Origin of the sequence: Pseudomonas sp. CCOS 191 (assembly GCF_001007005.1) — a bacterium.
Taxonomy (GTDB): Bacteria; Pseudomonadota; Gammaproteobacteria; order Pseudomonadales; family Pseudomonadaceae; genus Aquipseudomonas; species Aquipseudomonas soli.
Genome location: NZ_LN847264.1, coordinates 1,950,001 through 2,057,531 on the forward strand (window position 1 = coordinate 1,950,001; position 107,531 = coordinate 2,057,531).

General features: G+C 63.3%; 111 protein-coding genes, 4 tRNA genes, 2 rRNA genes and 3 pseudogenes (2 of these 120 only partly in view). 53 read left to right on the forward strand and 67 right to left on the reverse strand.

The features are described from left to right. Positions 1 to 1,261, forward strand: a 23S ribosomal RNA gene (locus CCOS191_RS08775); it begins 1,633 nt to the left of the window's first position. Positions 1,262 to 1,395: 134 nt separating this feature from the next. Beyond that, positions 1,396 to 1,511 (forward strand): 5S ribosomal RNA (gene rrf, locus CCOS191_RS08780). 142 nt (positions 1,512 to 1,653) lie between these two features. On the opposite strand, the gene CCOS191_RS08785 is transcribed toward rrf, so the two are convergent. Then, positions 1,654 to 2,949: a leucine-rich repeat-containing protein kinase family protein gene (locus CCOS191_RS08785; protein ID WP_046854855.1), complete on the reverse strand. Its 1,296-nt coding sequence runs from the start codon at positions 2,947 to 2,949 to the stop codon at positions 1,654 to 1,656. Between the two features lie 153 nt (positions 2,950 to 3,102). Between CCOS191_RS08785 and CCOS191_RS08790 the strand changes: the two genes are divergently transcribed. Beyond that, complete coding sequence (locus CCOS191_RS08790) at positions 3,103 to 4,992, forward strand: propionyl-CoA synthetase (RefSeq protein ID WP_046854856.1); 1,890 nt, start codon at positions 3,103 to 3,105, stop codon at positions 4,990 to 4,992. A 95-nt stretch (positions 4,993 to 5,087) separates the two neighbouring features. Here CCOS191_RS08790 and CCOS191_RS08795 read toward each other — a convergent pair whose 3' ends face one another. Next, positions 5,088 to 7,028, reverse strand: coding sequence for a methyl-accepting chemotaxis protein (locus CCOS191_RS08795; protein ID WP_046854857.1), 1,941 nt, complete (start codon positions 7,026 to 7,028; stop codon positions 5,088 to 5,090). Positions 7,029 to 7,637: 609 nt separating this feature from the next. Here CCOS191_RS08795 and CCOS191_RS08800 point away from each other — a divergent pair. Further along, the gene (locus CCOS191_RS08800) at positions 7,638 to 7,925 is read left to right on the forward strand and encodes a hypothetical protein (protein ID WP_046854858.1); all 288 of its coding nucleotides are present in this window, start codon (positions 7,638 to 7,640) and stop codon (positions 7,923 to 7,925) included. A gap of 378 nt (positions 7,926 to 8,303) precedes the next feature. Here the strand turns inward: CCOS191_RS08800 and CCOS191_RS08805 are convergent, their stop codons facing one another. Beyond that, entirely contained in the window at positions 8,304 to 8,753 is a 450-nt protein-coding gene (locus tag CCOS191_RS08805) for a GNAT family N-acetyltransferase (protein WP_046854859.1), read from the reverse strand. Positions 8,754 to 8,956: 203 nt separating this feature from the next. On the opposite strand from CCOS191_RS08805, the gene CCOS191_RS27850 reads away from it, so the two are divergent. From CCOS191_RS27850 to CCOS191_RS08815, 3 genes are all read left to right on the forward strand, one after another. Further along, positions 8,957 to 9,115, forward strand: coding sequence for a hypothetical protein (locus CCOS191_RS27850; protein ID WP_156177521.1), 159 nt, complete (start codon positions 8,957 to 8,959; stop codon positions 9,113 to 9,115). Between the two features lie 6 nt (positions 9,116 to 9,121). Then, complete coding sequence (locus CCOS191_RS27125) at positions 9,122 to 9,541, forward strand: type II toxin-antitoxin system YafO family toxin (RefSeq protein WP_046854860.1); 420 nt, start codon at positions 9,122 to 9,124, stop codon at positions 9,539 to 9,541. 130 nt (positions 9,542 to 9,671) lie between these two features. After that, entirely contained in the window at positions 9,672 to 10,043 is a 372-nt protein-coding gene (locus tag CCOS191_RS08815) for a hypothetical protein (RefSeq protein ID WP_046854861.1), read from the forward strand. A gap of 6 nt (positions 10,044 to 10,049) precedes the next feature. Here CCOS191_RS08815 and CCOS191_RS08820 read toward each other — a convergent pair whose 3' ends face one another. Next, a complete protein-coding gene (locus tag CCOS191_RS08820) occupies positions 10,050 to 10,622 on the reverse strand; it encodes a biliverdin-producing heme oxygenase (protein ID WP_046854862.1) in 573 nt (190 codons plus the stop codon). A 150-nt stretch (positions 10,623 to 10,772) separates the two neighbouring features. Between CCOS191_RS08820 and CCOS191_RS08825 the strand changes: the two genes are divergently transcribed. Both CCOS191_RS08825 and CCOS191_RS08830 read left to right on the forward strand, forming a co-directional pair. Beyond that, positions 10,773 to 11,813 (forward strand): DUF1176 domain-containing protein, encoded by a 1,041-nt coding sequence (locus tag CCOS191_RS08825; protein ID WP_046854863.1) that lies wholly within the window; start codon positions 10,773 to 10,775, stop codon positions 11,811 to 11,813. Between the two features lie 30 nt (positions 11,814 to 11,843). Further along, positions 11,844 to 12,896, forward strand: coding sequence for a DUF1176 domain-containing protein (locus tag CCOS191_RS08830; RefSeq protein WP_046854864.1), 1,053 nt, complete (start codon positions 11,844 to 11,846; stop codon positions 12,894 to 12,896). A gap of 158 nt (positions 12,897 to 13,054) precedes the next feature. Here the strand turns inward: CCOS191_RS08830 and CCOS191_RS08835 are convergent, their stop codons facing one another. Continuing rightward, a complete protein-coding gene (locus CCOS191_RS08835) occupies positions 13,055 to 13,840 on the reverse strand; it encodes a sulfite exporter TauE/SafE family protein (RefSeq protein WP_046854865.1) in 786 nt (261 codons plus the stop codon). Between the two features lie 209 nt (positions 13,841 to 14,049). On the opposite strand from CCOS191_RS08835, the gene CCOS191_RS08840 reads away from it, so the two are divergent. Next, complete coding sequence (locus tag CCOS191_RS08840; protein ID WP_046854866.1) at positions 14,050 to 14,424, forward strand: RidA family protein; 375 nt, start codon at positions 14,050 to 14,052, stop codon at positions 14,422 to 14,424. A gap of 98 nt (positions 14,425 to 14,522) precedes the next feature. On the opposite strand, the gene CCOS191_RS28680 is transcribed toward CCOS191_RS08840, so the two are convergent. The 3 genes and pseudogenes from CCOS191_RS28680 to CCOS191_RS08850 all read right to left on the reverse strand — a co-directional run bounded on the left by CCOS191_RS28680 (position 14,523) and on the right by CCOS191_RS08850 (position 17,438). Beyond that, positions 14,523 to 15,263 (reverse strand): methyl-accepting chemotaxis protein, encoded by a 741-nt coding sequence (locus CCOS191_RS28680; protein ID WP_371918154.1) that lies wholly within the window; start codon positions 15,261 to 15,263, stop codon positions 14,523 to 14,525. A gap of 114 nt (positions 15,264 to 15,377) precedes the next feature. Next, positions 15,378 to 16,409 (reverse strand): annotated as a pseudogene (locus CCOS191_RS28685) (HAMP domain-containing protein); the annotation flags it as partial. 150 nt (positions 16,410 to 16,559) lie between these two features. Then, positions 16,560 to 17,438, reverse strand: a complete 879-nt coding sequence (locus CCOS191_RS08850; protein WP_046854868.1) for a LysR family transcriptional regulator — start codon at positions 17,436 to 17,438, stop codon at positions 16,560 to 16,562. A 100-nt stretch (positions 17,439 to 17,538) separates the two neighbouring features. Here CCOS191_RS08850 and CCOS191_RS08855 point away from each other — a divergent pair, with 100 nt between their 5' ends. Then, entirely contained in the window at positions 17,539 to 17,967 is a 429-nt protein-coding gene (locus CCOS191_RS08855) for a PACE efflux transporter (RefSeq protein WP_046854869.1), read from the forward strand. A 19-nt stretch (positions 17,968 to 17,986) separates the two neighbouring features. Here CCOS191_RS08855 and CCOS191_RS08860 read toward each other — a convergent pair whose 3' ends face one another. Together CCOS191_RS08860 and CCOS191_RS08865 are read right to left on the reverse strand one after the other, a co-directional pair. Beyond that, positions 17,987 to 18,991: a hypothetical protein gene (locus CCOS191_RS08860; RefSeq protein ID WP_046854870.1), complete on the reverse strand. Its 1,005-nt coding sequence runs from the start codon at positions 18,989 to 18,991 to the stop codon at positions 17,987 to 17,989. Between the two features lie 117 nt (positions 18,992 to 19,108). Beyond that, positions 19,109 to 19,552: a GNAT family N-acetyltransferase gene (locus CCOS191_RS08865; protein ID WP_046854871.1), complete on the reverse strand. Its 444-nt coding sequence runs from the start codon at positions 19,550 to 19,552 to the stop codon at positions 19,109 to 19,111. An 87-nt stretch (positions 19,553 to 19,639) separates the two neighbouring features. On the opposite strand from CCOS191_RS08865, the gene CCOS191_RS08870 reads away from it, so the two are divergent. Beyond that, positions 19,640 to 20,212 (forward strand): isochorismatase family protein, encoded by a 573-nt coding sequence (locus CCOS191_RS08870; RefSeq protein WP_046854872.1) that lies wholly within the window; start codon positions 19,640 to 19,642, stop codon positions 20,210 to 20,212. 183 nt (positions 20,213 to 20,395) lie between these two features. Here the strand turns inward: CCOS191_RS08870 and CCOS191_RS08875 are convergent, their stop codons facing one another. The 5 genes from CCOS191_RS08875 to CCOS191_RS08895 form a co-directional block, all read right to left on the reverse strand. After that, positions 20,396 to 21,346 (reverse strand): lectin MOA-related protein, encoded by a 951-nt coding sequence (locus tag CCOS191_RS08875; protein ID WP_156177522.1) that lies wholly within the window; start codon positions 21,344 to 21,346, stop codon positions 20,396 to 20,398. Positions 21,347 to 21,433: 87 nt separating this feature from the next. Beyond that, entirely contained in the window at positions 21,434 to 22,120 is a 687-nt protein-coding gene (locus CCOS191_RS08880; protein WP_046854874.1) for a GntR family transcriptional regulator, read from the reverse strand. 19 nt (positions 22,121 to 22,139) lie between these two features. Then, complete coding sequence (locus CCOS191_RS08885) at positions 22,140 to 22,841, reverse strand: FadR/GntR family transcriptional regulator (protein WP_046854875.1); 702 nt, start codon at positions 22,839 to 22,841, stop codon at positions 22,140 to 22,142. A 70-nt stretch (positions 22,842 to 22,911) separates the two neighbouring features. After that, on the reverse strand, positions 22,912 to 24,222 hold the full coding sequence (locus CCOS191_RS08890) for a C4-dicarboxylate transporter DctA (RefSeq protein ID WP_046854876.1): 1,311 nt from the start codon (positions 24,220 to 24,222) through the stop codon (positions 22,912 to 22,914). Between the two features lie 210 nt (positions 24,223 to 24,432). After that, positions 24,433 to 24,747 carry a helix-turn-helix domain-containing protein gene (locus tag CCOS191_RS08895; protein ID WP_046854877.1) on the reverse strand — a complete coding sequence of 105 codons (315 nt, stop codon included), beginning with the start codon at positions 24,745 to 24,747 and terminating at the stop codon, positions 24,433 to 24,435. Positions 24,748 to 25,023: 276 nt separating this feature from the next. Between CCOS191_RS08895 and CCOS191_RS28690 the strand changes: the two are divergent. The 3 genes and pseudogenes from CCOS191_RS28690 to CCOS191_RS08905 form a co-directional block, all read left to right on the forward strand. Further along, positions 25,024 to 25,305 (forward strand): annotated as a pseudogene (locus CCOS191_RS28690) (PAS domain-containing protein); the annotation flags it as partial. 174 nt (positions 25,306 to 25,479) lie between these two features. Next, positions 25,480 to 26,589: a methyl-accepting chemotaxis protein gene (locus tag CCOS191_RS08900; protein WP_442963669.1), complete on the forward strand. Its 1,110-nt coding sequence runs from the start codon at positions 25,480 to 25,482 to the stop codon at positions 26,587 to 26,589. Positions 26,590 to 26,601: 12 nt separating this feature from the next. Next, positions 26,602 to 28,293, forward strand: coding sequence for a putative bifunctional diguanylate cyclase/phosphodiesterase (locus CCOS191_RS08905; protein WP_046854879.1), 1,692 nt, complete (start codon positions 26,602 to 26,604; stop codon positions 28,291 to 28,293). A 7-nt stretch (positions 28,294 to 28,300) separates the two neighbouring features. Here the strand turns inward: CCOS191_RS08905 and CCOS191_RS08910 are convergent, their stop codons facing one another. From CCOS191_RS08910 to folD, 9 genes are all read right to left on the reverse strand, one after another. Further along, a complete protein-coding gene (locus CCOS191_RS08910) occupies positions 28,301 to 33,109 on the reverse strand; it encodes a dermonecrotic toxin domain-containing protein (RefSeq protein WP_046854880.1) in 4,809 nt (1,602 codons plus the stop codon). An 80-nt stretch (positions 33,110 to 33,189) separates the two neighbouring features. Next, positions 33,190 to 33,681: an Lrp/AsnC family transcriptional regulator gene (locus tag CCOS191_RS08915; RefSeq protein ID WP_046854881.1), complete on the reverse strand. Its 492-nt coding sequence runs from the start codon at positions 33,679 to 33,681 to the stop codon at positions 33,190 to 33,192. 13 nt (positions 33,682 to 33,694) lie between these two features. After that, positions 33,695 to 34,513, reverse strand: coding sequence for an ABC transporter ATP-binding protein (locus CCOS191_RS08920; protein ID WP_231867478.1), 819 nt, complete (start codon positions 34,511 to 34,513; stop codon positions 33,695 to 33,697). A 4-nt stretch (positions 34,514 to 34,517) separates the two neighbouring features. Next, positions 34,518 to 35,231 carry an ABC transporter permease gene (locus CCOS191_RS08925; protein WP_046854882.1) on the reverse strand — a complete coding sequence of 238 codons (714 nt, stop codon included), beginning with the start codon at positions 35,229 to 35,231 and terminating at the stop codon, positions 34,518 to 34,520. Continuing rightward, complete coding sequence (locus CCOS191_RS08930) at positions 35,228 to 35,935, reverse strand: ABC transporter permease (RefSeq protein ID WP_046854883.1); 708 nt, start codon at positions 35,933 to 35,935, stop codon at positions 35,228 to 35,230. The genes CCOS191_RS08925 and CCOS191_RS08930 overlap by 4 nt, the downstream gene beginning before the upstream one ends. A 94-nt stretch (positions 35,936 to 36,029) precedes the next feature. Continuing rightward, positions 36,030 to 36,812, reverse strand: a complete 783-nt coding sequence (locus CCOS191_RS08935; protein ID WP_046854884.1) for an ABC transporter substrate-binding protein — start codon at positions 36,810 to 36,812, stop codon at positions 36,030 to 36,032. 249 nt (positions 36,813 to 37,061) lie between these two features. Continuing rightward, complete coding sequence (locus tag CCOS191_RS08940; protein ID WP_046854885.1) at positions 37,062 to 38,108, reverse strand: ornithine cyclodeaminase; 1,047 nt, start codon at positions 38,106 to 38,108, stop codon at positions 37,062 to 37,064. 19 nt (positions 38,109 to 38,127) lie between these two features. Next, the gene (gene ctlX / locus CCOS191_RS08945) at positions 38,128 to 39,045 is read right to left on the reverse strand and encodes a citrulline utilization hydrolase CtlX (RefSeq protein ID WP_046854886.1); all 918 of its coding nucleotides are present in this window, start codon (positions 39,043 to 39,045) and stop codon (positions 38,128 to 38,130) included. A 205-nt stretch (positions 39,046 to 39,250) separates the two neighbouring features. Further along, positions 39,251 to 40,105, reverse strand: a complete 855-nt coding sequence (gene folD, locus CCOS191_RS08950) for a bifunctional methylenetetrahydrofolate dehydrogenase/methenyltetrahydrofolate cyclohydrolase FolD (protein WP_023629744.1) — start codon at positions 40,103 to 40,105, stop codon at positions 39,251 to 39,253. A 255-nt stretch (positions 40,106 to 40,360) separates the two neighbouring features. Here folD and CCOS191_RS08955 point away from each other — a divergent pair. From CCOS191_RS08955 to CCOS191_RS09005, 11 genes are all read left to right on the forward strand, one after another. Continuing rightward, a tRNA-Arg gene (locus tag CCOS191_RS08955) sits at positions 40,361 to 40,437 on the forward strand. A gap of 34 nt (positions 40,438 to 40,471) precedes the next feature. Further along, positions 40,472 to 40,547, forward strand: a tRNA-His gene (locus CCOS191_RS08960). Between the two features lie 57 nt (positions 40,548 to 40,604). Beyond that, positions 40,605 to 40,689 (forward strand) — tRNA-Leu (locus CCOS191_RS08965). 36 nt (positions 40,690 to 40,725) lie between these two features. After that, positions 40,726 to 40,801: transfer RNA gene (locus tag CCOS191_RS08970), tRNA-His, on the forward strand. Positions 40,802 to 40,952: 151 nt separating this feature from the next. Further along, positions 40,953 to 41,252: a DUF6388 family protein gene (locus CCOS191_RS08975; protein WP_046854887.1), complete on the forward strand. Its 300-nt coding sequence runs from the start codon at positions 40,953 to 40,955 to the stop codon at positions 41,250 to 41,252. Between the two features lie 248 nt (positions 41,253 to 41,500). Further along, positions 41,501 to 42,814, forward strand: a complete 1,314-nt coding sequence (gene tig, locus CCOS191_RS08980; RefSeq protein WP_046854888.1) for a trigger factor — start codon at positions 41,501 to 41,503, stop codon at positions 42,812 to 42,814. A gap of 91 nt (positions 42,815 to 42,905) precedes the next feature. Beyond that, the gene (gene clpP, locus CCOS191_RS08985; protein ID WP_023629742.1) at positions 42,906 to 43,547 is read left to right on the forward strand and encodes an ATP-dependent Clp endopeptidase proteolytic subunit ClpP; all 642 of its coding nucleotides are present in this window, start codon (positions 42,906 to 42,908) and stop codon (positions 43,545 to 43,547) included. Between the two features lie 108 nt (positions 43,548 to 43,655). After that, entirely contained in the window at positions 43,656 to 44,939 is a 1,284-nt protein-coding gene (gene clpX, locus CCOS191_RS08990; RefSeq protein ID WP_031314790.1) for an ATP-dependent Clp protease ATP-binding subunit ClpX, read from the forward strand. A 153-nt stretch (positions 44,940 to 45,092) separates the two neighbouring features. Then, positions 45,093 to 47,489, forward strand: coding sequence for an endopeptidase La (gene lon / locus CCOS191_RS08995; RefSeq protein ID WP_046854889.1), 2,397 nt, complete (start codon positions 45,093 to 45,095; stop codon positions 47,487 to 47,489). Between the two features lie 153 nt (positions 47,490 to 47,642). Next, entirely contained in the window at positions 47,643 to 47,915 is a 273-nt protein-coding gene (locus CCOS191_RS09000) for an HU family DNA-binding protein (RefSeq protein ID WP_023629739.1), read from the forward strand. Between the two features lie 180 nt (positions 47,916 to 48,095). Next, entirely contained in the window at positions 48,096 to 49,955 is a 1,860-nt protein-coding gene (locus tag CCOS191_RS09005) for a SurA N-terminal domain-containing protein (RefSeq protein WP_046854890.1), read from the forward strand. Between the two features lie 78 nt (positions 49,956 to 50,033). On the opposite strand, the gene CCOS191_RS09010 is transcribed toward CCOS191_RS09005, so the two are convergent. Next, the gene (locus tag CCOS191_RS09010; RefSeq protein ID WP_046854891.1) at positions 50,034 to 51,077 is read right to left on the reverse strand and encodes a patatin-like phospholipase family protein; all 1,044 of its coding nucleotides are present in this window, start codon (positions 51,075 to 51,077) and stop codon (positions 50,034 to 50,036) included. Between the two features lie 158 nt (positions 51,078 to 51,235). Between CCOS191_RS09010 and CCOS191_RS09015 the strand changes: the two genes are divergently transcribed. The 3 genes from CCOS191_RS09015 (at position 51,236) to CCOS191_RS09025 (ending at position 53,177) form a co-directional block, all read left to right on the forward strand. Further along, positions 51,236 to 51,514, forward strand: a complete 279-nt coding sequence (locus tag CCOS191_RS09015; protein WP_046854892.1) for a hypothetical protein — start codon at positions 51,236 to 51,238, stop codon at positions 51,512 to 51,514. 14 nt (positions 51,515 to 51,528) lie between these two features. After that, positions 51,529 to 52,296 carry a CHAD domain-containing protein gene (locus CCOS191_RS09020; protein WP_046854893.1) on the forward strand — a complete coding sequence of 256 codons (768 nt, stop codon included), beginning with the start codon at positions 51,529 to 51,531 and terminating at the stop codon, positions 52,294 to 52,296. Between the two features lie 83 nt (positions 52,297 to 52,379). Further along, entirely contained in the window at positions 52,380 to 53,177 is a 798-nt protein-coding gene (locus tag CCOS191_RS09025) for an acyl-CoA thioesterase (RefSeq protein WP_046854894.1), read from the forward strand. Positions 53,178 to 53,268: 91 nt separating this feature from the next. On the opposite strand, the gene CCOS191_RS09030 is transcribed toward CCOS191_RS09025, so the two are convergent. From CCOS191_RS09030 to CCOS191_RS09040, 3 genes are all read right to left on the reverse strand, one after another. After that, positions 53,269 to 53,637 (reverse strand): Mpo1-like protein, encoded by a 369-nt coding sequence (locus CCOS191_RS09030; protein WP_046854895.1) that lies wholly within the window; start codon positions 53,635 to 53,637, stop codon positions 53,269 to 53,271. 91 nt (positions 53,638 to 53,728) lie between these two features. After that, positions 53,729 to 55,207, reverse strand: coding sequence for a methyl-accepting chemotaxis protein (locus CCOS191_RS09035; RefSeq protein WP_046854896.1), 1,479 nt, complete (start codon positions 55,205 to 55,207; stop codon positions 53,729 to 53,731). Between the two features lie 86 nt (positions 55,208 to 55,293). Then, the gene (locus CCOS191_RS09040; RefSeq protein WP_046854897.1) at positions 55,294 to 56,100 is read right to left on the reverse strand and encodes a TatD family hydrolase; all 807 of its coding nucleotides are present in this window, start codon (positions 56,098 to 56,100) and stop codon (positions 55,294 to 55,296) included. A gap of 158 nt (positions 56,101 to 56,258) precedes the next feature. On the opposite strand from CCOS191_RS09040, the gene CCOS191_RS09045 reads away from it, so the two are divergent. The 4 genes from CCOS191_RS09045 (at position 56,259) to greB (ending at position 59,324) form a co-directional block, all read left to right on the forward strand. Further along, a complete protein-coding gene (locus tag CCOS191_RS09045) occupies positions 56,259 to 57,665 on the forward strand; it encodes a transglycosylase SLT domain-containing protein (protein ID WP_046857722.1) in 1,407 nt (468 codons plus the stop codon). 112 nt (positions 57,666 to 57,777) lie between these two features. Then, complete coding sequence (locus CCOS191_RS09050) at positions 57,778 to 58,212, forward strand: DoxX family protein (protein ID WP_023631681.1); 435 nt, start codon at positions 57,778 to 57,780, stop codon at positions 58,210 to 58,212. A gap of 228 nt (positions 58,213 to 58,440) precedes the next feature. Next, positions 58,441 to 58,749 (forward strand): hypothetical protein, encoded by a 309-nt coding sequence (locus CCOS191_RS09055; RefSeq protein ID WP_046854898.1) that lies wholly within the window; start codon positions 58,441 to 58,443, stop codon positions 58,747 to 58,749. 89 nt (positions 58,750 to 58,838) lie between these two features. Next, positions 58,839 to 59,324, forward strand: coding sequence for a transcription elongation factor GreB (gene greB, locus CCOS191_RS09060; RefSeq protein ID WP_046854899.1), 486 nt, complete (start codon positions 58,839 to 58,841; stop codon positions 59,322 to 59,324). On the opposite strand, the gene pdxR is transcribed toward greB, so the two are convergent. After that, positions 59,300 to 60,760, reverse strand: a complete 1,461-nt coding sequence (gene pdxR / locus CCOS191_RS09065; RefSeq protein WP_046854900.1) for a MocR-like pyridoxine biosynthesis transcription factor PdxR — start codon at positions 60,758 to 60,760, stop codon at positions 59,300 to 59,302. The genes greB and pdxR overlap by 25 nt on opposite strands. A gap of 233 nt (positions 60,761 to 60,993) precedes the next feature. On the opposite strand from pdxR, the gene CCOS191_RS09070 reads away from it, so the two are divergent. Further along, a complete protein-coding gene (locus CCOS191_RS09070; protein WP_046854901.1) occupies positions 60,994 to 62,196 on the forward strand; it encodes an MFS transporter in 1,203 nt (400 codons plus the stop codon). 9 nt (positions 62,197 to 62,205) lie between these two features. Here the strand turns inward: CCOS191_RS09070 and CCOS191_RS09075 are convergent, their stop codons facing one another. Next, positions 62,206 to 64,713 carry an ABC transporter permease gene (locus CCOS191_RS09075; protein ID WP_046854902.1) on the reverse strand — a complete coding sequence of 836 codons (2,508 nt, stop codon included), beginning with the start codon at positions 64,711 to 64,713 and terminating at the stop codon, positions 62,206 to 62,208. Beyond that, positions 64,713 to 65,396 carry an ABC transporter ATP-binding protein gene (locus CCOS191_RS09080; RefSeq protein ID WP_028692620.1) on the reverse strand — a complete coding sequence of 228 codons (684 nt, stop codon included), beginning with the start codon at positions 65,394 to 65,396 and terminating at the stop codon, positions 64,713 to 64,715. The genes CCOS191_RS09075 and CCOS191_RS09080 overlap by 1 nt, the downstream gene beginning before the upstream one ends. A 10-nt stretch (positions 65,397 to 65,406) precedes the next feature. Between CCOS191_RS09080 and CCOS191_RS09085 the strand changes: the two genes are divergently transcribed. The 3 genes from CCOS191_RS09085 to CCOS191_RS09095 all read left to right on the forward strand — a co-directional run bounded on the left by CCOS191_RS09085 (position 65,407) and on the right by CCOS191_RS09095 (position 67,422). Next, positions 65,407 to 66,012: an arylesterase gene (locus CCOS191_RS09085; RefSeq protein ID WP_046854903.1), complete on the forward strand. Its 606-nt coding sequence runs from the start codon at positions 65,407 to 65,409 to the stop codon at positions 66,010 to 66,012. 58 nt (positions 66,013 to 66,070) lie between these two features. Further along, positions 66,071 to 66,352 carry a hypothetical protein gene (locus tag CCOS191_RS09090; RefSeq protein ID WP_046854904.1) on the forward strand — a complete coding sequence of 94 codons (282 nt, stop codon included), beginning with the start codon at positions 66,071 to 66,073 and terminating at the stop codon, positions 66,350 to 66,352. Positions 66,353 to 66,447: 95 nt separating this feature from the next. Next, the gene (locus CCOS191_RS09095) at positions 66,448 to 67,422 is read left to right on the forward strand and encodes a L,D-transpeptidase family protein (RefSeq protein ID WP_046854905.1); all 975 of its coding nucleotides are present in this window, start codon (positions 66,448 to 66,450) and stop codon (positions 67,420 to 67,422) included. Positions 67,423 to 67,666: 244 nt separating this feature from the next. Here CCOS191_RS09095 and oprI read toward each other — a convergent pair whose 3' ends face one another. Continuing rightward, positions 67,667 to 67,918 (reverse strand): outer membrane lipoprotei OprI, encoded by a 252-nt coding sequence (gene oprI, locus CCOS191_RS09100; protein ID WP_003259780.1) that lies wholly within the window; start codon positions 67,916 to 67,918, stop codon positions 67,667 to 67,669. A 649-nt stretch (positions 67,919 to 68,567) separates the two neighbouring features. Between oprI and CCOS191_RS09105 the strand changes: the two genes are divergently transcribed. Next, a complete protein-coding gene (locus CCOS191_RS09105) occupies positions 68,568 to 68,849 on the forward strand; it encodes a GNAT family N-acetyltransferase (protein ID WP_031315036.1) in 282 nt (93 codons plus the stop codon). A 62-nt stretch (positions 68,850 to 68,911) separates the two neighbouring features. Here CCOS191_RS09105 and CCOS191_RS09110 read toward each other — a convergent pair whose 3' ends face one another. Next, a complete protein-coding gene (locus CCOS191_RS09110; protein WP_011533136.1) occupies positions 68,912 to 69,988 on the reverse strand; it encodes a 3-deoxy-7-phosphoheptulonate synthase in 1,077 nt (358 codons plus the stop codon). A gap of 260 nt (positions 69,989 to 70,248) precedes the next feature. On the opposite strand from CCOS191_RS09110, the gene CCOS191_RS09115 reads away from it, so the two are divergent. From CCOS191_RS09115 to cysB, 3 genes are all read left to right on the forward strand, one after another. Continuing rightward, positions 70,249 to 71,211 carry a putative 2-dehydropantoate 2-reductase gene (locus tag CCOS191_RS09115; protein WP_046854906.1) on the forward strand — a complete coding sequence of 321 codons (963 nt, stop codon included), beginning with the start codon at positions 70,249 to 70,251 and terminating at the stop codon, positions 71,209 to 71,211. Positions 71,212 to 71,306: 95 nt separating this feature from the next. Beyond that, positions 71,307 to 71,804: a universal stress protein gene (locus CCOS191_RS09120; RefSeq protein WP_046854907.1), complete on the forward strand. Its 498-nt coding sequence runs from the start codon at positions 71,307 to 71,309 to the stop codon at positions 71,802 to 71,804. 126 nt (positions 71,805 to 71,930) lie between these two features. Continuing rightward, positions 71,931 to 72,905 (forward strand): HTH-type transcriptional regulator CysB, encoded by a 975-nt coding sequence (gene cysB / locus CCOS191_RS09125; protein WP_011533140.1) that lies wholly within the window; start codon positions 71,931 to 71,933, stop codon positions 72,903 to 72,905. 37 nt (positions 72,906 to 72,942) lie between these two features. Here cysB and CCOS191_RS09130 read toward each other — a convergent pair whose 3' ends face one another. The 5 genes from CCOS191_RS09130 to rloA all read right to left on the reverse strand — a co-directional run bounded on the left by CCOS191_RS09130 (position 72,943) and on the right by rloA (position 78,425). Beyond that, the gene (locus tag CCOS191_RS09130; RefSeq protein ID WP_046854908.1) at positions 72,943 to 73,677 is read right to left on the reverse strand and encodes a phosphoadenylyl-sulfate reductase; all 735 of its coding nucleotides are present in this window, start codon (positions 73,675 to 73,677) and stop codon (positions 72,943 to 72,945) included. A gap of 113 nt (positions 73,678 to 73,790) precedes the next feature. Beyond that, entirely contained in the window at positions 73,791 to 75,134 is a 1,344-nt protein-coding gene (gene pabB / locus CCOS191_RS09135; protein ID WP_046854909.1) for an aminodeoxychorismate synthase component I, read from the reverse strand. Positions 75,135 to 75,367: 233 nt separating this feature from the next. Then, a complete protein-coding gene (locus CCOS191_RS09140) occupies positions 75,368 to 76,348 on the reverse strand; it encodes an alpha-L-glutamate ligase-like protein (protein WP_038706442.1) in 981 nt (326 codons plus the stop codon). Next, positions 76,348 to 77,883 (reverse strand): osmotic stress tolerance membrane protein RloB, encoded by a 1,536-nt coding sequence (rloB, locus tag CCOS191_RS09145; protein WP_046854910.1) that lies wholly within the window; start codon positions 77,881 to 77,883, stop codon positions 76,348 to 76,350. Before rloB ends, CCOS191_RS09140 begins: the two co-directional genes overlap by 1 nt. Positions 77,884 to 77,888: 5 nt before the next feature. Next, positions 77,889 to 78,425, reverse strand: coding sequence for a retropepsin-like aspartic peptidase RloA (gene rloA / locus CCOS191_RS09150; RefSeq protein ID WP_023629916.1), 537 nt, complete (start codon positions 78,423 to 78,425; stop codon positions 77,889 to 77,891). A gap of 285 nt (positions 78,426 to 78,710) precedes the next feature. On the opposite strand from rloA, the gene CCOS191_RS09155 reads away from it, so the two are divergent. The 6 genes from CCOS191_RS09155 to prpD all read left to right on the forward strand — a co-directional run bounded on the left by CCOS191_RS09155 (position 78,711) and on the right by prpD (position 87,345). Beyond that, on the forward strand, positions 78,711 to 79,427 hold the full coding sequence (locus tag CCOS191_RS09155) for a GntR family transcriptional regulator (RefSeq protein ID WP_023629917.1): 717 nt from the start codon (positions 78,711 to 78,713) through the stop codon (positions 79,425 to 79,427). Further along, entirely contained in the window at positions 79,424 to 80,314 is an 891-nt protein-coding gene (gene prpB, locus CCOS191_RS09160; protein WP_038706441.1) for a methylisocitrate lyase, read from the forward strand. Before CCOS191_RS09155 ends, prpB begins: the two co-directional genes overlap by 4 nt. 151 nt (positions 80,315 to 80,465) lie before the next feature. Further along, positions 80,466 to 81,593 (forward strand): bifunctional 2-methylcitrate synthase/citrate synthase, encoded by a 1,128-nt coding sequence (gene prpC, locus CCOS191_RS09165; protein ID WP_046854911.1) that lies wholly within the window; start codon positions 80,466 to 80,468, stop codon positions 81,591 to 81,593. Between the two features lie 156 nt (positions 81,594 to 81,749). Continuing rightward, positions 81,750 to 84,338, forward strand: a complete 2,589-nt coding sequence (gene acnD / locus CCOS191_RS09170) for a Fe/S-dependent 2-methylisocitrate dehydratase AcnD (RefSeq protein WP_046854912.1) — start codon at positions 81,750 to 81,752, stop codon at positions 84,336 to 84,338. A 164-nt stretch (positions 84,339 to 84,502) separates the two neighbouring features. Next, on the forward strand, positions 84,503 to 85,693 hold the full coding sequence (gene prpF / locus CCOS191_RS09175) for a 2-methylaconitate cis-trans isomerase PrpF (RefSeq protein ID WP_046854913.1): 1,191 nt from the start codon (positions 84,503 to 84,505) through the stop codon (positions 85,691 to 85,693). Positions 85,694 to 85,860: 167 nt separating this feature from the next. Next, positions 85,861 to 87,345 carry a 2-methylcitrate dehydratase gene (prpD, locus tag CCOS191_RS09180; RefSeq protein WP_046854914.1) on the forward strand — a complete coding sequence of 495 codons (1,485 nt, stop codon included), beginning with the start codon at positions 85,861 to 85,863 and terminating at the stop codon, positions 87,343 to 87,345. Between the two features lie 183 nt (positions 87,346 to 87,528). On the opposite strand, the gene acnB is transcribed toward prpD, so the two are convergent. After that, a complete protein-coding gene (gene acnB, locus CCOS191_RS09185; protein ID WP_046854915.1) occupies positions 87,529 to 90,138 on the reverse strand; it encodes a bifunctional aconitate hydratase 2/2-methylisocitrate dehydratase in 2,610 nt (869 codons plus the stop codon). 407 nt (positions 90,139 to 90,545) lie between these two features. Here acnB and CCOS191_RS09190 point away from each other — a divergent pair, with 407 nt between their 5' ends. Further along, positions 90,546 to 91,025 (forward strand): DUF1289 domain-containing protein, encoded by a 480-nt coding sequence (locus CCOS191_RS09190; RefSeq protein WP_046854916.1) that lies wholly within the window; start codon positions 90,546 to 90,548, stop codon positions 91,023 to 91,025. Positions 91,026 to 91,139: 114 nt separating this feature from the next. Here CCOS191_RS09190 and queD read toward each other — a convergent pair whose 3' ends face one another. The 7 genes from queD to CCOS191_RS09225 form a co-directional block, all read right to left on the reverse strand. Continuing rightward, positions 91,140 to 91,496: a 6-carboxytetrahydropterin synthase QueD gene (queD, locus tag CCOS191_RS09195; RefSeq protein WP_023630589.1), complete on the reverse strand. Its 357-nt coding sequence runs from the start codon at positions 91,494 to 91,496 to the stop codon at positions 91,140 to 91,142. 63 nt (positions 91,497 to 91,559) lie between these two features. Continuing rightward, positions 91,560 to 91,772, reverse strand: a complete 213-nt coding sequence (locus tag CCOS191_RS09200) for a helix-turn-helix transcriptional regulator (RefSeq protein WP_046854917.1) — start codon at positions 91,770 to 91,772, stop codon at positions 91,560 to 91,562. 23 nt (positions 91,773 to 91,795) lie between these two features. Beyond that, entirely contained in the window at positions 91,796 to 91,972 is a 177-nt protein-coding gene (locus tag CCOS191_RS28125; RefSeq protein ID WP_172670882.1) for a hypothetical protein, read from the reverse strand. 37 nt (positions 91,973 to 92,009) lie between these two features. Next, positions 92,010 to 92,237, reverse strand: coding sequence for a hypothetical protein (locus CCOS191_RS09205; protein WP_046854918.1), 228 nt, complete (start codon positions 92,235 to 92,237; stop codon positions 92,010 to 92,012). Positions 92,238 to 92,657: 420 nt separating this feature from the next. Then, positions 92,658 to 93,104, reverse strand: coding sequence for an ASCH domain-containing protein (locus CCOS191_RS09215; protein ID WP_082120375.1), 447 nt, complete (start codon positions 93,102 to 93,104; stop codon positions 92,658 to 92,660). Beyond that, a complete protein-coding gene (locus tag CCOS191_RS09220; protein ID WP_046854920.1) occupies positions 93,101 to 93,313 on the reverse strand; it encodes a hypothetical protein in 213 nt (70 codons plus the stop codon). The genes CCOS191_RS09215 and CCOS191_RS09220 overlap by 4 nt, the downstream gene beginning before the upstream one ends. Continuing rightward, positions 93,310 to 93,639, reverse strand: a complete 330-nt coding sequence (locus CCOS191_RS09225; RefSeq protein ID WP_046854921.1) for a hypothetical protein — start codon at positions 93,637 to 93,639, stop codon at positions 93,310 to 93,312. The genes CCOS191_RS09220 and CCOS191_RS09225 overlap by 4 nt, the downstream gene beginning before the upstream one ends. A gap of 450 nt (positions 93,640 to 94,089) precedes the next feature. On the opposite strand from CCOS191_RS09225, the pseudogene CCOS191_RS28365 reads away from it, so the two are divergent. Next, positions 94,090 to 94,389, forward strand: a pseudogene (locus tag CCOS191_RS28365) (hypothetical protein). A 50-nt stretch (positions 94,390 to 94,439) separates the two neighbouring features. Here CCOS191_RS28365 and CCOS191_RS09235 read toward each other — a convergent pair. The 20 genes from CCOS191_RS09235 to CCOS191_RS26785 form a co-directional block, all read right to left on the reverse strand. Continuing rightward, positions 94,440 to 95,027, reverse strand: coding sequence for a hypothetical protein (locus CCOS191_RS09235; protein WP_046857724.1), 588 nt, complete (start codon positions 95,025 to 95,027; stop codon positions 94,440 to 94,442). A gap of 44 nt (positions 95,028 to 95,071) precedes the next feature. Next, positions 95,072 to 95,458 carry a hypothetical protein gene (locus CCOS191_RS09240; RefSeq protein WP_046854923.1) on the reverse strand — a complete coding sequence of 129 codons (387 nt, stop codon included), beginning with the start codon at positions 95,456 to 95,458 and terminating at the stop codon, positions 95,072 to 95,074. Positions 95,459 to 95,461: 3 nt separating this feature from the next. Beyond that, positions 95,462 to 95,773 (reverse strand): hypothetical protein, encoded by a 312-nt coding sequence (locus CCOS191_RS09245; RefSeq protein ID WP_177330348.1) that lies wholly within the window; start codon positions 95,771 to 95,773, stop codon positions 95,462 to 95,464. An 83-nt stretch (positions 95,774 to 95,856) separates the two neighbouring features. Beyond that, positions 95,857 to 96,450 (reverse strand): hypothetical protein, encoded by a 594-nt coding sequence (locus tag CCOS191_RS09250; RefSeq protein ID WP_046854924.1) that lies wholly within the window; start codon positions 96,448 to 96,450, stop codon positions 95,857 to 95,859. A gap of 61 nt (positions 96,451 to 96,511) precedes the next feature. Continuing rightward, entirely contained in the window at positions 96,512 to 96,871 is a 360-nt protein-coding gene (locus CCOS191_RS09255) for a hypothetical protein (protein ID WP_046854925.1), read from the reverse strand. 41 nt (positions 96,872 to 96,912) lie between these two features. Next, positions 96,913 to 97,107, reverse strand: coding sequence for a hypothetical protein (locus CCOS191_RS09260; RefSeq protein ID WP_046854926.1), 195 nt, complete (start codon positions 97,105 to 97,107; stop codon positions 96,913 to 96,915). A 3-nt stretch (positions 97,108 to 97,110) separates the two neighbouring features. After that, on the reverse strand, positions 97,111 to 97,623 hold the full coding sequence (locus CCOS191_RS09265; RefSeq protein ID WP_046854927.1) for a hypothetical protein: 513 nt from the start codon (positions 97,621 to 97,623) through the stop codon (positions 97,111 to 97,113). Beyond that, complete coding sequence (locus tag CCOS191_RS09270; protein WP_046854928.1) at positions 97,620 to 98,249, reverse strand: lambda exonuclease family protein; 630 nt, start codon at positions 98,247 to 98,249, stop codon at positions 97,620 to 97,622. Before CCOS191_RS09270 ends, CCOS191_RS09265 begins: the two co-directional genes overlap by 4 nt. Continuing rightward, positions 98,236 to 99,180, reverse strand: a complete 945-nt coding sequence (locus CCOS191_RS09275) for a recombinase RecT (RefSeq protein ID WP_046854929.1) — start codon at positions 99,178 to 99,180, stop codon at positions 98,236 to 98,238. Before CCOS191_RS09275 ends, CCOS191_RS09270 begins: the two co-directional genes overlap by 14 nt. A gap of 7 nt (positions 99,181 to 99,187) precedes the next feature. Then, the gene (locus CCOS191_RS09280) at positions 99,188 to 100,312 is read right to left on the reverse strand and encodes a hypothetical protein (RefSeq protein ID WP_046854930.1); all 1,125 of its coding nucleotides are present in this window, start codon (positions 100,310 to 100,312) and stop codon (positions 99,188 to 99,190) included. 157 nt (positions 100,313 to 100,469) lie between these two features. Next, positions 100,470 to 100,925, reverse strand: a complete 456-nt coding sequence (locus CCOS191_RS09285; RefSeq protein WP_046854931.1) for a hypothetical protein — start codon at positions 100,923 to 100,925, stop codon at positions 100,470 to 100,472. Continuing rightward, complete coding sequence (locus tag CCOS191_RS09290) at positions 100,922 to 101,143, reverse strand: hypothetical protein (RefSeq protein ID WP_046854932.1); 222 nt, start codon at positions 101,141 to 101,143, stop codon at positions 100,922 to 100,924. The genes CCOS191_RS09285 and CCOS191_RS09290 overlap by 4 nt, the downstream gene beginning before the upstream one ends. Beyond that, positions 101,140 to 101,712: a hypothetical protein gene (locus CCOS191_RS09295; protein WP_046854933.1), complete on the reverse strand. Its 573-nt coding sequence runs from the start codon at positions 101,710 to 101,712 to the stop codon at positions 101,140 to 101,142. Before CCOS191_RS09295 ends, CCOS191_RS09290 begins: the two co-directional genes overlap by 4 nt. Beyond that, positions 101,709 to 101,903 carry a hypothetical protein gene (locus CCOS191_RS09300; RefSeq protein WP_014859727.1) on the reverse strand — a complete coding sequence of 65 codons (195 nt, stop codon included), beginning with the start codon at positions 101,901 to 101,903 and terminating at the stop codon, positions 101,709 to 101,711. Before CCOS191_RS09300 ends, CCOS191_RS09295 begins: the two co-directional genes overlap by 4 nt. Then, a complete protein-coding gene (locus CCOS191_RS09305; protein ID WP_046854934.1) occupies positions 101,900 to 102,316 on the reverse strand; it encodes a hypothetical protein in 417 nt (138 codons plus the stop codon). Before CCOS191_RS09305 ends, CCOS191_RS09300 begins: the two co-directional genes overlap by 4 nt. A gap of 369 nt (positions 102,317 to 102,685) precedes the next feature. After that, positions 102,686 to 103,447 (reverse strand): class I SAM-dependent methyltransferase, encoded by a 762-nt coding sequence (locus tag CCOS191_RS09310; RefSeq protein WP_046854935.1) that lies wholly within the window; start codon positions 103,445 to 103,447, stop codon positions 102,686 to 102,688. Positions 103,448 to 103,503: 56 nt separating this feature from the next. Continuing rightward, positions 103,504 to 103,704, reverse strand: coding sequence for a hypothetical protein (locus CCOS191_RS09315; protein WP_046854936.1), 201 nt, complete (start codon positions 103,702 to 103,704; stop codon positions 103,504 to 103,506). Between the two features lie 434 nt (positions 103,705 to 104,138). Continuing rightward, complete coding sequence (locus CCOS191_RS09320; RefSeq protein WP_046854937.1) at positions 104,139 to 105,077, reverse strand: hypothetical protein; 939 nt, start codon at positions 105,075 to 105,077, stop codon at positions 104,139 to 104,141. After that, positions 105,077 to 105,535, reverse strand: coding sequence for a DUF6932 family protein (locus tag CCOS191_RS09325; protein WP_046854938.1), 459 nt, complete (start codon positions 105,533 to 105,535; stop codon positions 105,077 to 105,079). The genes CCOS191_RS09320 and CCOS191_RS09325 overlap by 1 nt, the downstream gene beginning before the upstream one ends. Beyond that, positions 105,516 to 105,974, reverse strand: a complete 459-nt coding sequence (locus CCOS191_RS26785) for a helix-turn-helix domain-containing protein (protein WP_052752584.1) — start codon at positions 105,972 to 105,974, stop codon at positions 105,516 to 105,518. Before CCOS191_RS26785 ends, CCOS191_RS09325 begins: the two co-directional genes overlap by 20 nt. Between CCOS191_RS26785 and CCOS191_RS09335 the strand changes: the two genes are divergently transcribed. The 3 genes from CCOS191_RS09335 to CCOS191_RS09350 all read left to right on the forward strand — a co-directional run bounded on the left by CCOS191_RS09335 (position 105,973) and on the right by CCOS191_RS09350 (position 106,993). Further along, on the forward strand, positions 105,973 to 106,287 hold the full coding sequence (locus CCOS191_RS09335; RefSeq protein ID WP_331711969.1) for a Cro/CI family transcriptional regulator: 315 nt from the start codon (positions 105,973 to 105,975) through the stop codon (positions 106,285 to 106,287). The two genes, CCOS191_RS26785 and CCOS191_RS09335, sit on opposite strands and share 2 nt — an antisense overlap. A 31-nt stretch (positions 106,288 to 106,318) precedes the next feature. Then, positions 106,319 to 106,525: a hypothetical protein gene (locus tag CCOS191_RS09340; protein ID WP_046854939.1), complete on the forward strand. Its 207-nt coding sequence runs from the start codon at positions 106,319 to 106,321 to the stop codon at positions 106,523 to 106,525. A gap of 276 nt (positions 106,526 to 106,801) precedes the next feature. Further along, a complete protein-coding gene (locus CCOS191_RS09350; RefSeq protein WP_046854941.1) occupies positions 106,802 to 106,993 on the forward strand; it encodes a hypothetical protein in 192 nt (63 codons plus the stop codon). On the opposite strand, the gene CCOS191_RS26790 is transcribed toward CCOS191_RS09350, so the two are convergent. Further along, positions 106,971 to 107,183 carry a hypothetical protein gene (locus CCOS191_RS26790; protein WP_052752585.1) on the reverse strand — a complete coding sequence of 71 codons (213 nt, stop codon included), beginning with the start codon at positions 107,181 to 107,183 and terminating at the stop codon, positions 106,971 to 106,973. The two genes, CCOS191_RS09350 and CCOS191_RS26790, sit on opposite strands and share 23 nt — an antisense overlap. 151 nt (positions 107,184 to 107,334) lie before the next feature. Here CCOS191_RS26790 and CCOS191_RS09355 point away from each other — a divergent pair, with 151 nt between their 5' ends. Continuing rightward, positions 107,335 to 107,531: the start of a Rha family transcriptional regulator gene (locus CCOS191_RS09355; protein ID WP_046857728.1), read on the forward strand. The gene runs 604 nt beyond the window's last position; 197 of the gene's 801 nt are visible here — the first part of the coding sequence; it begins with the start codon at positions 107,335 to 107,337; its stop codon lies off the right edge, out of view.

The following is a 107,531-nucleotide window of genomic DNA, read 5'->3' on the forward strand; positions in this document are numbered from 1 at the left end:
AGGCGCTTGAGAGAACTCGGGTGAAGGAACTAGGCAAAATGGCACCGTAACTTCGGGAGAAGGTGCGCCGGTGAGGGTGAAGCACTTGCTGCGTAAGCCCACGCCGGTCGAAGATACCAGGCCGCTGCGACTGTTTATTAAAAACACAGCACTCTGCAAACACGAAAGTGGACGTATAGGGTGTGACGCCTGCCCGGTGCCGGAAGGTTAATTGATGGGGTTAGCGCAAGCGAAGCTCTTGATCGAAGCCCCGGTAAACGGCGGCCGTAACTATAACGGTCCTAAGGTAGCGAAATTCCTTGTCGGGTAAGTTCCGACCTGCACGAATGGCGTAACGATGGCGGCGCTGTCTCCACCCGAGACTCAGTGAAATTGAAATCGCTGTGAAGATGCAGTGTATCCGCGGCTAGACGGAAAGACCCCGTGAACCTTTACTATAGCTTTGCACTGGACTTTGAGCTTGCTTGTGTAGGATAGGTGGGAGGCTTTGAAGTGGGGACGCCAGTTCTCATGGAGCCATCCTTGAAATACCACCCTGGCAACCTTGAGGTTCTAACTCAGGTCCGTTATCCGGATCGAGGACAGTGTATGGTGGGTAGTTTGACTGGGGCGGTCTCCTCCCAAAGAGTAACGGAGGAGTACGAAGGTGCGCTCAGACCGGTCGGAAATCGGTCGTAGAGTATAAAGGCAAAAGCGCGCTTGACTGCGAGACACACACGTCGAGCAGGTACGAAAGTAGGTCTTAGTGATCCGGTGGTTCTGTATGGAAGGGCCATCGCTCAACGGATAAAAGGTACTCCGGGGATAACAGGCTGATACCGCCCAAGAGTTCATATCGACGGCGGTGTTTGGCACCTCGATGTCGGCTCATCACATCCTGGGGCTGAAGCCGGTCCCAAGGGTATGGCTGTTCGCCATTTAAAGTGGTACGCGAGCTGGGTTTAGAACGTCGTGAGACAGTTCGGTCCCTATCTGCCGTGGACGTTTGAGATTTGAGAGGGGCTGCTCCTAGTACGAGAGGACCGGAGTGGACGAACCTCTGGTGTTCCGGTTGTCACGCCAGTGGCATTGCCGGGTAGCTATGTTCGGAAGAGATAACCGCTGAAAGCATCTAAGCGGGAAACTTGCCTCAAGATGAGATCTCACTGGAGCCTTGAGCTCCCTGAAGGGCCGTCGAAGACTACGACGTTGATAGGTTGGGTGTGTAAGCGCTGTGAGGCGTTGAGCTAACCAATACTAATTGCCCGTGAGGCTTGACCATATAACACCCAAGCAATTTGCTAACGCAGATTGCGGTGGTGAAGACGAAACGAACCGAAAGTTCGCGACGAACCACAAAGATCACATATCCGAATTGGCTGGCATGTCTGCAAAGACGTACTGGCAACCGAATTTCTTGACGACCATAGAGCATTGGAACCACCTGATCCCATCCCGAACTCAGTAGTGAAACGATGCATCGCCGATGGTAGTGTGGGGTTTCCCCATGTGAGAGTAGGTCATCGTCAAGATTCATTTCGCAAAACCCCTATCTGCGCGAGCAGGTAGGGGTTTTGTCTTTTGCGCGTTTGGCAAGTCAACCTCCTCCGTTGTGGGAGCGGGCTTGTTGGAACGCCGCTCCCACGAATATTCAGGCCAGGCTTCATCGCCTTGTCAGTGACGATCTCCAAGCAGCGCCACCAACTCATTGAAGGCAGGACGGGCCAATACGTCGGCCTGCTGGCAGCGTTCAGCCAGTTGCTTCAGTGTTGTGTCCTGCTCGTCGCAGCACGCCAGCAATTCCTCCACAAGAATGCCAAATGCCCTCGCTTCCAGTCGCTCGAGGGCCGATGCCGCAAGACTTTGCTCCTGAGGGTGGAACGAGGCGGCGCCGAAGTCGCCCAGCAGGCACTGGCCATCTTCGTCGAACAGGATGTTGTGGGCGTACAGATCACCATGGCTCAAGCCACATCCATGCAGGTGAGCACAGACCGAGGCAATACCTCTGACAAGGCGATGCAGGGCCGACTTGGTCAACTGCCGGTCCGCCGGGTAGCGGTCGCGGGTGCAACTGTCGAGGCTAGGCGGGCCGGCCAGGTTCAACCAATGCGCGTCGATCAGTTGCATCACCAAGGCGGGCAACTGATCTGGATGATCGTCAATGCGCCCAGCCAGGCGTACCAGCTGTGGATGGTGGCCGGCGGCGATACAGGCGCTCATCTCCGCCAACGGCGAACCGTCGCTGGTGATTGCACCCTTGTACAGCTTGACCGCAACCGGCGCTTCCTGACCATGCCAGTGGGCGCGGTGAATCACCCCTGAGGCGCCACGGCCAAGCTCTTCTTCTAGCTGGATATCCTGCCAGTGAAGGGCAGGGCAATGGCCATCCGTGGCCGGTGCGACAAAGCCATGGGGCATTGGATTGTCCGCATAGGCCAGCCAGGCCAGACGTGGCATGAGCAGCAACCAGTCGGGTAGGGCGCCCAGGCGGTTGCTGGCGATGCGCAGCAGTTCCAGGCGGTGGCAGCGCGCCAGGCTGGCGGGCAGGTCGGTGAGGCGATTGCCGGCAAGCATGAGCTTTTGCAGGTGTGCGCAGTCCCCCAGTGCCTCGGGCAATTGCTCCAACACGTTGTCGGTGAGCACCAGTGAGCGTAGCGAGTGTGGCAAGGCCTGGGCATCGACCCGGCTGATGCGGTTACTTCTGAAACCTACGGTTTCCAGGGTCTTGCAGCTGCCGATGGCGTGGGGCAGGTGGGTGAACTGATTGTTGGAGCAGAACAGCACCTTGAGCCGGTTCAGGCGGTGCAGGTCCTCGGGCAGTTCGCTCAGCCTGTTGCCGCTCAGATCGAGCACTTCGAGGCTGTCGCCAAGTGCGAAGATCTCCTGGGGAAAATGGGTGAGGTTCTGGCAGAGATTCAGTCGCGTGATGCCGTGCAGGCGACCGGCGCGGAGGTCTTCGAGGGTATGCATGGGATTGTTCGCTAAACGTGACCGGCCATTGTAGGCGCTTGGGTGCGGCAAATGTGCATATGGGTTGCGACTTAAGTCCGATGGCGGCTGGCCGGCCCGGGTCCATACTCAAGATTCGCCCTTCTATAACAACAAGTACCGGGTTGCGAACCAATGACCTATCAGCACAGCTACGCCCATTCCATTTCCGAACCCGCCAGCTTCTGGCAGGCCCAGGCCGAACAGCTCGCCTGGCAGCGCAAGCCGACCGTCACCTTGCAGCAGAACGCCGATGGTACCCACCGTTGGTTCGCCGATGGCCGCCTCAACAGTTGCTACCTGGCCCTTGACCATCAGATCGAGCAGGGGCTCGGTGAACAACGGGCGCTGATCTACGACTCGCCAGTGACTGGCGTGCAACAGACGTTCACCTATCACCAGCTGCGTGATGAAGTAGCCCGCTTGGCGGGTCTGTTGCGTTCGTTGGGTGTGCGCAAGGGTGACGGCGTGATCATCTACATGCCGATGGTGCCCCAGGCCGCCATGGCCATGCTCGCCTGCGCCCGCATTGGTGCGGTGCATTCCGTAGTGTTCGGCGGCTTCGCCGCGAACGAGCTGGCCCTGCGCATCGACGATGCACGGCCGGCCCTGCTGCTGACGGCTTCCTGCGGCCTGGAGTTCGACCGTGTGATCGAGTACAAGCCGCTGGTCGATCGCGCCCTGCAGCTGGCTCGCCACCAACCGCGGCATGTGCTGGTGTTGCAGCGCCCGCAGGCGAGCGCCGAACTGCAGCCCGGGCGTGATCTGGACTGGCAGCAGGCCTTGCTCGGGGCCGCGCCGGTCGCCCCCGTTGAACTGGACGCCGGCGATCCGCTGTACATCATGTACACCTCCGGCACCACCGGCAAACCCAAGGGTATCGTCCGCGAAAACGGCGGCAACGCAGTGGCGTTGTGTTATGCCATGCGTCATGTATACGGCATGCGAGCAGGAGACGTGTGGTGGGGGATCTCTGACGTCGGCTGGGTGGTGGGCCATTCGCTGATCGTGTACGGGCCACTGATGAACGGGTGCACCACGGTGTTCTACGAGGGCAAGCCGATCCGCACGCCGGACGCCTCGGCCTACTGGCGGGTGGTGGAACAATACCAGGTCAATGGCTTGTTCTGCGCGCCCACCGCCATGCGCGCCATCCGCAAGGAAGACCCGGAAGGCGCGCTGATCCGCCGCCACAATCTCGATTCGTTGCGCCAGCTGTTCCTGGCCGGGGAGAAACTCGACTCCAGTACCCATGAATGGCTCGAGCGGGTCAGCGGCAAGCCGGTGCACGACCATTGGTGGCAGACCGAGACCGGCTGGCCGGTGACCGCGCCCTGTGTCGGGCTCGAAGGCAGCGCGGCGCGGCCGGGCTCGAGCAACCGGGCGGTGCCGGGGTACCACGTTCAGGTGCTGGATGACGAAGGCAAGCCGTTGGGGCCCAATCAGCAGGGCGCCATCGTGATCGCCCTGCCGTTGCCACCGGGTTGCAGCCAGACGCTCTGGGGCGATCACCAACGTTACCTGCAGGCCTACCTGCAGAGCTACCCCGGTTACTACCACACCGGCGACGGCGGCTACCTGGATGAAGACGGCTTCGTCTACATCATGGGGCGCACCGATGACGTGATCAATGTCTCGGGGCATCGCTTGTCGACCGGGGAAATGGAGGACCTGGTGGCGCGTCATCCGGCGGTGGCCGAGTGCGCGGTGATTGGTGTGCACGACGAGATCAAGGGCCAGGTGCCATTGGCGCTGGTGGTGCTCAAGGACGGGCAGGGCATTGGCGAGGCGCAACTGCAGGGCGAATTGGTGGCGGATGTGCGCGAACAGATCGGCGCACTGGCCTGCTTCAACCGCGTGCGCCTGGTCAAGCGCCTGCCCAAGACCCGCTCTGGCAAGATCCTGCGGGCGGTGCTGCGCAAGATCGCCGATGGCCAGGACTACACGGCGCCATCGACGCTGGATGATCCGGCGGTGCTAGGGGAGATCGAAGGCGTGTTGGCCGATCTGCCCAGGGCGGGTTGACGCCATCGCGGTGCAGCATCCCCTGTGGAGAACCGACTTGTCGTGGCGACGAACCGCGGCAAAAGGGCCGCCTGGCGGCCCCAGCTTTGGATGCCTTACGACTTGAAGCGCCCCACCAACCCGTTCAGCTCATCCGACAGCTGTGCCAGCCTGCCAGAGTCGGTTTGTGCAGAGCTGGCCAGCCCCTCTACCAGTCGTGCCTCGTCGTAGATCTGCTGGATATGCCGGTTGATTTCCTCGGCCACGCTGTGCTGCTCCTCGGCGGCCGCTGAAATCTGCAGGTTCTGGTCGCGGATCTCGTTCACCGAGAGCTGGATGCCTTCGAAGCTGTCGCGGGCATTCTCGATCGATGACACGCTGGCCCGCGACAAGTCCAGGCAGCTTTCCATCTTCTGCGAAACTTCATGGGTCTTGCCGCCGAGGGTATTGAGCAACTGGTCGATCTCGCCGGTGGAGTCGGCGGTGCGTTTGGCCAGCGCCCGTACCTCGTCGGCCACCACGGCAAAACCACGGCCCTGGTCGCCGGCCCGTGCAGCCTCGATGGCGGCGTTGAGCGCCAGCAGGTTGGTCTGCTCGGCGATGGCGCGGATGGTGCCGAGGATCTGGTTGATGCTGCGGCTGCCTTCTTCCAGTTCGACCATGGCCTGGGACGACTCGCTCAGGCGTCGACCCAGGCGATTGACGTTGTCGGTGGTCGCTTCGATCTGCTGCTTGCCCTCGGCCACGCGGCGGTGACCCTGTTCGGCGGCATCTGCGGCGCTGCTGCACGAACGCGCCACTTCGTTGGCAGTGGCGACCATCTCGTTGAATGCAGTGGACACCAGCTCCACCGCCTCGCGCTGGCGCCCGGCGGCCTCATTCATGTTACCGGCCATCTCGCTGTTGCTGCGCGAGGCTTCGTGCAGGTTGGTCGAGGCCGCGCCGATGCGCTGGATCAGCTGGCGGATGGCGGCGAGGAACTTGTTGAACCAGCCGGCCAGCTCGGCGGTTTCATCCTTGCCCTGGACCTGCAGGTCGCGGCGCAGGTCGCCTTCACCCTCGGCGATCGACTGCAGGCCGGTGCTCACCTGGCCGATGGGCTTGACGATCACCCGCGAGAACGCTGCCGTCACCCCGGCGAAGATCAGCGCCAGCAGCACCACGATCACCGCCGTGACATAGGTCATGCGTGTGGCCGCGGCCATGACCTCGTCGTACTCGATCAGCCCGACGAAGCGCCAGCCCAGGCCTGGGGAGGTCCACACATTGGCCATGTAGCGCACGCCATCGATCACCACCTCGGTGGCGCCTTGCTCGGTGGCGGCCAACGCCGCGTACGGCGCGCCGAGGTCCTTGAGCTGCTTGAAGCTGTGCCCGGCGTTGCGCGGGTCGACCAGCACGGTGCCGTCCTCGATCAGCATCACGTAGCCGCTGTCGCCCAGCTTGATGCTCTTGACCAGCTCGGTGAGGTTCTTCAGCGACACGCTGACCACGAACACGCCCTTGGCCTTGCCGGCCGCGTCGAGCAGCGCGCGGGCGGTGCCGACCAGGGCCACGTCGTCCTTGTCGTAGTAGTACGCGGCGGTGCGCACCGTCTTGTCCGGGCTGGCCATGGCGGCCTTGTACCAGGGGCGGGTGCGCGGGTCGTACTTGGCCAGTTGTGGGTCATCCGGCCATTTGGCGTAGCTGCCGTCTTCCAGGCCGATTGAAAGGATCGCCGCTGCCGGGTGAGTGGTGCCGTAGCGGGCGAAGGCATCGATGACCCGTAGCGCAGCCTCGGGCATCGGCTGGCTGGCGGCATCGGCGCCGGTGTAGTCCTTGAGCGAGGTGACCGAGGTGTATACAGGATCCTTGGCCATCTGATCGACGTTCTGCAGCGTGCCATCAAAGAACTGGCGCATGTTGCCGTCGATCTGGCGAATTTCCCGGGTGCTGCCGTCGAGGAACTGATCGACCGCCTCGCTGCGGATGTTCAGCACCGAAATCCCGCCAACCAGGGAGACCGGGATGAAGGCCACCAGTACGAAGGCCAGGATCAGTTTGTTTTTTATTTTCATCGTGACGCCCATCCGTGAGTGTGAAGAGTGTACATGGCCGCTTCGTTAGGGTGGTGGCCACTTGCTACCTTTTCTGTTTCGGCGGGCGGAATATAAATCTTTAGTAGATATTTCGTGTACAGGAAATTCAGAAATTGTCCTGACTTTCGGGGCAAAGAGCAGTTGGGGCGTGGGAGCGGGCTTGCCCCGCGATGAGGTGAGAACTGTTATTGCAAGCGGATTACTAAGACTTTCCCTATTTCATGTAGGACGTTTCCCAAGCATGCTTTTGCGCCCTTTCAGCTGTTGTTCTGGCCAGCCGCATTCCTTAGTCTCGCCCTGTCGTTGCCAATTCAGCGACAGGGTGTGCAAGCCCGTTCAGGTACAACGTGAAAGCGCTTTTGAGCCTTGCCGGCAGTCTGCGGTTCGGGTCCTTCAATGGCGGCTATGCGTGGGAGGTCCTCGGGCCTGCCGAGTTCCTGTACCCTCGGTCTTGCACACCTGCGTATGGCTGCCACCTATTCGAGTGCAAGCGAATTCAGGCAGTTTTCCCATGACGGTACAGGAGTGCTGAACCATGCTGAAAATCGTGCCCGATCCACCCCGCGCCTTGCCCCGGGAGGTTCGCCCATGACCCTCGATACCACCACTCGAACCTCCCGGCCGACCACGGCCCACGCCCATTTCGGCACTTGCCACGACGCTCATCCACCGATGTTCTCGGTGCATGCGGGGATTGATGGCGAGGATGCACTCGTATGCGCGGTAGCGGCGTTGCAGGCGGCCTACGAAACCAATGCCATGGCCCTGGAAAAAGCCAGCGAACCACTGCGCAGCCTGCTGGTGGCGACGGAGAACTCGCTGGAGAAGGGGCTTGCGCTGGCGTCGGCGGTGCTTGATGGGATAGAGCGGGGTTGATCGGCTCGCTCAGGAGTTTTCGGCGCCAAGATTGTTGACCGTATGAGGGGCGCCAGGTGCCCGCCGCAATCCTTGCAGCGCCTATCAGACCGAGCGCCGCCCGCGCGGCGCATCGCGGATGAATCCGCTCCTACATTGGTTGCAACGTGGCCATGCCTGATAGGCCATGGTTGTTAGCCTTGTTGCTCGACGCGATTTTTCGGTGGGCATTGCTGCCGCCCCACCTGTCTCAAGCCTTGCGCCAAGGCTGGCAACCATGGCCTCACAGGTTCGGTACGTTGCAGCAAATGTAGGAGCGGATTCATCCGCGATGCGCCGCGCGGGCGGCGCTCGGTCTCAAAGACTCTGCCAGTCTCCCTTCGAACACCCAGGCAAGCCTCAGCAATCAAGCACCTTGTGATAGGTCACGAATTCCTGCTCGGCCTCATACCCCAGCGATTCATACAGCGCCTGGGCGGCAAGGTTGCTCCTGGCGGTGTCCAGGCTCAACCGCTGCGCGCCCTCGGCCTGGAAGATCCCGATCAGTTGCTGCATCAGGTAACGGGCATGACCGCCCCTGCGGGCGTGGGGGACGACGAACAGGTCATACAGCCAGTAGAAGCGCTTCATCGCCAGCGAGCAGGTGGCCGGGTACAGCTGGGCAAAGGCGATGGCCTGACCCTCGTCGTCCAGCAGCAGGTAGATCCGCGAGTTGCCGGTTTCGAGGTTGGCCTTGAGGAATGCACGGGAAGCGGGGAGGTCATCCGCCTCCTGGTAGAACATCCGGTACTGGTTGAAGAGGTCCGCGGCGGTGTCCAGGTGGTGCAGATCACAGGCAATGACGTTCATGTCGGGGCTCGCAGAAGGGTGGTGTTCGACAGTATGGTGCAGGGCGTGATGAAAGGATCTGTTGCAAATCCCACGGCCAGTGGCTGGAGTGGCGAACTACGCTTTCGGTTGTGGCGAGTGCAGGGGCCTCCGATAGTCGCAAGACATTTGAGGCCGACGGCCGGAGCACGTAGCATCAATTCATCAGCGTACTGGAGGTAGTCATGGCTCGATACGCGCCAGCAAAGCAGGACAATACCTTTGTTCCCAAGCAAAAGCGAAGTGGCAAAAGTGACGAAGAGGTCCTTCGCCAAGGTGCCCGTTCAAGCGAGGCACTGCTTGATTATGTCGAAAAGCATGGAAAGCTGCCTGTAACCAAGTGAGGGGCCGTGCCGTCTGTCAAAGTCTCTGAGCTGTTCAAGCTGGGATTTGAAGATTGGTACGATCTCTATGTCGATTTCCATGCCTACAAAGTCGGTGGAATTCAGCCAAAGACGTTTGGTAGGGACGCACCACTCGAGGATAAATTCCAGCTTTACCATATCCATCTGGCCATGTCGCAACCGGTTATGTTGCGTTGGGCGTCAATCGACGAGCCATTTCGTCGAACACATCGCGTCGATGATCCCGAAAGCGACTATTGGCTTATTTATGCCTATGACGAGTATCTGGACGAGTACTTGATGCTGAGGCTGATGGGGCCCGGTGCACACAATCGGAAAGGATGGGGGTCATTGCTGCGCAACATTGTGAGTGAAATCGTAGAGCCCTGGTCATTGGGCCGGGTCACTTACGATGAGCCAGACTAGCGCTCTGGTAGAAGGGCCGCAGGTGCGGCCCGGTTCTCCCAGGCTTGTGCCAGAATGTCTGCCCCCTTAAATTCGTCTCCTTCATTTACGGCCATACACAACCCTTGGCCGACACCAGGATCAAGGACGAATGTTGCCGTTGCTTTCCCGCTTCCTGCTGCACGCACTGGTGTGTGTGGCTTTTCCCTTTATCTTGAGCCTGGGCTTCGATCTGTACCGGCAGCATGTCGGCCCGCCGATGGCGCGAGGTGTCAGCGTCGGCTTGGCGACGATGTTGGTGTTCTACGCCTTCGTGCTCTTCAACCTGCTGATGGTGGCCATTCCAAGGGCGGCAGTTCGCTACTGGCTGGCGCTGGTGCTGGTGCTGCTGGTACTGGCGTTCTTCAATACCTTGCACCCGTTGCGGGCGCTGGGCTTTGCGCTGTTGTGCGGTGGCTTGTGCGCGGTGGCCATCGCGATGACGCCACTGGTAACGTCGCTGTTGCACCAGTGCCGTCGGTGAAGGAGTTCAGCAGGCCAGTACCCGTCGTTCTTCGAGCCACTGTTCGAAGCAGATGAAGGTGTCTACAGCGGCTTCTACCGTCCGGGCCTGGGCGGTCGGCTCCGGGGTAGCGGCAGCCAGCCGCTCGAGGAAGCTGCGCCAGCGTGCGCCGGTCAGCGCGCCGTAGACGTCGAGGAATGCACCGCCGTTGTCGGCGTCGATACCCAGGCGTTCGGCCATGGCCCGCTTGAGCACCTGGCCACCGAGCGTGGAGCCTTCCAGTACATACATCACCCCAAGCGCACTGGCTTCGTCATCGATGCGAGGCAGGGCGTGGCAGCGGGGCAGCGCTTCGATGTCGATGGCCAGGGCGCCCAGGTCGCGTGACAGGGTGGGTGTCTTGTGGCGTTCGGCGCTCTGGTAGGCGCCCAGCAGTAAATCCAGTGGGGCATGAAAGCCGTGGTAGGCCCCGAGCAGGTCGGCATAGGCCGCGCGGTCGAAGCCCTCGCTGAAGAAAGGCAGCCGCGCTTCCAGCCTTTGGTGGCAGGCGCGGGTACCTTCGCGCAGGGCAAGCAGCAACGGGCTGACGGTAGCGGGCATGACGGCGGCTCTGGCGTTAGGGCATTCGATACTGCCAGATCAGGCGGCGCAATCACCACTGCCGATTTTGCGCACCTGGCCGTTGAACTGTGGAATCATTGCGCCGCCTCTGGAACGAGGCTTTCACAGCCAAGACAGGAATGCAGCACGATGCGCGCAACAACATGGAACTGGCTGGCCCTGGGGCTGGCGTTGCTGTCGGGCCTGGCCGCCGCGGCGGAACCAGAGCCGGTACCGGTATACCGGGAGATCAAGGACTGGATTGTAGGTTGCGACAACACGCGTTTCTGCACCGCGGTCCTGGCCGATCACCCGGAGCGGATGCGAGTGGGCATGCTGGTGCAACGTGAGGCGGGCGCCTGGGGCAACCTGCACCTGACCCTGGTGGGGAGCACCGACTGGTCGGGCGAGCCCATGCTCGACGGCCAGCTGCTGGTCGCCCCCTGGCGCATGACCCGCGGTGTCGAGACCACCCTGGAACTGGAGGGCGCCGATGCCTATGCCGTGTTGCGCCAATTGCGCAATGGCCAGCGCCTGGTGGACGACACCCGGCCAGGGGAGCGGGTGAGTTCGCTGCAGGGGCTGAGCGCCGCCTTGCTGCTGATGGATGCGGTGCAGGGCCGGGTCGGCCACTACAGTGCGCTGATACGTCCCGGCGACAGCGTTGCCGATGCGCAGTTGCCAACTCCGGCCAAGCCACAGGTGCCGGCCTTTGTGGCAGCTACGGCCCTTGGCGCGCAGGAGCAGGCGGGCATCACCCAGGTGGTGATGGCCAAGGCGGCCGCCGATAACCAGTTGATCAACGAATACGATGTCGCTCCCAAGCTCGAGCTGCATGCCCTGGACGACCAGCATGCGCTGGCATTGCTCAGCTACAACTGCAATGACTTCCACTGCCTCTACGCGCTGTACAAGGTGTCGCGTGAAGTGCCTTACACCCTTGGGCCGCTGGAGTTCGAGGCGCCATCGAGCCCGGTGGTGATCAGCCGGATGCGCGACGCCATCGACTTCTACCCTGGCAAAGGCGAGCTTCACAGCTATGCCAAGGACGACTATCCCGGCAGTTGCGGGGTGGAGGAAAGCTGGCGCTACGATGGCATGCGTATGCGCTTGCTCAGGCTGTCACGGATGGACCGCTGTGCCGAAGTGGGCACCGACAGTTGGCCGGTACTCTGGCGCAGTGAGGGCTGAACGCATGAAACGGACTTCAGGGATAACGCCATGCAATGGATGAAACACCCGCGTGCGGCATTGCTGCTGACGCTCATGACGCCATCGGTCGTGCAGGCCGAGAACGCCCAGGCACCGCTCGAAGCGGTGCCGATGTACCGGCAGATCAAGGACTGGGCGGTTGGCTGCGACAACACCCGTGCCTGCACGGCGGTAATGGCCATCGACGACGACCTGATGGCCGGGCTGCAGACCATCATCAGGCGCGAGGCGGGGCCACAGGGCGCGCTCGAGCTGACCCTGCGCGTGGGTCCGGCATTTGCGGAACAGGTGCTGCTCGATGGGCAGGCACTGTCGGCCAACTGGCAGCGCATCCAGCTTGAATACGACTTCGACCTGCTGCTGAAGGACGATGAGGCACTGGCGCTCATACGTCGATTGCGCAACGGTACACGCCTGAGTTCATTGACCGAGGATGGCGAGCTGGTCGCGTCCTTGCAGGGGCTCAGTGGCGCGCTGTTGGCCATCGATGCCGTGCAGGGCCGGGGCGGGCATGCCGATGCCCTGGTGAGAGTGGGAGATGCGCCCGCTGCCGATGTGCCTGGCGCTCCCGATACCGTGGTGCTGCCACAGTTCGTCGCAGCGCCGCGCATGAACGACGAGCAGGCCCATGAAATCGGCAGAACGGTAAAACGCCAGGCGAATGTCGAAGGCGATGTGCCGGGTATGAGCAACAGCCATTACGAGGTGCACCCGCTGGACGCTGCCAATGTCCTGGTCATTCTCAACGTGGGGTGCAGTGGCGAGTTCTGCGCCAATTTCCTGTATCGGGTGTCCCGCGCCGCGCCCTACCAGATCAGCGAAATGGCCTTCGAGGCGCCGACGCCGTTGCTGGCGCCGCGTCTGAGTGGCTATGTAGCGTTCGATGCGCAGAGCGGCCAATTGTTTGCCGCTGACAAAAGCCAGGTAGAGCGTGGTTGCGGGGTGATCCAGCAGTGGCGTTATGACGGTGAGCGCATGCGCCTCGAGCGCGTGGCGCGGCTTGATCGCTGCGGGTATGTGAAACCGCAGTTCTGGCCGGTGCTATGGCGTGTGCAGGAGTAGGTCGAGGCGAGCCAAGTGCCCATAGGCGCCGCTGACGCGCCGCATCGCCGGCAAGCCGGCTCCCACAGTTCAGCGTTGGCTGCAAATCATGCGCAGTACCTGTGGGAGCCGGCTTGCCGGCGATGGGCGCGTAGCGCCCGCTATCAGTCAGGCGTGGCTCAGAACGCCAGCTTGTAGCCGATCAATAGCAGCATGGTCGCCAGGCAAGGTCGCAGCACGCGGTCGGAGATGCGCCCGGTCAGGTGGCTGCCCAGGTAGATCCCCGGCAGCGAGCCCAGCAGCAGGTAGCCCAGCAGCGACCAGTCCATGTTGCCCATGCCGGCATGACCCAGGCCGGCCACCAGGGTCAGCGGCACGGCGTGGGCGATCTCGGTGCCGACCAGGCGGCGGGTGACCAGGAACGGGTAGAGCAGGAACAGCGCCACGGTGCCCAGCGCGCCAGCGCCGATGGAGGTGAGGGTGACCATCACGCCTAACACTACGCCGGTGATCACGGTGAGGATGTTCAGGGTACGGTCGCTGAGGTGGTAGTGGTCGCCGGCGTGCTTGCTGGCGAAGGCCTGCAGGCGCGACTTGAACAGGATCGCCAGGGCGGTGAGGATCAGCACCACCGCCAGGCCCTGCTTGATGATGGCGTTTAGCGCCGAGGTGTCGGCGTGCAGGGTGCTGAGGAACCACAGGGTCAGCGCGGCGGCCGGGACGCTGCCCAGGCTCAGCCAGCCGGTGATCTTCCAGTCGATGTTCTTGTTGCGGCCATGCACCCAGACGCCGCTGGCTTTGGTGATGGCGGCATAGAGCAGGTCGGTGCCCACGGCGGTGGCCGGGTTGATGCCGAACCACAGCAGGATCGGGGTCATCAGCGAACCGCCGCCGACGCCGGTCATGCCGACGATGAAGCCTACGATCAGGCCCGCAAGGGTGAAACCGAAAGAACCTACATCCATACGCTACTCGACGCCCAGCTTGCCCGTGATCGGATGAGTGCCAGCATATAGATTTTTTTATAGCCAAATAGACTTGTTCGTTATTAGGTTATAACCACGTTGTGGCGGTACGCTCCTGAAAATCCACGGTTAACCAGAGTGGGTTTACCAGGAGCAGGCCCGCTCGACTGTCCCAGGCACGATTCAGCCAACCATGAAAGGAGCGTTCCATGAGCAATGACATCCAGCGTTTTCCCAGCAGCCTGCCGTTCCCTTTTTCCCGTGCAGTGAAGGCCGGGGGCTTCCTGTTCCTGTCCGGCCAGGTGCCGATGAGCTCCAGTGGTGAAGTGGTACGCGGTGATATCCAGACACAGACACGAGCGGCCTGCGAACGTATCGCCGAGAGCCTGGCAGTGAGTGGGGCGCGTTTCGACCAAGTGGTGAAATGCACGGTATGGCTGTCGGACATGAGCCATTTCGCCGGCTTCAACGAGGTCTACAAAGAGTTCTTTGGCGCAGCGCTACCGGTGCGTTCGACGGTGGCATCGGCGCTGGCATTGGGGGTCGATGTGGAGATCGAGGTGCAGGCGTTCGTCGGCGAGTAAGGAGTAGCTGAAGAATGCCTGCGCATTCGCCGATGTGATCGAAGGCGTGATCGCGGAGGGAGCCCGCTCCTGCAATACGTGCAGGAGCGGGCGGCAGGTCAGATGCGGAAGCTGCCCACCAGTTGCTTCAGGCGCCCGGCCTGCTGGCTCAGGGCGTCGCAGTGGCGCAGGGTGTCGTTGAGGTTCTCCACCCCTTGCTGGTTCAGCGCGTTGATCTGGGTGATGTCCAGGTTCAGGCTCTCGACCACGGCGGTCTGCTCTTCGGTGGCGGTGGCCACCGATTGGTTCATGCCGTCGATCTCGCCGATACGCTGGGTGACACTGGCCAGGCGCTCACCGGCCTCGTTGGCCACCTGCACGGTCTCTTCGCTGGAAACCTGGCTGGTGTTCATGGTGTGCACCGCCTCACGCGAGCCGACCTGCAGGCTGGTGATCATGCGGTGGATCTCTTCGGCCGATTCCTGGGTGCGGTGGGCCAGGTTGCGCACTTCGTCGGCAACCACGGCGAAACCACGCCCGGCTTCACCGGCACGGGCGGCCTCGATGGCGGCGTTGAGCGCCAGCAGGTTGGTCTGCTGGGAGATGCCCTTGATCACGTCGAGGATCTTGCCGATTTCGTCGGTGCTGGCGTTGAGGGTCTCGATCTGCTCGCAAGACTCGCTGATGCGCTCGGACAGGGCGGTCATGGCGCTGATCGCCTCTTCGACCACCTGGCGGCCACCGTTGGCCTGTTCGCTGGCGCCGCTGGCGTGCTGCGAGGCGTCGGCGGCGTTGCGGGCGATTTCCTGGGTGGCGGCGCCCAGCTCGTTGATCGCCGCGGCGACGCTGTTGGTGCGCATGCTCTGCTCTTCGGAACCGGTGAGCGAGGCATTGGAGGCGACCACGACCTTTTCCGACAGGTCATGCACCAGGCGGGTGGCCGAGGACACTTCGCTGATCGAGGCGTGGATACGCTCGACGAAACGGTTGAACGAGGTGGCCAGCTCGCCGAACTCGTCCTTCTGCTCGACGGTCAGGCGGCGGGTCAGGTCGCCTTCGCCTTCGGCGATGTCCTGCATGGCGCGGCCCATGGTGGTCAGCGGGCGCATCAGTACCGGGATCAGCAGGCCGAGCAGGCCGGCGATGACGGCCACGGCGATGAGCATGGCGATGATGGCCGAGGTACGGAACTGGCTCAGCGGGGCGTAGGCTTTTTCTTTATCGATCGACAGGCCGATGTACCACTGCGCCGACGGCAGGCCGTCCACCGGAGCGAAGGAGATGATGCGGTCCTTGCCGTCGAGGCTGACTTCCTGGATGCCGGATTCGACACGCAGCGGGGAGCCTGGGTAGATGTCCTTGAGGTTCTTCATCACCCGGTCCTTGTCCGGGCTGACGATCACCTGGCCATTGCGGTCGACCAGGAAGGCGTGGCCAAGGCCGCCGAAGTCGACGGCGTTGATGATGTCGACCAGGGTGTTCAGGCTCAGGTCGCCGCCGACCACGCCGATCAGCTCGCCGCTGGACTTGGCCTTGACCGGCATGGCGATGGTCACCACCAGGCCACCCACTGCGGCCATGTAGGGCGGGGTCAGCATCGTCTGGTTGGCGGCCACGGCCTGGGTGTACCAGGGGCGCTGACGCGGGTCGTAGCCGTCAGGCATCTTGGCATCGGGGCGCTGGGTGAACAGGCCGGTGTTCTGGCCGAAATAGGTGAACTGGAAGTTGCTGGTGTACGACGGCTGGTCGACCAGGCCCGGCACATTGCTGCCGGCGCCTTGCTGGGCGATGTCCTGGGCCAGGTTTTCCAGGACCAGGATGCGTCCGCTCATCCAGTTCTGCACGCTGCTGGCGGTCTGTGCACCGGCCTGGCGCACCGAAGACTCGATGTTCTGGCGGATGGTGTTGCGTTGCAGGTAGTCGTTGTAGAGGGTGAACAGGGCAAACGCCAGTACCACGACGGCGCAGGCACTGAGCAGGATCTTGTGGCGGAATTTCAGGTTCATGTTTCGAGACCTTGAGCCAGTGAAAGGAGGGCGCCGCGTGCTTGTGGCACGAGTGGCGGAGCCTGTTGCAACGCTATCGGCCGATTCTGAAAAATGTTGAAAGACTAAATGTCGCAGCAGTTGGCCGAATTGTCCTGACAGCGTGACAAATCATTTCGATGCCAACAGGCTCACCAACGTCCTGGCCGCCTGGCCGAGGGGTTGCTGCTTGAGCCAGAAGGCGTTCACTGGCAGTTGCAGTTCGTTGCGGGTGTTCTGAAACTGCAGGCGCACCAGGCGCCCGTCCGCCAGCAGCGGCGCCACCCGCGCCAGCGGCAGGTCGCCCCAGCCCAGTCCGGCCTCGACCATCTGCAGGGCCAAGTCCAGGCTGTCGGTGCGCCAGTGCGAGGTGCCGATCAGCGAGCGGGGATCGCTCAACGGCAGGTCGCGGCTGCACACCAGGATCTGGCGCAGGTTGACCAGGTCCTCAAGGTTGCGGATGCGACCTTCGCGCAGCGCGGGGTGGTGTGGCGACAGGGTGGCCACCAGCGACTCCAGGGCGATGTGCTGGAAGCTGCGTCGCGGGTCCACCTGCAGCCCGGCGAAGGCCAGGCACAGGCGTACCCGGCCACTGTCGAGCAGTTGCAGGGCCTCTTCCTGCGGGGCGGCGAGCAGTTCGATATCCAGCAGCGGGTAGCGCCCGCCCAGGCGGGTGATGGCCCCGAGCAACGGGCGCTGGTCGATATCCGGCACCACGGCGATGGCCAGGCTGCTTTCCAGCCCTCGCGACAGCTCCAGCGCATGCACCTCCAACAGCCCCAGCTGTTCGGCGATCAACCGGGCATGGGGCTCCAGGGCCTGGGCCTGGGCGGTCGGGCGTGCCTCCCGCGACCCACGCTCGAACAGCGGGTAGCCAAGCTCCGCCTCGAGGTTGCCGATGGCCATGCTCACCGCCGAGGGTACGCGCCCGAGCGCCCGCGCGGCAGCCGAGAACGAGCCGCGGTCGAGCACGGCGAGAAACAGCAGGATGGTATCGCTGGAAAAGTTCATGGCAGTCTCCTTTCAGTAAATCTGAAAGCTGCCGACTTTTTCTGTCAAGCCTGTTGATGCATTCTGCGCGCCTTCGTCATATCCGCAACAAGGTAATCCCGTGCAAGGACTCAAACGCAAACTGGTCTACGTGACCTTCTATGAACTGATCGGCCTGTGCATGTCGACCCTGGGCCTGGCCTACCTGTCCGACACCCAGGCTTCGCACACCGGCCCCCTGGCAGTGATGATCACCACCATCGCCATGGCCTGGAACCTCATCTACAACAGTCTGTTCGAGTGCTGGGAGAGCCGCCAGGCCACCCGCGGTCGCAGCCTCGGGCGGCGGGTAGCGCATGCCATCGGCTTCCAGCTGACCCTGGTGGTGTACCTGATCCCGCTGATCGCCTGGTGGCTGGACATGACCCTTCTGGAGGCGTTGATGGTGGATCTGGCATTCATCATCCTGGTGCCGTGCTACACCTTCGTCTACAACTGGGCGTTCGACCGCATCTTCGGGCTGCCGACTTCGGCGCTGGCGACCGCCTGAACGTGCCACCTGCGCGGGGTCATGGCGGCAGGCGAATCAGCAACGGTTCCTGTGACCGGCTCCCGAGCAAGCTGTCCTCCACCTGCCCCGACAGGTAATACACCCCGGCCATGGCGCCGCTCTGGCGATTCTCCATCAGCTCCTGCCATTCCTGGTTCAGCGCCACATTGAGGATCACCCGCAATTGCTCGACCATCTGTGGCTGTTCACGGTCGTGGGTGATGATGCCGTAGCCGGTTGCCGCCACCGAGATCAATGCCCCCGCCGCCTTGCCCACGGCCGCCGCGATAGCACTGGCGGCACCGCGTGGCGCCAGTGTGGCGCCGAGTTTCTCGCTGGCCTGGGTGGCCACCGACGACAATCCGGCCTCGGTCTGCCCGGGGGCCTTGGCGGCCTGTTGGTGTAGGTGCTGGCGCAGGGACTGCCAGGCCAGCTGTTGGTCCAGCGACTTGGCCCGCAACAGTTGGTAAAGCGAGGCATTGCGTGCATCCGGCGGGCCCAGGGCGATGATCGGGATGCGGTTGAGGCGCTGGCTGAACTGTTCGGGCGGGGCGTTGTAGCGCTGGATGATGGTCGGCAGTTGCTGGCCGAGCAGTTGCAGGTACAGCTCGCTGGCGCGGTCGCGGATACCCTCGGGGTTGATCTGTTCGGCCACCGGGTCGATGACCCGTTCGCGGTACTGTTCCTGCAGATACAGGCCCAGGCGCTTTTCCGCAGGTTCCTGGCCATTGCCACTGTTCATCTTGTACCAGGCCACCTTGAGGGTAAGCCACTGCTGGGTCCAGTAACCGGTGAACCAGGGTATGAAGTCGTTCTCGGTGCGTTGCTGCACTTGCTCCTTCCACACGCGCATGGAGCGTCGGGCGTAGTCGTTGGCCGATCCCGCGGCGGCGACCGAGGCCTCGATGATGTCCTGGTCGATACGCTGCCACACGGCCGGTGGCAGGTTCTGCGGCGGGGGCGGGGCGGGTGGGCGTTTGCCGGCGCAGCCGGCGAGGGCCAGCAGCAGGCAGAGCGGAACCATCGCGAGGATCGATTTCACGCGGATTGCCCCCTTGGCCAGAGGCTGGGTGATTAACCGAAGTATAGGTTTGTCTTGAGGGCCTCATCGCGGGGCAAGCGCGCTCCCATGGCGAGCGCGTCAGCCCACCCGTTTCAGGTGCAGCAACGGGAATGGATCGCCTTGTCCATCCACCTCGCTGCGCCCGACCTGGACAAAGCCCTGCTTGAGGTAGAACCCCACGGCCTGTGGGTTCTGTTCGTTGACATCGACTGCTCGTACGCCCAGCTCATCGATCACATGGGCCAGCAAGGCTTTGCCGATGCCCTGGCCACGGCAGGCCGGGTCGACGAAAAGCATTTCCAGCTTGCCATCATGCACCCCGGCAAACCCGTGTATGCGGCCTGCGTCGTCCGCCCAGGCACGCAGTTGCACAAAACCCAGGTACTGCTCGCGCACCAGCGGGCGCAGGCGCTCGATGTAGCCTGCGGGCAGGAAGTCGTGGGTCGCCCGCACCGAGGCTTCCCACAGATCGGCCAGCCGATCGTAGTGTTGCGCGCCGACTGGCGCGATAGTGAAGTTCATAAGCCCTCCAAGGCATTTTGGTAATCGGCGACAGGGTACGGCATTGCGCTATGCTCGGCATTGCGTCCGCGAACAGGAGAGCCGCTGATGAATGTTGCCAAGGCCGATGCCTTGCTGCTGGTGGATGTGCAGTGCGCTTTCATGGAGGGCGCCGATGCGGTGCCTGGCCACCTGGCCCTGCAGCAGAGCATCGCCCGCTTGCTCGGCCGCGCCCGCCAGGCCGGGGTGGCGGTGATCTTCTTGCAGAACGACGGTGCGCCGGGCAGCCCGGATGCCCCGCACAGTGCCGGCTGGCAGTTGTATTTCCCGCCGGCGCCGGGCGAGCACGTGCTGTTCAAGACCGAGGACGATGGCTTCCTCGACACCGGATTGCACACCTTGCTCGATGAGCTCGGGGTCCGCCACCTGGCCCTGGGCGGCCTGCTCTCGGAGATGTGCCTGGCGGCCACCGCCCGAGCCGCGCTGCGAAGAGGCTTCGAGGTGCTGTTGCCCCACGATGCCCACGCCACCTACGACGTGCCACCCGGCCCTGGCGGCTCGCCGGGAGTGCCCGCCGCCCTGGCAGCCCGGGCGGCGGAGTGGTCGCTGGGTGATGAGGTGCAGATCCTGGCGGACGTCAACGCGGTGTCGTTCAGCCTGGGCCGTCTGATCAACCGATAAGGCTAGGCTCTGTACGAAATGTATCTGCACTCGCCCATACTGCGTTGAAACGGGGCTCGGAATGCTCATGTACTCCAGTACACTCCGCTTCCTCCCCCCGTTTCGCCTTGTCTGGCCTTCGCGCAGACACATTTCGTACAGACCCTAGGGTTGGTACAAAGTTGCCGAACGCTAGTCAAAAACCTAAATCAGGACTCTGCTGGCAGTGAAAGGCCAGTCGGAGGCGCATCTGATGCTTCCATTGTCCGGCTCGATTATGTTGAGTTTACCGTTCAGGTCCATGAAGAGGTTCGCGCCACGCTTTTGCGTTTCGTTGAAGCCTTCGACCCAGCCGACCGCATAGGGAATCGGGGCATGAGTGCGATAGGCGTCCAACGAAGCCTGGGCCTTGTAGACAAAGGCGAAGTCATCGCTGTCGAAACTTCCTTGGCGATACTCATAACCGGCCAGTTTCGAATCGCGCAGGATCTGCATGGCGTGGTCAGAGGAGATACCTTGGTAGGGTGCCTGGGCCTCGTGGGTGATGTTTAGTTGCGCCTTTTCCCACATCTGGCCGATCAGATCGGCCAGGTGGTGGCCGAGGACGTAGTAACGGTGAAGGGTAAAACGCGTCGCTTGCTTCGGCGGAGTCAGTTGCAAGTAGTTCCAGCTGCCTCCTTCAGCACCCAAGGCTTGGTGATCCGAGCCAGCTAGCAGTGTGAACTGGCAGGTGTCAGGGTCCATGTTGGCGAAGCGCAGCTCGAGTCGATGGTAATGAGGCCAGGATTGAGTGGATGCATAGATCCATGGACCGTGGTCGGCAAACAGATGCCAGGAATTGTCCCTGTTGGCGACCGTCAGCTCGGTTTTACCATCGATCTGGGAGGACGATACCGCGAAATACAGCACCTGCTCATGATAGTCGGTGAAGCTGCCCAGGTAGGCCCAGTTCCATTTGGCATCTTGTTGCACGCACAGTACGCGCCCGTGTTCGTCCATCAGCACATAGGATGCATCGCTCTTCATTGCCTCGAAGGGCACGGGTGGGCTGAGCAAACCGTTTCCAGGCGCCTGGGCTGCGGAGGGGGCGGGGATGTGTGCGGCAGGGAAGCCGATTGCATGACGCCTGTAGTATTCGAATGGATGGTTCAACATGGTCGTTCCTGTTGTCGGCGCTGACGGGATGTCAGGTTTGACAATCATTCTGCTGATGGCCACCCACTCGATGCAGTCAGTAATGCTTCACCTGGAATCGAGTTCCAGTTTGGCCTCCAGGCGGTCCAAGTGCTCGTGCATCAGCGCCAGGGCGCGGGTGCTGTCACCGCACTCCACCGCATCGATGATCGCCGCATGCTCCTGCCAGGCGCAGTGCTCGCAGCAGGGCGCTTCGTAGCGGGCGATGATCAGCGAGGTCATCGGTACCAGGCCATTGAGAAAGCGTGCCAGCGGCGCGTTGGCGGCCATCTGCGCCAGCTTCATGTGGAACTCGCCGCCCAGGCGGATTGCCGTGCAGCGTTCGCCGCGTTCATGGTGCTGGCGCTCGCGCTCTACCAGCTGGCGCAACTGCCGGATCTGCGCCGGGCGGGCGCGTTGGGTGGCCAGGCCGATCAGCGTGGTCTCGGCCAGGCGCCGGGCGCTGAGCACCTGGCGCGCCTGTTCAGGGTCGGGGGCGGCCAGGTGCGCGGTATGGCTGGGGCGCTGCACCACCACCTGCTGGTCGGACAGGCGCCCGAGCACCCGGCGGATTACGGTGCGGCTGACGCCGAAGGCATTGCCCAGCGCCTGCTCGGGCAGGGCGCTGCCGGGTGGCAGGCGCTGTTCGAGGATGGCATCGAACAGCCGGGGGTAGATCTGCTCCGCCGACAGGCGGGTCTCGCCGGCACCGAGCAGGGCAGGCAGGCGGGGGGCGGCTTGGGCGCAGGCGGTCATGGTCGCTCTCCTTCTTTGTTCAGTTGCCTGGTTGGTCGTCCGGGATATTCAGGGCGATGCCCATGCGCTGGCCCTCGGCGAGGATGTGCTGGCGCATCTGCTGGCTGGCCTTGGCGCTGTTGCGTTCGCGGATGGCACGCACCACCGCCTCGTTTTCGCTGAGGCGCGCGGCCAGGTGCTCGGGCGAATTGCGCAGCATCTCGGCACTCTGCTTGAGGGCGTTGCCGGTCTGCTGCACGACACTCTGGAAGATCGGATTGGTGGTCAGCGCGAACAGCGCCTCGTGGAAGGCGATGTAGGCATTGATGCCGGCCTCGCTGTCGCCGGCATCGAGGGCTTCGCGCATGTCCATCAGGGTCAGGCGCAACTGGCCGATATCCTGGCTGCCGGCTGATTGCGCCACCAGCCCGGCAATGAAGGGCTCGAGGGTGTAGCGCAGCTCGAGCACGTCGGCCAGGCTGGCCTCGGCGATGGTGTCCGGCTCTTGTGCCTGGCTGGCGTCGGCATCGAGCACCAGCACACCCTTGCCCGGCATCGAGCGCACCAGGCCCAGGGTTTCCAGCACGATCACCGCCTCGCGGAGGCTGGGCCGGCTGATGCCCAGCTGTTCGGCCAGCTCGCGCTGGCCGGGCAGCATGTCGCCGCTGCGCCACTGGCCACGGGCCAGGGCCTGGCGGAGTTTCTCCACCACTGAATTGACTACGGTCGAAGAGCTGATCACGGTTCGCTCCTTGGTTGAAGCTGCATCTTTACCCTTGCCGGGCCGGCGCGGGGCGCCGGCGGCCTTGGGCTTAGAATTCCTGTTGATGGGGTTGGCCCTGCTTGCGGGTGGCCGGGGCGAAACCGGGTTTGTTGGCCAGCACATTATTGGCGCGTTCCAGGTCGATGTCCTTCTCCCAGCGGGCGATGGCCACGGTGGCGACGCAGTTGCCGATCAGGTTGGTCAGTGCCCGGCCGATGCCCATGAACCAGTCCACGGCCAGCACCAGCACCAGGCCGACCACCGGGATCGCCGGGACTGCGGTCAGGGTGGCGGCGAGAATCACCAGGGCCGAGCCTGGGATGCCGTGGGCGCCCTTGGAAGTCACCAACGACACCAGAAGAATGGTCAGCAGGTCGGTCATGGCCAGCGGCGTACCGGTGGCGTTGGCGATGAATACGATGGCCAGGGTCAGGTAGATCGAGAAGCCATCGAGGTTGAACGAGTAGCCGGTGGGGATCACCAGGCCGACGGTGGAGCTGCCGATGCCGAGGTGCTCGAGCTTGCGCATCACCTGCGGCAGCACGGCGTCGGAGGAGGCGGTGCCGAGGACGATGGACAGTTCTTCGCGCAGGTACTTGATGAACGGCAGCAACTTGAGCCCGGACAGGCGCATCACCGTGCCGAGGATGATCAGCACGAAGCCGGCGCAGGTCAGGTAGAACAGCGCCACCAGGCCGCCCAGGTGCTGCAGCGAGCTCAGGCCGTACTTGCTGGTGGTGAAGGCGATGGCGCCGAACACGCCGATGGGGGCCAGGCGCACGATCATGCCCATGATGCGGAAGATGACATGGCTGAGCTCGTTGATCAGCCGCGAAATGCCCGAGGCCGACTCACCGACCAGGTTCAGCGCGCTGCCGAACAGCACCGAGAACAGCAGTACCTGGAGGATGTTGTTGTCGGCGAAGGCGCCCACCACCGAAGTGGGGATCAGGTCCATGAGGAAGGCGGTGGTGCCGTGGATGTGCGCGCCACGGTCGGCCAGGGCGCCGGCATCGGCGCTGGACAACTGGTCGAGGTGGATGTTGGCGCCGCTGCCGATGCCGGTGGAGAAGGCGAACACCAGGCCGATGACCAGCGCCAGGGTGGTCAGCACCTCGAAGTAGATCACCGACTTCAGGCCTATGCGCCCGACCTTCTTCAGGTCGCCGGCGCCGGAAATGCCGCTGACCACCACGCAGAACACGATCAGGCCGATGAGCATCTTGATCAGCTTGATGAAGCCGTCACCCAGGGGTTTGAGTTGCAGGGACAGGTCGGGGAAGCTCAGGCCGCAGATCACGCCGAGGGCGAGCCCGAGTACCACCTGGAGGAAAATCGAACGCGAACACCATTTGAGCATGGGAGGAGTCTCTGGTCGGTGTCCTTGCCCCCCAAGCCACACGGAGCGAAAGAGTGCAGGACTTAATTATTGTGGTCTTACCGGTTTGTTCACTGCGAGGGCTATAAAACGCCGATTTTTCCGACAATGCAAGGGTTTTTGGCCTTACCGGTCTGACCAGTTGCGGTGCGCTGACGGGCAGTCTGCTCTAGCGTGGTGCGCGGGGGGATTTCACGGTTTGGCGAGCACCTGATCAACGGCGGCGATCAGCTTGCCGAGGTCCTTGGGAGGGGCGTTATGGATGACGCCGAAGAGGTAGGCGCGTTGTTCTTCCACGTCATCGGGGTCGGTGAAAAACGCTTTTGGCTTGACCCCCAGCGCCTCGGCAAAGCTCACCAACGACTCGATGCTGGGGGTGTAGGTGCCGGTTTCGAAGCGGCTGATGGTCTTGGGGTCGAAGCCGGTTCGCTCGCCCAGTTGTGCCTGAGTGAAGCCTGCCAGTTTGCGGTAGCGGCGCAGGGCAGGACCTAGACCTGTTCTCGTCATCGCTTAATTCCCATTTAGAATCAAGCACTTAACGATATATGTCGATATAGCGCAACGCCATGATTCATCACCTTTATTTGCAAAATGTGATGGAATTCGTAGAATTCGCCGCTTTGATTGATCAGTCATTCAAGTAGTCGTCCAGGGCGATCCGGTCATCCACCGGCCCGTGTGCAAGCGTTGTCGGACATTGGAACTGATCCAGGATGAACGGTTCCGACACCCCTGGCCTCCTGTCAGGCCGCGTGTCGGGCCGTGTATGAATGGAGTCTCATCGTGCGTCAGAACCTGCCGGTCAATCCGGTCGAGCAAAGCTTTGCCGAGCACCAGCGGCTCATTTCGGCCACCGACACGGCCAGCCTGATCACCTATTGCAACGCCGAGTTCGCCGCCATCAGCGGCTTCAGCCAGGACGAGCTGATCGGCAGCCCGCATAACCTGGTGCGCCATCCGGACATGCCCGAGGCGGTGTTCGAGCTGATGTGGCAGTACCTCAAGGCCGGCCGCAGCTGGATGGGCATCGTCAAGAACCGCTGCCGCAACGGCAACTTCTATTGGGTCAACGCCTACGTCACGCCGATGCTCGAGAATGGCCAGGTGATCGGCTACGAGTCAGTGCGCGTACGCCCGACCCGCGAGCAGGTGACTCGTGCCGAAGCGTTGTATGCCCGGTTGCGCGAGGGCAGGGCGGCGCTGTCGCCGGCCCGGCGCCTGGCCTTGCTCGGCCGGGCCATGGCGCTGCCGCTGCTGGCGGGCGCCGTGGCCATTGCCGGCAACCAACTGTTGCCCGAGCTGCCTGCCCAAGGCCTGACCCTGGCGCTGTTCGCGGGTGTCGGCCTGTGGGCGCAAAGCCGCATGAGACGCCACTTGCGGCGTATCGTCCAGGTGGCGGACAACACCTTCAGCGACCCTGTCGCGGCCTTGACCTACAGTGACCTGCCGGGTGCCGCCGGGCAGCTGGAGCTGATCCTGATCAGCGAGGAGGCGCGCCTGAAGACTGCGCTGACTCGCCTGAGCGACCTTGCCGCACAGATGGCCGGCGCCGCCCAGGATGCCGGGCGGCTGTCGCGCAGCACCGAATCGGCGTTGCTCGAACAGCGCGCCGAAACCGACCTGACCGCCACCGCCATGACCGAGATGGCGGCCTCGATCGGCGAGGTTGCCGGCCACGTGCAACTCACCGCCGAGCAGGCGCAGACCGCGCACCTGCTGGCCGGGCAGGGCAGCCAGGTGGCCGACGCCACGGGGGCGGCGATCCAGAGCCTGGCCGGCACGGTCGGGCAGATCAACCAGGCGGTCAACGACCTGGCCGGTCAGACCGGTGCCATCGCCGAGGCGGCGGGGATGATCCGTGCCATCGCCGAGCAGACCAACCTGCTGGCGCTCAATGCTGCCATCGAAGCCGCCCGGGCTGGCGAGCAGGGCCGCGGTTTTGCGGTGGTCGCCGATGAAGTACGTGCCCTAGCCGACAAGACCCGCCAATCCACCCTGCATATCCAGGCGATCATCGACAGTTTGCGCGGTGGCGCCGAGCAGGCGGTGAGCATTGCCAGCCAGGGCATCGAGGGTGCGCAACAGGGCGTGACCCAGGTCGCCCTGACCCAGGAGGCCTTGCAGGGTATCCGCCACGCGGTGCAACGCATCAGCGACATGAGCCAGCAGATGGCCGCGGCCTCGCATGAACAATCCAGTGTCGCCGAGGATGTCTCGCGGCAGATCAACGGAGTGGCGGGCACGGTCCAGCAGAGCGCGCGCCGCGCCAATGCCGCCGCCGTGCGCGGCGCGGAGCTCGAGCAGGTGTGCGCCGGGCTGCGCGCCCTGGTGGAGCGCTTCAACCGCTAGGTTGCGATGTTTATGGACGACAATTACCGCGCGGCCGTCGATGCGGCCGCGATCTTTTCCGAAACCGACCTGCGCGGTTGCATTACCTACGTCAACCAGCAGTTCTGCAGCATCTCCGGCTACAGCCGCGAGGAGCTGCTGGGGGCCAACCATCGCATCCTCAATTCCGGGCTGCACGAACCGAGCTTCTTCCTCGAGATGTGGCGCGCCCTGGCCGCTGGCCGGGTATGGAAGGGCGAGATCTGCAACCGGGCCAAGGACGGCTCGCTGTACTGGGTGGACAGCACCATGGTGCCGCTGATCGACCCGCACACCGGCAAGGTACGCAAGTATGTGTCGATCCGCTTCGACGTCACCGAGAAGCGCCAGTTGCTGCACACCCTGCAGTGGCGCGTCGGGCACGACGTGCTGACCGGCCTGCCCAACCGTGCCTACCTGTCCGACCTGCTCAACCAGGCCCTGGCGTTCTCCCGGCGCGAAAGCATTCCCCTGGCTGTCTGCATGCTCGACCTCGATGGGTTCAAAGCGGTCAACGATGGCTACGGCCATGCCACTGGCGACCTGCTGCTGGTGGAGGTCGCCCAACGCCTGCAGAACATCCTGCGTGGCGGTGATGCGGTGGCGCGGCTGTCAGGGGATGAGTTCGTGCTGATCCTGCGGCATATCGAAGGCCCGCAGCAGCTCGACGCCGCGTTACGCCGCATCCTCCAGGCGCTGGCCGCGCCCTACACGGTACGCGAGCACCCGTTGAGCCTGAGCGCGAGCATCGGTGTCACCCTGTTCCCGCAGGACGACGAGGATGCCGACACCCTGGTGCGCCACGCCGACCAGGCCATGTACGTGGCCAAACAGCAAGGGCGCAACCGCTACCACCTGTTCGACGTGTCCCAGGAGCTCGAGCTCAAGGCCACCCACCAGACCGTGGCGCGGGTACGCCAGGCCCTGCGCCAGGGCGAGCTGTGCCTGTACTACCAGCCGAAGGTGAACATGCGCAGCGGCCAGGTGATCGGTTTCGAGGCCTTGCTGCGCTGGCTGCACCCCTCCAAGGGGCCGGTGCCGCCGGGGGAGTTCCTGCCCTTCGTGGAGCAGACCGACCTGATCGTCGAGCTGGGCGAATGGGTCATCGACCAGGCGTTGGCCCAGTTGCAGCAGTGGCAGCTGTCCGGGCGCGACTGGTCACTGAGCGTCAACATCGCCGCCCGCCAGTTGCAGCGCGGCGACTTTGCCCAGCGCCTGGAACGGTTGCTGGCGCGCCATCCGGGGGTGTCGCCAGGGCGCCTGGACCTGGAGATCGTCGAGTCGGTGGCAATCGACAACCTGCCGCGGGTCGGCCGTTGCCTGGATGCCTGTCGTGCGCTGGGCGTGCGCTTTTCCCTGGATGACTTCGGTACGGGCTACTCCTCGCTGAGCTACCTCAAGCGCCTGCCGGCGCAGACCATCAAGATCGACAAGTCCTTTGTGCGCGACATCCTGCATGACCATGATGATCTCACTCTGACCGGCGCGGTCATCGGGCTGGCCCGCGCCTTTGGGCGCGAGGTGGTGGCCGAGGGGGTGGAGAGCGTCGAGCACGGCAAGCTGCTCATGACCTTGGGCTGCGAGCTGGCCCAGGGATATGGGATTGCCCGGCCCATGCCGGCCTCCGAGGTGGCCGGGTGGGCCGCCTCCTATCGTCAACCGTTGCAATGGCAGGTTCAGGGGTGAGTCGGGTTCAAGCGCGCAGAACCGCAAATGTTTCCTGTGTCAGCGTTCTCAGGAGTGAATCTTCGGCTTGCTGGCGCGTTTCGAGCAGCATTGCGGATATCGCCAAGTGGATATTGCCTTCCTCGGGATATCGTCCCGACACAAGATCGACCCGCAGCAACCGGCCGCTACGTTGCCACTGGATTGTCGGATGCGCCAGAACCAATGCGTTGACGAATGCCTGTGGCACCGCCGGCCCGGCATAAACGGTGTCGACCGGCCCAGCTTCACTCAAGGTGTCGAAGTACTCGGATGCTCCGGCCCATTCATTGGCCAAGGCGGTGAAACGGTCTTGGTGCAAGCGCCGCATCCACCCCCGCCAGAACGGTTGTTCGGCGGCCCATTCAATCAGCCGTGTGGCGTTGACGTACTGCTCGACACCGGTTGCCAGGCGCTCAAGCGTAGCCGCGGACAACCGGGCCAGGTAGTCGAAGCGGATGGCCTGTGGTTGTGGCGGCAAGGCCAGGCGCGCTTGCAACTGCATGCGTGCGTGCAGTGCCATCTCTACCTCATCGAGCAGGTAGTCGGGCTCGGTCAGTTGTTCGTCGGGGAGGTCGTCGTCCGGGTCAAGCGCCGGGACGGCCTGGTCCGGCGCCTGGGCCAGCCCCCGGCGCCTGGTGGCCCGGGCATTGAACAATGCGCCAATGCGTTCGTCCAGGCGTTGTTGGCGCAGCAGCGCAGTAGCGGTTTCGACCGCGACCTGGGCATCGCTGGCATTGGCCGGCGCCCGCGCTACGGTACGCCAGACGTTGACCTGAGTCTCGACCTGCTGGAACAGCAGTTCGGCCTGGTCGACACATTCCTGGCCTGCGTCCCTGAGCAGGTCATTGATCTGCTGCTGCAACTCGGCGCGTCCCCAGCCCGCAACATCCTGGGTGGAGGGCTCCAGGTCGGCGAGGGTGATCAGTATGTCCTGCATGCGGCGGCTCATGGCTGTGGGGCTGCATTGGAAGTCGGGGGTCTGTGGGAGTCGTTCGAAAAGCTCATACAAAGGGCGCCATTGCGGGGCCTGCGCGGTGTTGGTCACATGCAGTTGCAGTTCCTCCGGCCAGTCGCTGCGCCACAATTGTGCTTCCGCTGACTCTGTCACGGGCGTGAGCCCGGCATCCAGCAGGCGCAGCAGTGCCTGGTCGGAAAACGGATTGCCGTTCAAGTTGTATGAAATGTCCTCTCCGGCCCGCAGGGCTTGAGCGAATGCGCTGTCACGCAGATGTGGGGCATCGCCCAGCAGGTTGCTGCTCAGGTCCAGTTCGCGAAGCTGCAAGGGGCGCTGGTTCAACAGTTGCTCGATGCCGATGGGCCATTGCGACATAGCGCTGTCCTCCAGGTCCAGGCGCTGCAGACGCTGCCACCCAGTCAGGTCAGGTGCCATGTCCAGTGGGTTGTCATTGAGGATCATTGTCTGGAGCCGGTTCAGCCCGTTGAGCGCGGCACGGCTTTGTTCAGTGAGCGTGATGTCGTTCAGTGACAGGCTCAGGTGGGTCAGTGCTGGCCATTGCTGCAGGGCCTGGAAGTGCTCGGCCTCCCAGGCCAGGTAATTTTCGTCCGCCACCAGCAGCCACAGATGTTGCAGCGACGACAGGCGCTGCAGGCTCGCAGCACTGATGTTCTCGACCGCGCCAGTCAGCAGCAGGCGCTCCAGCCTGGGTAGCCGAGTGAGCAACCCAAGGCTCGCTTCGCTGTCGATGTCCAGACGATTGCCGCTCAGGTCCAGCGAGCGCAGCTGAGTCAGCTCGCCCAAGGCTTCGGGGAGTTCGTTGAGGCGACATTGAGTGAGGTAAAGGTAGCGCAGGTTCGGGAAAGCACGCAGGAACGGATCGAGATTGGGGTTGTGCAAGTCCTGTAGATTGCTTAGCGCCAGGTGACGAACATGGGGCAGGCGTGTTCCCAGGCAGGGCAGTTCAGCCAGATGTTGCGCATCCAGTTGCAGAACAACGTGATCCAGGGTGGATTCGCTATCGGGCGTGCCCTGTCGCCGCCAGGCGCGGCGAATGCTGAGTGCGGCAGAGCTGCGGGCGTTGCGGCGCATCTGGAAAGTGTCGACCGGGTCCGGGTTGGTCAGGTCGATCCACCGCTGCAAGCCATTGTCGAGGGTATTGAAGTCGGCGCGTTGGGCTTCGAGCAGGCGTCCAAAAGCGCCTGGGCGGCTGCCTGCCTCTTCACGCAGGCGCTGGCGCAACTGCTCCCGGTTATTCAATGGATCTTCAGGGTACAGCTGGTCGAACAATTCGTCTTCTGTCAGCCAGCCTTGCCCCCGACCGCTCAAGGCATAACCGAGCCGGCCATCTGCGAGTCGCCCTGGCAGCCTGAAGAGTTTGCGCAGTGGCGGCATGCGCAGGGCTGCCGCAACCTGGTCGCGCTGGGTGTGGGCGCGCAGGAACAGTGCATCGCGCAGGCCCTGCGCTGTTTGCTCCGGCAGTTCCAGCACCCGGCGTTGTGCGGCCGGCAGGGCTTCGAACAAGGCGTGGAACAGATCGACCCGGTCGGCAGGCATGGCGCCGGCTTGCCAATAACGGTAGCCGAGGGCGTCGCGGGTCAGTGTGATCGCGGGTATGCCTGGCGCTCCGACGGCAAGCAACAGTTTGCCTTCGGGGGTGTCCTGGCGAAGCTCGATACGCAGTGATTTATCTCGGCCAGGCATGTGCGAAAGCATGGCAAAGGCGATCTCATCGCGGTCCGCATGGCCCGCCTGCCCTTGGTAAAAGCCTTGCAGGGCGCGGTTGATCCTTGCCTCGCGCTGATAGAGTCGGGCCGACTCCGCGATGGCCAATGGCACGCGTCTGTGCTCGCGCAGCGTGTGCAGATCTTCGCGCGTCGCTTCGTCCAGCACTTGCGCCCGTGCTCGAGGGCTGAGCGAAGGAAAGTCGCGCGCCAAGGTTTCATCGCCTGCCCCAGGTACAGGGAGCGGGACAGGTTCTGCCCCAAGTGCCTGCAGGCTGTCGAGCAGCAGGGCGGGAGCCGGTTCGCGCTCCATGATTACCTTGCGCAGGGCATTCGCATCGTAGCTGCTGGCCTGAAGGGCACGTAGCGCCAGGGTATCGTCCAACCCTCGGGTGGGGGGACCAAGCCGGCGCAGCAACTGCCTCGTATCCCAGCTTGCCGGGCGTTCGTGGCGCAGCAACCAGGCGCCTTGGCCGTTGCTGCCACGCAGGACGGGTTGATGGCGCAAGCCGCGGGCAGTCTGGAGCTGCCATCGTTCAGCGGTGCCTTGCTCCAGCTCGAACGCCCGCTCCTCCAGGAGCAGCCAGTGTTTGTCATTCCAACGTTGCAGACCGCTGGCATGCAGGGGGGTGTCGATGGGCCAGGGTATTTCCCTGGAGAAGGGCATCAGGTTGCCGCTCCACAGGCGGGTGCCCGATTCGCCGTGAGCGGGTAGCCAGTCATGCAGCACGCCTGGCGGCTCGGCAAAACCGCGGGTAGCGATGTCGAGCACGGCGAACTGTGCGAGGTTACCGATGACGTCGAACAGGTGATGGATCGCCGCGTCGGCATCTCCTTCATTGGCCGCATGAATGCCATCGAGGAATGTACCCACCAGCTGTGCTCCCCCCACCATGAGCATCGGCAGTTGCAAGACCTCCAGCGGCAGGCTCGCCAGGTTGAGTACGGTCATGCCGATACTCAACCAGTGTTCAAGCCGCTGTGCCGACTGCTCGGCATCGCGCTGCGCGGTCGGCACCGCCTGTGCCCGGGCGTCCGTGAGCAGGCGTTGTACCGCCAGGCGTGCCCGTGCCTCGAAACAATCGCCGTCCCAAGGCACGAACGCCATCGGCAGGCGCGCATTGTGATCCAGGGTTTCCTGCCAGATGGCGCCGACAGGCGGAAACCATTGGCTGATCCTGCTGGCCTGGTCGCCTTTGGCCAGCTCCGGCATGGGGTCGCGCAGTTCCAGGTAGGGATAGCGTGGGAACAGGGTCTGGCGCAGCCGTCTGAAAAAGAGCGGTTTATCAATGTCTGCGATGTAGCGAGCGAAGTGCCGGCGGAAGCGATCATTGCGCAAGCGGCGGGTCAAGGCCTGGGCGGCATGCTGGAACGTTGGATGACCCGACAAGGGGGTGTCATCGCCAGGCAGATAAAGAAAGCAGCTTCCCTCCCGCCTTGGAGGTGTGCGCCGCACGAGCAGCGGCCCATGGATGACGGTATCGAAAATGCGCAACGAGCAGCACTGCAGGGGCCCTGAAGTGGGAGTTGTGACGTCGCGTTCCCCGACGAGCGCCTCGCCGAGCGCCACGCGGCTCGGATCCAGCAGCCCCCGCAGATCGGCAATGACCAGTTCGGCGGCCAGGGCGTTGCGGTCCTGCAAGGCCAGCAGGGCGCGAAAGCGGGCGTTATCGACGCCGACGCGCAGCAATCGTTGATATTGCCCGCCGATGTCGAGTGCGCGCACGCCATCGACAAAACGTTGGTTGTCCAGCGACAGATAGTCGCCATGGCGTGCGCTTGCCAGGCGCACCCGGCTGCCTTTGGCGAAGTTCAGCAATGCCGCTTCCAGCCAGCTCATGTCGCGCCGGGTGTCGATGTTCCAGAGCCAGCCTTGCGAAGAGGTCGGTAATGGCTGATTCGGGTACCATTCGCGCAGGGTGGGCTCAAGCTTTTGCTCGGCAAAGGACTGCGGCGTGGCGATCTTGTCGAGATGCTCGCGCACCACACGGCTGGCGCTGTGGCTGGCGCGAATGCGTGATTCGAGCGTTGCCCGACGGCCCTGTCCGGCCTGGCGTAACCAGGTCGGCAGGCGGGCGTCGATGAACGCGCTGAGGGGGGGAAGGGGTGAAGTCATCCGGACGGCTCTCTGCAGCAAAAGCCTGCAGTCTGGGCAGTTGTCCGGTGATGCTGTGGTAGGTGGGTACTACCGGCCGTTCATGGCTGCGGCGCGGTGCTCTTCACCGCCGCCAGCTCCGGATGCGCCACCAGCTTGTCGATATGCAGCTCGTCGTTGTTCATCCAGGTCTCGGTCAGCACCCGGTAATGCTCCATGTCGCGGCAGCGCATGCGCAGGCTGTAGTCGAAGTGCCCGCTGATCAGCTGGCACTCGTAGACCTGCGGGCAGGCGCGCACGGTGGCTTCGAAGGCCCGCTGCGCCGAGCGCCCGCTCTGGTTGGACAAGGCCACCAGCACCAGCAATGACAACCCGGGGGAAACCTGCTGCAGGTCGATGATGGCCCCGTAACCGCGGATCACACCGCGCCGCTCCAGCTTGCGCACCCGTTCCAGACAGGGCCTGGGCGTCAGGTGCACGAGGGTGGAGAGCTTTTCGTAGGTGATCCTTCCGTGGTGGCGCAGCACGTCGATGATCGCTTCGTCGATGCGATCCAGCGGTGCCGCGGTGGAGCTGATGGCCTTGCTATCCATATACGGCTTGACTTCACTTGAGGCGGTTGGAGAGGAACTGCCGCAGGCGCTCGCTCTGTGGCCGGTCGAGGATCTCGGCGCTGCCGCTTTCCTCGACCAGGCCCTGGTGCAGGAACAGCACCTGGCTCGATACCTGGCGGGCAAACCCCATTTCATGGGTGACCATGAGCATGGTACGTCCTTCCTCGGCGAGCGTCTGTATCACCTTGAGCACTTCGCCGACCAGCTCCGGGTCGAGTGCCGAGGTGGGCTCGTCGAACAGGATGATTTCCGGCTCCATGGCCAGTGCCCGGGCGATGGCCACGCGCTGTTGCTGGCCGCCGGAGAGAAACGCCGGATACTGCTCGGCGGCGCGGGCCGGCAGGCCGACCTTGTCCAGGTACTTGCGCGCCCGCGCCTCGGCTTCGCTGGCGCTGACTCCCAGCACCTTGCGTGGCGCCAGGCAGATGTTCTCCAGCACCGTCAGGTGGCTCCACAGGTTGAAGTGCTGGAACACCATGGCCAGGCGCGTGCGCAGGTTCTGCAACTGGGCCGGCGGCGGGGTGCGGGTGCCGGGGTGGATCTCCAGGGTCTGGCCGTCGAGGGTGATGCTGCCGGCATTGGGCTGCTCGAGGAAGTTGATGCAGCGCAGGAAGGTGCTCTTGCCCGAGCCGCTGGCGCCGATCAGGCTGATCACATCACCCTTGCGCGCCTGCAGCGACACACCCTTGAGCACCTGATGCTCGCCGTAGTGCTTGTGCAGGCCCTCGACGCTGAGCTTGATCGCGCCGGCATGGGCACGGGCTGTCGGTGCCTGTTCGAAGGTGGTGAGTGGCAGTGCGGTAGCGTTCATGGGTTCAGCCTCGTACAGGGTCAAGGAAGCGCATCCAGCGCCGTTCGGCCACGCGGAACAGGCCGACCAGGGCGAAAGACAGCAGCATGTACAGCAGGGCGGCCACGCCGAAGGCCTGGAAGGTCAGGAAGGTTGCGGCGTTGGCGTCGCGGGCCACTTTTAGGATGTCGGCGACGGTGGCGGTGAAGGCCAGCGAAGTGGCATGCAGCATCAGGATCAGCTCGTTGCTGTAGGCCGGCAGCGAGCGGCGCAGGGCAGCGGGCAGCACCAGGAACAGGTTGAGCTTCCAGCCGCGCAAGCCATAGGCCTGGGCCGCCTCCAGCTCGCCAGCGGGCAGGTTGCGGATCGCCCCGGCGAAGATTTCCACGGTGTAGGCGCAGGTGTTGAGCACGAACGCCAATAAGGTGCAGTTGAGCGCGTTGCGGAAAAACTGGTCGAGCAGGGCGTGGTCGCGCACCAGCTGCAGGCTGTAGAGCCCGGTGTAGCAGATCAGCAGCTGGATATAGAGCGGTGTGCCGCGAAACACGAAGGTGTACAGCTGCACCGGCAGGCGCAGCCAGGCATGACGCGAAGTACGCGCCAAGGCCAGGGGCAGCGACAAGGCGAAGCCCAGCACCATGCTGGCCAGGAACAGCCAGAGGGTCATGGCCAGGCCCGAGAGGCCGGTGCCATCGTTGTAGAGATAGGCCAGGCCGTATTCCTGAAGGAGTTCGATCATCGCGCCAGCTCCTTGATGCCGGTGTTGTAGCGCCGCTCGAGGTGCTTGAGCAGGCGATTGGACAAGGTGGTGATGACCAGGTAGACCAGGCCCGCCAGGCACAGGAAGAACAGCATGTCATTGGTGGTCTTGCCGGCGTTCTGCGCGGCCTTGACCAGGTCGGCCAGGCCGATGATCGACACCAGCGCGGTGGACTTGAGCAACACCAGCCAGTTGTTGCCCAGCCCCGGCAGGGCGAAGCGCATCAGCTGCGGGAACAGCACCAGCCGAAACCGCTGTGCCCGGCTCAGGCCGTAGGCGGTGGCGGCCTCCAGCTGCCCGGCGGGTACGCTGAGGATGGCGCCGCGCAAGTTCTCAGTGAAGTAGGCGCCATAGATGAAGCCCAGGGTGACTACCCCGGCGCTGAACGGGTCGATTTCGACATAGTCCCAGTCCAGCATCTCGGTCAGGTCGTTGAGCCAGATCTGCATGCTGTAGAAAATCAGCAGGATCAGCACCAGGTCGGGAACGCTGCGGATCAGCGTGGTGTAGAGGGTGGCCGGGAGGCGCAGCAGCCTGGATCGCGACAGCTTGGCGCTGGCGCCGATCAGGCCCAGTGCGAGGCTGAGCACCAGTGACAGCAGGGCCAGCTTGAGGGTCATCCAGGTGCCCTGGGCCAGCAGCGGGCCGAAGCCTTGCAGGCCGTGAGAGAGGAAGTCGTTCATGACAGGATCTCGCGGGGAGGCCATCGCGGGGCTAGCCCGCTCCCACGCAGCGATGAACCCGTGGGAGCGCTTGCCCCGCGATCGGCGCTGTAGGTCACTCGTTGTAGATATCCACGTCGCCGACGTACTTCTTCTGGATCTCGGCGTAGGTGCCGTCGGCATGGATCATGGCAATGCCCTTGTCGAGCAGGGCCTTGAGTTCGGGATCGCTCTTGCGCAGGCCCATGGCGATGTCCAGCGGCAAGGTTGGGTCCTTGATCGCCGGGCCGCTCTTGAAGTCGGCGCCTTCGGGCTTGGAGAGGAAGTTGAGCTGGGCTTCGAGCTTGTCGGTGACGGTGGCGTCGAGGCGGCCATTGATCAGGTCGGCGTAGTTCTGGTCCTGGCTCTGGTAGGCCTTGACCTGCGCGCCCTGCGGCGCCAGCACGGCGCGGGCGTAGGCTTCCTGCAGCGAGCCCTGGAGCACGCCGACCTGCTTGCCCTTGAGCGATTCGCTGGTGTCGCCGAAGTCGGCCGACTTGCGCACGATCACCGAGGTGGGGCTGAGGAACAGGCGGCTGGTGAAGTCGATCTGCTTCAGGCGTGCCGGGGTGACGGCCATGGAAGACATGATGGCGTCGAACTTGCGGGCGCGCAGGGCCGGGATCATGCCGTCGAACTCGTTGTGCACCCAGGTGCACTTGACCTGCAGCTTGGCGCAGATGGCATTGCCCAGGTCGATGTCGAAGCCTTGCAGGCTGCCATCGGCGGCAACGGATTCGAAAGGTGGGTATTCGGGGAAGACGCCGAAGCGGATCTCTGTCCACTCCTTGGCCTGGGCAACGCTGGTGGCACACAACGAGAACAGCAGCACGCCGAGGCGTTTTCGCATGGAGAGCATGGTCTTGGGTCCCTGGGTGTTGTTATTGGTAGTAGGGCGGTTGAAGCGTGTAGGTCCGTCAGTGACTCATGGGTCGCGCTCAGAATGCGCGAGATAGACAGGTTTTTTGTGTCGTTTGCCAGCGCGTGGGAGGCCGGATTCGGCTGTTAGTGGGCCACTTGCAGCCGAAACGGCTGTTCCGACAAAGATTTATGGATGTGCGACAGCCGTTTCGGTCACTGGGGCCGCCAAGCGGCCCCGAGTGTTCGGTCAGGCAGCACTGGCCTTGCGCTCACACCCTTTTGGCTGCAGCAAGGCAAACAGGTCCTTCGGGTTCTCGAGTTCAGGCACCAGCGCAATGTCGTGCCCGATGTCCAGGGCGCGGGCGACGTCCAGCACATAGCGCAGCGCCGAGTAGTCCTCCAGGGCGAAGCCGACCGAGTCGAACAGCGTGACTTGCCCGACGTTCTCGCGGCCTGCGGCGCTGCCCTCGACCACCTGCCAGAACTCGGTGGTCGGCGAGTCGGCGGGCATCTGCTGGATCTCGCCTTCGATCCGGCTCTGCGGTTCGTACTCGACGATCACCCGGGCACGCTCGACGATGTCGCGATGCAGTTCGGTCTTGCCCGGGCAGTCGCCGCCCACGGCATTGAGGTGCATGCCCGGTTCGATCAGCTCCGGGGTGAGGATGGTGGCGTAGGCCTTGTCGGCGGTGACCGTGGTGACGATGTCGGCGCCGCGCACTGCCTCGGCCACGCTGCCGGCGATGGTCAGCTTCAGTTGCGGGTAGCCGGCCAGGTTGGCCGCCAGTTTCTCCGAAGCCTTGCGGTCGATGTCGAACAGGCGGATCTCCTCGATGCCTAGCAGGGTATGGAAGGCGATGGCCTGGAACTCGCTTTGCGAGCCGTTGCCGATCAGCGCCATGCACTTGCTGTCCGGGCGCGCCAGGTAGCGGGCGGCCAGGGCTGAGGTGGCGGCGGTACGGATGGCGGTGGTCAGGGTCATCTCGCTGAGCAGCACCGGCGCGCCGGTATCGACATCGCCCAGGGCGCCGAAGGCCATCACGGTGAGCAGGCCGTTGTGGGTGTTCTTCGGGTGGCCGTTGACGTATTTGAAGGCGTACAGGTTGGCGTCGGACACCGGCATCAGCTCGATCACACCGTCCGGCGAGTGGTTGGCCAGGCGCGCGCATTTCTCGAAGTCGTGCCAGCGCAGGTAGTCCTGGCGGATGTACTCGGCCATCTCGGCCAGGCAGGTGGGCAGGCCCTTGCGGTTGACCAGGCGGGCGAGGTCATTTACGTCGATGTAGCGGGTCATGATGGTTCTCCTTGACGGGTCAGTGGCGCGAGGGCAGGTGGATTTCGGCGAGCATGCAGCGGGCGCTGCCGCCGCCGATGCGTTCGATATGGTCGATGTTCACCACCAGCGGATGGCTGTGCCGTTCGACCTGGCGGCGCTGCTGCGCATCGAGCGAGTGCCAGGCGCTGCGCGACATCACCAGTAGCGAGCGGCCGTCGCGATCGTGGACCTCGAGCATGTTGCCGGCGAAGTTCTCCAGCTGATCGAAGTTCAGCGCCAGCACCTGCTTGTCGGTGTCGCGCAGCGAATGTTCCAGTGCGCGGCGTTCGTCTGGGTGGGGCAGGGCATCGAGGCAGGCCACGGCGAGCTGGCGGCCGACATTCATCATCACATTGCTGTGGTAGATCGGCGCCTGCTGGCGGTCCACTGCGTGGAACAGGCACAGGCGGTAGTCCAGGTGCTCGGCGAACTGGCGCAGGGCGCGTTCGTGGGTGCGCCCGGAGTGACAGGCGTAACTGATGCGGTGCTCACGGTCCAGGACCATGCTGCCGGTGCCTTCGAGGAACAGATTCTGCTGTTCCAGCGGGCTCAGGTCGACGGTGCGCTGGATGGCGAAACGCTCGCTCAGCACGCCCAGTACGCCCTTGCTGCGTTCCAGGCGGCGGTTCTTGCCCTCCATCGGGTAGAGCACCAGGCTGCCGTCGGCATGGCTGCTCCAGCAGTTGTTGGGGAAGATCGAGTCAGGGGTATGGGGTTCCGGGGTGTCCTGCACCACAAGTACGTCGACACCGTGCTGGCGCAGGCTGTCGACGTAGCCGTCGAACTCTTCTAGCGCCTTTGCGCTGGCGGTCTCAGGGTCCAGCGGCGCTTGCTGGAAGCGGTTGTTGGCGGCGGTGTCGGGGTTGAAGGCGAACCGCGCCGGGCGAATCATGAGGACGGTATTTGTTGTTTGCATTGGGCACGCATCCACAGGTGGGCTGTGTGACCATTGTCGGGGGGATCGGGAAGAGATCCCGGCTGAAGCGTGAGTGGGGAGCAGCCAGAAACAGCTGAAGTGGATGGGATGGCAGCCGAATCGGCTGTATGCGGCTATGGTGGGGGAGTCAAGGAGAAACGGCGCCTCGAAGGGCGCCGTTTTCTTTCATTGCCGGAACACCGTATTACTTGTGCAGCTCTTCAGCCGCATACAGGGTGTTCTCCAGCAGGCATGCCCGGGTCATCGGGCCCACGCCGCCCGGCACCGGGGTGATCCAGCCGGCGCGGGGCAGGGCGGTCTCGTAGACCACGTCGCCAACCAGCTTGCCGTCTTCCTGGCGGTTGATGCCGACGTCGATGACGATGGCGCCTTCCTTGACCCACTCACCCTTGACCAGCCCCGGCTTGCCGGCAGCGACCACCACCAGGTCGGCACGGCCGACATGGCCGGGCAGGTCCTTGGTGAAACGGTGGCAGACGGTGACGGTGCAGCCGGCCAGCAGCAGCTCCATGGCCATCGGTCGGCCGACGATGTTGGATGCGCCGACGATCACCGCGTTCATGCCGTACAGGTCCTGGCCGGTGCTGTGCAGCAGGGTCATGATGCCTTTCGGGGTGCACGGGCGCAGCAGCGGGATGCGCTGGGCCAGGCGGCCGATGTTGTAGGGGTGGAAACCGTCCACGTCCTTGTCCGGGCGGATGCGCTCGAGCAGCAGCGAGGCGTCCAGGTGCTCCGGCAGCGGCAGTTGCAGGAGAATGCCGTCGACTGCCGGGTCGTCGTTGAGCCGGTCGATCAGATCGGCCAGGGCTTGCTGCGTGGTATCGCTGGGCAGGTCGAACGCCTGGGAAATGAAGCCGACCTCTTCACAGTCCTTGCGCTTGTGCGAGACATAGACTTGGGAGGCCGGGTCGCTGCCGACCAGGATCACCGCCAGGCCTGGCGTGCGCAGGCCCTGCTGGCGGCGCTCGGCGACACGTTGGGCGATCTGCTGGCGCAGGTTGGCGGCGATCGCCTTGCCATCGATAAGGTGTGCAGTCATAGACGCGTGATTAACCATCGAGAAGGGAACATATATAAGAAGGGCACATTCTCGCACGACATGGCCCAAGGGCAAAGGCGGGTGGTCGGGCAAATCCCCTAACCCCTTCAATAATTTAAATTTTTTTGCGAAAGGTGTTGACGCCTCTCAGGGTCGCCTATAAGATTCGCCGCACTTGTCGGGCACTGCCTGGCACGGGTTGGCAAAGCCGGGCAGAATGAGTGATTCGCTTGTTCGGTTTGGCTGGAAGCTTAAGCGCCCGTAGCTCAGCTGGATAGAGCATCCGCCTTCTAAGCGGATGGTCGCAGGTTCGAGTCCTGCCGGGTGCGCCATTAGGCTCGGGCAAGTAAGCAGTAACGCGTTATGGTGGGCGTAGCTCAGTTGGTAGAGCGCCGGATTGTGATTCCGGTTGTCGTGGGTTCGATTCCCATCGTCCACCCCAGATTTTTCAGGGGCGCCTCGATTGAATGATCCGGCGCCCTTGTTCTAAGCGTTTCATGCGGACGTGGTGAAATTGGTAGACACACTGGATTTAGGTTCCAGCGGCGCAAGCTGTAAGAGTTCGAGTCTCTTCGTCCGCACCATGTTTCTGTAAGGCTGTACCGCAACACTGCATTATGGTGGGCGTAGCTCAGTTGGTAGAGCGCCGGATTGTGATTCCGGTTGTCGTGGGTTCGATTCCCATCGTCCACCCCATATTTTCAGAAGGCGCCCGGATCGAATGATCGGGCGCCTTTTTTGTTTCTGCCATCCGGTGCCTGTGGCTACTGGTGGTCAGGCGATAAAAGCTGTTAGATTTCAGCCGGTTGAATGCCTGGCCGAACAGGCTGCCAGAGGAGTAGCGCAAATGATTGCAAAAGAGGCGCGCCAAGCCCTGGCGCTGCAGCGTTTTGCCGAGGCCAATCCGCAGTTGCTCGAAGAAATCCGTGAGCTGGATGCCCGCGAGCAGGCCCAGCAGATCGAGTGGGCGTTCGAGGATGCAGCCCAGGAGCAGGGTGTCCAGCCCTGGGAGTACGCGTTGCAGTTGATCGCCGAGTCGCCGGAGCAGTTGCAGGCCATGCGCCTGGAAGTGCACCGCGAGGTGGCCGAGGCGTTGGGCCTGGCTTGGGAAGAATACTGCCAGTTCAACGAGATCGAGCCGCAGTAAAACTGGCGATCGCCCAGGCTGTTGTTTGTTTGACAAGGTTTTACAACTGCGCGGCATTCGAGGTGGCGCGCGGTCGTTATATGAATAGGCTCGACGCCCCGTCGTGCGGGCCTTCCAGGGAAATCGACCGGCGTGTTTCGCCGACAATCCGGGTGGGGTGACTTCTGGTGCGCGAGTCACTAGAATGTTTGCCCTTGATTCTGGAGTCGGGTTATCGCCGGCTAACGTCTGTGCAACGAGGAATATCCATGCAAGTTTCTGTTGAAAACACTTCCGCTCTCGAGCGCCGCATGACCATCGCCGTTCCGGCCGAGCGCGTCGAGAACGAAGTCAACAAGCGTCTGCAGCAGACTGCCAAGCGCGCCAAGATCGCGGGCTTCCGCCCTGGCAAGGTGCCGATGAGCGTGATCCGCCAGCGTTTCGAGGCCGATGCCCGTCAGGAAGCCTTCGGTGACCTGGTCCAGGCTTCCTTCTACGAAGCCATCGTCGAGCAGAAGCTGAACCCGGCCGGCGCTCCTGCCGTCGAGCCAAAATCGTTCGAAAAAGGCAAGGACCTCGAGTTCGTCGCCATCTTCGAAGTCTTCCCTGAGTTCACCGTTGCCGGTTTCGACTCGATCGCCGTCGAGCGCCTGAGCGCCGAAGTGGCTGACGCCGACCTGGACAACATGCTGGAAGTCCTGCGCAAGCAGAACACCCGCTTCGAGGCCGCCGAGCGCGCCGCGCAGAACGACGACCAGGTCAACATCGACTTCGTCGGCAAGATCGACGGTGAAGCCTTCGCCGGCGGTTCGGCCAAGGGCACCCAGCTGGTGCTGGGCTCCGGCCGCATGATCCCAGGCTTCGAAGAAGGTCTGGTTGGCGCCAAGGCTGGCGAAGAGCGCGTGGTCAACGTGACCTTCCCAGAGGACTACCAGAACCTGGACCTGGCAGGCAAGGCCGCCGAGTTCACCATTACCGTCAACAGCGTTTCGGCTCCTGTGCTGCCAGAACTGAACGAAGCCTTCTTCGCCCAGTTCGGCATCAAGGAATCGACCCTGGAAGGCTTCCGCGCCGAAGTTCGCAAGAACATGGAGCGTGAACTGCGCCAGGCCATCAAGACCAAGGTCAAGAACCAGGTCATGGACGGTCTGCTGGCCGCCAACCCGGTCGACGTGCCGAAAGCCCTGCTGGAAAACGAAGTCAACCGTCTGCGCGTGCAGGCCGTTCAGCAGTTCGGTGGCAACATCAAGCCTGAGCAGCTGCCAGCCGAGATGTTCGAAGAGCAGGCCAAGCGCCGCGTGGTCCTGGGTCTGATCGTTGCCGAAGTGGTCAAGCAGTTCGACCTGAAGCCGGACGAAGCCAAGGTTCGCGAAGTCATCGAAGAGATGGCCTCGGCCTACCAGGAGCCTGAGCAGGTCATCGCCTGGTACTACAAGAACGACCAGCAACTGAACGAAGTGCGTTCGGTTGTACTGGAAGAACAAGTTGTAGATACTGTCCTGCAGAAAGCGACTGTGACCGACAAATCGGTCTCGTACGAAGAAGCCGTGAAACCAGCCCAGGCAGCTGCCGACGCTGAGTAACAGGCTACTCTCGTAGGAAACCCCCACAAGCCAGCCTTCGCGCTGGCTTGTGCGTATTCAAGCCATGACTATTTGGGAGTGAGTGCAGGACATGTCCCGCAATTCTTATATTCAGCAGAGCTCTGACATCCAGGCCGCGGGCGGCCTGGTCCCGATGGTTATCGAGCAGTCCGCCCGTGGCGAACGCGCCTACGACATCTATTCGCGCCTCCTGAAGGAGCGCGTGATCTTCCTGGTCGGCCCTGTAGAGGACTACATGGCCAACCTGGTAGTGGCGCAACTGCTGTTCCTTGAGGCGGAAAACCCGGACAAGGATATCCATCTTTACATCAACTCCCCTGGCGGCTCCGTGACGGCTGGCATGTCGATCTACGACACCATGCAGTTCATCAAGCCGGACGTCTCGACCATCTGCATCGGCCAGGCCTGCAGCATGGGCGCCTTCCTGCTCGCGGCGGGTGCCGCCGGCAAGCGCCACTGCCTGCCCAACTCGCGGGTGATGATTCACCAGCCGCTGGGCGGTTTCCAGGGCCAGGCGACCGATATCGAGATCCACGCCCAGGAAATCCTCAACATCAAGGCGCGCCTGAACGAGCTGCTGGCCCATCACACCGGCCAGCCGCTGGAAACCATCAAGCGCGACACCGAGCGTGACAACTTCATGAGCGCTGCGCGCGCGGCCGAGTACGGCCTGATCGACTCGGTCTACGACAAGCGGCAACTGGCATCCTGAAGCAATGCGCCAGAGCGGGTGGGTGCAGATTGCGCCTACCCGCGGACTTGAAAAAGCCAGCGATTGCCTTCATCTTGTGTTTCAAGCCTACCGGATTGGATCGATCGAATGACTGACACCCGTAACGGCGAGGACAACGGCAAATTGCTCTATTGCTCCTTCTGCGGCAAAAGCCAGCACGAAGTGCGCAAGTTGATTGCCGGCCCCTCGGTATTTATCTGCGACGAGTGCGTCGACCTGTGCAACGACATCATCCGTGAGGAGGTGCAGGAAGCCCAGGCCGAGAGCAACGCGCACAAGCTACCCTCGCCGAAAGAAATCAGCGGTATCCTGGACCAGTACGTCATTGGTCAGGAACGCGCGAAAAAGGTGCTGGCAGTAGCGGTGTACAACCACTACAAGCGCCTGAACCAGCGTGACAAGAAGGGCGACGAAGTCGAACTGGGCAAGAGCAACATCCTGCTGATCGGGCCGACCGGCTCGGGCAAGACGCTGCTGGCCGAGACACTCGCGCGCCTGCTGAACGTACCGTTCACCATTGCCGATGCCACCACCCTGACCGAAGCCGGTTATGTGGGTGAGGACGTCGAGAACATCATTCAGAAACTGCTGCAGAAGTGCGACTACGACGTGGAAAAGGCCCAGATGGGCATTGTCTACATCGACGAGATCGACAAGATCTCGCGCAAGTCGGACAACCCGTCCATCACCCGTGACGTTTCGGGCGAGGGCGTGCAGCAGGCGCTGTTGAAGCTGATCGAGGGCACCGTAGCCTCGGTACCGCCGCAAGGCGGTCGCAAGCACCCACAACAGGAGTTCCTGCAGGTCGATACCCGCAACATCCTGTTCATCTGCGGTGGCGCGTTCTCTGGCCTGGAAAAGGTCATCCAGAACCGCTCCACCAAGGGCGGCATCGGCTTCAGTGCCGAAGTGCGCAGCAAGGAAGAGGGCAAGAAGGTCGGCGAGTCGCTGCGTGAGGTCGAGCCGGACGATCTGGTCAAGTTCGGCCTGATTCCGGAGTTCGTCGGCCGTCTGCCGGTTCTGGCGACGCTGGACGAGCTGGACGAGGCTGCGCTGATGCAGATCCTCACCGAGCCGAAGAACGCACTGACCAAGCAATACGCCAAGCTGTTCGAGATGGAAAGCGTCGACCTCGAGTTCCGCAGCGATGCGCTCAAGGCCGTCGCGCGCAAGGCTCTGGAGCGCAAGACCGGCGCCCGTGGCCTGCGTTCGATCCTCGAGGGCGTGCTGCTCGACACCATGTACGAGATCCCTTCGCAGAAGGATGTCAGCAAGGTGGTGATCGACGAAAGCGTCATCGAAGGCTCTTCGCAGCCGCTGCTGATCTACGAGAACAGCGAGCCGCAAGCCAAGGCCGCTCCCGACGCCTGATCGGGAACGGGGTAGCGACAGGAAGGGGCCTTTTTGGCCCCTTTTTGCATTTCATGGCCTGGGCGCTTGTAATTTCCCAGGGCTGCCCCCACATTAGCCCCAAGCACCATTTCCAACGGTTTCCGGCCACATGGCCGCTGTAGAGGCGAAATCATGAAGACCACCCTCGACTTGCCTCTTTTGCCATTGCGCGACGTTGTCGTCTATCCGCACATGGTCATCCCACTGTTCGTGGGGCGTGAGAAGTCCATCGAGGCCCTCGAGGCCGCGATGACGGGCGAGAAGCAGATCCTCCTGCTGGCCCAGAAGAATCCTGCCGACGACGATCCAGGCGAAGACGCCCTGTATCGCGTGGGCACCGTCGCCACCGTGCTGCAACTGCTCAAGCTGCCCGATGGCACCGTCAAGGTGCTGGTCGAGGGTGAGCAGCGTGGCGCTGTCGAGCGCTTCAACGAAGTCGATGGCCATATCCGTGCCGAAGTCAGCCTGATCGACGAAGTCGAGACCGCCGAGCGCGAGTCCGAGGTCTTCGTGCGCACCTTGCTGTCGCAGTTCGAGCAATACGTGCAACTGGGCAAGAAAGTCCCGGCCGAAGTGTTGTCCTCGCTCAACAGCATCGAGGAGCCTGGACGCCTGGTCGATACCATGGCCGCGCACATGGCGTTGAAGATCGAGCAGAAGCAGGAGATCCTCGAGATCGTCGAGCTGCAGGCGCGTGTCGAGCACGTACTGGCGCTGCTCGATGCCGAGATCGACCTGCTGCAGGTCGAGAAACGCATTCGCGGTCGCGTGAAGAAGCAGATGGAGCGCAGCCAGCGCGAGTACTACCTGAATGAGCAGATGAAGGCCATTCAGAAGGAGCTTGGCGATGGCGACGAAGGCCACAACGAAGTCGAGGAGCTGAAAAAGCGCATCGACGCCGCGGGCCTGCCCAAGGACGCCCTGGCCAAGGCCCAGGCCGAGCTGAACAAGCTCAAGCAGATGTCGCCGATGTCGGCCGAAGCCACCGTGGTGCGCTCGTACCTCGACTGGCTGGTGCAGGTGCCGTGGAAGGCCCAGAGCAAGGTGCGCCTGGACCTGACCAAGGCCGAGGAGATCCTCGACGCGGACCACTATGGCCTGGAAGAGGTCAAGGAGCGCATCCTCGAGTATCTCGCCGTGCAGAAGCGGGTGAAGAAGATCCGCGGCCCGGTGCTGTGCCTGGTCGGTCCACCTGGCGTGGGCAAGACCTCGCTGGCCGAGTCGATCGCCGCCGCCACCAACCGCAAGTTCGTGCGCATGGCCCTGGGGGGCGTGCGTGACGAGGCCGAGATCCGTGGCCACCGTCGTACCTACATCGGTTCGATGCCCGGTCGTCTGATTCAGAAAATGACCAAGGTCGGTGTACGCAATCCGCTGTTCCTGCTCGACGAGATCGACAAGATGGGCAGCGACATGCGTGGTGACCCGGCTTCGGCGTTGCTGGAGGTGCTCGACCCCGAGCAGAACCACAACTTCAACGACCACTACCTGGAGGTCGACTACGACCTCTCGGACGTGATGTTCCTGTGCACCTCGAACTCGATGAACATCCCGCCGGCGCTGCTTGACCGCATGGAAGTCATCCGCCTGCCGGGCTACACCGAGGACGAGAAGATCAACATCGCGGTCAAGTACCTGGTGCCCAAGCAGGTCAAGGCCAATGGTTTGAAAAAGGATGAACTGGAGGTCGACGTCTCGGCCATCCGCGACATCATTCGCTACTACACCCGCGAGGCGGGCGTGCGTGGCCTGGAGCGCCAGATCGCCAAGGTCTGCCGCAAAGTGGTCAAGGAGCACACCGGCGCCAAGCAGGTGAAGGTCAAGGTGACCGGCGAGCAGCTCGAGCAGTTGCTGGGCGTGCGCAAATTCCGCTACGGCCTGGCCGAGCAGCAGGATCAGATCGGCCAGGTCACCGGCCTTGCATGGACCCAGGTGGGTGGCGAACTGCTGACCATCGAGGCTGTGGTCATTCCCGGCAAGGGGCAATTGATCAAGACCGGTTCGCTCGGCGACGTCATGGTCGAGTCGATCACTGCCGCGCAGACGGTGGTGCGCAGCCGCGCTCAAAGCCTGGGGATCGCTGCAGACTTCCACGAGAAGCGCGATGTTCACATCCACATGCCCGAAGGTGCCACGCCCAAGGATGGCCCGAGCGCCGGTATCGGCATGTGCACCGCGCTGGTGTCGGCCCTGACCCAGATCCCGGTTCGCGCCGATGTGGCGATGACCGGTGAGATCACCTTGCGTGGCCAGGTTCTGGCCATTGGCGGGCTCAAGGAAAAACTCCTGGCGGCACACCGTGGCGGCATCAAGACGGTGATCATTCCGGAAGAGAATGTTCGCGACTTGAAGGAGATTCCGGAAAACATCAAACAGGATCTTCAGATCAAACCGGTCAAATGGATTGACGAAGTCCTCCAAATTGCGCTGCAATACGCCCCGGAGCCCTTGCCAGATGTGGCTCCGGAGATTGTCGCGAAAGATGAGAAGCGCGACGGCGATGCTAAGGAAAGAATCAGCACGCACTAGTACGTATTTCGCTGGAGGGCTTTGGTTGACAGCATTTTCGGCCCCTTGCTATAAAGCGGCACGCCAGTGTCAACAGGCCACCCAGCGCTCGTTTCATAAGCTTTTCATTACATACTTAGAAACAAACTCAATAGAGAAATAAGGGGACTTAGAGTGAACAAGTCGGAACTGATTGACGCTATCGCCGCATCCGCTGACATCCCGAAAGCTGTAGCCGGCCGTGCGCTGGACGCAGTGATCGAATCCGTTCAAGGCGCCCTGAAAGCCGGTGACGATGTTGTCCTGGTTGGCTTCGGCACCTTCTCGGTCAAGGAGCGCGCAGAGCGCACCGGCCGTAACCCGCAAACCGGCAAGGCGATCAAGATCGCTGCCGCCAAGGTTCCTGGCTTCAAAGCTGGCAAGGGCCTGAAAGACGCCGTCAACTAAGTCGTCTTTCAGCCGGCCCGGGCGTCGCCAGGGCCGACCGCGTGACGGCGGGTCGCAAACGTTCCCGCTGGCACGCTCGCTTCGAAAAGGCGCATCCACTGGATGCGCCTTTCTTCTATCAGGATTCTACCCACGCTCCGCGGTTGTCGACGCAGTGGTACAGCCGTTTCTGGGGGACGCATGCTGCAGAATATCAGGGACAATTCACAAGGTTGGATTGCCAAGACCATCATCGGCCTCATCGTCGTACTGATGGCGTTGACCGGTTTCGAGGCCATTTTCCAGGCCGCCAGCCATAGCCAGGACGCCGCCAAGGTGAACGGCCAGACCATCAGCCAGAACGAGCTGAGCCAGGCCGTGGACATGCAGCGCCGCCAGCTGATGCAACAGTTGGGCAAGGATTTCGACCCTGCGCTGCTGGACGAGAAGATGCTGCGCGAAGCCGCGCTCAAGGGGCTGATCGATCGCAAGCTGCTGTTGCAGGGTGCCGAAGACGCCAAGTTCGCTTTTTCCGAGGCCGCGCTGGATCAGCTGATCCTGCAGACGCCTGAATTCCAGGTCGATGGCAAGTTCAGCGCCGAGCGCTTCGATTCGGTCATCCGCCAGATGGGCTACGGCCGCATGCAGTTCCGCGAGATGCTCGCCCAGGAAATGCTCATCGGCCAACTGCGCACCGGCCTTGCCGGCAGCAGCTTCGTCACCGACAAGCAGGTCGAGGCCTTCGCCCGCCTCGAGAAGCAGACCCGTGATTTCGCCTCGCAGACCTTCAAGGCCGATCCGGCCGCGGTCAAGGTGAGCGATGACGAGGTCAAGGCGCACTACGACCAGCACGCCAAGGAATTCATGACCCCGGATCAAGTGGTCATCGATTACCTCGAGCTGAAGAAGTCGGCCTTCTTCGACCAGGTCAAGGTCGACGACGGCGAGCTCAAGGCCCTGTACGAGAAGGAAATCGCCAATCTGGGCGAGCAGCGCCATGCCGCGCACATCCTGATCGAGGTCAGCGACAAGACTGACGATGCCAAGGCCAAGGCCCGCATCGAAGAGATCCAGCAGCGCCTGGACAAGGGGGAGGACTTCGCCAAGCTGGCCAAGGAATTCTCCCAGGACCCGGGTTCGGCCAACACCGGTGGTGACCTCGGCTTCGCTGGCCCTGGCGTGTACGACCCGGCCTTCGAGGACGCGCTGTACAAGCTGAACAAGGACCAGGTATCGGCACCGGTGCGCACCGAGTTCGGCTACCACCTGATCAAGCTGCTGGGCGTGCAGGCGCCGGACGTACCGAGCTTCGCCAGCCTGAAGGACAAACTGACCCACGAGCTGAAGACCCAGCAGGTGGAGCAGCGCTTCGTCGAGGCCACCAAGCAGCTCGAAGACACCGCCTTCGAAGCTTCCGACCTGGCCCAGCCGGCCCAGGACCTGGGCCTGAAGGTACACACTTCCGCGGCCTTCGGTCGCGAGGGCGGCGAAGGCATCACTGCCAACCGTGCGGTGATCCAGGCCGCGTTCAGCGAGCAGGTGCTGGAAGAGGGCGCCAACAGCAACGCCATCGAACTCGACCCGGAAACCGTGGTGGTCGTGCGCGTCAAGGAGCACCGCAAGCCCGAGCAGCTGCCGTTGGAGGCCGTGGCCAAGAACATCAGCGAGCACCTGGCCAAGGAGAAGGCGATTGCCGAACTCAAGGCCAAGGCCGACAAACTGATCGCCGGCCTGCGCGATGGCTCGGTCAAGGCCGAAGGTCAGGGCTGGAAGCTCCATGAAGCGGTCACTCGTGGCCAGGACGGCATCGATCCGGCCGAGCTGCAGGCGGTGTTCCGCCTCGGCAAGCCAGCGGCCAAGGACAAGCCGGTCTACGGCAGCGTGGTGTTGGGCGATGGCAGCCTGGTGGTCCTGCAGTTGAAGGGCGTCAACGAAGGTGCCGCCGCCACCGATGAAGAGAAAGCGCAGATCCGTCGCTACCTCGCATCGCGTGCCGGTTCGCAGGACTTCGCGGCCTATCGCAAGCTGCTGGAAGGCAGTGCCGACATCACCCGCTACTGAGTCGTGTGCTGATCGCGAAACAGGCCGCTTAATGCGGCCTGTTTCGTTTTTGTGCTTGATGGCGCCATCGCGATGGCCTCAGGAGCGCCGAACCCCTTCATGATTGTCCAGCGTGTCCCGGGCAATCTCCCGCCCCAGGGCGATCAGCTCCGGCGCCTTGTAGAACTCGAAGAAGCGGCATACCCGCTTGGGAACGTTGATCAGCACATCCGGCGGATACCCGGCGATCTTGTACTGCGCCAACGACGTCTGCATCACTTCGAAACTCTGGTTGATCAGGTCCAGCAAGGACGCCGGGCCGACGTTGTCGACGATGAACGAGCCGGTGGCCGACTTGGGCGCGCCTTCGCTCTGCGGCGCCGCCGCCGGCTGCTGGCCTTGCGGTTCGGCGCTCTCGCCCAGCCAGGGGTTGGATGCGGCGAGCCCTTCGGCGACGATCTCCTGCTCCAGGCGGATCAGCTGTTCGGCCGGCTTGCGCCGGAACGGCAGGCGCGACCCCAGCGAGCTGATCAAGGCGTCGAAACGCATCTTGAACGCCGCCGGACGTTCGATCACCGGCAACTGATACTGCATCTGGTTGGTTGCGTTGAGGTTGACGGCGATGATCAGGTCGCAGTGGCTGGACACCACCGGGACGATCGGCAGCGGATTGAGAATGCCGCCATCGACCAGCATGCGATTGCCTTGCACCACCGGGGTGAACAGGCTGGGGATGGCCGCCGAGGCGCGCATGGCCTGGTGCAGGCAGCCCTCCTGGAACCATATTTCCTGCTGGTTGGTCAGGTCGGTGGCGACTGCCGTGTAGGGAATGCGCAACTGCTCGATGTTGATCTCGCCGACGATCTTGCGGATTTGCCCGAACACCTTGTCGCCACGAATGGCGCCCAGGCGAAAGCTGACATCGACCAGGCGCAGCACGTCGAGGTAGTCCAGGCTCTCGATCCAGCTGCGGTACTCGTCGAGCTTGCCGGCGGCGTAGATGCCGCCGATCACCGCGCCCATGGAGCAACCGGCGATGCAGGCGATCTCGTAGCCGCGCCGTTCGATTTCCTCGATCACACCGATGTGCGCATACCCTCGGGCGCCACCGGAGCCCAGTACCAATGCCACGCGTTTGCCCATGACTATTCCCCCTGCAGCTGTGCAACCATGGTCCAACAATGCACCTAATGGCACCTGTGCTTCAATGTAGCCCGCGCTGAACTACGCTGAGCAGGGCACTTTTCGTTTGCTGTGCCGTCGAATGGCCACTTTAGTTTTTCACCCTCGAGGTATTACCGATGAAAGCCTGGATCACCCTTCCTCTGATTGCCCTGGCCCTGGCCGGCTGCGCGGGCAAGACGGCCTATCGCGACAGTTGCGCGACCCAGCTCGATGCCGCCTGGAAGGAACTGGACCTGGCCAAGGCCGAAGGCTTTGCCGGCACCGTGAGTTATTCCAAGGCGTTGTCGCTGCTGACCGGTGCCAAGACCCAGCAGCAGTTCGAAGGCTTTGAAGGTTGCACCCGCAAGGCCGAGAAGGCGCGTTTCTACATTCGTGAGTCTCGCGCCGGGCGTTGAGTGAGGAGCGTCACATGCCGAGCATGATCGACCATGTGGTTTCCAGGGTCCTGGCCCTGCAGGTGGGGATGCTGGCCTGCCGCGAGCGTCTCGTTGCCGATACCGACAGCGAGGCGCTGCACGACCTGCGCACCACCCTGCGGCGGCTGCGTAGCCTGTTGCGGCCCTTGCGTGGCTTGCCGGGTGTCGAGCAGTTGGAGGAAGCAGCGGGGGCACTGGGCACGCTCACCACGCCGTTGCGCGACCGTGAAGTGCTGGCCGCGCAACTGGTCGGGCGCGGTCATGTGCAGGCCGGCGAGCGTCGCCAGGAGGGAAGGGCACGGACCTTTGCCGGCGTCGCGTCCAGTGCCCAGCTTACTCGGGTACTGGCGATTCTCGACGCCTTCCCGCTGTTCTTGCGTGCTGCCGACCGCGAAGGCTTGATGCAAGCCATGCGCAGGCGCATCGACAAGCGCCTGGAGAAGCAATGGCGCAAGCTGGCCAAGGCGCTGGATGATCCGGCCCATGATCGGCATCGTCTGCGCCTGCTGATCAAGCGCGTTCGCTATGGGGACGAGGCCTACCCGCAACTCGAGCATGCCGGCAAGAAGCTGCAGCGTCTGTTGAAGAAGGCGCAAGGCGATCTTGGCGACTGGCATGACCGCGTGCAGTGGTTGCTGCAGGTGCGTGAGCACAGCGACCTGGCGGGCTGCAAGGTGGCCTGGGAGCATGAGCTGCATGCTGCCGAGGGGCGCTCGGATCTGACTCTCAAGGCATTGCAAAAAGCCCTGGCGCGCCGTTAGTCCCGGCAAATGACCGAAATGCGGGCTGTGGCTGGCGTGATCGCTGGTTACTATCGGTTCTTTTCGCGCAGGAGCCCTGGCACATGAACTTCACAGAATTGCTGACAGCCGCGCGCGCTCACCCCGAGGCGGTCAGCGTGCCGGCTGGCTGGGCCCAGGGGCGGGCGGTGTTCGGCGGCCTGATGGCGGCGATGGTGCACGAAGCGATGCGCCAGAAGCTCGGCGACAACCGCCCGGTGCGTTCGCTGGCCATCACCTTCGTCGGCCCGGCGGCACCGGATGTGCCGATCAGCCTGGAGGTTGAGGTGCTGCGCGAGGGCAAGGCGGTCAGCACCTTGCTGGGACGCGCCGTGCAGGATGGCCAGGTGGTGACCCTGGTGCAGGGCAGTTTCGGTGCCGGTCGTCCTTCCGTGGTGGCGGTCGACGCGCCAGCCGCGATGCCGATGAAGCCGCTGCAGGAGGCGGCACCGGAGCTGCCCTTCATCAAGGGCATTACACCGGAGTTCATGCAGCACGTGGCGTTTCGCTGGGCGGTGGGCGGCCTGCCGTTCAGTGGCAACGACTCACGGCATATGGGCGGTTGGGTACGCCTGCGTGATGTCGCCGAGGAGCCGGTCGGGGTGGCGCACCTGCTGGCGCTGGTCGATGCCTGGCCGCCCAGTCTGCTGCCATATCTCAAGCAGCCCGCAGCCGGTAGCACGCTGACCTGGACGATCGAGTTCGTGCAGCCCACGCCGCCGCTGTCGACCCTCGACTGGTGCCGCTATGTGGTCGAGACCGAGTATGCCCGGGATGGCTATGGGCATGCGGCCGCTGCGTTGTGGACGGCCGAAGGGGAGTTGCTGGCGTTGAGCCGGCAGACGGTGACCGTGTTCGCCTGAGCCATCTTCATCAAGTCAATCGCGGGGCAAGCCCGCTCCCACGGCGCTCAATGGCGCTTGTGGGAGCGGGCTTGCCCCGCGATGCTTTCGGTCAGTGACGATGCTTGTGCCGCTCGCGCCAGGCCCGCCACCAGGCGCCGCTCAGCACGAAGCGCGGGAAGGTGATGAACTGCTCGGTGAGCAGCCGCTGCACGGCATCCTGGCGATTGGCGAAAGGCTCGGGCTGCTCGGCTTCCAGGCGGTGCCCCTGGCGTTGCAGGCCGAGCCCGGCCACCAACGCGATGACGCCCACGGCGATCTGCGACAGGTCCAGCCCGAACAGCCCCGACAACACCAGCAGCGCGCCCAGGATGAACAGCGGCACGGCGATCAGATGCAGCACCAGGTTGGTGGGGTGGCGGTGATTGTGGTGGTAGCCGCGCCATTGCCAGGCGGGCAGGTTGGGCAGTCGTTTGCTCATGGACAGATCCTCGGGGGCCTGTGCAAAGCTTAGTGCGGCCCCCGCATGGGGGCCAATCGAGGCTGGCTATGGTGACCATAGCCAGTGAGGGTCAGAGCTTGAGCTGGCCGATGGCCTTGTTCAGTTCGCCGGCGAGGGTCGCCAGTTCGCTGCTGGTGGTGGCCGAGCCCACGGTCTGCTGCACGGTCTCTTCGGTCACGTCGCGGATACTGACGACGGCGCGGTTCATCTCCTCGGCCACCTGGCTCTGCTGCTCGGCGGCCACGGCGATCTGGGTGTTGCTTTCGCGCATCTGCGCCACGGCGCTGGTGATCTCGGCCAGGGCCTCGCCGGCCTCGCGCGCCTGCTTGACGCAATCGTCGGCCTTGTACGAGCTTTCCTGCATGAAATCCACTGCGTCGCGGGTGCCGGCCTGCAGGTCGGCGACCATGGTGGTGATCTCGTCGGTGGAGGTCTGCACACGCTTGGCCAGGTTGCGCACTTCGTCGGCGACCACGGCGAAGCCCCGGCCCAGGTCGCCGGCCCGGGCGGCCTCGATGGCGGCGTTGAGGGCAAGCAGGTTGGTCTGTTCGGCAATGCTGTGGATGACCCCCACCACGCCATTGATCTTCTGGCTGTCGTCAGCCAGCTGGCGGATCATCTCGGCAGTCTGCTGCACACCGCTGGATAGCCCGGCAATCGAGTCCTGCACGCGGCTGACCACGGCCTGGCCGCTGCCGGCCAGGGTGTCGGCGGTCTGCGACAGGTCGCGGGTGGCACCGGCGTGCTGGGCGATATGGTGCACCGTGGCGGTCATCTCGTTGATCGCGGTGGCCGCCTGGTCGGTCTCGCTCTGCTGGCCGATCATGCCGTGACGCACCTCGTCCATGCTGCCGGCCAGGCGCGCGGCGCCCGAGTCGAGCTGCGCGGCGGTGCGCGCCACGGTGCTGACCACGCGGTGGTAAGTGGTCTGCATGGCGTTGAACGCACCGGCCATCTGGCCGACTTCGTCGCCACAGGCCAGCGGTACCCGGGCCGAGAGGTCGCCGGTTTTTTCCACGTGCAACATCACGTCCTTGAGGGTGTTGAGCTGGCTGAGCAGGAAGCGGATCAGCAGCTGCGAGGCGCACAGCATCGCCAGCATCAGGATCAGCACGCACACGGCATAGTTGCTGAAGCGGTCGAAATAGACCTGGCGCAGGCTGGGGGACTGGGCAAGCACGGCGATGTGCTGCTCGTCCCGGCGCAGCACCTGGGCGCCGCGCAGCGGGTTGTCGCCGAGGATCCAGGCACTGGGCAGCTCGACCCAGCCCTGGGCATCGCGCAGGGCCTCGAGTGGTTCGCCGGCAAACTGCGGAGTCTGGCCGTTGCGCCAGGTGATCAGGTTGGCCTGCGTGGGCAGCGCCTGCCCGGCGGGCCAGGCCGCGAGCAGTTCGGCCTGGGCCTGCGCTTGCGCCTGGGCGCCGCTGGCGCGGGCCTGCTGCTCCAGGTGCACGGCATAGAGCACCAGCATCAGCGTGGTGACGAAGGCCACTGCGTTGACGGCCCAGAACTTGTATTTGAGGGAAACGTTGCTAAGCCAGGCACCCATGGTAGGTCTTCTCTGAGTTGGCGGAAACATTATTGGCAAGGTGCCATCATTGTGCCCGCCAAGGCCAGGGACCTCGTTGATATGCGTCAAGAAACCTCAGGCAGGCCGAAGAACGCGCGGGCGCAGGCGCTGGTGTGGGCGGCGGTGTGTTCCATCGTTTCGCCGCGGTGCAGCGCCACCTCGCGGAGCACTTCGGGGAGGAACGCGGGCTCGTTGCGGCCGTTCTTCGGCTTGGGCCTGAGGCTTCGTGGCAGCAGGTAGGGCGCGTCGCTTTCCAGCATCAGGCGGCCTTCCGGGATGTTGCCGACCAGCGGGTGCAGGTGGGTGCCACGGCGCTCGTCGCAGATCCAGCCGGTGATACCGATGTGCAGGTCCATGTCGAGGTAGGCGAACAGTGCCTGGCGTTCACCGGTGAAGCAGTGCACCACTGCCGCGCTCAGGTGGTCGCGGTAGCTCCTGAGGATCGCCAGCAGGCGCTCGCTCGCCTCGCGCTCGTGAAGGAACACCGGCAGGCGCAACTCTACCGCCAGCGCCAGCTGCGCCTCCAGGGCCTTTTCCTGGGCGGGGCGTGGGGAGAAGTCGCGGTTGAAGTCCAGGCCGCATTCGCCCACGGCCACGACCCGCGGCTGGGCGAGCAGTTCGCGCAGCTGACGTTCGCTGTTAGCGCTCCAGTGGCTGACATCGTGGGGGTGCACGCCGGCAGTACTGAACAGACGCTGGCCAGGCTCGTCCAGGCGTTGGCACAGTTCCAGCGCTTCGGCGCTGACATCCAGACTGGTGCCGGTGAGGACCATCTGTGCCACGCCGGCTTCCACGGCACGCTCGACGATAGCGGCCTGCTGGTCGCGGAAACTGCTGTTGGTCAGGTTGACGCCGATATCGATCAGTTGCATGGTGCTACCTCTTGCCGCGGGGCGGCCAGCATAGCAAAAACCGCGATATCGCGAAAAAACCAAGAACTTCAAACGTTTGCCGTGGTCTGTTGCGGTCATTTATCACGGATCGATCACAGCGCATGGTGCCTGCCAACCGCCCTCGGACCCTTACCGCCATGGTGCGAACCTTTTTCACCAGCCTGTTGCTGTCCGGGTTGCTGGCCGCCGGGCCGGTCGCTGCCGGCGAAGCGGGGCCGCAGCAGCATGTGCCTGCCAGCCAGACCCGGGACCTGGCGCAGATCCGCTCGAGCAAGGTGCTGCGGGTGCTGGTCAACCAGAGCCGCAACAGTTCCGGCGAGGTAAAGGGTGAACCGGTCGGGATCGAGTACTACCGCCTGCGTGCCCTGGAGCACGCCCTCAATGCCCGGGTCGCCGACGGCCAGGAAATCACCCTGAAGATCATCCCCCGCGCCAAGGAGCAGTTACTCGGTGCGCTGCAGCGCGGCGAGGGCGATCTTGCCGCGCCCGGTGAACTGCTTGACCCCGGCCTGGTGCGCGGCGTCGAGGCCAGCGCCCCGGTGCTCGACCAGGTTCCCCTGCAACTGGTCGGGCGCAAGGGCGAGCGCGGCTACAACCGTGCCGAACAGCTGTCCGGGCGCACCATCGCCCTGACCACCGCCAGTGCCGCGGGGCCTGCGATCGAGGCGATCAACCAGCAGTTGGCGCTGCGCAAGCGGGCACCGATCAAGGTGGAGTGGGTTGACCCGACGCTGGCGGTGGAGGATGTGCTGGAGATGGTCCAGGCGGGCATCTACCCGCTGACCGTGGTGGAGCGTCCCATCGCCCAGCGCTGGGCGCGGGTGATGCCGCGCCTGCGGGTCGACAGCAAGCTGCAGCTGGCTCCGCCCCAGGCCATGCGCTGGTATCTGCGCAAGGATGCGCCGATGTTGCGCACGGCGGTGGACCGCTTCCTGGTCACCTACCGCGCGCCCGACAACCAGGACGCGGCGTTCGAGCGTATCTACCGGCGCCAATACCGGGTGCACAATCCATTGGCCCGCCAGGACCGCCAACGCCTGGCCGCGTTGCGCCCGGTGCTGCAGAAACATGGTGGCGACCAGCAGTTCGACTGGCTCAACCTGGCCGCCCTGGCGTTCAAGGAGTCCACCCTCGATCCCAAGGCGCGCGGCACCGGCGGTGCCCACGGGCTGATGCAGATCACGCCGTCGGCGGCCCAGCGGGTAGGCGTGAGCAACACCGCCACGGTGGATGGCAACGTCCAGGCCAGCGCCCGCTACCTGGCGCTGATCCGCCGCAAGTTCTTCGCCAGCCCCCAGCTCAACGAGCGCGAGCGCATGGCGTTCATCCTGGCCGCCTACAACCTTGGGCCGGAGCGGGTCCAGGCCATGCGCGCCGAAGCCCGGCGACGGGGGCTCAATGGCAACCAGTGGTTCTTCCAGACCGAGCGCATTGCCATGGAGCAGGTGGGCATGGGGCCGGTGAACTTCGTCAACAGCGTCAACAAGTACTACCTTGCGTTCAACCGCGAGCGCGCCTCCCTGGAGCGGGTGGCCAAGCGCTAATTAAATCTAATTATTCGATGTGATTTACGCGATTATTGCGATTTTCTTATTCGATGATTTGATTATGATGGCGCCCATCCAACACACACCTGCTCAAACAAGGAAGCACCCCATGAACAACTCCCTGAAAGCCCTCTTCACCACCCGCGCCGGCTACGGCCTGAGCGTCGTGCGCATCCTGGTCGGTGTCATCTTCATGGCCCACGGCGCGCAGAAACTCTTCGGCCTGTTCGGTGGCTACGGCCTGGAAGGCACCGGCCAGTGGATGGAAAGCATCGGCCTGGCTCCGGGCTACCTCATGGCCCTGCTGTCCGGCAGCGCCGAGTTCTTTGGCGGCCTGGCGCTGGTGGTCGGCCTTTTGGCCCGCCCGGCTGCGCTGGCGCTAAGCGTGACCCTGGTAGTGGCGATCTTCTCGGTGCATATCGGCAACGGGCTGTTCATGTCCAACAACGGTTATGAGTTCGCCCTGGCGCTGCTGGCCGGCACCGTGGCGGTGCTGATCGAAGGCGCGGGCCGCCTGTCGCTGGACCGAGTGATCGCACGCTGAAACAAAGCTGCAAGCTTCAAGCCTCAAGCTGCAAGTGGTCAAAGCGATCGACTTGCAGCTTGTAACTTGCGGCGTGTCCCTCTAGCATACCGATTGCGCCGATTTAAACAGCTACTTGCGGGGCGCAGGCAAGGCCCCCGACGGGTCTTGCGAAATACCGCTAAAGCGCTGGTTCGGTGACGCCTCCCACCGCTGCCCAGCGGGATCAGCGAGGCGGAGAGAGACTCCATGAGTTGCCCACGTACCAGTGTCTGTTTGACCCCCCTGGCCAAGAACCAGGCTTCCCGTACCCCGCGCATCCTGCTCGGCGGCCAGCATCAACCCACGCTTTTGCGCAATCTCGATGGTTTCTCCCGGCGCAAGGGCCAGGCCTGTGCCTTCCTCATCCAGTTCTCCGACAGCTGTGACCAGCTCGACCAGTACGGCAACGACCGCTTCGACCTGGCCGTGATCCAGGCTCCTGCGGCGCAGGATGCCGACGAGGTCATCGGCCAGCTCACCCGCATCGCCCGCCAGGGGCTCATCACCCGCCGTTGAGCGGCGTGTCGCGGCCAGGCGTTTTTCGTTAAGCTCGGTCTCTCGGTGGGCGCCTTGCGCCTGCTGTGGATGCGCTGAGGAGACAGTCGTTGAGCACCAACATCATTACCACCGAAGGTCACGCGGCCCTGAAAAAGGAGCTCGATCATCTGTGGCGGGTCTATCGCCCGGAAATCACCCAGAAGGTCACCTGGGCTGCCTCGCTGGGCGACCGCAGCGAGAACGCCGACTACCAGTACAACAAGAAGCTGCTGCGCGAGATCGACCGCCGCGTGCGTTACCTGCGCAAGCGCCTGGAAGACGTCAAGGTGGTCGATTACTCGCCCCAGCAGGAGGGCAAGGTGTTCTTCGGCGCCTGGGTGGACATCGAGAACGATGACGGCGAACAGTTGCGCTTTCGCATCGTCGGCTATGACGAGATCCACGGGCGCAACGACTATATCTCCATCGATTCGCCCATGGCCCGGGCGTTGCTCAAGAAGGAGGAGGGCGACGAGGTGGTGGTGCATACCCCCACGGGTGAGGCGACCTGGTACGTCAACCGTATCAGCTACCTGGGCAGCGATGCCCAATAGACCTCTACCAGCACCTGTGCCGCTGCTGCGATCTGCTCATCGGTGAGCGCTGCATAACCGATCAGCACGCCGGCGGGCCAGGTGTGCTGGCGGCAGAACAGGCCGATCGGCTGCAACACCAGCCCGCGTTGCCGGGCCCGCTCGCAGAACGCCTGCTCACTGACGCCGTCGGGTAACCAGAGGACGAAGTGCAGGCCGGATTGCTCGCCGCTTACGGTCATGCCTGGCTCTGCCGCGAGTCGCTCGAGCAGCAGGTCCCGGCGGCGTTGGTAGGTCTGCCTTGCGATGCGCAGGTGCCGTTCATAGTGACCGCGCAGCAGATACTGGCGCACCGTCCGCTGGGCGATGATCCCCGGCGTCTGCCCCGTTGCCGCCAGCCAGTCGATGAACCGTGCGCGCAAGGTTCGCGGTACAACCGCGAAGCCCAGCCTCAGCCCGCTGAACAAGGTCTTGTTGAAGCTGCCGCAGAACAGCACCCGGTCATGCTGGTCGAGCGCCTTGATCGCCGGCAGTGGCGCGCAGGCATAGTTGTATTCGCTGTCGTAGTCATCCTCGACGATGTAGCCATCGCGGGTCTGTGCCCAGTCCAGCAGCGCCTGCCGTCGCTGGACGCTCATGCAGATGCCCAGCGGAGCCTGGTGCGCGGGCGTGGTGTGCACCGCGCGGACGTTGTCGTGCGTGGCCAGTTGGCCGACGTCCAGGCCTGCCTGGTCCACGGCGACGCAGATCACCCGCCTGCCGGTCTGTTCGAACATGCGTGCGGCCCAGGAGTAGCCCGGATCTTCCAGGGCGATGGCGTCGTCCTGTTGCAGCCACTGGCTGATGAAGTGCAGGGTGTGGCGAATGCCCTGGGTCACGACGATATCCTCGACGTCGCACTCGATGCCCCGATAGAGGCGGATGTGCGCCGCGATAGCCTTGCGCAGCAACATGTCACCCGCGTGCGGAACGCTATCGGTGATCGTCGCAAGGGCATCGGCGGCCAGTTGCAGATGACGCTGTTCAAGCAGCGTCGGGTCTGCCAGCCGGGCGACGAAGGGCACGCCCGTCTGCAACCGGGTTTCTGGCAGGGCGGCAGGGCTGACGCAGGGCGCGGGCTCGCGGGTGCAAGCGAGCGTGGCCAGGGGCTGGTCGTTGGCCGCGATCAGCGCGTCGGGACGCAGCGGTGCGACCACTGAGCCCGCGCCTTGTCGGCGCAGGATGCAACCTTCCAGGGCAAGTTGTTCGAAAACCAGCTCGACAGTGCCCCGCGCCACACCCCACCGCTGGGCGAGGGTGCGGGTGGAGGGCAGGCGTGTGCCGGGCGCCAGATGGCCACAGGCGAGCAGCTCTTGCAGGAAGGCATAGAGCAGTTGGTGCTTGCGGGCCGAAGGTTTGGCGGACAGCTCGAACGGCAGGGCAAGGTCAAGGGCAAGCGGTTGTTTGCCTCTGGCCATAAGTGGTCCACATGCAGGAAGGCTTAATGGACCTTCATGGTAGCCAGCGCAATCCCTAAGCTCAATCCACGTAACAATCTGTTGCGGTGCGCAAAGAAGCGCACCCGATTCCATCGTGCGCCCAGGCGTAGACGGAACCGGTATTCATTCTTTGCAAGGAGTCAACGAGTCATGACGGTTCTGCAGTGGTTGCCCATGTTGCTGGCGTCGCACTACGAACAGGTGATGCTGGCATGAGTGCGTCGAGCGCGCGTCCCTGGTTGACCCTGGCGCTGTTGAGCGCCGTCGTGGTGCCGCAGGTGGGGCTGGGCGTGATGGTGCCGGCATCGGCGCGGTTGGCCCAGGACCTCCATGTGGGGGTGGCGAGCGTGCAGAACACGCTTGTGGTGTACATGGTCGGCTATGCCGTATCGGTGATCATGGCCGGGCTGCTTTCCGATCGGTTCGGCCCCAGGGCCGTGCAGTTGGGCGGTCTGGCGCTGGCGCTGGTCGGCGCCTTGCTGGCGGCCAGCGCCGAGGGCTTTACGCTGTTCATCCTCGGCCGTTTGCTGCAATCGCTGGGCGGCTGCGTCAGTACCGTGACCACACGCCTGGTCGTCAGGGAGGTGTATCCCGAAGCGCAGCGTCTGCCGGTTCTGAGCACCCTGGCCTCGGCCATTGCCGTCACGCCTTGCGTGGTGCCATTGCTGGCCGGTGCTGTGCTGCCTGAGCTGGGGTGGCGCGGGGTGCTGTTGTGTGCCGGCGCATTCAACCTGCTGGTGTTGCTGGTGTTCGTCGGCTTTACCCGGCCCACGGCAAGCGGCGGGCAGCCGATCGGCTCGGTTGGCGCCATCTGGCGCGTGTACCGGCGCAACATGGGCAACCCTGATTATCGGCGCAATGCGGCCTGCATCAGCCTGGTGTGGATGAGCTACTTCGCGCTGCTGTCGTCTTCGTCCCATGCCTTCCAGCAGGTGTTGGGCTTCAGTGAGCTGGAGTATGGCGCGCTGATCGGCGCCTGTGCCTGTGGCTATGTGGTGGGCAGCACCACCGCGCGGCGCCTGAGCCAGACCCACGACCTGGACACGCTGCTGGCGCTCGCCGCGATGATCGGCTTGAGAGGTTGCATAGGCCTGTTTCTGGGGCTGCTGCTGGTGGGGCCGCGGACGCTGGTGTTCCTGCTGCCGATGATCGCGCTGCTGGTCTGTACCGGCATGGTCATCCCGATCACGCAGGCAGGGTTGTTGCGTTGCGTCAGCCAGGACGTCGGCATGTCGTCGGGGCAGTTCTTCTTTCTGCAGATGATGGCCGGCGCCCTGTACTCACTGTTCCTCAGTTGCATCCCGCCGCTGGACCTGAACCACCTGGCGATCGCCGTCGCTGCCCCGGTAGTGCTCATGGCGGGGGTGGTGGGGCGGCTGCGCCTGCGCGACCGCCTGCAGGCCAGCCAGCCCTGAATCCAGGGTTCAGCCTTCGCGCAGCACGGTCAGTGGGCTGCTGTTCAGTGCCCGCCGGGTGCCATAGCCACCGGCGGCGCCGATCAGCAGCGCGCCCAGCAGCGGCAGCAGGAGCAGCGCCGGGTGCGGCGCCCAGGCCAGGTCGAAGGCATGACGGTACAGGCCGAAGGTGATCAGCTCGCAGCCCAGTGCCGCAAGCAGGCCGCTGGCGGCGCCGAGCAGGCCGAACTCGATGCGTCGGGCCTTTACCAGCAGCGGGCGTGCCGCTCCCAGCGCCCGCAGCAGGGCGCCTTGGCGGATGCGTTCGTCGAGGGTCGCCTGCAGGCCGGCAAACAGTACCGCCAGCCCCGCGGCCAGCACGAACAACAGCACGTACTCCACTGCCAGGGTGACCTGGGCGAGGATGCTGCGCAGCTGGGCGAGCAGTGCATCGACCTGCAGCACGGTCACCGCCGGGAACGCCCGGGACAGCGCGACGATTTCCTGGTCGTGGCCCGGCGCCAGGTAGAAGCTGGTGAGGTAGGTGGTGGGCAGGCCTTGCAAGGTGCCCGGCTGGAAGATCATGTAGAAGTTGGGCTGGAAACTGTCCCAGTGCACGCTGCGCAGGCTGCTGACCCGGGCCTGGCGTTGCTGGCCGCCGATGTCGAAGGTCAGCAGGTCGCCCAGTTGCAGGTGCAGGCTCTGCGCCAGCTCCGCCTCCACCGAAACCCCGGGGGCTTCATCGTTGGCGGGTGCCTGCTGCCACCATTGGCCGGCGCTCAGGGCGTTGCCCTGGGGCAGCTCGGCGGCCCAGGTCAGGCTGAGGTCGCGCTGGATGGCGCGTTCGCCGGTGGACTCCTTGCTGACCAGCTGGCGCACCGGCTGTTCGTTGATATGGGTCAGGCGGCCGGGAATCACCGGGTACAGCGGCGCGGCGGTGGCGTTGATCTGGGCCAGGCGCTCGGCGAGCGGCTGGCGTTCGTCGGGCAGGATGTTCAGGGCGAAATGATTGGGCGCGTCCTTGGGTAGCTGCGCCTGCCAGGTGTCGAGCAATTCCGCCCGCAGCAGGGCGACCAGGCCCATTGCCAGGAGAATCAGGCCGAAGGCCAGGGCCTGGCCGGCGGCGGCCAGCGGGTGACGCAGCAACTGCCCGAGCCCCAGCCTCCAGGCCAGCGGCGCGCCGGCCAGCAAGCGGCGCAGGCTGCGCAGGCCGAGCAACAGTAATCCACCCAGCAGCAAGGCGGCGATCAGCCCCCCGCCGAGCAGGGCGAAGGTCAGCAGCAAGTCCAGGCTCAGGCGCCACATAATTAGGCCCAGGGCGAGCAGTGCGGCGCCGTACACCAACCAGCTGCTCGGTGGCAGTGGCAGCAGGTCGCGGCGCAGTACTCGCAGCGGCGGCACGCGACCCAGGGCTGCCAGTGGCGGCAAGGCGAAGCCGGCCAGGGCCACCAATCCGGTGCCGATGCCGGCCAGCGCCGGGGTGAGGCCACCGGGTGGCACCTGGCTGGGCAGCAGGCCTTCGAGCAGGCGGAACAACCCCAGTTGGGCGAGCCAGCCGAGCAGCGCGCCGATGACTGCGGCGGCGACACCGAGCATTGCCAGTTGCAGGCTGTAAAGGCCAAGGGCCTGGTGCCGGGACAAGCCCAGGCAGCGCAGCAGGGCACTGGCATCCAGGCGCCGCGCGGCGTAGCGGCTGGCCGACAGGGCCACGGCGACGCCGGCCAGCAGCACCGCAACGAGGCTCGCCATGTTCAGGTAACGCTCGGCCTTGCCCAGTGCGCCGCCGATCTGCCGGTTACCGTCGCGGGTGTCGAGCAGGCGCTGGTTGGCGGCCAGGCTTTTTTCCGCCGTCTGCCGGTACTTTTGCAAGGTGTCGATATCACCGCGCCACAGGTCGCGGTAGCTGACCCGGCTGCCGGGCTGGATCACGCCGGTGGCGTCCAGGTCGGCGAGGTTCATCAGCACTCGCGGCGTAAGGCTATAGAAGTTGCCGGCGCGGTCGGGCTCGTAGGTCAGCACGCGGCTCATGCGCAGGGTCTTCATGCCCACGTCGATGCTATCGCCGATGGCCAGGCCAAGCGCCGCGAGCAGGCGCGGTTCGACCCAGGCCTCTCCCGGCGCCGGGCCGCCGCCGGGCACCTCGTCGGCGTAGGGTGCCGGGGCGCTGCGCAATTGCCCGCGCAGCGGGTAGGCGGGGTCGGCCGCCTTGATGCTGGAAAGCTGGATGCCGCTGTCGCCACCGACCACGCTGGTGAATTCCACCAGCCGCGCGTGGCTCAGGCCCAGTGCCGTGCCATCGGTGATCTGCTGTGCGCTGGGCGCAGCGCTGCCCTGCAGGACCAGGTCGGCGCCGAGGAACTCGCTGGCGCGCAACTGCATGGCGCCGTTGAGCCGCGCGCCGAAGTAGCCGATGGCGGTACTGGCCGCCACCGCCACCAGCAGGGCGAAGAACAGCACGCGTACTTCGCTGGCGCGCGCGTCACGCAGCAACTGGCGCAGCGCAAGGGTGCACAGGCGTGGGAACGATAGGCGGGTCATCAGGGCTCCAGGGGCGCCACCAGGCGTCCGGCATCCAGGCGGATCAGGCGGCGGCAGCGCTTGGCCAGGCGTTCGTCGTGGGTCACCAGCACCAGGGTGGTGCCGCGCTCCTGGTTCAGTTCGAACAAAAGGTCGCTGATGCGCTCGCCGGTGTGGCTGTCGAGGTTGCCGGTGGGCTCGTCGGCGAACAGCACGGCCGGTTGCGCGGCGAAGGCGCGGGCGATCGCCACCCGCTGCTGCTCGCCGCCGGAGAGCTGGCGCGGGGTGTGGCTCAGGCGTTTGCCCAGGCCGACCCGCTCGAGCAGGCCGCGCGCGTGCTCGCGGGCATCGCGGCGACCGTCGAGCTCCAGCGGCAGCATGACGTTCTCCAGGGCGTTGAGGCTGTCGAGCAACTGGAACGACTGGAACACGAAGCCGACGTGCTCGGCGCGCACCCGGGCGCGCTGGTCCTCGTCGAGGGGGCCGAGATCGTGGCCGGCGAGGATCACCTTGCCGGCGCTGGGGCGGTCGAGCCCGGCGAGCAGGCCCAGCAGCGTGGACTTGCCGGAACCGGAGGCACCGACGATGGCCAGGCTGTCGCCCTGTGCGAGGTCGAGGGAGAGGGCGTGGAGGATAGTCAGGTCGCCTTCCGCGCTGGGGACCACTTTGCTAAGGTTCTGCGCAACGAGAATGCTGGGGCCCATGGAGAATCCGATGCGAATGTGGTGGTTGAGTGCCGGTCTGGCCCTGTGTTGCCTGGCCCAGGGCGCGGCGGCGGGAACATTGCTGGTCGTGGGCGATAGTATCAGCGCCGGTTTTGGCCTGGATACCCGCCAGGGCTGGGTCAACCTGCTGCAACAGCAGCTGCGCAAGGAGGGTTTTGACGACCAGGTGGTCAATGCCTCCATCAGTGGCGACACCAGCGCGGGCGGCCAGGCGCGGCTGCCCGCGCTGCTTGCAGCGCACAAGCCGGACCTGGTGGTGCTGGAGTTGGGTGGCAACGATGGCCTGCGCGGGCAGCCACCGCAGCAATTGCAACAGAATCTTGCGGCAATGATCGACCAGTCCCGCGACGCGGGGGCCAAGGTCGTGCTGCTGGGCATGCGCCTGCCCCCCAACTATGGTGTGCGCTACACCACGGCGTTCGCCCAGGTCTACGAGCAACTGGCCACGGAGAAAAAGGTACCGCTGGTGCCGTTTTTCCTCGACGGCGTGGGCGGGGTGCCGGAGCTGATGCAGGCCGATGGCATCCACCCAGCCGCCGCCGCCCAGCAGCGCTTGCTGGAAAATGCCTGGCCGGCGATAAAACCCTTGCTGTGACGCTTTTATCGGGGGCCGCTTTCGGCTAATGTTGCGCCCCCCGTTTCGAGTGCCCCCGATGCCGCGCCCTGCCTGGTCCCTGTACGCCTACCAACTGATCGAGCCCGATGAGCAGCTCGACCTGTTTGCCTGCCAGGAAGTGCGCATCCACCTCGCCGCCCGCCAGCTCGAGCTCGGCGTGCCTGTCGACCGGACCTTGTGCGGTGGCCTGCTGCCCGCGCAGCCGCGCTGGTCGGGCGTCGAACGGGCCATCTACCGTGACGAGCGCCTGTGTGAGTTGTGCAAGGCAATCCTCGATGCCCAGCGGCGTGGCATGCGCCCGGTGTGGCCGGAACTCTGAGCGCCTTTCATCATCTGAAATGCTTGCGCCTCCCGCTTGTTTCGACGCGGGTGTACAATCGATTCCCTTGACTGACCTTTCGAAGGATTTCCCGGATGTTGCCGCGCTTTCCCGCCGTCACCCGTAGCCTGACCCTGGCCGCCTTGCTGGCGACAGGCCCCGCTGTTGCGCTGGAACTGCCGTTGCCACCCCCCGGTGAGGACGTCGTCGGCCAGGTCCACACCATCCAGGCCAAGTACGAAGACACCTTCGCCGACATCGGCACCGCCAACGACCTGGGCTACCTGGAGATGATCGCCGCCAACCCCGGCGTCGACCCGTGGCTGCCGGGCGCCGGTACCGAGATCATCCTGCCGACCCGCTACATCCTGCCGCCGGGGCCGCGTGAAGGCATCGTCATCAACCTGGCCGAGTACCGTCTCTACTACTACCCGAAAGGGCAGAACGTGGTGCATACCTTCCCGCTGGGTATTGGCCGCGAGGGCTGGGGGTCGCCGATCGCGAACACCAAGATCACCGCCAAGACGCCTAATCCGACCTGGACCCCGCCGGCCTCGATCCGTGCCGAGCACGCCGCCGATGGCGACATCCTGCCGACCGTGGTGCCGGCCGGGCCGGACAACCCGCTGGGTCCGTTCAAGTTCACCCTTGGGGTGCCGGGCTACCTGATCCATGGCTCTAACAAGAAGTTCGGCATCGGCATGCGCACCAGCCACGGCTGCTTCCGCATGCTCAACAACAATGTGCTGACGCTGTCGAAGATGGTCCCGGTGGGTACGCCGGTACGCATCATCAACGAGCCGTACAAGTTCGGTATCAGTGCCGGCAAAGTCTATCTGGAAGCCCACACGCCGCTGGACGATCACGGCAATCCGTCGGTGGTCGACAAGCACACCGCCGTCATCAACGCGCTGCTCAAGCGTGAAGACCTGGCCAACAACTTGCGCATGAACTGGGACATGGTTCGCGATGTGGTCGCTGCCGAAGATGGCATGCCGGTCGAGATCGCCGTGCCCACCAATGGTGCAAGCGCGCCGATGGTGTCGAGCATTCCACCGGAGTTGCAGTAAGCGATTGCCTGCGGGTAACTAACTAGCAGGGTACTTTTCGTACAATCCTAGGGGCCGCCTTGCGGCCCATCGCGAGAAAGGCCCGCTCCTACAGGTCGTGCGTTGCGCTGTAGGAGTGGGCCTTTCGTGCGGTGGGGGCGCAAAGCGGCCCCTGTTGTTTGGCCTTGCAGCAACAGGCTTTCTTCCAGGTAATAAAAAAGCCGACCCACAAGTGGGTCGGCTCCATAACAATCCGTGAGGATTATTACTTGCGGCTGGCTTTGTCCAGCATACGCAGAGCGCGCTCGTTGGCTTCGTCAGCGGTCTGCTGAGCCTTCTGAGCAGCTGCCAGAGCGTCGTCAGCTTTGCGGTAGGCTTCGTCTGCACGAGCCTGGGCGCGAGCTGCTGCGTCTTCGGTAGCAGTCAGGCGAGCTTCGGTTTCTTTGGATACGCTGCTGCAACCGGTAGCCAGAACTGCGGCCAGAGCCAGAGCAGAGAATTTCAGAACGTTGTTCATCGTGTTCCCCTTCAAGGACTTTCTATTAAATAGCCATCTCTCGGAAAAGAGAAACTGGCCGGCGTACATAGTACCCATTACTTGTAGTAAGTAAACTGACTGAGCGCAAGAACTGCAAAAAAAATGCTGCCGAGGCCTCCGGCGACGGGGTTTGTAAACAAACTGTGAAAACCACGGGCAGCGTTCGCAAGCGATTGTAGTACAGGAACTTTTTTGTTGAACTAAGGGTGACTTTAACTGTCGGTCAGCGTCTTAGCCCTACAACATCCGGTTGCTGTTGCCAGGCGGTGCAGACGTTGCTGTCAGCATTTTCATTCAGGGCAGCTTGAGCATTCTTGCTGGTGCCGCCTACTATTTGAGGGTGCCATCGGCGCAGAACGATCCAGGTCGCGCTGCTGTCCAAGGGGCAGCAGGTGGCGTAGGCTTTGTGCGAAAAGTCGCCGAGCGGCGATCAGGCAAGGCGAAAACAGGCGAGGAATGGCCGGGGTCGCGCCCGACTTGACTGAGTGTCAATGAGCATTCCGAACCTGTTTTCAACGCAGCATGATCGTCGCGCAGGCACTTTTAGCACAAAGCCTAGAGGTTCCTCCGCCGGATAAACCACATCGGTAAGGTAAGGGTCTGCCGACAAGACCTGCGAGGAGTAGTGATGAGCGAAACGCTGACCATCCACCATGACCAGGCCGGTCATCAGTTCGAGACCACCGTGGACGGTCACCGGGCTTACCTGACGTACATGGACCTGGGCAAGCAGACGCTGGATATCTATCGCACCTTCGTTCCCAACGCCCTGCGCGGGCGCGGGATTGCCGCCGCGCTGACCGAGAAGGCCCTGGAGTACGCCGAGCAGATGGGCTACACGGTCATCCCGTCGTGCTCCTATGTCGAGCGCTACATGGAGCGCCAGCAGCGGCATTCGAGCAAGGCCTGACCTGGCAGCACGCACACATGAAAACGCCGGGCATTGCCCGGCGTTTTCGTTTGCGCGATTTCTCAGCCGCGCTGACGCTTGGGCAGCACATCCTTGAGCTTGGCGTGCATGCTGCGCAGGGTCTTCTCGGTGGCGGCCCAGTCGATGCAGGCGTCGGTTACCGATACACCATACTGCAGCTCGTCGAGGTTCTTCGGAATGGCCTGGCAGCCCCAGTTCAGGTGGCTCTCGACCATCAGGCCGATGATCGACTGGTTGCCTTCAAGGATCTGGTTGGCCACGTTCTCCATGACCAGCGGCTGCAGGGCCGGATCCTTGTTGGAGTTGGCGTGGCTGCAGTCGACCATGATGTTCGGCTTGATCTTCGCCTTGGCCAAGTCCTGCTCGCACAGGGCGACGCTCACCGAGTCATAGTTGGGCTTGCCGTTGCCGCCGCGCAGTACCACGTGGCCGTAGGCGTTGCCCTTGGTGGTGACGATGGACACGCCACCTTCCTGGTTGATGCCCAGGAAGCGGTGCGGCTTGGACACCGACTGCAGGGCGTTGATCGCCACGGTCAGGCCGCCATCGGTACCGTTCTTGAAGCCGACCGCCGAGGACAGGCCGGAAGCCATCTCGCGGTGGGTCTGGGATTCGGTGGTGCGCGCGCCGATGGCCGACCAGCTGATCAGGTCCTGCAGATACTGCGGGGAGATCGGGTCAAGCGCTTCGGTGGCGGTGGGCAGGCCTTTTTCGGCCAGGTCCAGCAGCAGTTGGCGGCCGATGTGCAGGCCGTCCTGGATCTTGAACGAGTCATCCAGGTACGGGTCGTTGATCAGGCCTTTCCAGCCGACGGTGGTGCGCGGCTTCTCGAAATACACGCGCATGACCAGGTACAGGGTGTCGGAAACTTCCTCAGCCAGTACCTTCAGGCGCTCGGCGTACTCGTGGGCGGCCTTGATGTCGTGGATCGAGCACGGGCCGACCACCACGAACAGGCGATGGTCCTTGCCGTCGAGGATATTGCGCACCACTTCACGGCCGGCAGTCACGGTCTGCAGGGCCTTGGCGCTGAGGGGGATTTCCTTCTTGAGCTGATCAGGGGTGATCAAGGTCTCGTTGGAGGCAACGTTAAGGTCATCGATCGGTAAATCAGCCATCGTGTTACTCGTCAGGTCACGGGTGCCGGCCGCCAGCGATCCCCGTGCGGCCCAGCAGCAGATTGTTCGCAGCGGGGAGGCCGAACCTTAGCGCGTTAGCGGGGGCGCGACAATGGGCTGGGCCCCGTCGATACGGGGTTTTTGCCCGCCAAGCGGCATTTGGGCGCGAGCTCGCTGCCCGGCGGGACGATTTCACCGTGGCAGCGACACCTGGGTATAGTGGCTGACCAATAACAATGACTCTTGACCAGGAGCACTGCATGGCATCCCTCGACCCTCAGGTTGGCAAGCCCCGCATCGGCATCATCGGCAGCGGCGCAATTGGTGGCTTCTATGGCCTGATGCTGGCCCGCGCCGGTTTCGACGTACACTTTCTGCTGCGCAGTGAATACCAGGCCGTGCATGAGCAGGGGCTGCAGCTAGACAGCGCCGTGCATGGCCAGGTGCGCATGCCCGTGCAGGCCTACGCCTCTGCCGCCGACATGCCGCCTTGCGACTGGCTGCTGGTGGGGGCCAAGGCCACCAGCAATGCCGAGCTGGCGCCCTTGATCGTGCAAGCCGCAGCACCGCAGGCCAGGGTGGTATTGCTGCAGAACGGCCTTGGGGTCGAGGAGCAGCTGCGCCCGGCCTTGCGCCCGGACATGCACCTGCTGGGCGGGCTGTGCTTCATCTGTGTCAACCGCGAGCGCCCCGGGGTGATTCGTCACCAGTCGTTGGGCGCAGTGAACCTTGGCTATCACAGTGGGCCCGCACAAGATGACGCAGCGGTCGTGGTGGAGGAGGGCGCGGCGCTGTTCCGGGCTGCGGGCATCGACTCCCAGGCCATGGCCGACCTTGACCAGGCGCGGTGGCAGAAGCTGGTGTGGAACGTGCCCTACAACGGCCTTTCGGTGCTGCTGCAGGCCAGCACCACACCTTTGATGGGCGATGCCGACAGCCGTGCGCTGATCCAGGCGCTGATGGCCGAAGTGGTGGCGGGCGCCAAGGCCTGTGGCCGTGAGCTGCCGGCGGGCTACGCCGAGCACCTGTTCCGCGTCACCGAGAAGATGCCGGACTACTGGCCGAGCATGTACCACGACCATGCCTTGCAGCGGCCGCTGGAGCTGCAGGCGATCTACGCCGAACCCTTGGCCCGCGCACGCGCGGCGGGGTGTGAGTTGCCGCGCATGGAGGCCTTGTACCAGGCACTGGCGTTTCTCGATCGGCGTAACCGGCAGGCCTGAAAGCCGCGGCGGCTGTGCGCCGGACGGCCAGGCGACGGCCCATGGCGCTGCTAAGCTCAAGCTTGCTCTGCCGAAGCGGCAGTCGAGGAGGTCGAATGATCCGTTCCATGCTGTTCGCTACAGACCTCGGTGTTTACGCGCCCTTCGTCATGCAGCACGCCTTGGCCCTGGCGCGGACCTTCAACGCGGAGCTGTATGTGATTCATGCCGTGGAGCCCATGGGCCAGTTCGCCGAGTCCTTGCTGCAGAGCTACCTCGATGAGCAGACCCTCGATGCATTGCACAGTGAAGGCGTGACGACGGTCATGGCCAATATCGAGCAGCGGGTGCTGGAGAACTTTCGCGAGGAACTGGGCGAGGTCGCCGACCTGGCGCTGATCCGCGCGGTACGGGTGCGTCAAGGCGACCCGGCGCAGGTGATCCTCGAGCAGGCCCAGCGCCTGGCGGTCGACCTGCTGATCTTCGGCAGCCACAGCGCGGGGGCAGGGGTGGACGTGCCGATCGGTCGCACGGCGGTGCGGCTGCTGCAGCTGTCGCCGGTGCCGGTGTACATGGTGCCGTTGGCCCAGCATCTTGGGCGTAGGAAAGTGTGAGGCTGGCGGTAGGGCTTTTCCTGCGAACGTAACAAAATAGTTCTAGATTTATTTCTCTAGCCACTAATATAGTTATAACTCGTCGCTGCCGGCGCGCCGGTGACCTACCGCCTTTGAGGGATATCTATGAAGCTTCAGCAACTGCGCTACATCTGGGAAGTGGCGCACCATGACCTCAACGTTTCCGCGACGGCGCAGAGCCTGTACACCTCCCAGCCTGGGATCAGCAAGCAGATCCGCCTGCTCGAGGACGAGCTGGGCGTCGAAGTCTTCGCCCGCAGCGGCAAGCACCTGACCCGTGTCACCCCGGCGGGCGAGCGCATCATCAATACTGCAGGTGAGATCCTGCGCAAGGTCGAGAGCATCAAGCAGATTGCCCAGGAATTCTCCAACGAGAAGAAAGGCACCCTGTCGATCGCTACCACCCACACCCAGGCGCGCTATGCGCTGCCGCCGGTGATCAGCAATTTCATCAAGCAATACCCGGAAGTCGCCCTGCACATGCACCAGGGCTCGCCCATGCAGATCGCCGAGATGGCGGCTGACGGCACCGTCGATTTCGCCATCGCCACCGAGGCGCTGGAGCTGTTCGGCGACCTGATCATGATGCCGTGCTACAAGTGGAACCGTTGCGTGGTAGTGCCTCAGGGTCACCCGCTGACCAAGCTGCCGAAGCTGACCCTGGAGGCAGTGGCCGAGTATCCGATCGTCACCTATGTATTCGGCTTCACTGGCCGTTCCAAGCTCGACGAGGCGTTCAACCACCGTGGCCTGACGCCGAAGGTGGTGTTCACCGCGGCCGACGCCGACGTGATCAAGACTTATGTACGCCTGGGCCTGGGCGTGGGTATCGTCGCCAAGATGGCGGTGGACCCGAAGCTCGACAGCGACCTGGTGTGCCTGGATGCCAGCGAGTTGTTCGAGGCCAGCATCACCAAGATCGGCTTCCGTCGCGGCACCTTCCTGCGTGGCTTCATGTGCGACTTCATCGAGAAGTTCGCGCCGCACCTGACTCGCGAGGTGATGGCCAAGGCGATCCAGTGCCACAACAAGCAGGAGCTCGAAGAGCTGTTCGAGGGTGTCGAGCTGCCGGTGCACTGACCTGAAATAACCGGGGCCGCTTTGCGGCCCCAGTCGTTTATGCCTTGCTGATCAGGTTGCCCGCGTGCAACCCGCATTCCTTCTGGGTCGACTCCTCCCACCACCAACGTCCTTCGCGCTCATGCTGGTTCGGCAGCACCGGACGCGTGCACGGCTCGCAACCAATGCTGATGAAGCCACGCTCGTGCAGGCTGTTGTAGGGCAGCTCGAGCATGCGGATGTAGCCCCAGACTTCCTCGCTGGTCATCTGCGCCAACGGGTTGAACTTGTACAGGGGGCGTTCGGGAGTTGAGAAGGCGCTGTCGATCTCCAGCGCCGCCACCTGGCTGCGGGTGCCGGGGCTCTGGTCGCGACGCTGGCCGGTGGCCCAGGCACTGACGGTGGCCAGCTTGCGGCGCAACGGTTCGATCTTGCGGATGCCGCAGCACTCGCCGTGGCCGTCCTTGTAGAAGCTGAACAGGCCCTTTTCCTTGACGAACGGGTCGAGCTTGTCGCGGTCCGGGCTGAGGATTTCGATCGGCAGGTTGTACTGCTCGCGCACCTGGTCGATGAAGCGGTAGGTTTCCGGGTGCAAGCGACCGGTATCGAGGCTGAACACCTTGACCTGCTTGTTCAGCTTCCAGGCCATGTCCACCAGCACCACATCCTCGGCACCGCTGAAGGAGATCCACAGGTCGTCGCCGAAGTGTTCGAAGGCGAGCTTGAGGATCTCCTGCGGGGACTTGCTGGCGTAGGTCGCGGCCAGGGCGGCGACGTCGAAGGGTTGGCTCATCAGGCGGTTTCCATCGGGTGAGTGGCGCTGTGCGCTCGTAGTGATCAGATGGTAACAAAAAATGGCGGGGCAGACGCCTGGCGATCACAGGGCAAGCCCGCTCCCACGGAGCTCTACAAGGCTTGCAGCGTTTCCATCAGCACGCGCACCTTGGCGATCGACTCTTCGTATTCGGCCTGCCAATCCGAATCGGCCACCACCGCGCCACCGCCCCAGCAACTGACCTGGCCGTTCTTGACCAGCAGGCTGCGGATGGCGATCGAGCTGTCCATCTCGCCGCGCACGTCGAGGTACAGCAGCGAGCCGCAGTACAGCGCCCGGCGCGTCGGCTCCAGCTCGTCGATGATCTGCATGGCGCGGATCTTCGGCGCGCCGGTGATCGAGCCGCCGGGGAAGCTGCCGGCGATCAGGTCCAGGGCGTCCTTGCCGGCGGCCAGCTGGCCGACCACGCTGCTGACCAGGTGATGGACGTTGGGGTAGCTCTCCAGGCTGAACAGCTCCGGCACCTTCACCGAGCCGGTCTGGCAGGTGCGGCCGATATCGTTGCGCAGCAGGTCGACGATCATCAGGTTTTCCGAGCGGTCCTTGGGGCTGGCCAGCAGCTCGGCGGCGTTGCGGGCGTCCTCGGCCGGGTCGGCGGCGCGTGGGCGAGTGCCCTTGATCGGGCGGGTCTCGACCTCGCCCTGGCTGACACGGATGAAGCGCTCGGGCGAAAAGCTCAGCAGCGCCGTGCCTTCATCCAGCTGCTGGTAGCCGGAGAACGGCGTCGGGCAGGCGGCGCGCAGGGCCTGGTAGGCGCGCCATGGGTCGCCCTGGCAGGGGGCGCGAAAGCGCTGGGTGAGGTTGATCTGGTAGCAGTCGCCGGCCTGGATGTAGCGCTGCACCTGGTCGAACGCTGCCCGGTACTGCTCGGGGCGAAGATCGCCGGTCATGGGCGCTAGCAGGTGGAAGTCACCGCTATCGCCCGAGGTGCTGGCCTCGAACAACGCGATGAGCCGTTGCCGTTCGTCCTCAGGTAGGCCCGGGTGGAACACCAGCTGGCTGCTGCACAGCCGATGGTCGGACACCAGTGCCCAGGCATACAGCCCCAGGCGGGCGTCGGGCAGGCCGAGGTCGTCGACCGCGTGTGTCGGCAATTGCTCCAGGCGCCGGCCAAAGTCGTAGCTCAGGTAGCCGATCAGGCCGCCGGCGAACGGCAGCTCGAAGCCCTCGGGCAGTCGGGCTTCCCCAAGGTCCGCCAGTGCCTGGCGCAGGCGCTGCAGGTAAGCCTGGCCGTCCTCATCGCTGCGTGCCTGCAGCTGTTGCAGGGGCCAGGCGCTGAGCAGGTCGTAGCGACCGCGTTCGGCACCCGGACGGGCGCTGTCGAGCAGGATCGCGCCGGGCGCGCGGCGCAGGCGTTCGAAGTAGAAGGCGGGGTCGGGCTGGTAGGGCAGGGGGTGCAGCGTACAGGTCGGCATCAGAGTGGACGGCGATGAAAAAGCGAGGAGGGCGATTGTAGACCTGTGGGGGGGATGCGCCTAGCGCTGGCAGCGACATTCGCATGTTGTGTCTCGCCTCGGAGTCGCTATGCGACCCATTCGCCGCGGTTCGTCGTCACGACAAGCCGGCTCCCACAGGTGGTGTGTAATCCTTGTGGGAACTGGCTTGTCGTGGCGACGAACCGCAAAGGGCTGCAGAGCAGCCCCGAGCATCACTGCGGATGAACGTGTCCGAACAGGCCTTGCGAGACCTTCACGCGCTGCTCGGCATCCTCGCTGCGACCTTCCTTGGCCAGCATCTCCAGGTGCGCCTCGATGGCGTGGGTACGTTGCGTGAGCCCGCAGTCGTTGGCGATCTGGATGTTCAGGCCGGGGCGGGCGTTGAGCTCGAGGATCAGCGGGCCCTTGTCCTGGTCCAGCACCATGTCCACACCGATGTAGCCCAGGCCGCACAGCTCGTAGCAGCTGGCGGCAAGCTTCATGAAGCCGTCCCAGTTCGGCAGTTGCACGCCGTCCACCGCGTTGGTGGTGTCGGGGTGCTTGCTGATGATCTTGTTCAGCCAGGTGCCGCGCAGTGTCAGGCCGGTGGCCAGGTCCACGCCGACGCCGATGGCGCCCTGGTGCAGGTTGGCCTTGCCGCCGGACTGGCGGGTCGGCAAGCGCAGCATGGCCATTACCGGGTAGCCCATCAGCACGATGATGCGGATGTCGGGCACGCCCTCGTAGCTGATGCTCTTGAAGATCTGGTCCGGAGTGACCCGGTACTCGATCAGTGCGCGGTCGCGGTGCCCGCCCAGCGAATACAGGCCGGTAAGGATGCTGGAGATCTGGTGCTCGATCTCCTCGTGGCTGATGATCTTGCCCGAAACCGTGCGGTAGCGGTCCTCGAAGCGGTCGGCGATCACCAGGATGCCGTCACCGCCGGCGCCCTGGGCCGGCTTGATGACGAAGTCGCTGCGCCCGCCGATGATCTCGTCGAGCTTCTCGATCTGCTTCTCGGTCTCGATGATGCCGTACATCTCCGGCACATGGATGCCGGCCGCCAGGGCGCGTTCCTTGGTGATGATCTTGTCGTCGACGATCGGGTACAGGTGGCGCTTGTTGTACTTCAACACGTAGTCCGCGTTGCGCCGGTTGATACCCATGATGCCCCGGGCCTCCAGGGCTTTCCACGTCTTGATCAGGCCGAACATCAGGCGTCAGCCTTCTTCAAAAATGCCTTGAAGCGCACGAGCTCGGTCAGGCGGTAGCCGCGGTAGCGACCCATCGCCAGCATGAAGCCCACCAGGATCAGCAGCACCGCCGGGAAGGTGAAGACGAAGTACACGGCTTCCGGCACGGTCATCAGCAGGTGCGCGATGGAGGCGGCGAACAGGGTGCCGACGGCCACTTTCATGGCATGGCCGCCGCCACGTTCTTCCCAGGTGATCGACAGGCGTTCGATGGTCATGGTCAGGATCACCATCGGGAACAGCGCCACCGACAGCCCGCGCTCCAGGCCCAGCTTGTGGCTGAACAGGCTGATGGCGGCGATCAGCACCACGACGAAGGTCAGCACCACCGACAGGCGCGGCAGCATCTGCAGCTTGAGGTGTTCCAGGTACGAGCGCAGCGACAGGCCCAGGGCGGTGATCACCGTGAACAGGATGATGCCGAAGCCCAGTTGTGTCTCGCGGAAGGCCAGGGCGATCAGCACCGGGGTGAAGGTGCCCAGGGTCTGGATGCCGATCAGGTTGCGCAGCACCAGGATCACCAGCACGCCGATCGGGATCATCACCATGATCATGAAGGTCTGCTGGGTCTGCAGCGGCAGGCCGTACAGCGAGTATTCGAGGAAGTCGGCGTCGGTGTTCTCGTCGGTCAGCTTGGCCAGGCGGATGGCGTTCATCTCGCTGTTGTTCATGCTGAAGGTGACGGTGGCCTTCTTGCCGCCATCGACGGTGATCAGGTTGTCGTCGCCGGTCCACCACAGCAGGCGGTCGCTGGGCAGGCCTTGCTCGCCGGTCTCCGGGTTGAAGTACAGCCAGTCGTTGCCGTTGAAGCTGCGCAGCCACAGTTCAGGGCTCTGCGGGGTGTCGGCCACCAGACGGATGGTGTGGACCTTCTCCAGCGGGACGTGGGCAATGGACAGCAGCAGGTCGATGACCTGGGCTTTCTTCAGCGGCGAGTTGTCGCCGGCCAGCAGCAGCTTGGCGTTGTCGTCGTTGGCGTTGTTGACCCGCTTGATGGTCTCGCTGACGAAGGTCTCGACGTCGGCCGAGTGCTGGCGGATCGGTGCCATCAGTGCTTCGGCGGCGATTTTCTCCGGGCCTTCGACGGCCAGGCTGTCGCGGAAGGTCGGGCCCTTGATCTTGGCTTTCTCGGTGCTGTAGCGCTTGGTCAGCACCAGACGGTAGTAGAGGGTCTGGTTGCCGCTGGCGCGACGGGCCGACCAGGTGACCTTGCGGTTGCCGTCGGCGCGGTTGACGCTGACCCCGTAGTTGTTGGAGATGAAGCTCTCGTTGAGGCTCACGTAGTCACGGTTCAGCGGGGGCACGAACATCTGCACCTTGACCGGGTCCTTGGCGCTGGCGACGAACTCGACCTTGGCGTCGATGTTCCACAGGTCATCGGTCTCGTCCTCGGTCACCGGGATGCCGAGGGCGAAGATCTGGTAGGCCGTGATCGCGATGCCCAGCACCACCAGGACGGTGATCAGGACTTTCAGGTGGAGGGTAAGAGAGCGCATCGGAATTACTCTGCTTTGGGAGCTTCGGTGGCACAGGCAGGTTTGCCGGCCGCGTATTTAAGGCTTGGGTCGACCAGCGCACCGAAGTGCTTGAGGGCCTCGGAGCCGATCAGCAGCGGGAACTGGAAGGCGCTGCGGTCGGTGAGGTTGACCTCGATGGTGCGTCGCGTCTGGCCCATGCAGATGTCGAGTTCGATGACTGGACGGGCAGTGTAGGCCTTGCCCGAGTCGGCGTCATAGTCCCCGGCGCGGCGCTTGATCTTGCTGACGCGGGCCAGGGGGCGTTCGATGGGGTGCTTGTGCGCGGCGTCGATGGCCAGGTAGAAGCGCACCCAGCTCTCGCCGTTGCGCTTGAAGCGCTTGATGTCGCGGGCACTGAGCGAGGCGGTCTTGGCGCCGGTATCGAGCTTGGCTGCCACTTCCAGGTCAAGGTCGCCCAGGCGGGCGTATTCGTTGAGACCGTACACGGTCTTTTCGGCCGCGGGCGCGAGTGCCGGCAGCAGGGTCAGGCAGAGCAGCAATGAAGCGGGTTTGAGTCTCATAATCCTGGCGCGGTGCTGTGCAAAGTTCAGGGCAAGGCGACTGGCCAAGCGTCCTCATTGATCTGTCATGGGCATGAAATGATGACAGACACACTATCCATGCTCCCGAAGGAGCGCGGCATTCTATCACGCCGGTGCCTTGACGCCAGCGCGCCCGCGATCTGACCGCGGCGAGGCTTGGTTAGTTCGTTATTAGACGATTGTCGACAATGTTCTTTTTGTCTTTGACTGCGACTGTCAATTTAGCTAGTTTTGCCGTCATTGATTTGCAAGGTGTCGACAATCATGCTGGATGTATCCCAGGCCGTGGCAGTGCCGCAGGACGAGACCGAGACCCTCTCGGAGCATGTCTTCCGGCGTATCCAGGCCGCCATCGTCAAGGGCGAGATAGCCCCCGGCAGCAAGATTTCCGAGCCTGAGCTTGCGCGTACCTACGGCATCAGCCGCGGCCCGCTGCGCGAGGCCATCCACCGTCTCGAAGGCCAGCGCCTGCTGGTGCGCGTGCCGCATGTCGGCGCCCGGGTGGTATCGCTGAGCCACGCCGAGCTGATCGAGCTGTATGAAATCCGTGAGTCGCTGGAAGGCATGGCCTGCCGCCTGGCCGCCGAGCGCATGAGCCAGGCCGCCATCGACGAACTGCGCCATGTGCTCGATACCCATGAGCGCGATGCCGCGTTCCAGGCCGGGCAGGGCTACTACCAGCAGGAAGGCGACTACGACTTCCACTACCGGATCATCCAGGGCAGCGGCAACCAGACCTTGTACAAGATGCTCTGCGGCGAGCTGTACCAGCTGGTGCGCATGTACCGCATCCAGTTCTCCTCCACGCCCAACCGCCCGCGCCAGGCCTTCGCCGAGCACCACCGTATCCTCGATGCCATCGAAGCCCGCGACGGTGAGCTTGCAGAACTCCTGATGCGCCGCCACATCGGCGCGTCCAAACGCAATATCGAGCGCCATTACCAAGGTGCCGACAACAATAGCCCACGAGGTGAGTCATGACAGTGAAGAGCACGCCCGGCCAGCGTTTCCGTGACGCGGTCGCCGCCGAACATCCGCTGCAGGTGGTCGGGACCATCAACGCCAACCACGCCCTGCTGGCCAAGCGCGCCGGTTTCAAGGCCATCTACCTCTCCGGTGGCGGTGTCGCTGCCGGCTCCCTGGGCCTGCCGGACCTGGGCATCAGCGGCCTGGACGACGTGCTCACCGATGTGCGCCGCATCACCGATGTGTGCGACCTGCCGCTGCTGGTGGATGTCGACACCGGCTTCGGCGCCTCGGCCTTCAACGTCGCCCGCACCGTCAAGTCGATGAGCAAGTTCGGCGCCGCCGCCATCCATATCGAGGACCAGGTCGGCGCCAAGCGCTGCGGCCACCGCCCGAACAAGGAGATCGTCTCGCAACAGGAGATGGTCGACCGCATCAAGGCGGCCGTGGATGCCCGCAGCGACGACAGCTTCGTGATCATGGCGCGCACCGACGCCCTGGCGGTGGAGGGTCTGAACGCCGCCCTGGACCGTGCCGCCGCCTGCATCGAGGCTGGCGCCGACATGATCTTCCCTGAAGCGATCACCGAATTGCACATGTACAAGACCTTCGCCGACCGGGTGAAGGCGCCGATCCTGGCCAATATCACCGAGTTCGGCGCCACGCCGCTGTACACCACCGAGGAACTGGCCTCGGTCGACGTGTCGCTGGTGCTCTATCCGCTGTCGGCCTTCCGCGCCATGAACAAGGCGGCCGAGAACGTCTACACCGCGCTGCGCCGCGACGGCACCCAGAAGAACGTGATCGACACCATGCAGACCCGCATGGAGCTCTACGATGCCATCGGCTACCACGCCTTCGAGCAGAGCCTCGATGCATTGTTCGCCCAGAAAAAAGGTTGAGGCCGTGAGGGCCTCATCGCTGGCAAGCCAGCTCCCACAGGATTGCGCAAGCCTGCTTTTTGTGGGAGCCGGCTTGCCGGCGATAGGCCGGTACAGCCACCCGGATTAGCCAGAAAGACTTCGATAACAAATTCAAGAAAGGAGAAACACCATGGCCGAAGCAAAAGTACTCAGTGGCGCGGGCCTGCGTGGCCAGGTGGCCGGGCAGACCGCGCTGTCGACCGTCGGCCAGGCCGGCGCCGGCCTGACCTACCGCGGCTATGACGTGCGCGACCTGGCCGCAGGCGCCGAGTTCGAGGAAGTGGCCTACCTGCTGCTCTACGGCGAGCTGCCGAGCAAGGCCGAGCTTGCCGACTACAAGCGCAAGCTCAAGGGGCTGCGCGACCTGCCGCAAGCGCTGAAGGAAGTGCTCGAGCGCATCCCGCGCGATGCACACCCGATGGACGTGATGCGTACCGGGTGCTCGGTGCTTGGCACCCTGGAGCCGGAGCTGACCTTCGACGCCCAGCGCGACAAGACCGACCGCCTGCTGGCGCTGTTCCCGGCGGTGATGTGCTACTGGTACCGCTACACCCACCACGGCGTGCGCATCGACTGCAGCAGCGACGAAGACACCCTCGGCGGCCACTTCCTGCACCTGCTGCACGGCAAAAAGCCCAGCGAGCTGCACGTCAAGGTGATGAACGTGTCGCTGATCCTTTACGCCGAGCACGAATTCAACGCCTCGACCTTCACCGCCCGGGTCTGCGCCTCGACCCTGTCCGACCTGTACTCCTGCGTGACCGCCGCCATCGGCTCGCTGCGCGGCCCGCTGCACGGTGGTGCCAACGAGGCGGCCATGGAACTGATCGAGCGCTTCCAGAGCCCGCAGGAAGCCACTGCCGAGCTGCTGCGCATGCTCGAGCGCAAGGACAAGATCATGGGCTTCGGTCATGCCATCTACAAAGAGTCCGACCCGCGCAACGAAGTGATCAAGGGCTGGGCCAAGCAGTTGGCCGACGAAGTGGGCGACAAGGTCCTGTACCCGGTTTCCGAAGCCATCGACAAGACCATGTGGGAGCAGAAGCGCCTGTTCCCCAACGCCGACTTCTACCACGCCTCGGCGTACCACTTCATGGGCATCCCGACCAAGCTGTTCACCCCGATCTTCGTCTGCTCGCGCCTGACCGGCTGGGCCGCGCACGTGTTCGAGCAGCGCGCCAACAACCGCATCATCCGCCCGAGCGCCGAGTACGTCGGCGTCGAGCAGCGCCAGTTCGTGCCGATCGAGCAGCGCTGAGGCAACGACCGCTGGGGCTGCCATGCAGCCCTTTCGCCGGCAAGCCGGCTCCCACAATGTCCATGCGTTGCTGTGGGAGCCGGCTTGCCGGCGATGGGGTGCGCAGCGCCCCCAAGGCCTGACCTGCAAACCGAATACCGTGAGCCCGATAACGATATGAACACCGCATTCCGCAAGAACCTGCCAGGCACCGCCCTGGACTACTTCGACGCCCGTGCCGCGGTCGAGGCGATCAAGCCCGGCGCTTACGACGGCCTGCCGTATACCTCCCGCGTACTGGCCGAAAACCTGGTGCGCCGCTGCGATCCGGCCACCCTCGATGCATCGCTCGAGCAACTGATCGAGCGCAAGCGCGACCTCGACTTCCCCTGGTTCCCGGCCCGCGTGGTGTGTCACGACATCCTTGGCCAGACCGCCCTGGTCGACCTCGCCGGGCTGCGTGACGCCATCGCCGACAAAGGCGGCGACCCGGCCGCGGTCAATCCGGTGGTGCCGGTGCAACTGATCGTCGACCATTCGCTGGCCGTGGAATGCGGTGGCTTCGACCCGCAGGCGTTCGACAAGAACCGCGCTATCGAAGACCGCCGCAACGAAGACCGTTTCCACTTCATCAACTGGACCAAACAGGCATTCAAGAACGTCGACGTGATCCAGCCGGGCAACGGCATCATGCACCAGATCAACCTGGAGAAGATGTCGCCGGTAATCCACAACGACCGCGGCCTGGCCTACCCCGACACCTGCGTCGGCACCGACAGCCATACGCCGCATGTCGACGCCCTGGGCGTGATCGCCATCGGTGTCGGTGGCCTGGAGGCCGAAAACGTCATGCTCGGCCGCGCCTCGTGGATGCGCCTGCCGGAGATCGTCGGCGTCGAGCTGACCGGGCGCCTGGCGCCGAACATCACCGCTACCGACCTGGTACTGGCCCTGACCGAGTTCCTGCGCAAGCAGAAGGTGGTCGGCGCCTACCTCGAATTCCACGGTGCCGGCGCCAGCGCGCTGACCCTGGGCGACCGTGCCACCATCTCCAACATGGCCCCGGAGTACGGCGCCACCGCGGCGATGTTCGCCATCGACCAACAGACCATCGACTACCTCAAGCTGACCGGCCGCGATGACCAGCAGGTGCAGTTGGTGGAAACCTACGCCAAGGTCGCCGGCCTGTGGGCCGACAGCCTGGCCAAGGCCGAGTATGAGCGCACCCTGAGCTTCGACCTGTCGAGCGTGGTGCGTAACATGGCTGGCCCGTCCAACCCGCACGCGCGCGTGGCCACCAGCGACCTGGCGGCCAAGGGCATTGCCGGGCAATGGCAGGAAGTACCGGGGCAGATGCCGGACGGCGCGGTGATCATCGCCGCCATCACCAGCTGCACCAACACCAGCAACCCGCGCAACGTGATCGCCGCTGGCCTCATCGCCCGCAACGCCAACAAGCTTGGCCTGGTGCGCAAGCCGTGGGTCAAGTCGTCGCTGGCGCCGGGCTCCAAGGCGGTGCAGCTGTACCTGAAGGAAGCCGGCCTCGAGCACGAACTGGAGCAATTGGGCTTCGGCATCGTCGCCTTCGCCTGCACCACCTGCAACGGCATGTCCGGCGCGCTCGACCCGGTGATCCAGCAGGAGATCATCGATCGCGACCTGTACGCCACCGCCGTGCTGTCGGGCAACCGCAACTTCGACGGGCGTATCCACCCCTACGCCAAGCAGGCGTTCCTCGCGTCGCCGCCGCTGGTGGTGGCCTACGCCATCGCCGGTACCATCCGTTTCGACATCGAGAAGGACGTGCTGGGCGTGGTCGACGGCAAGAAAATCCGCCTCAAGGACATCTGGCCGAGCGATGAAGAGATCGACGCCGTGGTGCGCGCCTCGGTCAAGCCCGAGCAGTTCCGCCAGGTGTACATCCCGATGTTCGCCATCGAGGAAGACAAGGGGCCGAAGGTCGCGCCGCTGTACGACTGGCGTCCGATGAGCACCTACATCCGCCGCCCGCCGTACTGGGAGGGCGCCCTGGCCGGTGAGCGTACCCTGCGCGGCATGCGCCCGCTGGCGGTGCTGCCGGACAACATCACCACCGACCACCTGTCGCCGTCCAACGCCATCCTGCTCGATAGCGCCGCCGGTGAATACCTGGCGAAGATGGGCCTGCCGGAGGAAGACTTCAACTCCTACGCCACCCACCGTGGCGACCACCTGACCGCGCAGCGCGCCACCTTCGCCAACCCCAAGCTGTTCAACGAGATGGTGCGCAAGGACGACGGCAGCGTGAAGCAGGGTTCGCTGGCGCGCATCGAGCCGGAAGGCAAGGTGACCCGCATGTGGGAGGCCATCGAGACCTACATGCAGCGCAAGCAGCCGCTGATCATCGTCGCCGGAGCCGACTACGGCCAGGGGTCGTCCCGTGACTGGGCGGCCAAGGGCGTGCGTCTGGCGGGCGTCGAGGCGATCGTCGCCGAAGGCTTCGAGCGCATCCACCGTACCAACCTGGTGGGCATGGGCGTGCTGCCGCTGGAGTTCAAGGCGGGCACCGACCGCAACACCCTGGGCCTGGACGGCAGCGAGACCTATGACGTGCTGGGCGAGCGCAAGCCGCGGGCGACGCTGACCCTGGTGGTCACGCGGCGCAACGGCGAGCGTGTCGAGGTGCCGGTGACCTGCCGCCTGGATACCGCCGAAGAGGTGTCGATCTATGAGGCGGGTGGGGTGTTGCAGCGCTTTGCCCAGGACTTCCTGGAAGGCACGGCCTGAATAAGCGGGGCCGCTGAGCGGCCCTTTCGCCGGCAAGCCGGCTCCCACAGTAGGTGCGGCATGCTCATGTGGGAGCCGGCTTGTCGTGACGACGAACCGCGGCGAATGGGCTGCGCAGCAGCCCCAGTCTTTGCGTCGCAATGAAAAAATCAGGAAGCACGGCAATGGCACATGCACCACAGGTAAAAATCCCCGCCACCTACATCCGTGGCGGTACCAGCAAAGGCGTGTTCTTCCGCCTGCAAGACTTGCCCGAGCGCGCGCAGGTCCCAGGCCCGGCTCGCGACGCCCTGCTGTTGCGGGTGATCGGCAGCCCCGATCCGTACGGCAAGCAGATCGACGGCATGGGTGGCGCCACCTCCAGCACCAGCAAGACGGTGATCCTGTCGAAAAGCATCAAGCCCGACCACGACGTCGACTACCTGTTCGGCCAGGTCTCGATCGACAAGGCCTTCGTCGACTGGAGCGGCAACTGCGGCAACCTGTCCGCCGCGGTCGGCTCGTTCGCCATCAGCGGGGGGCTGGTCGATGCGAGCCGCATTCCACGCAATGGCATCGCTACCGTGCGGATCTGGCAGGCCAACATTGGCAAGACCATCATCGCCCATGTGCCGGTCACCGAGGGCGAGGTGCAGGAAACCGGCGATTTCGAACTCGATGGAGTGACCTTCCCGGCCGCCGAGGTGCAGCTGGAGTTCCTCGACCCGGCCGCCGACGAGGATGGCGGGGGCGGGGCGATGTTCCCCACCGGCAACCTGGTCGACGACCTCGAGGTGCCGGGCGTCGGTACCTTCAAGGCCACCCTGATCAATGCCGGTATCCCGACCATCTTCGTCAATGCCGCCGATATCGGCTATACCGGTAGCGAGTTGCAGGACGCCATCAACGGCGATGCCGCCGCATTGCAGCGTTTCGAGGCCATCCGTGCCCATGGTGCCGTGCGCATGGGGCTGATCGAGCATATCGACCAGGCCGCGGGGCGCCAGCACACGCCGAAAGTGGCGTTCGTCGCGGCGCCGAGCACCTACACTGCCTCCAGTGGCAAAGCCGTGCCTGCCGAAGAGATCGACTTGCTGGTGCGTGCACTGTCGATGGGCAAGCTGCACCACGCGATGATGGGCACCGCAGCGGTGGCCATCGGTACCGCCGCGGCAATTCCCGGGACGCTGGTCAACCTGGCTGCCGGTGGCGGAGAACGCAGTGCCGTGCGTTTCGGCCATCCGTCCGGGACACTGCGGGTCGGGGCCGAGGCGCGTCAGGTGGACGGGCAATGGACCGTGACCAAGGCAATCATGAGCCGAAGCGCTCGGGTGCTGATGGAGGGCTGGGTACGCGTGCCCGGTGATAGTTTCTAAGGCATCAGTAGTGCTCGGCATTCGTTGAACGGGGCCGCTTTGCGGCCCATCGCCGGCAAGCCGGCTCCCACAGGGATAGCGCTTGGCTTGAGTGCGGCGCGGTCGGGGTGGGAGCCGGCTTGCCGGCGATGGGCTGCGCAGCAGCCCCAGTCGCAAAGGAGCCGCCAATGAGCGCCAATACTGAATTCAACACCCGCCCCGACTACGATCAGGTCCTGCAGACCCTCGCCGACTATGTGCTCGGCTACCGCGTCGAATCGCCCGAGGCGCTGAACACCGCCCGCCACTGCCTGATGGACACCCTGGGCTGCGGCCTGCTGGCCCTGCGCTTCCCCGAATGCACCAAGCATCTTGGCCCGTTGGTCGAAGGCACGATCGTCCCCCATGGCGCCCGCGTGCCGGGCACCAGCTACCGCCTTGACCCGGTCAAGGCGGCCTGGGACATCGGCTGCATCGTCCGCTGGCTGGACTACAACGACACCTGGCTGGCGGCGGAGTGGGGTCATCCCTCGGACAACCTCGGTGGCATCCTGGCGGTCACCGATCACCTGTCGCAAAAGCGCGTGGCCAATGGCGAGGCGCCCCTGGCCGTGCGCGAGGTGCTCGATGCCATGGTCATGGCCCACGAGATCCAGGGCGTGCTGGCGCTGGAAAACTCCTTCAACCGGGTTGGCCTGGACCATGTGCTGTTGGTCAAGGTCGCCTCGACAGCAGTGTGTGGCAAGCTCATGGGCGCCAGCCGTGAACAATTGCTGTCAGCACTCTCCCACGCCTTCGTCGATGGCCAGGCCCTGCGCACCTACCGTCATGCGCCCAACGCCGGCTCGCGCAAGTCGTGGGCGGCGGGGGATGCCTCCAGTCGTGGCGTGCGGCTGGCCGATATCGCGCTGCGAGGCGAGATGGGTGTGCCCGGTGCGCTGACCGCCAGGCAGTGGGGGTTCTACGACGTGTCGTTCAGTCACAGCAACAAGGACCTGGCGCTCAAGCCCGAGGCGCAGCGTGAACTGCGCCTGCCGCAGCCGCTGGGCAGCTATGTGATGGAAAACGTGCTGTTCAAGATCAGCTTCCCTGCCGAATTCCACGCCCAGACCGCCTGCGAAGCCGCGGTGATCCTGCACCCGCAGGTGCGCAATCGCCTGCACGAGATAGACCGCATCGTCATCACCACCCACGAATCGGCGATCCGCATCATTTCCAAGGAAGGGCCGCTGGCCAACGCCGCAGACCGCGACCATTGCCTGCAATACATGACGGCGGTGCCGTTGATATTCGGTGACCTGGAGGCCGAGCACTACGAAGATGCCTTCCATGCCGCGCACCCGAGCATCGACCGCTTGCGCGAGAAGATGGTGATCGTCGAGGAACCGCGCTTCAGCCGCGAGTACCTGGAGGCCGACAAGCGCTCCATTGCCAATGGCGTGCAGGTGTTCTTCAAGGATGGCTCGCACACACCGCAGGTGGTGGTGGAGTACCCGATCGGGCATCGGCGCCGGCGGGAGGAGGGGATGCCGTTGCTGGAGGCGAAGTTCAGGGAGAACCTGGCGACGCGATTTGCGCGGCAGCGCTGTGAGGAGATCGTGGCGTTGTGCAAGGACCAGGCGAGGCTGGAGGGCATGCCGGTGCACAGGTTTGTCGATCTGTTCGTGATTTGATGTTGTCTGTTGCGGCCTCATCGCTGGCAAGCCAGCTCCCACAGGTTTGGCGCAGACCTTGAGCACTGCGCGATCCAGTGGGAGCTGGCTTGCCAGCGATGAGGCCGGCGGCTCAAACAAAAAAGCCCCGGTATCTCTACCGGGGCTTCTTCTTACCGCTTGTAACTTACCACTTGCAGCTGCTTACGCCTGAACCACCGGGATCTTGGCGTTGGCCGCGGCTTCGCGGAACTCGGCGATCTGGTCGAAGCTCAGGTAGCGGTAGACGTCGGCAGCCATGCTGTCGATGTCCTTGGCGTACTGCATGTACTCCTCGACGGTCGGCAGCTTGCCGATGATCGAAGCGACAGCAGCCAGCTCGGCCGAGGCCAGGTAAACGTTGGTGGCGTCGCCCAGACGGTTCGGGAAGTTACGGGTCGAGGTGGAGACCACGGTCGAACCGGTCTGCACACGTGCCTGGTTACCCATGCACAGCGAGCAGCCTGGCATTTCCATGCGCGCGCCAGCCTTGCCGTAGATGCCGTAGTAGCCTTCTTCGGTCAGCTGGTGAGCGTCCATCTTGGTTGGCGGGGCCAGCCACAGACGGGTCGGGATACCGCCCTTGACCTTCTCCAGCAGCTTGCCGGCGGCGCGGAAGTGACCAATGTTGGTCATGCACGAACCGATGAACACTTCGTCGATCTTCTCGCCCTGTACCGAGGACAGCAGGCGAGCGTCGTCCGGGTCGTTCGGCGCGCAGAGCACAGGCTCCTTGACGTCGGCCAGGTCGATTTCGATGATTTCGGCGTATTCGGCATCGGCGTCGGCCGACAGCAGCTCAGGCTTGGCCAGCCAGGCTTCCATGGCCTGGGCGCGGCGCTCCAGGGTGCGGGCATCGCCGTAGCCTTCGCCGATCATCCAGCGCAGCAGGGTGATGTTGGACTGCAGGTACTCGGCGATGGCCTTTTCCGGCAGCTTGATGGTGCAACCGGCGGCGGAGCGTTCGGCCGAGGCGTCGGACAGCTCGAAGGCTTGCTCGACGGTCAGGTCGTTGAGGCCTTCGATCTCCAGGATGCGGCCGGAGAAGGCGTTCTTCTTGCCTTTCTTCTCGACGGTCAGCAGGCCTTTCTGGATGGCGTAGTAAGGGATCGCATGGACCAGGTCACGCAGGGTGATGCCAGGCTGCAGCTTGCCCTTGAAGCGCACCAGGATCGACTCTGGCATGTCCAGCGGCATGACGCCGGTGGCGGCGGCGAAGGCCACCAGGCCCGAGCCTGCCGGGAACGAGATGCCGATCGGGAAGCGGGTGTGCGAGTCGCCACCGGTGCCGACGGTGTCAGGCATCAGCATGCGGTTCAGCCAGCTGTGGATGATGCCATCGCCCGGGCGCAGCGACACGCCGCCACGGGTGCGGATGAAGTCTGGCAGGGTGTGGTGGGTGGTGACGTCGATCGGCTTCGGATAGGCCGCGGTGTGGCAGAACGACTGCATCACCAGGTCGGCGGAGAAGCCCAGGCACGCCAGGTCTTTCAGCTCGTCGCGGGTCATCGGGCCAGTGGTGTCCTGGGAGCCGACGGTGGTCATCTTCGGCTCGCAGTAGGCACCTGGGCGCACGCCCTGGCCTTCCGGCAGACCGCAGGCGCGGCCTACCATCTTCTGCGCCAGGGTGAAGCCCTTGGTCGAAGCGGCAGGTTGCTCTGGCTTCTTGAACAGGTCCGATGGGGCCAGGCCCAGCTCGGCACGGGCTTTCTCGGTCAGGCCACGGCCGACGATCAGCGGGATACGGCCGCCAGCGCGGACTTCGTCCAGCAGCACTTCGGTCTTCAGCTCGAAGCTGGTGACCAGTTCGTCGCTGTCGTGGCGGCGCACTTCACCTTTGAACGGGTAGACGTCGATGACGTCGCCCATGCCCAGGTTGGTGCAGTCGAACTCGATCGGCAGGGCGCCGGCGTCTTCCATGGTGTTGTAGAAGATCGGGGCGATCTTGGTGCCGAAGCAGAAACCACCGGCGCGCTTGTTCGGTACATACGGGATGTCGTCGCCGAAGAACCACAGCACCGAGTTGGTGGCCGATTTACGCGAGGAACCGGTACCGACCACGTCACCGACGTAGGCGACCGGGAAGCCCTTGGCCTTGACCGCTTCGATCTGCGCCAGCGGGCCGACCGAACCAGGCTGCGAAGGCTCGATGCCGTCGCGGGCCATCTTCAGCATGGCCAGGGCGTGCAGCGGGATGTCAGGGCGCGACCAGGCGTCCGGGGCAGGGGACAGGTCGTCGGTGTTGGTTTCGCCTGGCACCTTGAACACGGTCAGGGTGTACTTGTCGGCGATCGCCGGACGGCTGGTGAACCACTCGCCGGCAGCCCAGGATTCCAGCACGGCCTTGGCGTGGGCATTGCCCGCCTTGGCTTTTTCGGCCACGTCGTGGAAGGCATCGAACATCAGCAGGGTGTGCTTGAGCTGTTCGGCCGCGACGGCGCCCAGTTCGGCGTCGTCCAGCAGCGCGACCAGCGTTTCGATGTTGTAGCCGCCCTGCATGGTACCCAGCAGCTCGGTGGCGTGCTTGCGGTCGATCAGCGGCGACTTGGCTTCACCCTTGGCGACAGCGGAGAGGAAAGCGGCCTTGACGTAGGCGGCTTCGTCCACTCCTGGCGGAACGCGGTTGGTGATCAGGTCTACGAGGAAGGCTTCTTCGCCGGCCGGCGGGTTTTTCAGCAGCTCGACCAGGCCTGCAGTTTGTTCGGCGTTCAGCGGCTGGGGCACGATACCCAGAGCGGCACGCTCTTCGATATGTTTGCGGTAGGCTTCAAGCACAGTTATTACCCTCATCAGTGGTCCCTAAAGGGAGTCCGGGACGCTCATCCAGCATTCTTCTGCACCCATGCGCTGAAGACGGCTTTTTGAGCCGGCAAGCCAGGGTCGCAGAGAATCCTTACAGAAGCTGTTTTCAAAGTTTTACGCCTGTAGAACGGAAGGCTGATGAGGGGTTGGCCGTGGCCATGCGCTCGCATGGCCACGGCCAACGCCGTTCTACCGGATGAACTGTGCTCGTGACGCTTTGAAAACAGCTTCCAACGGACATGGTTGCCTTGAAAAGGCGGAGTGATTCTACGGCAAAAATTAGCCGAAAGTAAGGCGGCGAAGAAGACTTTAACGGGTGACCCTGGTTAGACAAAGGGCTAACATGGGGCCGTGTTCCACCGCCAAGCCGTTGTTTTTACATGTCCAACCAATCCATCAAGACGCCTTGCGTCGGCCTCTGCTCCACCGTCTACGGAGACCTGGTTTGCCGCGGCTGCAAGCGCTTTCATCACGAAGTGATCCACTGGAACGGCTACGACGACGAGCAGAAGCGCGCCGTGTGGCTGCGCCTGGAGCAACTGCTGGTGCAGGTGATGATGGCCAAGCTGGAAGTGTTCGACAAAGCGCGCTTGCGCGAGCAGCTCGAACAGCGCTCGATCCGCTATGTGGCACAGCAGTCGGAATATTGCTGGGCCTATCAGCTGATCGCCCGCGGGGCGCGGATGATTCGCGACCTGGAGGCCTACGGGATGGCCTTGCTGCCGGAGTTCCGCGACTGGGAGCTGCCACAACTGCGCGACGCCATCGATCGGGAATTCTTTTTGCTTTCCGAGGCGCATTACCAGCGCTATATCGCCCCGAGCTTCTTGCGTGATGCTTTGGCGGCAGATCAGAAATAAGCGTTGCCCTTATCGCTGGCAAGCCAGCTCCCACAGGTTCCGCGCTGTCTTAAGAACGTGCGCAAGACCTGTGGGAGCTGGCTTGCCAGCGATAGGGCCCATGCAGATGCTCGATCAGTCGCCGGTGTACTCGCACCCGCTGGTGCAGGTCTCGTGGATGCGCACCTTCGACAGTTCCGGCAGCAGCGGCTTGACCTGATCCCAGATCCACTTGGCGATCACTTCGCTGGTGGGGTTTTCCAGCCCGGGAATATCGTTCAGGTAGTTGTGGTCCAGCTGCTCGTAGATCGGCTTGAAGATCGCCTTGATCTCGGAGAAGTCGCGGATCCAGCCGGTGTGCGGATCGAGCGGGCCGGTCAGGTGCAGGGCGACCTTGAACGAATGGCCATGCAGGCGGCCGCACTTGTGGCCGGCAGGGACGTTGGGCAGGCGGTGAGCCGATTCGAAGGTAAATTCCTTAAAGATTTCCACTGGTGGACCTGTAAAGCTGATGGGATGTGGGCTTGAGCGGAATCTGGCGTTTCAGTGTACTGCTCAATGTACTGATTGGTCTTCGCTGGGCTCGAAAGAGGTCATCCACTGAGTGATGTCCGACTGGCGCCAGGCGACCGAATTTGGACCTATCTTAACCTGTTTTGGGAATGTCCCTTCACGGATTCTGCGATAGACGGTGTTCCTCCCAATTCCGGTCACGTGCAGCACCTCATCGAGGCGCAGGAAGCGGTCAATGTTTTCTGCGTGTCGCATGGGTGTCTCCTTTATATAGAGGGTCAGGCCGTGAAGTGGTGCCCGACCTGCGCCGCCCGTGCGGCTTCCTCTGTGCGGAACATGAGCTGTGTTTTGCTGGTGCGGCCCCAGCTGTCGTATTCGACGTCGACCCACCAGGCGCCGAACTTGCGGTACGGCTCACCGAGGATCTTCGTGACGTAGCAGTCGATCAGGTTCATGGATGGTCTCCACGCCGCCGGTGGCGGCAGGTTGTGGTCAGGCCTCGCCTTCGGTGATGGAATGCCCGACTGACTGTGATCGAGCTTCTGCTGAGCCCAGGTACACCATGTTCATTGCGGTGTCTTGCAGGACCAAAACCGCATCTGTTCCCTGCTCATCCTCGCTGAGGTCAGGAAGCGCTTGGTGTCGTACAAGGTCGATGCTCAGCCCTTCGGGCACATCGAAGCGGGTGATGACCGTCGTGGTCACGGTGATGATTGGCATGGCAATAGCTCTCCATGCCCGCTGTCGGCGGGCTTGAGTAGTTGGGGGAGGGGTTAGGCTGCTTGCTTGCGCTTGGGAGGCGACGGTGGATAGCCGAAATGCATCCGGACACGGCCGGTGTATCCGCATTCTCGGCAACCGGCCGGCGGGTGGGCGTTGTAGCCATTGCTGCAGCTCGAACAGTCACAGCTGCAGCCTGAGCATTCCATCGAGCACACTCCAAGCACCTCGACCTCGCCCTCCCTGTTGATGGAGTAGTTTTGGCGGCGGTCCAGACGGAACTCGGTGATCTTCTCTGCCTCCTCGTAGGTTGCCGGGACTATGCGAAAGCCCCACTCGGTATAGGGATCGGCAACTGTGCGGGTCACCTTCCTCATCGCGGCGCATTCCAGATCAGGTAGGCCATGTAGGCGAGGGCGATCATTTGCGTTCCTCCTTCGGTGGATGAACAGGGCACGGCCAGCGCAGTGATCCGTTGCCGCTCGGGCAGGTGCAAAGCGCGTCATCAGGCACGTCAAAGAACCCCAGTCGTCCCTTCATCGGTAGGAACGGCAGCGGTCGCGGATCGCGCAGGACGAACCCCTTGGAGCCCATGTACCAGTCCGAATCGCTGGTATCGACGCTGTCGACCAGCTCAACCGAGCCGATGATGCCGCCACGCTGCAGGTCGGCCAGGGCCATAGGGATTGGCAGACCACGCGCCATGCAGAAGCGGTTCGCCTCACGCAGCTCGCGCTTCGTCATGCCTTGGGCGGCGTGCACCAGGAAGCGGCCACGGAACTTCGTGTGCCAGTTGCGATTTTCGATGTCCTTGCTGCCATGGATGATCTGGTAGGCCCATGGCTGGCGAATTGAAAGCGCCTTCACAGCTGATACCTCTCATCAATCCAGCGCCCAGGCGCCAGTGCGGGTGTAGGTCCGTTGTCCTGCTGTTCGTGGGGGGAGAGCTGGCGCTCGTTGCCGGCCTGCAGCTGGCAGACCTTGGTCTCGCGTCCGACGAACACGCCAACGCAGAAGGTCTGCACCAAGGCGAAGGCACCGATCAGGAAGCCCATGACGACCAGGTGGCGCTTCATGGCTTCACCTCACGGCGCGCCCACCAGCACACGGGACCGTCGTCGGTGTCGTGGATGGCCAGGCAGAACCAGCCATTGCCATCTGGCTTGCTGGGCTCCCAATAGCTGCAATCGGGGTCGCCAGACTCGAAGTAGCGTTCTGCGATGTCCTCCGGTGCGTCGGTCTCCAGGTGGAACATGATGAGCTGCAAGCCCTGCTGGGCTATCCAGGCCTTGCACTTCTCGCCGTCGCCCTCGTCGAAGTCGGGCAGGTCGGGGTGTTGGAACATTCCGTATTCATCGCGCTCAACCGGCGCCGGCTGGATCAGCTTGATTTCTTCAGGCATGACGATTCCTTGGCCGCCATATCGCGGCAGTAAAAAAATTAAGTTCGGGTGACTTTAATTGGTGGCGGGGTGTCCACCGGTCACGAGGAGCATTTCGCTGCTCATTAGCAGTGGTGGATCAAATGAGCTTAATCAGTAGGGATCAACAGTTTCGTGCATACGAACTGCTTCGAAAGCTCGATACCTTCACTGCTCAAACTATGAGTCAGGTTGTGTACGGCGCAACGTCCTCCGCCACCTGGCAATCGAATTGCGACCAGCACCGACGCGCCTTTGAAGAATGGATGACGTTCGCCGCTACGATGCACGTCCCAGAGCAGCCGGGCGCAAAGTGATACTCCGCTTGTCCGATGCGGCTCTAACGTCTCGCTCTGCGGTTGATAACCGCTTCGCTTTCGCTATGGTGGTACTTACACCCTCCCAAAGTGACGAAGGCCGTAGGAGTGCGACATGCGGATCCGTGGCGATGTTTTCTGGTCGTGGGCCGACCCGACGCTCCACTAACGTACCCACGAGGAAACGCTAAGCGATGGCAGTTTCATCGACGTGCAGGTCCGGCTGTCACCTACAGGAGCGACCCAAATGTTTATCGGGGTATACGCTCCAAGCGGCGCCGCAATTCATGAGGAGGCGTTCGATTCGCGACCTGGTGAGTCAATGACCAGGGCACTGGCTTGGGGCGTGGGCCGGGCACGCCGAATTGCCGCCGACGGCTCTGCTACCACCGACATGCGTGCTGCTTCGAAATAGAGGCGGAGTGGTTACAGCTTGATGGAGTACAGATGTGCTCTTGGCGGGTTTCAGTTATCAGTGCCGGTATAGGTGCGCCACGGCACCTTCACGCCGTTGACCAAGAAGCCCCAGTCGCCACGCCATTTGCTGGTGATGAAAAGGGTGTACACGCCGCCGGGTGAAACCCGGTCTATGCGGTGATACTCGCCGTGTCGCAACTGCGAGGTGTCGCCCTGATCCCGTCTGATCCACTCGCAGGCGTCCCGCATGATCCAATCAACGAATTTCTGGTTGGGGTTCGGCACCAGGCATGACATCAGCGAGTCCTTCCATTCATCGCTTGCCAGCCTTTGTTCGTTGTACCAGCCACGCAAGATGATCGTTCGCGCATCCCATGGGTGGTCGTGCAGGTCGCGATCCTCGTCGGGCCGCATGATGTGATGGATGCGGATCGACCAGGGAAACCACTGCATGGCGCGCTTGCGGGTTTCTTGGCAGTAGGCGTTCAGCAGCCACCAGCGGCCCATGTAGATGTCCTGGTCGTCGGCGGAGGTGATGTGCTGGTATGGCGTGCGCTGGGCGCGGGTGATGAGCCAGTCAGCTACGGCGGGCTTGGCCAGGAACTTAGCGATCACGCACCAGAACAGCTCAACAATGCGCGGGGTGGATCGGTTTTCTGTGGGCATGGGGATACCTCGCATCATGCTGCTTTGTGAGTTTCTGGCGTCCAATCCGCCCAGCCGATCACGGGCATTCTGGTCTTAGGGCTGAGGATCTTCTTGCCCTTCTCGTCGAGCAGTGCGGCTTTGCAGCGGATCTTCAGGTCGCGGCATGCGCCGGACCTCTTGGCTAGGTCAATGAACTGCTGGGCGTACTGGGGGGTATCGAAGAGGGCACTGAGCTGTTTCACCTTTTCGCCTGCCATGATGGCGTCGGCATTGCGCTGAACGGCCTCAATCCACTCTTCGAGCGTTATCTCAATTGGCGGCACTCCTATCCTGCCGCTGGGCTTGGTGTTCTTCGTTGACTTCCTGGCATCGGCCAACGCCGTAGCGGCGGTCATACCAAAAACTGCGAACGTGCTCATAGCTCACTCCAGGCAGTCGAGGGCCTTCTGGAGCAGCTGCTCCAACGAAAGCTCGTTGCGGTCATCGGTGTCGAGTGCGCGCCGAATCCAGCGGCAGGCGTCCTCGGCGTTGTCTCGCAGCTCGTCAGCATCACGGGACTCATCGTCGAGCTGGCTTTCCAGGCTGCGTATCTCTTCTCGCAGCAACTCGGCGCAGACGCTGGGGTCGAGGCCTTGCTCGGTGATACGTCGCACAAGCTCTGCGGCAGCGCCTGGCTCAAGCGCGGCGTAATGCAGAAGCTCATCTTCTTTGAGGGCGTTCACGGGGATGCTCATGGCGATCTCCAGGCATGCGCCGCCCTCGCCGGGTCGGCGTTATCGTTGAATAGGGGAAGGCGCTGGCGGGCAGCGCGGGAGGGTCAGGCGGCAGTAGCATCGTCAGTTGCTGGCTTTGGCTGGTAGACCAGCGTGCCGTCGAGGATCGCGGCCTTGATCGCTTCGAACTCCCAGGCGTAGTACTGCGACTCGACGTAAACCCGCAGCTCTGGGTAATCGTGCTGCTTGCGGCTAATGAACGCTTCGGCCGCTTCCTTGGTGAAGTGGCTGTTCACGATTTCCCAGTGCTTGTTCCAGCCGGTGACGGAGTGGTCGTCGAGTTCGGCCAGGAGCTCCCACTGGTCATCCGTATCCAGGTCGAGGAAATCACACTCGTGGTCGGCCTGAACGGTCTGGTTGATTTCCTGCTGTTCTTCCTCGTCGAGGTCATTCCAGTAATCCACTGGACTGAACCACCTCCTATCCTCCAGGCAGACCACCAAGCCTTCGGCATAGTCACGGTCGAAGCCGTAGTCGATTCGCTTCTGCTGCACGGTGAACAGCGCGCATGCCGTGTGGTGCCACTTCACGCCCTGGCCGTTGCAGTGGTGGCGAAGTCGGGCAACGAAGTCTTGCCAGGTGTCGGCAGTCATCGGGTGGCCGGTTGCCAGGCTCGGGCTGGCTTCGGTATCGCTCATGGCTTTCTCCATGCATGCGCCGCCCTCCGTGCTGGTGGCGGCATGGTGGCAATAGGTGGTTTCAGGCGTTGCCGATCAGCAACAGGCCGGTATCGTCTGGGTCGTCGCCCAGAACCAGGTCAGGTGCGCGAAGCTCGCGCCCAATGCGGAATTTGTCGAGCCTACGCGCCACAAAATCCGATACCACTATTTCGTGGCGCGGCGCACTGAGGAAGTGGCGGGCCGCTTCAGGCCCTAGTTCATGGATGCGGTGGATCAGCAGGGTCATGGCCTCGCCGTTTTCCTCGACTTCGGCCCACTGCATGATCTCGGCCAGAGCCTGGCGGGTGCCGCGACCTGCCTTCATCCGCAGATCCTCAACCCCAGCCTTGGCTTCTTTCTTCTTGCGCTTCTCGTCGCGCTCTTGGGGCGTCATCGCCATGCAGCACCTCCTTCAATCCGCTGGGCGGCAAGTTGAACTGGTCACGCCGCCTTGATCTTTGCAGCGCGCTTCGGATTTTTCTGCTCAATCTCAAGATCCATGTCGTTCCAGCCGGCCAAGAACCACGAGCCGTGAAACGTGTGATAGGCGAATGGATTGGCCATCTTTCCGCCACCGTTGCGGCGGCATTCCCGGCCAAGGTAGTAGACGCTGGGGTGATCGCCGTGTTCGCTCATGGCCTACCCCTGGCGCCGTTGAACTGGGAAGTCGATATCGAACAGGTCGAGGATCCGCACAAGCCGACAATTGCCGATTCCCAACTCGGCTATGGTCCGGCATCTGGACTTCCCCTCGTCACGCAGGGCGATGATCTTGTCGGCCAGATCGCGGTCCTCCTGGCTGGGCTCGACCTTCGCCTTCACTGGTCTGGCAGTCTTCGGCGGGCTGAAGAACCTGAATCCTCCCCGCGCCGCTACTCCCCACAGAGCGGTCTTGGTTTCGCCAAGGAGTTTTGCGACCTCGCCACAGGTCATGGTCTTTGCCAGTTCTGCAATCTGCGCGGTGCGGGCCTGGGCGCGGCTTTTACGCTCGCCGCCGCGCTCCTGCTTGACTGGCCTGGCCCGCTTCGGCCTCGGCGCAGGGTGCTTCCGCTGCCGGAGCGGCACGTACTGGAAGCCCTCAAGCACCACGAGCTGACCGCCAGACGCGAAGAAGGCAGCCTTCGCTGCCTCCAGGTCGATTGATGGGTTCATGCTGCCTCCTTCATCCGCTCGCGCATCTCCTTCTCCAGGTCGCTGAGCTCTTCCAGAAACGCCTTGATCTCGGACTCCATCTCGCGGATGCGCTTGAAGTCGCGCTCGAAGCGGTGGCAAACGTACTGCAGAGGTTCAGGCAGGCGGTCGTCGTAGCTGACAAAGTCGGCCCAGGCTCTTCCGGTGCAGGCCATCTGGGCGAGCATCTGCCACTCGTACTGCGGGTCATGGCGCTCGGACTGCATGGTGGCGATGTGGGTCGCAGTGTTCGGGCACTTGATCTCCAGCACGCCATCATCACCGACCAGGCCGTCCGGTGAAGCGCCAAAGCCAGCAATGGTCGGGTGCATTACCAGGCCGGTTTCAACCACCATCAGGCCTTTGTCCGCCTCGTAGGCCATGCAAGCGAACGGCTCAAGTTCTACGCCGCGCTGCACGGCGGGCTTGCTGGAAAGGTCTGGTCCGCTCTGCTGGCCGGTCAGGCGCTCGCACAGCAACTCCATCATGTAATTCTTTCGGGTAGCAGACGGCACACCACCTCTGCCGCTCGCCATAACGTCCTTCACCCGGCTGGCGGTTACGCACCCAAGGCGTGCCGCAAACCATTCAGCGCTACGCTGCTCCATCTAACACCTCCTCAGATTCGCCTTCGATGGGCGCCGCCTCTGCCTTGATGGCGTCGGCGCGCTTGGTGACCTCGGCCTTGAAGCGGGCATGGCCGGTCGCATCCTTTGCCTGTTTCATGGCTGCGGTTGCCTGCTGGTACACATCGGTCAATGCTTCCAGGCTGCCGGCCTTCTGTGCCAGTGCAATCCAGTTGTTCACCATCTCGGGGTCGGTGGGTGCCGAGCCAGCCAGGCTGGCAAGACCCTCACCCCCATCCGTGTTCAAGTGGTGAATCGCCTGCTCCAGGCGCTCTGTCTTCGGCCAGTACTTGTAGCCGCGCTTTACCACGGTCTTCTTGGCCATCTCGCCCGGGTCGGTGACCCATGGGCAGGATTTGTTCTTGCTAACCCAAGCTTTCCAGGCGCTGGAGCGGTCACGGATGGCGTTCACGCCCTCGATGCTCATGGTTTCGGTCAGGTAATCGCCATCGGCGGTCTTGACGACCACGTACACGCCGATCACCTCGCCGCGATCCTTGGCGAACGGGTTGTAGGAATGGGTCGGCGGCTTGTCGAAGCCGTTCAGGCTGAAAGCGTCTGCGCCGTAGACCAGTTCGGCCTGGGCCCAGCGTATGGCGCCGGTCGACATGGCCAGATCCATCAAACCGATGTAGCTGATATCCAGACAGATGCGGCCGTCGCGCGGTACCAGATACGCCTGCTTCTTGGCCGGGTTCAGGCTGATGCCGATGGCGGCGATGTTGGTGATCGCGTTGGCCACCGACTGCCGGTTCTGCATGGCAACCTTGGTGGCGTACTCGCTTGAGGTAATCACCTGGATGGCGAATTCGGCCTCGCGCTCGAAGTTCAGCGAGCGGTCAGTCAGCACGTTGGCAAACTGATTCCGCTGCGCATAAATGTCCTGCGAGATGATGGCTACTGCTTGGCTCATAGCGACCTCAGTAGGAAATGGCGATATTCGGGATCTTGCGCTCGGCGATCAGGGTGATTGCCTGCTTGGCGCATTCCTCGGTCATGCCGCCGGCGACGAAGGCGTCCAGGGCGGCGCGGTTGATGCTGCGGCGGTGGGCGACGTCGCGCTCTCGGGCTTCCTGCTGGCGCACGATCTCGGCGGCAGCTGCATCGGCCCGGCGGCGTTCTTCCTGGCGCGCCTGCTCGGCGGCTTCTTCAGCCCGGCGGGCGGCGGCCTGGCGCTCTTGTTCGGCACGCTGCTCGGCGGCCACGCGGTCAGCCTCGGCCTGAACACGGGCGCGCTCTGCTTGCTCAGCCTGCAACTTGAGCTGCAGGCGCTGGTTCTCGGCTTCTCGTTCTTGCGCGGCAGCTTGCTCGATCAGCTCCTGCTCGCGGCGCGCTGCGGCTTCCCGCGCTGCCTGCTGCTCCTGTGCCACGCGCTGACGCTCGGCCTCGACAGCGGCTTCCTGCGCTGCACGGATGCGGTCTTGCTCGGCGCGCTCGTCTGCTTCGCGGCGCAGTCGGGCCAGTTCGGCCTGCTCGGCTTCGAATGCTTCCCGCTTGGTCAAGGCGGCGCGAAGCGTGGTCAGCACCTTGTCCTTCGCGGCTCCGGCCTCAGCCTCGAATTCCTCCCAGTGGGCGCCGAGCTGCATGCCCTCAGCCTCAGCAATCAGGCCCTTGATGTGCAGTGAGGTCAGTTCGCCAAGGTCGTCCGCCAGAGTCTTCAGCCAGTTCAGGCGGTCATTGTGGCGGTCGATGCGAGCATCCTCGGCGGCTTCCCACTCTGTGAGCGGCCGGCGCGTCTCGTCTCGCAGAGCGTCCATCGCGGTCACGAACTCGCGCAGCTCAGCCTCGACCACCTTCGGCATTTCCTTGAGTCGGCGCAGGTAGTCGCGGCCCGGCTTCTCGACGGCGGTCTTCGACTTGCTGACCCTGGCGGCAAGGCTGGCGATGCGCTCGCGGCCCTTGCGGGTGGTCAGATCGGGCACTTCGCCTTCGATCTCACCCTTCACCAGGTCGATGAATTGCTGCAGGCCGCCGGCCACATAGATGGCCGGGGCGTTCGCCTCGCTGATCTCTTCGATCGCGATCAGCTTCTGTTCTGCGGACATACGAATCTCCCGCGCCATCCATGCGGTGGGCGCTGATGTGATGTTTATTGAGTGATGGAGCCAGCCAGTGCGCTGGCGAGCATGAAGAAGGTGCAGGCGAAGAGCATCGAGAAGGAGCCGCGCCAAGCCGCGATGCGTCGGGCCCGCTGGTAGCTGGTCATCGCTTAGGCTCAAGGGATTTGATTGCAGACTTGCCCAGTGCGCGCAGCGATCGCCTAAAGTTACCGAGGTCGCGGCGTGCTTTCTTGCGCTCTCTGACGAAGTAATAGGCCCTGGTGCAGTGGACGCATCCTTGCTTGAGCAGGTAATCCATCACCTCTTTGTCATTCAGGCTGCGGTCTTCGTCCTGCGACCACTCTCTGAATGCGTCCCACATGTGTGTCTTGCGGCGATTTTTCTCGTCATACAGGATCTGGAAATGCTCTTCGCTTCCGTTCGGCCAAGGAAGATCGCCAAGTTCTGGGTGTGGATTTGCAGGCTTCGGGCCAATCAAATCGAAGCGGTTCTCACATCGACCAAGGTGAAGACCGATCTCGGCCGTCAACGACTTGATCCGCTGCAAGACTGATTCGTGAGCGGCCAAGGTGATGAGTATCGAGCGCTCAAGCTTCATGCCCGCACCTCATACCCAACTGTCCACTCACCGCACATCCACCAGCTGCGGGTGACAGCCTCTGGGTTCTCGATGAACGCCTCGGCAGCGGCTTTCTTGGCGTCAAACAGCGTCGGCCCCTTGAACAGCATCAGCACTCGGTCGGCCGGCATAGCCTGAGCCTCGGGCAATTCGGCGATCTGCTCGTCGATGAGCGTCTTCACGATTGGCGTGGTCATGATGCCTCCTGCTTGCGGTAGCCGGCGTCGTAGAGAGCCTCGCACAGCCACTTTGTGAGTGCCTGATTAGGGTTTTCATCAGGATTCAAAGCCATCATGGCCTTGACCTCCTCTTCTCGCTTTTCTGCTTCAATCTGCTCGGGCGTGCGGATAGGTCGGAAGCAGCCATGTGCGCCTTGACCGACTTGCAAATACTCGAATTCAGGCGGAGCAAAGAACGTGAATGCCGCGACATCAATTGAGCCGCTCTTGAAGTGAGCAATCACCGTCACACGGTCACCAATCATCGGATCAGACGGCAAGGTTTCCTCTGGGTTGAATCCGGCGAACTCGCACACTATGCCAACCGGTGGCAGGCCCTCGCCACTCCATTGCTCGGGCCTGGCGGAAAGGCTGGATACCTTCGGGAATACGCAGCTGTCTGTTGCCTCGCGCCACATGCTGCCGTCCTCGGTGTAGGCAAGGATCTGCTCACCCTCAACCTTGTACCAGGCGGAGAAGTAGAACTCGTTTTCAACGCCAAAGTGCGTAGCGCCTTCGGGCGCCTTGCTCCAATCAATCTTGCTCACGCGACCTCCTTGCGCCCATCAACGATCTTGTTGAGGCGCCCGCAGTAGTGGTTGAACTCTTCGATGGTGATGCGCTGGTCGGCCAGCATTTCGGTGAGGAGCTTGAGGACCATGGCCTGCCAGGACAGTGGCGTCTCAGGGTGAGCCATGGCCTCAAGCTCTTCGTCGATCAGGACGTGAGGGCTTTTCATTGAGCCTCCTCAGCCTGGGCCAGAACTCCTTCTTTGGCGAAGGGGGTGAGCAGCTGGCGGGCGATCTCTTCCAGCGCCGACTCAGGGTTGGCCACGCTCAGGATCTCGTCAGCTGCCGCTGCTGCGTCGCTGGTCACTTTGCAGCGCGCAGCCAGAACCAGGCGGCCCAGCACCGAGTTGCTGATGCCGTTCAGGCCCAGCTGGCCCATCACGAACTCATCCACCGCCTGGGCGAAGCGCTCATAGGTGACGCCTTGCTTCGGGCGCATCCGGCGCTGGAACACTACGTCGCGGCGCGCCATCAGCTCAGCGATGCCGTCGTCTATCCAAGTGGATTCCGCGTCGGCAACTTCGCTCACCGCCGGCGGCATCCGGTTGTCGTACTCAAACTGTGCTGCTCGAAGTGCGCCCATGGCGATCTCCAGGTGGGTTATGCGGCCGCATTGGTCAGGAGCCAGGCGCGGGTGACCAAACCCACCGTGAAAGGTGGCCTGGCGCCTGCCGATGCGGTCGTATGTGAAAGGAAGGGGATACAGCTACCGCCGCCTGACCCGCGATCAAGTCGTGTCGGGATTTCACCGCTCGGCGGCGGGCATCTGCATCGGGGTGTGATCTGGCCGGTGCTGAACTCCGGCGTTGGTCGCGCTCAGTACTGAGGCATACAGGTACCGCTTCCATGAGCATGCGCATCAGCCTGCGCATTCAGATCACACTCCGATGCAGCCTGCGATGGGGAGCAGGGCATCGGGCAGTTAACGTCAGGCTGACAGGACGCTGGTTGTTCAGGCTGCAGCCGGGATCACCACCAACACGGTGTTGACCATCGTTCCGGCTTGCTTAAAAGAGGCTTCCGGCAGGGTTTCGATTCTGCCACCGCGCTCTTGGATGATCCCTCGGAAACCCCTGGTCAAGGCGTCGTCCCGAAAGGTCACGCCAGACGGCATGATTGCCACCAGCCTGCCGCCGGGCTTGAGGAACTTCAGGGCATGCACAACGTGGTGAATGTCGCTGCGCTTCTTGTCGAAGGGCGGGTTCATCAGCACGCGGTCATAAACCGCTTTCGGTTCAACCTGCAGGAAGTCGCCTGGCTCAAAGACGCCGGACAATGGCAGCTTCAGATCAATGAGCGCCTTATGGTTCTCGGGGAGCAGCTCGTGCATATCGACGATCACCCCAGAGGCTGCTGCGTTGGCAGCTACTGCCAGAGCGCCGCGCCCCGCGCTTGGCTCCAGAACCATCATTCCGTCGCTGATCATAGCCAGGTCAGCCGCCTGCTTTGCCACATGCGGAGGGGTTGGGAAGAAGCCAAAGTCCTGAGGCACAGTGACTTCACCGGTCAGCAGGATATTTTCGATGGCGTCAGCGGCGTCACCGTCGAACAAGTGAGCCTTCGCCTTTGTGTTCCATTTGCCACCGGCGGCTTTAAGAGTTTTGTCGAGGCGCTGGTACAGGTTCTTTTCGAGCTGACCGCCAGTGATGAACAGCTTGTTGCCTTCGGTACGCGAGGCGCTCAACAGCGCCATCACTTCGTTTTCGACTTTCATGTGTCACTCCCGGTTGATTTCCCAGCAGCCACTCGTGGGAATGGCTGCGAGTGAAATCACACCGCGCGCTCCAGCTCGCAGCATTCCTCGTAATGAGCCATCGCAATCGGCATGTGGTAGCTGTCGAGCGGCCATTTGCTGACGATGCAGCCTTGGCCGGCCGGGTAGCGGAAAACGAAAAGCTCTTCTGCGTCCTTGTCCATCTCCATGCTCACCTGTGCACCGCTGGTGAAGGTGTCCTTGATGATCGTGGTCATGCTGTGTTCCTCCAGTGGATTCCCAATGCCGCCTCATCGAAGCGGCATCAGTGAATCTCGTGGCCAGCCAGGGCACGCTACTGGCGTCTGCTTCTGGCTATCTTCTGGTTGTTCCTCCAGCCGCGGGCCTCTCGGCATTTCTTCCCGCTGGATAACTGTTCTCGGCGCTTTACGCTGCACGCCAGGGGCAGTTGCCACCCCTCTGGACTGTTGAGGCCTGTCCATCGCTGCCTTTGAATCTGGGCCGGTGTCGATCCGGCAAGGTGTGTCGCTAAAGAGCGTCGGCCTGTGAGGGCCTCTCGAGGGGCTGCGTAGCGCCTCGGTGAATTGATATTGCCGGCGGCGATACATAAATGTCAACTCCGGCGGCGATACTTTTTTTGTGAGGCATAAAAAAACCCGCTCAAGGCGGGCTTTTATGTGGGGATTGGGGCTCAGTCTTCGGTAACGAGGTGGTAGGTTGTGTACTCCCTGCCAGCTACTTCGTCCCGGGTAGTGTGCTTGAGAGCCTGAAGCGAAACCTGCATGCCGAGGGTCAGCTTTTGGATATGTGGGTACTGCTGCTTGTTGTAATGAACCTTCGTCTTCGCATCTCGATCGTCACGGACATACAGGGCCCCTGTCTCGTTGAGCTGAGAGACACGACCCTCAACGGTCACTGCGATTGGTTTTTCAATCTGCAATACATGCAGCCGGGAATGCGCAGACCTAACGGCCTCTAGCGACCCGCCCCAGTGATAGACAGTGGAGTTAGGGGAAGGCCAGGTAAGCTCGGCACCAATCTCCTGTTTTTCGAGAGCCGCAAGAAGGTCGCTCAAGGCCCTTGCAGCTGGAGCGCCTATAGCCCTAACAAGCTCGCGAATTCGCTCCTGGGAGGGAGAGGAAAGCACATCGAAAATCTGCTCAAGGGCGCCCTCCATGAGGGAATCACCGACTGTGTCTGGTGCGATGTTCCCAGCAAACATCAGCCTCGTTGAGCCAAAGGAGAGCCCGGAAAGCCGGAGGTCAATCTCCTCAGACACACCCTCCGGTATACCCTTTTTAGGAACGGAGCCATGTCGGAGGTGGTAGGCCGCATGAGCTACAGCGCTGTTGAACTTCTCGGCAACCTTTGTAAGCAATCTCAAAGGGATGCTGCCATCCATTCTTCGGCCGATAAGTCGCAGCTCGACAACCTCATGCATCAAAGCCGCTTTCGCCTGCCTAAGGTCCTGTTGGAGCTCATCCTGATGGGAAAGCCACGAATCCAGGGAGAGCTGGATCGAGAATTTTTTGGGAGACTCCGCAAGCCTAAGCTTGTCGCGCTCAATGAACTGCCTGACCTGAGCAAGCTGGCGCTCAAGCCAATCGATTCGATTTGCTTGCTCAGTCATCAATTTAACCTCAGGGCAGCAAGCCCCTTTGGAGTGGTTTCATCACGCTGGGTACCGAATTTCTGCATCCAGAAATCCAAACCTTCCTGATCCGTGCTCTCTACTTTGAACACGTGTAGGCCAAAACGTGCGGCGGCGAAATTACTGTTCAGGAGGTTGTTGACTACCGGGAGCGCCGCCTCTGAAAGCGAGTCAACATTCTCGGGATCATAGACGACTACCAAGTCAATGTCTTGAGGATCGTCCTTAGCGCACATGAAGGACCCATCGACCCAGATCGTGCTCTTGAGGCCTGCATTTTGAAGCAGCTCAACGTACACGCTCAACCCCCCAAACAGGATGCTCCTCCGGCTTGAATTGGGGAAGCCATCGACCGTCAGGGATCTCAGTTGCTCAAGGGAGAATGGGTGGATGCCAGCAGCAAGCAGGGGCGGGTAATCAACTTTTTCTTGGCTCATCGGCGGGCATCAGTAGGTCCATTACCTGCTTGATTTTCTGAGCTTGCTCAGGCGTAAGGTCAAGCAACTGAGTAGCTACCTCATCCACCGTCTTGCGCATTTCAGGAGAGGCTTGTTGGTACTTGTCAGACTGGTAGTAGTGGGTTTTGCCGCCTACTGGTAGGGGTGCCAGCTTGGCGATCTCCTCGGCCAGGCGTGGACTGAAAGTGCTAACGGGAACAGATATCAGCCCTGCGATCACTGATGCGACCTTCGCATTGAGGGCATTGGTTCCGTTGAGGTACGAGCTGACTGAGCCCTGATTAATCCCTAGCGCATCCGCGATCTTGCCTTGAGTCAATGACTCGGCCCGTGTCTTCCCTCTGTTGAAATCGTCAACCGCTGCCTTAAGGGCAAGGCATTCGTCGATTTCCCACTGTTCAAGTGCGCGCTTCTTCATGGCGGTGATTATTCAGTGCGGCGATAAATTTTCAATCGCCGCCGGGGTTGATTTAAAAAACTCCGGCGGCGATACTTGGTCCATGACTACGCGTGGAGATCTGGCGATGCGCCGAATCACATTGGGCCAGTTTGCAAATGAGAAAGGGCAAACCAAGGCCGCTGGATTTCTTGGAATGAGCCAGAGCGCGCTCAACAAAGCCCTTCAGGTTGGCCGAGAGATTTTCGTAATCGAGAGCGATGACGGGGGCTTTAGCGCCGAAGAGATAAGGCCATTTCCATCTCAGCCCCAGCAAAAAAAATCAGCTGCCTAACAACTTTTAAACCGCAAGGAGCATTACCCCTATGGGATTCAAAGACCCCCTTACACAGCGCCGAGACCTGGCGAGGAAGGTCCGACTTTATCCGCTGCTTGATCGACAGCTTCAGCGTGCTGCTCACAAGTCCCGCCGCGAGTACGCGACCTACCTCTTTGAGATGCTCGAGTGGGCTGCTGTGAATGGCGGCATCGAAGCCCTCATGCCCGACGACCTGAAGGATATCGCGGGCTAGAGGCCCTCAGGAGGGCACGATGGAATTTTGTGAAGAGAACGTGCCACCAGAGACCAGAGCCAAGATTCATCGCCTGATGGAGGCCAGGGGCTGGACGTTTGAGGAGGCCGTTAACGAGGTCTTGCTCGAAGCAATCACGTCCGGCGCAACGGTATTCCTGGGAAGGCGAAAGGCACCGGTTCTGGAGCTGGTGGGACTGAAGAGGCCCTCTACCGGATAGGTGAGGCCCTCATCTAGGGGCTGAAGAGACCCTCATAAACAGATCAGGAGAAGGGCATGTCACCAGAAGCAATGCAGCAGGAAATCCAACTGATCTTTGCGCGGGCCTGTGCTGAGTCGCTGAAAGAGTCGGCAGGCAGCATCTTGCGTGACGAATTCAAGGAGGAGAAGGCCAGGGCTCACGGAGAAGCGTTTGCCTCGGCCTTCGTCTTTATGGCGCGCTACTTCACAGACGGAACGCCACATTAGCCGGCGGCACAGGAGCGTACATGCCAGTTGAGTAGTAGTTCCGAAGCTGGCCCTCAATAGTCGACAAGGCCTCTTTATCCAGGGTTAGGCCGTCTGAGGTGAGATTGACGAGTGCGGTTTTGAAGTAGCCGCCAGCAATGAGGGAATTCAGCGTGTCGCGAGCCATTTGCTCGACAGATTTTTCAGCCATGTCCGGTCTCCTTGGACCTTGTTGTGTGGAAGCAAAAAGCTACCACGGATGCGCCGGACACCCAATGCAACACCGCAACACCAAATCGCAGAGACAAAAAAGCCGGGTTCGCGGCCCGGCTCTCTGCAATACAAAACTCTGTAGGGGAATTATGCATATGCAGACCCAAAGTGTACAGGCCCTGCAAAGGGTCGCGCCACAAAACGACAAGCGCGATTTTGTGGCGCGGATGTCGTCGAGGGAGATCGCCGAGGTTACCCAGAAGCGCCACGACAATGTGTGGCGCACCATCGAATCGCTTCACGCCAAAGGCCTGATTGGACTCCCTCAATTTGAGGAAGTCCCAAA

Bases quoted from the DNA above. Each gene is read 5' to 3' on its own strand.
- CCOS191_RS08785 (WP_046854855.1), bottom strand. From the start codon at position 2,949: ATGCATACCCTCGAAGACCTCCGCGCCGGTCGCCTGCACGGCATCACG.
- CCOS191_RS08790 (WP_046854856.1), top strand. From the start codon at position 3,103: ATGACCTATCAGCACAGCTACGCCCATTCCATTTCCGAACCCGCCAGC.
- CCOS191_RS08795 (WP_046854857.1), bottom strand. From the start codon at position 7,028: ATGAAAATAAAAAACAAACTGATCCTGGCCTTCGTACTGGTGGCCTTC.
- CCOS191_RS08800 (WP_046854858.1), top strand. From the start codon at position 7,638: ATGACCCTCGATACCACCACTCGAACCTCCCGGCCGACCACGGCCCAC.
- CCOS191_RS08805 (WP_046854859.1), bottom strand. From the start codon at position 8,753: ATGAACGTCATTGCCTGTGATCTGCACCACCTGGACACCGCCGCGGAC.
- CCOS191_RS27850 (WP_156177521.1), top strand. From the start codon at position 8,957: ATGGCTCGATACGCGCCAGCAAAGCAGGACAATACCTTTGTTCCCAAG.
- CCOS191_RS08815 (WP_046854861.1), top strand. From the start codon at position 9,672: ATGTTGCCGTTGCTTTCCCGCTTCCTGCTGCACGCACTGGTGTGTGTG.
- CCOS191_RS08820 (WP_046854862.1), bottom strand. From the start codon at position 10,622: ATGCCCGCTACCGTCAGCCCGTTGCTGCTTGCCCTGCGCGAAGGTACC.
- CCOS191_RS08825 (WP_046854863.1), top strand. From the start codon at position 10,773: ATGCGCGCAACAACATGGAACTGGCTGGCCCTGGGGCTGGCGTTGCTG.
- CCOS191_RS08830 (WP_046854864.1), top strand. From the start codon at position 11,844: ATGCAATGGATGAAACACCCGCGTGCGGCATTGCTGCTGACGCTCATG.
- CCOS191_RS08835 (WP_046854865.1), bottom strand. From the start codon at position 13,840: ATGGATGTAGGTTCTTTCGGTTTCACCCTTGCGGGCCTGATCGTAGGC.
- CCOS191_RS08840 (WP_046854866.1), top strand. From the start codon at position 14,050: ATGAGCAATGACATCCAGCGTTTTCCCAGCAGCCTGCCGTTCCCTTTT.
- CCOS191_RS28680 (WP_371918154.1), bottom strand. From the start codon at position 15,263: ATGCGCACCAACAGCGTCGCCGCGGCGATCAACGAGCTGGGCGCCGCC.
- CCOS191_RS08850 (WP_046854868.1), bottom strand. From the start codon at position 17,438: ATGAACTTTTCCAGCGATACCATCCTGCTGTTTCTCGCCGTGCTCGAC.
- CCOS191_RS08860 (WP_046854870.1), bottom strand. From the start codon at position 18,991: ATGGTTCCGCTCTGCCTGCTGCTGGCCCTCGCCGGCTGCGCCGGCAAA.
- CCOS191_RS08865 (WP_046854871.1), bottom strand. From the start codon at position 19,552: ATGAACTTCACTATCGCGCCAGTCGGCGCGCAACACTACGATCGGCTG.
- CCOS191_RS08870 (WP_046854872.1), top strand. From the start codon at position 19,640: ATGAATGTTGCCAAGGCCGATGCCTTGCTGCTGGTGGATGTGCAGTGC.
- CCOS191_RS08875 (WP_156177522.1), bottom strand. From the start codon at position 21,346: ATGTTGAACCATCCATTCGAATACTACAGGCGTCATGCAATCGGCTTC.
- CCOS191_RS08880 (WP_046854874.1), bottom strand. From the start codon at position 22,120: ATGACCGCCTGCGCCCAAGCCGCCCCCCGCCTGCCTGCCCTGCTCGGT.
- CCOS191_RS08890 (WP_046854876.1), bottom strand. From the start codon at position 24,222: ATGCTCAAATGGTGTTCGCGTTCGATTTTCCTCCAGGTGGTACTCGGG.
- CCOS191_RS08895 (WP_046854877.1), bottom strand. From the start codon at position 24,747: ATGACGAGAACAGGTCTAGGTCCTGCCCTGCGCCGCTACCGCAAACTG.
- CCOS191_RS08900 (WP_442963669.1), top strand. From the start codon at position 25,480: ATGGCGCTGCCGCTGCTGGCGGGCGCCGTGGCCATTGCCGGCAACCAA.
- CCOS191_RS08905 (WP_046854879.1), top strand. From the start codon at position 26,602: ATGGACGACAATTACCGCGCGGCCGTCGATGCGGCCGCGATCTTTTCC.
- CCOS191_RS08910 (WP_046854880.1), bottom strand. From the start codon at position 33,109: ATGACTTCACCCCTTCCCCCCCTCAGCGCGTTCATCGACGCCCGCCTG.
- CCOS191_RS08915 (WP_046854881.1), bottom strand. From the start codon at position 33,681: ATGGATAGCAAGGCCATCAGCTCCACCGCGGCACCGCTGGATCGCATC.
- CCOS191_RS08920 (WP_231867478.1), bottom strand. From the start codon at position 34,513: ATGAACGCTACCGCACTGCCACTCACCACCTTCGAACAGGCACCGACA.
- CCOS191_RS08925 (WP_046854882.1), bottom strand. From the start codon at position 35,231: ATGATCGAACTCCTTCAGGAATACGGCCTGGCCTATCTCTACAACGAT.
- CCOS191_RS08930 (WP_046854883.1), bottom strand. From the start codon at position 35,935: ATGAACGACTTCCTCTCTCACGGCCTGCAAGGCTTCGGCCCGCTGCTG.
- CCOS191_RS08935 (WP_046854884.1), bottom strand. From the start codon at position 36,812: ATGCTCTCCATGCGAAAACGCCTCGGCGTGCTGCTGTTCTCGTTGTGT.
- CCOS191_RS08940 (WP_046854885.1), bottom strand. From the start codon at position 38,108: ATGACCCGCTACATCGACGTAAATGACCTCGCCCGCCTGGTCAACCGC.
- ctlX (WP_046854886.1), bottom strand. From the start codon at position 39,045: ATGCAAACAACAAATACCGTCCTCATGATTCGCCCGGCGCGGTTCGCC.
- folD (WP_023629744.1), bottom strand. From the start codon at position 40,105: ATGACTGCACACCTTATCGATGGCAAGGCGATCGCCGCCAACCTGCGC.
- CCOS191_RS08975 (WP_046854887.1), top strand. From the start codon at position 40,953: ATGATTGCAAAAGAGGCGCGCCAAGCCCTGGCGCTGCAGCGTTTTGCC.
- tig (WP_046854888.1), top strand. From the start codon at position 41,501: ATGCAAGTTTCTGTTGAAAACACTTCCGCTCTCGAGCGCCGCATGACC.
- clpP (WP_023629742.1), top strand. From the start codon at position 42,906: ATGTCCCGCAATTCTTATATTCAGCAGAGCTCTGACATCCAGGCCGCG.
- clpX (WP_031314790.1), top strand. From the start codon at position 43,656: ATGACTGACACCCGTAACGGCGAGGACAACGGCAAATTGCTCTATTGC.
- lon (WP_046854889.1), top strand. From the start codon at position 45,093: ATGAAGACCACCCTCGACTTGCCTCTTTTGCCATTGCGCGACGTTGTC.
- CCOS191_RS09005 (WP_046854890.1), top strand. From the start codon at position 48,096: ATGCTGCAGAATATCAGGGACAATTCACAAGGTTGGATTGCCAAGACC.
- CCOS191_RS09010 (WP_046854891.1), bottom strand. From the start codon at position 51,077: ATGGGCAAACGCGTGGCATTGGTACTGGGCTCCGGTGGCGCCCGAGGG.
- CCOS191_RS09015 (WP_046854892.1), top strand. From the start codon at position 51,236: ATGAAAGCCTGGATCACCCTTCCTCTGATTGCCCTGGCCCTGGCCGGC.
- CCOS191_RS09020 (WP_046854893.1), top strand. From the start codon at position 51,529: ATGCCGAGCATGATCGACCATGTGGTTTCCAGGGTCCTGGCCCTGCAG.
- CCOS191_RS09025 (WP_046854894.1), top strand. From the start codon at position 52,380: ATGAACTTCACAGAATTGCTGACAGCCGCGCGCGCTCACCCCGAGGCG.
- CCOS191_RS09030 (WP_046854895.1), bottom strand. From the start codon at position 53,637: ATGAGCAAACGACTGCCCAACCTGCCCGCCTGGCAATGGCGCGGCTAC.
- CCOS191_RS09035 (WP_046854896.1), bottom strand. From the start codon at position 55,207: ATGGGTGCCTGGCTTAGCAACGTTTCCCTCAAATACAAGTTCTGGGCC.
- CCOS191_RS09040 (WP_046854897.1), bottom strand. From the start codon at position 56,100: ATGCAACTGATCGATATCGGCGTCAACCTGACCAACAGCAGTTTCCGC.
- CCOS191_RS09045 (WP_046857722.1), top strand. From the start codon at position 56,259: ATGGTGCGAACCTTTTTCACCAGCCTGTTGCTGTCCGGGTTGCTGGCC.
- CCOS191_RS09050 (WP_023631681.1), top strand. From the start codon at position 57,778: ATGAACAACTCCCTGAAAGCCCTCTTCACCACCCGCGCCGGCTACGGC.
- CCOS191_RS09055 (WP_046854898.1), top strand. From the start codon at position 58,441: ATGAGTTGCCCACGTACCAGTGTCTGTTTGACCCCCCTGGCCAAGAAC.
- pdxR (WP_046854900.1), bottom strand. From the start codon at position 60,760: ATGGCCAGAGGCAAACAACCGCTTGCCCTTGACCTTGCCCTGCCGTTC.
- CCOS191_RS09070 (WP_046854901.1), top strand. From the start codon at position 60,994: ATGAGTGCGTCGAGCGCGCGTCCCTGGTTGACCCTGGCGCTGTTGAGC.
- CCOS191_RS09075 (WP_046854902.1), bottom strand. From the start codon at position 64,713: ATGACCCGCCTATCGTTCCCACGCCTGTGCACCCTTGCGCTGCGCCAG.
- CCOS191_RS09080 (WP_028692620.1), bottom strand. From the start codon at position 65,396: ATGGGCCCCAGCATTCTCGTTGCGCAGAACCTTAGCAAAGTGGTCCCC.
- CCOS191_RS09085 (WP_046854903.1), top strand. From the start codon at position 65,407: ATGCGAATGTGGTGGTTGAGTGCCGGTCTGGCCCTGTGTTGCCTGGCC.
- CCOS191_RS09090 (WP_046854904.1), top strand. From the start codon at position 66,071: ATGCCGCGCCCTGCCTGGTCCCTGTACGCCTACCAACTGATCGAGCCC.
- CCOS191_RS09095 (WP_046854905.1), top strand. From the start codon at position 66,448: ATGTTGCCGCGCTTTCCCGCCGTCACCCGTAGCCTGACCCTGGCCGCC.
- oprI (WP_003259780.1), bottom strand. From the start codon at position 67,918: ATGAACAACGTTCTGAAATTCTCTGCTCTGGCTCTGGCCGCAGTTCTG.
- CCOS191_RS09105 (WP_031315036.1), top strand. From the start codon at position 68,568: ATGAGCGAAACGCTGACCATCCACCATGACCAGGCCGGTCATCAGTTC.
- CCOS191_RS09110 (WP_011533136.1), bottom strand. From the start codon at position 69,988: ATGGCTGATTTACCGATCGATGACCTTAACGTTGCCTCCAACGAGACC.
- CCOS191_RS09115 (WP_046854906.1), top strand. From the start codon at position 70,249: ATGGCATCCCTCGACCCTCAGGTTGGCAAGCCCCGCATCGGCATCATC.
- CCOS191_RS09120 (WP_046854907.1), top strand. From the start codon at position 71,307: ATGATCCGTTCCATGCTGTTCGCTACAGACCTCGGTGTTTACGCGCCC.
- cysB (WP_011533140.1), top strand. From the start codon at position 71,931: ATGAAGCTTCAGCAACTGCGCTACATCTGGGAAGTGGCGCACCATGAC.
- CCOS191_RS09130 (WP_046854908.1), bottom strand. From the start codon at position 73,677: ATGAGCCAACCCTTCGACGTCGCCGCCCTGGCCGCGACCTACGCCAGC.
- pabB (WP_046854909.1), bottom strand. From the start codon at position 75,134: ATGCCGACCTGTACGCTGCACCCCCTGCCCTACCAGCCCGACCCCGCC.
- CCOS191_RS09140 (WP_038706442.1), bottom strand. From the start codon at position 76,348: ATGTTCGGCCTGATCAAGACGTGGAAAGCCCTGGAGGCCCGGGGCATC.
- rloB (WP_046854910.1), bottom strand. From the start codon at position 77,883: ATGCGCTCTCTTACCCTCCACCTGAAAGTCCTGATCACCGTCCTGGTG.
- rloA (WP_023629916.1), bottom strand. From the start codon at position 78,425: ATGAGACTCAAACCCGCTTCATTGCTGCTCTGCCTGACCCTGCTGCCG.
- CCOS191_RS09155 (WP_023629917.1), top strand. From the start codon at position 78,711: ATGCTGGATGTATCCCAGGCCGTGGCAGTGCCGCAGGACGAGACCGAG.
- prpB (WP_038706441.1), top strand. From the start codon at position 79,424: ATGACAGTGAAGAGCACGCCCGGCCAGCGTTTCCGTGACGCGGTCGCC.
- prpC (WP_046854911.1), top strand. From the start codon at position 80,466: ATGGCCGAAGCAAAAGTACTCAGTGGCGCGGGCCTGCGTGGCCAGGTG.
- acnD (WP_046854912.1), top strand. From the start codon at position 81,750: ATGAACACCGCATTCCGCAAGAACCTGCCAGGCACCGCCCTGGACTAC.
- prpF (WP_046854913.1), top strand. From the start codon at position 84,503: ATGGCACATGCACCACAGGTAAAAATCCCCGCCACCTACATCCGTGGC.
- prpD (WP_046854914.1), top strand. From the start codon at position 85,861: ATGAGCGCCAATACTGAATTCAACACCCGCCCCGACTACGATCAGGTC.
- CCOS191_RS09190 (WP_046854916.1), top strand. From the start codon at position 90,546: ATGTCCAACCAATCCATCAAGACGCCTTGCGTCGGCCTCTGCTCCACC.
- CCOS191_RS09200 (WP_046854917.1), bottom strand. From the start codon at position 91,772: ATGCGACACGCAGAAAACATTGACCGCTTCCTGCGCCTCGATGAGGTG.
- CCOS191_RS28125 (WP_172670882.1), bottom strand. From the start codon at position 91,972: ATGAACCTGATCGACTGCTACGTCACGAAGATCCTCGGTGAGCCGTAC.
- CCOS191_RS09205 (WP_046854918.1), bottom strand. From the start codon at position 92,237: ATGCCAATCATCACCGTGACCACGACGGTCATCACCCGCTTCGATGTG.
- CCOS191_RS09220 (WP_046854920.1), bottom strand. From the start codon at position 93,313: ATGAAGCGCCACCTGGTCGTCATGGGCTTCCTGATCGGTGCCTTCGCC.
- CCOS191_RS09225 (WP_046854921.1), bottom strand. From the start codon at position 93,639: ATGCCTGAAGAAATCAAGCTGATCCAGCCGGCGCCGGTTGAGCGCGAT.
- CCOS191_RS09240 (WP_046854923.1), bottom strand. From the start codon at position 95,458: ATGAGCACGTTCGCAGTTTTTGGTATGACCGCCGCTACGGCGTTGGCC.
- CCOS191_RS09245 (WP_177330348.1), bottom strand. From the start codon at position 95,773: ATGAGCATCCCCGTGAACGCCCTCAAAGAAGATGAGCTTCTGCATTAC.
- CCOS191_RS09250 (WP_046854924.1), bottom strand. From the start codon at position 96,450: ATGAGCGATACCGAAGCCAGCCCGAGCCTGGCAACCGGCCACCCGATG.
- CCOS191_RS09255 (WP_046854925.1), bottom strand. From the start codon at position 96,871: ATGGCGATGACGCCCCAAGAGCGCGACGAGAAGCGCAAGAAGAAAGAA.
- CCOS191_RS09260 (WP_046854926.1), bottom strand. From the start codon at position 97,107: ATGAGCGAACACGGCGATCACCCCAGCGTCTACTACCTTGGCCGGGAA.
- CCOS191_RS09265 (WP_046854927.1), bottom strand. From the start codon at position 97,623: ATGAACCCATCAATCGACCTGGAGGCAGCGAAGGCTGCCTTCTTCGCG.
- CCOS191_RS09270 (WP_046854928.1), bottom strand. From the start codon at position 98,249: ATGGAGCAGCGTAGCGCTGAATGGTTTGCGGCACGCCTTGGGTGCGTA.
- CCOS191_RS09275 (WP_046854929.1), bottom strand. From the start codon at position 99,180: ATGAGCCAAGCAGTAGCCATCATCTCGCAGGACATTTATGCGCAGCGG.
- CCOS191_RS09280 (WP_046854930.1), bottom strand. From the start codon at position 100,312: ATGTCCGCAGAACAGAAGCTGATCGCGATCGAAGAGATCAGCGAGGCG.
- CCOS191_RS09285 (WP_046854931.1), bottom strand. From the start codon at position 100,925: ATGAAGCTTGAGCGCTCGATACTCATCACCTTGGCCGCTCACGAATCA.
- CCOS191_RS09290 (WP_046854932.1), bottom strand. From the start codon at position 101,143: ATGACCACGCCAATCGTGAAGACGCTCATCGACGAGCAGATCGCCGAA.
- CCOS191_RS09300 (WP_014859727.1), bottom strand. From the start codon at position 101,903: ATGAAAAGCCCTCACGTCCTGATCGACGAAGAGCTTGAGGCCATGGCT.
- CCOS191_RS09305 (WP_046854934.1), bottom strand. From the start codon at position 102,316: ATGGGCGCACTTCGAGCAGCACAGTTTGAGTACGACAACCGGATGCCG.
- CCOS191_RS09310 (WP_046854935.1), bottom strand. From the start codon at position 103,447: ATGAAAGTCGAAAACGAAGTGATGGCGCTGTTGAGCGCCTCGCGTACC.
- CCOS191_RS09315 (WP_046854936.1), bottom strand. From the start codon at position 103,704: ATGACCACGATCATCAAGGACACCTTCACCAGCGGTGCACAGGTGAGC.
- CCOS191_RS09320 (WP_046854937.1), bottom strand. From the start codon at position 105,077: ATGACTGAGCAAGCAAATCGAATCGATTGGCTTGAGCGCCAGCTTGCT.
- CCOS191_RS09325 (WP_046854938.1), bottom strand. From the start codon at position 105,535: ATGAGCCAAGAAAAAGTTGATTACCCGCCCCTGCTTGCTGCTGGCATC.
- CCOS191_RS09335 (WP_331711969.1), top strand. From the start codon at position 105,973: ATGGCGGTGATTATTCAGTGCGGCGATAAATTTTCAATCGCCGCCGGG.
- CCOS191_RS26785 (WP_052752584.1), bottom strand. From the start codon at position 105,974: ATGAAGAAGCGCGCACTTGAACAGTGGGAAATCGACGAATGCCTTGCC.
- CCOS191_RS09340 (WP_046854939.1), top strand. From the start codon at position 106,319: ATGGGATTCAAAGACCCCCTTACACAGCGCCGAGACCTGGCGAGGAAG.
- CCOS191_RS09350 (WP_046854941.1), top strand. From the start codon at position 106,802: ATGTCACCAGAAGCAATGCAGCAGGAAATCCAACTGATCTTTGCGCGG.
- CCOS191_RS26790 (WP_052752585.1), bottom strand. From the start codon at position 107,183: ATGGCTGAAAAATCTGTCGAGCAAATGGCTCGCGACACGCTGAATTCC.